The sequence below is a fragment of the Marinimicrobium alkaliphilum genome (genome assembly GCF_003259155.1).
Classification (GTDB): domain Bacteria; phylum Pseudomonadota; class Gammaproteobacteria; order Pseudomonadales; family Cellvibrionaceae; genus Marinimicrobium_A; species Marinimicrobium_A alkaliphilum.
This window is the reverse complement of sequence record NZ_QGMQ01000001.1, coordinates 173,015-288,357: the sequence shown is the minus strand read 5'-3', so window position 1 is coordinate 288,357 and position 115,343 is coordinate 173,015. Positions and strand designations below refer to the sequence as shown.

Annotated in this window: 103 protein-coding genes and 6 tRNA genes (2 of these 109 running past the window's edge); 48 read left to right on the top strand and 61 right to left on the bottom strand. The window is 58.5% G+C overall.

All coding sequences use genetic code 11. From position 1 onward, the window contains the following. The 4 genes in view from DKW72_RS01360 to DKW72_RS01345 are tightly spaced (at most 8 nt apart) and all read left to right on the top strand, a layout consistent with a single transcriptional unit that may run on beyond the window. Positions 1 to 111, top strand: partial view of an RNA polymerase sigma factor gene (locus tag DKW72_RS01360; protein WP_111640513.1) — the 3' portion only. It extends 453 nt beyond the left edge of the window; only the last 111 of its 564 coding nucleotides appear in the window; its start codon lies beyond the left edge, outside the window; the stop codon is at positions 109 to 111. A gap of 5 nt (positions 112 to 116) precedes the next feature. After that, a complete protein-coding gene (locus DKW72_RS01355) occupies positions 117 to 788 on the top strand; it encodes an anti-sigma factor (RefSeq protein ID WP_111640512.1) in 672 nt (223 codons plus the stop codon). 2 nt (positions 789 to 790) lie between these two features. Next, positions 791 to 1,423 (top strand): leucine-rich repeat domain-containing protein, encoded by a 633-nt coding sequence (locus tag DKW72_RS01350; RefSeq protein WP_111640511.1) that lies wholly within the window; start codon positions 791 to 793, stop codon positions 1,421 to 1,423. A gap of 8 nt (positions 1,424 to 1,431) precedes the next feature. Next, complete coding sequence (locus tag DKW72_RS01345) at positions 1,432 to 2,652, top strand: hypothetical protein (RefSeq protein ID WP_111640510.1); 1,221 nt, start codon at positions 1,432 to 1,434, stop codon at positions 2,650 to 2,652. 14 nt (positions 2,653 to 2,666) lie between these two features. On the opposite strand, the gene DKW72_RS01340 is transcribed toward DKW72_RS01345, so the two are convergent. The 3 genes from DKW72_RS01340 to DKW72_RS01330 form a co-directional block, all read right to left on the bottom strand. Beyond that, a complete protein-coding gene (locus tag DKW72_RS01340; RefSeq protein ID WP_157960359.1) occupies positions 2,667 to 3,770 on the bottom strand; it encodes a hypothetical protein in 1,104 nt (367 codons plus the stop codon). Beyond that, positions 3,754 to 4,587 (bottom strand): hypothetical protein, encoded by an 834-nt coding sequence (locus tag DKW72_RS01335; protein WP_111640508.1) that lies wholly within the window; start codon positions 4,585 to 4,587, stop codon positions 3,754 to 3,756. The genes DKW72_RS01340 and DKW72_RS01335 overlap by 17 nt, the downstream gene beginning before the upstream one ends. 106 nt (positions 4,588 to 4,693) lie before the next feature. Beyond that, positions 4,694 to 5,341: an alternative oxidase gene (locus DKW72_RS01330; protein WP_111640507.1), complete on the bottom strand. Its 648-nt coding sequence runs from the start codon at positions 5,339 to 5,341 to the stop codon at positions 4,694 to 4,696. Positions 5,342 to 5,501: 160 nt separating this feature from the next. Here DKW72_RS01330 and DKW72_RS01325 point away from each other — a divergent pair, with 160 nt between their 5' ends. Beyond that, positions 5,502 to 6,281 carry a protein-L-isoaspartate(D-aspartate) O-methyltransferase gene (locus DKW72_RS01325; RefSeq protein WP_232522271.1) on the top strand — a complete coding sequence of 260 codons (780 nt, stop codon included), beginning with the start codon at positions 5,502 to 5,504 and terminating at the stop codon, positions 6,279 to 6,281. On the opposite strand, the gene DKW72_RS01320 is transcribed toward DKW72_RS01325, so the two are convergent. Both DKW72_RS01320 and DKW72_RS01315 read right to left on the bottom strand, forming a co-directional pair. Then, the gene (locus DKW72_RS01320) at positions 6,240 to 8,297 is read right to left on the bottom strand and encodes a hypothetical protein (RefSeq protein WP_111640506.1); all 2,058 of its coding nucleotides are present in this window, start codon (positions 8,295 to 8,297) and stop codon (positions 6,240 to 6,242) included. The two genes, DKW72_RS01325 and DKW72_RS01320, sit on opposite strands and share 42 nt — an antisense overlap. A 16-nt stretch (positions 8,298 to 8,313) precedes the next feature. Beyond that, entirely contained in the window at positions 8,314 to 9,555 is a 1,242-nt protein-coding gene (locus tag DKW72_RS01315; protein ID WP_111640505.1) for an ATP-grasp domain-containing protein, read from the bottom strand. A 167-nt stretch (positions 9,556 to 9,722) separates the two neighbouring features. Between DKW72_RS01315 and DKW72_RS01310 the strand changes: the two genes are divergently transcribed. The 5 genes from DKW72_RS01310 (at position 9,723) to DKW72_RS01290 (ending at position 16,746) form a co-directional block, all read left to right on the top strand. Further along, entirely contained in the window at positions 9,723 to 11,996 is a 2,274-nt protein-coding gene (locus tag DKW72_RS01310) for a heavy metal translocating P-type ATPase (protein WP_111640504.1), read from the top strand. A 13-nt stretch (positions 11,997 to 12,009) separates the two neighbouring features. Further along, entirely contained in the window at positions 12,010 to 12,468 is a 459-nt protein-coding gene (gene cueR / locus DKW72_RS01305; protein ID WP_111640503.1) for a Cu(I)-responsive transcriptional regulator, read from the top strand. Positions 12,469 to 12,571: 103 nt separating this feature from the next. Then, a complete protein-coding gene (locus tag DKW72_RS01300; RefSeq protein WP_111640502.1) occupies positions 12,572 to 13,546 on the top strand; it encodes an ATP-binding cassette domain-containing protein in 975 nt (324 codons plus the stop codon). Further along, positions 13,543 to 14,364 carry an ABC transporter permease gene (locus tag DKW72_RS01295; RefSeq protein ID WP_111640501.1) on the top strand — a complete coding sequence of 274 codons (822 nt, stop codon included), beginning with the start codon at positions 13,543 to 13,545 and terminating at the stop codon, positions 14,362 to 14,364. Before DKW72_RS01300 ends, DKW72_RS01295 begins: the two co-directional genes overlap by 4 nt. 96 nt (positions 14,365 to 14,460) lie before the next feature. Beyond that, positions 14,461 to 16,746, top strand: a complete 2,286-nt coding sequence (locus DKW72_RS01290; RefSeq protein WP_198411178.1) for a heavy metal translocating P-type ATPase — start codon at positions 14,461 to 14,463, stop codon at positions 16,744 to 16,746. Between the two features lie 2 nt (positions 16,747 to 16,748). Here the strand turns inward: DKW72_RS01290 and DKW72_RS01285 are convergent, their stop codons facing one another. The 5 genes from DKW72_RS01285 to DKW72_RS01265 all read right to left on the bottom strand — a co-directional run bounded on the left by DKW72_RS01285 (position 16,749) and on the right by DKW72_RS01265 (position 22,393). Then, positions 16,749 to 17,102 (bottom strand): cytochrome b5 domain-containing protein, encoded by a 354-nt coding sequence (locus DKW72_RS01285; RefSeq protein ID WP_157960358.1) that lies wholly within the window; start codon positions 17,100 to 17,102, stop codon positions 16,749 to 16,751. Positions 17,103 to 17,394: 292 nt separating this feature from the next. Then, positions 17,395 to 18,693: a ferredoxin reductase family protein gene (locus DKW72_RS01280; protein ID WP_111640499.1), complete on the bottom strand. Its 1,299-nt coding sequence runs from the start codon at positions 18,691 to 18,693 to the stop codon at positions 17,395 to 17,397. Positions 18,694 to 18,702: 9 nt separating this feature from the next. Beyond that, complete coding sequence (locus DKW72_RS01275) at positions 18,703 to 20,880, bottom strand: MtrB/PioB family decaheme-associated outer membrane protein (protein WP_111640498.1); 2,178 nt, start codon at positions 20,878 to 20,880, stop codon at positions 18,703 to 18,705. 3 nt (positions 20,881 to 20,883) lie between these two features. Then, positions 20,884 to 21,798: a DmsE family decaheme c-type cytochrome gene (locus DKW72_RS01270; protein ID WP_111640497.1), complete on the bottom strand. Its 915-nt coding sequence runs from the start codon at positions 21,796 to 21,798 to the stop codon at positions 20,884 to 20,886. A gap of 217 nt (positions 21,799 to 22,015) precedes the next feature. Beyond that, positions 22,016 to 22,393: a DUF6164 family protein gene (locus DKW72_RS01265; protein WP_111640496.1), complete on the bottom strand. Its 378-nt coding sequence runs from the start codon at positions 22,391 to 22,393 to the stop codon at positions 22,016 to 22,018. A 369-nt stretch (positions 22,394 to 22,762) separates the two neighbouring features. On the opposite strand from DKW72_RS01265, the gene DKW72_RS01260 reads away from it, so the two are divergent. Further along, the gene (locus DKW72_RS01260) at positions 22,763 to 24,499 is read left to right on the top strand and encodes a glycoside hydrolase family 2 protein (protein ID WP_111640906.1); all 1,737 of its coding nucleotides are present in this window, start codon (positions 22,763 to 22,765) and stop codon (positions 24,497 to 24,499) included. 176 nt (positions 24,500 to 24,675) lie between these two features. Further along, entirely contained in the window at positions 24,676 to 25,278 is a 603-nt protein-coding gene (gene wrbA / locus DKW72_RS01255) for an NAD(P)H:quinone oxidoreductase (protein ID WP_111640495.1), read from the top strand. 120 nt (positions 25,279 to 25,398) lie between these two features. Here the strand turns inward: wrbA and DKW72_RS01250 are convergent, their stop codons facing one another. Together DKW72_RS01250 and DKW72_RS01245 are read right to left on the bottom strand one after the other, a co-directional pair. Next, the gene (locus DKW72_RS01250; RefSeq protein ID WP_111640905.1) at positions 25,399 to 26,109 is read right to left on the bottom strand and encodes a DUF4197 domain-containing protein; all 711 of its coding nucleotides are present in this window, start codon (positions 26,107 to 26,109) and stop codon (positions 25,399 to 25,401) included. A 65-nt stretch (positions 26,110 to 26,174) separates the two neighbouring features. Further along, positions 26,175 to 27,365, bottom strand: coding sequence for an efflux RND transporter periplasmic adaptor subunit (locus DKW72_RS01245; RefSeq protein ID WP_111640904.1), 1,191 nt, complete (start codon positions 27,363 to 27,365; stop codon positions 26,175 to 26,177). A gap of 262 nt (positions 27,366 to 27,627) precedes the next feature. Between DKW72_RS01245 and DKW72_RS01240 the strand changes: the two genes are divergently transcribed. Next, a complete protein-coding gene (locus DKW72_RS01240) occupies positions 27,628 to 29,493 on the top strand; it encodes a hypothetical protein (protein ID WP_157960357.1) in 1,866 nt (621 codons plus the stop codon). A gap of 85 nt (positions 29,494 to 29,578) precedes the next feature. On the opposite strand, the gene DKW72_RS01235 is transcribed toward DKW72_RS01240, so the two are convergent. Together DKW72_RS01235 and DKW72_RS01230 are read right to left on the bottom strand one after the other, a co-directional pair. After that, complete coding sequence (locus tag DKW72_RS01235; RefSeq protein ID WP_111640493.1) at positions 29,579 to 31,939, bottom strand: ABC transporter permease; 2,361 nt, start codon at positions 31,937 to 31,939, stop codon at positions 29,579 to 29,581. A gap of 6 nt (positions 31,940 to 31,945) precedes the next feature. Next, positions 31,946 to 32,656 carry an ABC transporter ATP-binding protein gene (locus tag DKW72_RS01230; RefSeq protein ID WP_232522270.1) on the bottom strand — a complete coding sequence of 237 codons (711 nt, stop codon included), beginning with the start codon at positions 32,654 to 32,656 and terminating at the stop codon, positions 31,946 to 31,948. Positions 32,657 to 32,948: 292 nt separating this feature from the next. Here DKW72_RS01230 and DKW72_RS01220 point away from each other — a divergent pair, with 292 nt between their 5' ends. Then, on the top strand, positions 32,949 to 34,316 hold the full coding sequence (locus DKW72_RS01220) for a hypothetical protein (protein WP_157960356.1): 1,368 nt from the start codon (positions 32,949 to 32,951) through the stop codon (positions 34,314 to 34,316). 88 nt (positions 34,317 to 34,404) lie between these two features. On the opposite strand, the gene DKW72_RS01215 is transcribed toward DKW72_RS01220, so the two are convergent. Further along, positions 34,405 to 34,818 (bottom strand): hypothetical protein, encoded by a 414-nt coding sequence (locus DKW72_RS01215; protein WP_111640491.1) that lies wholly within the window; start codon positions 34,816 to 34,818, stop codon positions 34,405 to 34,407. A 351-nt stretch (positions 34,819 to 35,169) separates the two neighbouring features. On the opposite strand from DKW72_RS01215, the gene DKW72_RS01210 reads away from it, so the two are divergent. Continuing rightward, a complete protein-coding gene (locus DKW72_RS01210) occupies positions 35,170 to 36,789 on the top strand; it encodes a methyl-accepting chemotaxis protein (RefSeq protein WP_111640490.1) in 1,620 nt (539 codons plus the stop codon). Between the two features lie 41 nt (positions 36,790 to 36,830). Here DKW72_RS01210 and DKW72_RS01205 read toward each other — a convergent pair whose 3' ends face one another. The 4 genes from DKW72_RS01205 to DKW72_RS01190 all read right to left on the bottom strand — a co-directional run bounded on the left by DKW72_RS01205 (position 36,831) and on the right by DKW72_RS01190 (position 40,535). Beyond that, the gene (locus tag DKW72_RS01205) at positions 36,831 to 37,877 is read right to left on the bottom strand and encodes a lipid A deacylase LpxR family protein (RefSeq protein ID WP_111640489.1); all 1,047 of its coding nucleotides are present in this window, start codon (positions 37,875 to 37,877) and stop codon (positions 36,831 to 36,833) included. 165 nt (positions 37,878 to 38,042) lie between these two features. Next, positions 38,043 to 38,642: a TetR/AcrR family transcriptional regulator gene (locus tag DKW72_RS01200; RefSeq protein WP_232522269.1), complete on the bottom strand. Its 600-nt coding sequence runs from the start codon at positions 38,640 to 38,642 to the stop codon at positions 38,043 to 38,045. A gap of 80 nt (positions 38,643 to 38,722) precedes the next feature. Further along, the gene (purU, locus tag DKW72_RS01195; RefSeq protein ID WP_111640487.1) at positions 38,723 to 39,583 is read right to left on the bottom strand and encodes a formyltetrahydrofolate deformylase; all 861 of its coding nucleotides are present in this window, start codon (positions 39,581 to 39,583) and stop codon (positions 38,723 to 38,725) included. A gap of 40 nt (positions 39,584 to 39,623) precedes the next feature. Next, complete coding sequence (locus DKW72_RS01190; RefSeq protein ID WP_111640486.1) at positions 39,624 to 40,535, bottom strand: AEC family transporter; 912 nt, start codon at positions 40,533 to 40,535, stop codon at positions 39,624 to 39,626. A gap of 337 nt (positions 40,536 to 40,872) precedes the next feature. On the opposite strand from DKW72_RS01190, the gene DKW72_RS01185 reads away from it, so the two are divergent. The 3 genes from DKW72_RS01185 (at position 40,873) to DKW72_RS01175 (ending at position 48,819) form a co-directional block, all read left to right on the top strand. Further along, positions 40,873 to 43,800, top strand: coding sequence for a ribonucleoside-diphosphate reductase subunit alpha (locus tag DKW72_RS01185; RefSeq protein ID WP_111640485.1), 2,928 nt, complete (start codon positions 40,873 to 40,875; stop codon positions 43,798 to 43,800). Between the two features lie 62 nt (positions 43,801 to 43,862). Further along, complete coding sequence (locus DKW72_RS01180; protein WP_111640484.1) at positions 43,863 to 45,110, top strand: ribonucleotide-diphosphate reductase subunit beta; 1,248 nt, start codon at positions 43,863 to 43,865, stop codon at positions 45,108 to 45,110. Between the two features lie 217 nt (positions 45,111 to 45,327). Then, positions 45,328 to 48,819 carry a P-loop NTPase fold protein gene (locus tag DKW72_RS01175; protein ID WP_157960355.1) on the top strand — a complete coding sequence of 1,164 codons (3,492 nt, stop codon included), beginning with the start codon at positions 45,328 to 45,330 and terminating at the stop codon, positions 48,817 to 48,819. Between the two features lie 119 nt (positions 48,820 to 48,938). Here the strand turns inward: DKW72_RS01175 and DKW72_RS01170 are convergent, their stop codons facing one another. Beyond that, positions 48,939 to 49,451, bottom strand: coding sequence for a HipA domain-containing protein (locus DKW72_RS01170; protein ID WP_111640482.1), 513 nt, complete (start codon positions 49,449 to 49,451; stop codon positions 48,939 to 48,941). Positions 49,452 to 49,510: 59 nt separating this feature from the next. Between DKW72_RS01170 and DKW72_RS01165 the strand changes: the two genes are divergently transcribed. From DKW72_RS01165 to fusA, 3 genes are all read left to right on the top strand, one after another. After that, positions 49,511 to 50,269: a hypothetical protein gene (locus tag DKW72_RS01165; protein WP_111640481.1), complete on the top strand. Its 759-nt coding sequence runs from the start codon at positions 49,511 to 49,513 to the stop codon at positions 50,267 to 50,269. A 50-nt stretch (positions 50,270 to 50,319) separates the two neighbouring features. After that, positions 50,320 to 50,814 (top strand): MOSC domain-containing protein, encoded by a 495-nt coding sequence (locus DKW72_RS01160; RefSeq protein WP_111640480.1) that lies wholly within the window; start codon positions 50,320 to 50,322, stop codon positions 50,812 to 50,814. A 241-nt stretch (positions 50,815 to 51,055) separates the two neighbouring features. After that, positions 51,056 to 53,143, top strand: coding sequence for an elongation factor G (gene fusA, locus DKW72_RS01155; protein ID WP_111640479.1), 2,088 nt, complete (start codon positions 51,056 to 51,058; stop codon positions 53,141 to 53,143). 103 nt (positions 53,144 to 53,246) lie between these two features. Here the strand turns inward: fusA and DKW72_RS01150 are convergent, their stop codons facing one another. From DKW72_RS01150 to DKW72_RS01135, 4 genes are all read right to left on the bottom strand, one after another. Then, positions 53,247 to 54,230, bottom strand: coding sequence for a type II toxin-antitoxin system HipA family toxin (locus DKW72_RS01150; protein ID WP_111640478.1), 984 nt, complete (start codon positions 54,228 to 54,230; stop codon positions 53,247 to 53,249). Beyond that, the gene (locus DKW72_RS01145; RefSeq protein WP_111640477.1) at positions 54,227 to 54,562 is read right to left on the bottom strand and encodes a HipA N-terminal domain-containing protein; all 336 of its coding nucleotides are present in this window, start codon (positions 54,560 to 54,562) and stop codon (positions 54,227 to 54,229) included. Before DKW72_RS01145 ends, DKW72_RS01150 begins: the two co-directional genes overlap by 4 nt. Before the next feature lies 1 nt (position 54,563). After that, positions 54,564 to 54,866, bottom strand: a complete 303-nt coding sequence (locus DKW72_RS01140) for a helix-turn-helix domain-containing protein (protein ID WP_111640476.1) — start codon at positions 54,864 to 54,866, stop codon at positions 54,564 to 54,566. Positions 54,867 to 55,075: 209 nt separating this feature from the next. Continuing rightward, a complete protein-coding gene (locus DKW72_RS01135) occupies positions 55,076 to 55,462 on the bottom strand; it encodes a glutaredoxin family protein (protein ID WP_111640475.1) in 387 nt (128 codons plus the stop codon). Positions 55,463 to 56,093: 631 nt separating this feature from the next. On the opposite strand from DKW72_RS01135, the gene DKW72_RS01125 reads away from it, so the two are divergent. The 3 genes from DKW72_RS01125 to DKW72_RS01115 all read left to right on the top strand — a co-directional run bounded on the left by DKW72_RS01125 (position 56,094) and on the right by DKW72_RS01115 (position 62,445). Then, positions 56,094 to 58,469: a hypothetical protein gene (locus DKW72_RS01125; RefSeq protein ID WP_157960354.1), complete on the top strand. Its 2,376-nt coding sequence runs from the start codon at positions 56,094 to 56,096 to the stop codon at positions 58,467 to 58,469. 297 nt (positions 58,470 to 58,766) lie between these two features. After that, complete coding sequence (locus DKW72_RS01120) at positions 58,767 to 61,235, top strand: ThuA domain-containing protein (protein ID WP_232522268.1); 2,469 nt, start codon at positions 58,767 to 58,769, stop codon at positions 61,233 to 61,235. 160 nt (positions 61,236 to 61,395) lie between these two features. Beyond that, positions 61,396 to 62,445: a sialidase family protein gene (locus DKW72_RS01115; RefSeq protein ID WP_111640472.1), complete on the top strand. Its 1,050-nt coding sequence runs from the start codon at positions 61,396 to 61,398 to the stop codon at positions 62,443 to 62,445. On the opposite strand, the gene DKW72_RS01110 is transcribed toward DKW72_RS01115, so the two are convergent. Next, positions 62,442 to 63,365: an alpha/beta hydrolase gene (locus DKW72_RS01110; protein WP_111640471.1), complete on the bottom strand. Its 924-nt coding sequence runs from the start codon at positions 63,363 to 63,365 to the stop codon at positions 62,442 to 62,444. The genes DKW72_RS01115 and DKW72_RS01110 overlap by 4 nt on opposite strands. 302 nt (positions 63,366 to 63,667) lie before the next feature. Here DKW72_RS01110 and DKW72_RS01105 point away from each other — a divergent pair, with 302 nt between their 5' ends. Beyond that, positions 63,668 to 65,011: a serpin family protein gene (locus DKW72_RS01105; protein ID WP_157960353.1), complete on the top strand. Its 1,344-nt coding sequence runs from the start codon at positions 63,668 to 63,670 to the stop codon at positions 65,009 to 65,011. A gap of 182 nt (positions 65,012 to 65,193) precedes the next feature. Further along, positions 65,194 to 65,406: a class II glutamine amidotransferase gene (locus DKW72_RS01095; RefSeq protein WP_198411201.1), complete on the top strand. Its 213-nt coding sequence runs from the start codon at positions 65,194 to 65,196 to the stop codon at positions 65,404 to 65,406. A 51-nt stretch (positions 65,407 to 65,457) separates the two neighbouring features. Here the strand turns inward: DKW72_RS01095 and DKW72_RS01090 are convergent, their stop codons facing one another. From DKW72_RS01090 to DKW72_RS01070, 7 genes are all read right to left on the bottom strand, one after another. Beyond that, positions 65,458 to 65,745, bottom strand: coding sequence for a hypothetical protein (locus DKW72_RS01090; protein WP_111640469.1), 288 nt, complete (start codon positions 65,743 to 65,745; stop codon positions 65,458 to 65,460). A gap of 38 nt (positions 65,746 to 65,783) precedes the next feature. Continuing rightward, positions 65,784 to 66,068 (bottom strand): RHS repeat-associated core domain-containing protein, encoded by a 285-nt coding sequence (locus tag DKW72_RS16735; RefSeq protein ID WP_111640468.1) that lies wholly within the window; start codon positions 66,066 to 66,068, stop codon positions 65,784 to 65,786. Next, positions 66,038 to 66,361, bottom strand: a complete 324-nt coding sequence (locus tag DKW72_RS01080) for a hypothetical protein (RefSeq protein ID WP_111640467.1) — start codon at positions 66,359 to 66,361, stop codon at positions 66,038 to 66,040. The genes DKW72_RS16735 and DKW72_RS01080 overlap by 31 nt, the downstream gene beginning before the upstream one ends. A 237-nt stretch (positions 66,362 to 66,598) precedes the next feature. Then, complete coding sequence (locus tag DKW72_RS16310) at positions 66,599 to 66,751, bottom strand: hypothetical protein (protein WP_157960352.1); 153 nt, start codon at positions 66,749 to 66,751, stop codon at positions 66,599 to 66,601. A gap of 80 nt (positions 66,752 to 66,831) precedes the next feature. Then, positions 66,832 to 67,161 (bottom strand): DUF6559 family protein, encoded by a 330-nt coding sequence (locus DKW72_RS16730; protein ID WP_408631099.1) that lies wholly within the window; start codon positions 67,159 to 67,161, stop codon positions 66,832 to 66,834. 104 nt (positions 67,162 to 67,265) lie between these two features. Next, entirely contained in the window at positions 67,266 to 67,808 is a 543-nt protein-coding gene (locus DKW72_RS01075) for a tetratricopeptide repeat protein (protein ID WP_198411177.1), read from the bottom strand. 438 nt (positions 67,809 to 68,246) lie between these two features. Continuing rightward, a complete protein-coding gene (locus DKW72_RS01070) occupies positions 68,247 to 68,921 on the bottom strand; it encodes a transglycosylase SLT domain-containing protein (protein ID WP_232522266.1) in 675 nt (224 codons plus the stop codon). A gap of 204 nt (positions 68,922 to 69,125) precedes the next feature. Here DKW72_RS01070 and DKW72_RS01065 point away from each other — a divergent pair, with 204 nt between their 5' ends. From DKW72_RS01065 to DKW72_RS01055, 3 genes are all read left to right on the top strand, one after another. Then, positions 69,126 to 69,491: an MmcQ/YjbR family DNA-binding protein gene (locus DKW72_RS01065; protein ID WP_111640465.1), complete on the top strand. Its 366-nt coding sequence runs from the start codon at positions 69,126 to 69,128 to the stop codon at positions 69,489 to 69,491. After that, the gene (locus DKW72_RS01060) at positions 69,488 to 70,750 is read left to right on the top strand and encodes a retropepsin-like aspartic protease (protein WP_111640464.1); all 1,263 of its coding nucleotides are present in this window, start codon (positions 69,488 to 69,490) and stop codon (positions 70,748 to 70,750) included. The genes DKW72_RS01065 and DKW72_RS01060 overlap by 4 nt, the downstream gene beginning before the upstream one ends. 81 nt (positions 70,751 to 70,831) lie before the next feature. Then, positions 70,832 to 71,386, top strand: coding sequence for a DUF924 family protein (locus DKW72_RS01055; protein ID WP_111640463.1), 555 nt, complete (start codon positions 70,832 to 70,834; stop codon positions 71,384 to 71,386). Between the two features lie 42 nt (positions 71,387 to 71,428). Here the strand turns inward: DKW72_RS01055 and DKW72_RS01050 are convergent, their stop codons facing one another. Continuing rightward, on the bottom strand, positions 71,429 to 74,044 hold the full coding sequence (locus tag DKW72_RS01050) for a DUF2339 domain-containing protein (protein ID WP_111640462.1): 2,616 nt from the start codon (positions 74,042 to 74,044) through the stop codon (positions 71,429 to 71,431). Between the two features lie 91 nt (positions 74,045 to 74,135). Then, positions 74,136 to 75,182 (bottom strand): magnesium transporter, encoded by a 1,047-nt coding sequence (locus DKW72_RS01045; protein WP_198411176.1) that lies wholly within the window; start codon positions 75,180 to 75,182, stop codon positions 74,136 to 74,138. 145 nt (positions 75,183 to 75,327) lie between these two features. On the opposite strand from DKW72_RS01045, the gene DKW72_RS01040 reads away from it, so the two are divergent. The 3 genes from DKW72_RS01040 (at position 75,328) to DKW72_RS01030 (ending at position 77,919) form a co-directional block, all read left to right on the top strand. Further along, the gene (locus DKW72_RS01040) at positions 75,328 to 76,080 is read left to right on the top strand and encodes a substrate-binding periplasmic protein (RefSeq protein WP_157960351.1); all 753 of its coding nucleotides are present in this window, start codon (positions 75,328 to 75,330) and stop codon (positions 76,078 to 76,080) included. Between the two features lie 81 nt (positions 76,081 to 76,161). After that, entirely contained in the window at positions 76,162 to 77,379 is a 1,218-nt protein-coding gene (locus tag DKW72_RS01035; RefSeq protein WP_111640460.1) for a lytic murein transglycosylase, read from the top strand. A gap of 246 nt (positions 77,380 to 77,625) precedes the next feature. Beyond that, complete coding sequence (locus tag DKW72_RS01030) at positions 77,626 to 77,919, top strand: fimbrial protein (protein ID WP_111640459.1); 294 nt, start codon at positions 77,626 to 77,628, stop codon at positions 77,917 to 77,919. A gap of 428 nt (positions 77,920 to 78,347) precedes the next feature. On the opposite strand, the gene DKW72_RS01025 is transcribed toward DKW72_RS01030, so the two are convergent. The 3 genes from DKW72_RS01025 to DKW72_RS01015 are packed head-to-tail and all read right to left on the bottom strand — an operon-like array spanning position 78,348 to position 81,794. Then, the gene (locus DKW72_RS01025; protein ID WP_111640458.1) at positions 78,348 to 79,658 is read right to left on the bottom strand and encodes a sodium ion-translocating decarboxylase subunit beta; all 1,311 of its coding nucleotides are present in this window, start codon (positions 79,656 to 79,658) and stop codon (positions 78,348 to 78,350) included. 39 nt (positions 79,659 to 79,697) lie between these two features. Then, positions 79,698 to 81,482 (bottom strand): sodium-extruding oxaloacetate decarboxylase subunit alpha, encoded by a 1,785-nt coding sequence (gene oadA, locus DKW72_RS01020; protein ID WP_111640457.1) that lies wholly within the window; start codon positions 81,480 to 81,482, stop codon positions 79,698 to 79,700. Between the two features lie 54 nt (positions 81,483 to 81,536). Continuing rightward, the gene (locus tag DKW72_RS01015) at positions 81,537 to 81,794 is read right to left on the bottom strand and encodes an OadG family protein (protein ID WP_111640456.1); all 258 of its coding nucleotides are present in this window, start codon (positions 81,792 to 81,794) and stop codon (positions 81,537 to 81,539) included. Between the two features lie 130 nt (positions 81,795 to 81,924). Between DKW72_RS01015 and DKW72_RS01010 the strand changes: the two genes are divergently transcribed. Further along, a complete protein-coding gene (locus DKW72_RS01010; RefSeq protein ID WP_232522265.1) occupies positions 81,925 to 82,896 on the top strand; it encodes a tRNA dihydrouridine synthase in 972 nt (323 codons plus the stop codon). Positions 82,897 to 83,196: 300 nt separating this feature from the next. On the opposite strand, the gene ggt is transcribed toward DKW72_RS01010, so the two are convergent. Further along, positions 83,197 to 84,894, bottom strand: a complete 1,698-nt coding sequence (gene ggt, locus DKW72_RS01005; protein ID WP_111640900.1) for a gamma-glutamyltransferase — start codon at positions 84,892 to 84,894, stop codon at positions 83,197 to 83,199. A 188-nt stretch (positions 84,895 to 85,082) separates the two neighbouring features. On the opposite strand from ggt, the gene DKW72_RS01000 reads away from it, so the two are divergent. Then, positions 85,083 to 85,508, top strand: coding sequence for an FKBP-type peptidyl-prolyl cis-trans isomerase (locus tag DKW72_RS01000; protein ID WP_111640454.1), 426 nt, complete (start codon positions 85,083 to 85,085; stop codon positions 85,506 to 85,508). On the opposite strand, the gene DKW72_RS00995 is transcribed toward DKW72_RS01000, so the two are convergent. The 5 genes from DKW72_RS00995 to DKW72_RS00975 all read right to left on the bottom strand — a co-directional run bounded on the left by DKW72_RS00995 (position 85,505) and on the right by DKW72_RS00975 (position 89,861). Then, on the bottom strand, positions 85,505 to 86,947 hold the full coding sequence (locus tag DKW72_RS00995) for a glycoside hydrolase family 28 protein (protein WP_111640453.1): 1,443 nt from the start codon (positions 86,945 to 86,947) through the stop codon (positions 85,505 to 85,507). The two genes, DKW72_RS01000 and DKW72_RS00995, sit on opposite strands and share 4 nt — an antisense overlap. Before the next feature lie 117 nt (positions 86,948 to 87,064). Beyond that, a complete protein-coding gene (locus DKW72_RS00990; protein WP_111640899.1) occupies positions 87,065 to 88,111 on the bottom strand; it encodes an AI-2E family transporter in 1,047 nt (348 codons plus the stop codon). Between the two features lie 195 nt (positions 88,112 to 88,306). Next, positions 88,307 to 88,383 (bottom strand) — tRNA-Arg (locus tag DKW72_RS00985). A gap of 524 nt (positions 88,384 to 88,907) precedes the next feature. Then, a tRNA-Ser gene (locus tag DKW72_RS00980) sits at positions 88,908 to 88,995 on the bottom strand. Between the two features lie 305 nt (positions 88,996 to 89,300). Then, entirely contained in the window at positions 89,301 to 89,861 is a 561-nt protein-coding gene (locus tag DKW72_RS00975) for a nitroreductase family protein (RefSeq protein WP_111640452.1), read from the bottom strand. Between the two features lie 180 nt (positions 89,862 to 90,041). On the opposite strand from DKW72_RS00975, the gene DKW72_RS00970 reads away from it, so the two are divergent. Next, a complete protein-coding gene (locus DKW72_RS00970) occupies positions 90,042 to 91,412 on the top strand; it encodes an adenylate/guanylate cyclase domain-containing protein (protein WP_111640451.1) in 1,371 nt (456 codons plus the stop codon). A gap of 3 nt (positions 91,413 to 91,415) precedes the next feature. Here DKW72_RS00970 and queF read toward each other — a convergent pair whose 3' ends face one another. From queF to DKW72_RS00955, 3 genes are read right to left on the bottom strand one after another with little or no spacing between them, the layout of a single operon-like run. After that, positions 91,416 to 92,237, bottom strand: a complete 822-nt coding sequence (queF, locus tag DKW72_RS00965; protein ID WP_111640450.1) for an NADPH-dependent 7-cyano-7-deazaguanine reductase QueF — start codon at positions 92,235 to 92,237, stop codon at positions 91,416 to 91,418. Positions 92,238 to 92,250: 13 nt separating this feature from the next. Beyond that, positions 92,251 to 93,024, bottom strand: coding sequence for an ABC transporter permease (locus DKW72_RS00960; protein ID WP_111640449.1), 774 nt, complete (start codon positions 93,022 to 93,024; stop codon positions 92,251 to 92,253). Further along, positions 93,021 to 93,962 (bottom strand): ABC transporter ATP-binding protein, encoded by a 942-nt coding sequence (locus tag DKW72_RS00955; RefSeq protein ID WP_111640448.1) that lies wholly within the window; start codon positions 93,960 to 93,962, stop codon positions 93,021 to 93,023. The genes DKW72_RS00960 and DKW72_RS00955 overlap by 4 nt, the downstream gene beginning before the upstream one ends. A gap of 53 nt (positions 93,963 to 94,015) precedes the next feature. Here DKW72_RS00955 and DKW72_RS00950 point away from each other — a divergent pair, with 53 nt between their 5' ends. Then, the gene (locus tag DKW72_RS00950; RefSeq protein ID WP_232522264.1) at positions 94,016 to 94,444 is read left to right on the top strand and encodes a PA2817 family protein; all 429 of its coding nucleotides are present in this window, start codon (positions 94,016 to 94,018) and stop codon (positions 94,442 to 94,444) included. 297 nt (positions 94,445 to 94,741) lie between these two features. Here the strand turns inward: DKW72_RS00950 and DKW72_RS00945 are convergent. Together DKW72_RS00945 and DKW72_RS00940 are read right to left on the bottom strand one after the other, a co-directional pair. Further along, positions 94,742 to 94,816: transfer RNA gene (locus DKW72_RS00945), tRNA-Gly, on the bottom strand. Between the two features lie 66 nt (positions 94,817 to 94,882). Next, entirely contained in the window at positions 94,883 to 96,148 is a 1,266-nt protein-coding gene (locus DKW72_RS00940) for a GDSL-type esterase/lipase family protein (RefSeq protein WP_111640447.1), read from the bottom strand. A gap of 135 nt (positions 96,149 to 96,283) precedes the next feature. Between DKW72_RS00940 and DKW72_RS00935 the strand changes: the two genes are divergently transcribed. The 6 genes from DKW72_RS00935 to DKW72_RS00910 all read left to right on the top strand — a co-directional run bounded on the left by DKW72_RS00935 (position 96,284) and on the right by DKW72_RS00910 (position 102,662). Beyond that, positions 96,284 to 97,189, top strand: coding sequence for an EboA domain-containing protein (locus tag DKW72_RS00935; RefSeq protein WP_157960350.1), 906 nt, complete (start codon positions 96,284 to 96,286; stop codon positions 97,187 to 97,189). A gap of 17 nt (positions 97,190 to 97,206) precedes the next feature. After that, positions 97,207 to 98,103 carry a TatD family hydrolase gene (locus tag DKW72_RS00930; RefSeq protein ID WP_111640445.1) on the top strand — a complete coding sequence of 299 codons (897 nt, stop codon included), beginning with the start codon at positions 97,207 to 97,209 and terminating at the stop codon, positions 98,101 to 98,103. 16 nt (positions 98,104 to 98,119) lie between these two features. After that, a complete protein-coding gene (locus tag DKW72_RS00925; RefSeq protein ID WP_111640444.1) occupies positions 98,120 to 99,265 on the top strand; it encodes a 3-dehydroquinate synthase in 1,146 nt (381 codons plus the stop codon). After that, positions 99,253 to 100,380, top strand: a complete 1,128-nt coding sequence (eboE, locus tag DKW72_RS00920) for a metabolite traffic protein EboE (protein ID WP_111640443.1) — start codon at positions 99,253 to 99,255, stop codon at positions 100,378 to 100,380. The genes DKW72_RS00925 and eboE overlap by 13 nt, the downstream gene beginning before the upstream one ends. A gap of 198 nt (positions 100,381 to 100,578) precedes the next feature. After that, entirely contained in the window at positions 100,579 to 101,946 is a 1,368-nt protein-coding gene (locus DKW72_RS00915; protein WP_111640442.1) for an alkaline phosphatase family protein, read from the top strand. A gap of 5 nt (positions 101,947 to 101,951) precedes the next feature. After that, the gene (locus DKW72_RS00910) at positions 101,952 to 102,662 is read left to right on the top strand and encodes a UbiA family prenyltransferase (RefSeq protein ID WP_157960349.1); all 711 of its coding nucleotides are present in this window, start codon (positions 101,952 to 101,954) and stop codon (positions 102,660 to 102,662) included. 57 nt (positions 102,663 to 102,719) lie between these two features. Here DKW72_RS00910 and DKW72_RS00905 read toward each other — a convergent pair. From DKW72_RS00905 to DKW72_RS00895, 3 genes are all read right to left on the bottom strand, one after another. Further along, positions 102,720 to 102,795, bottom strand: a tRNA-Glu gene (locus DKW72_RS00905). A 62-nt stretch (positions 102,796 to 102,857) separates the two neighbouring features. After that, positions 102,858 to 102,932: transfer RNA gene (locus DKW72_RS00900), tRNA-Gly, on the bottom strand. 2 nt (positions 102,933 to 102,934) lie between these two features. Then, positions 102,935 to 103,010 (bottom strand) — tRNA-Glu (locus DKW72_RS00895). A 240-nt stretch (positions 103,011 to 103,250) separates the two neighbouring features. Here DKW72_RS00895 and DKW72_RS00890 point away from each other — a divergent pair. Next, on the top strand, positions 103,251 to 104,045 hold the full coding sequence (locus DKW72_RS00890; RefSeq protein ID WP_111640440.1) for a hypothetical protein: 795 nt from the start codon (positions 103,251 to 103,253) through the stop codon (positions 104,043 to 104,045). Here DKW72_RS00890 and msrB read toward each other — a convergent pair. Continuing rightward, positions 104,042 to 104,446: a peptide-methionine (R)-S-oxide reductase MsrB gene (gene msrB / locus DKW72_RS00885; protein ID WP_111640439.1), complete on the bottom strand. Its 405-nt coding sequence runs from the start codon at positions 104,444 to 104,446 to the stop codon at positions 104,042 to 104,044. The two genes, DKW72_RS00890 and msrB, sit on opposite strands and share 4 nt — an antisense overlap. Positions 104,447 to 104,532: 86 nt before the next feature. On the opposite strand from msrB, the gene DKW72_RS00880 reads away from it, so the two are divergent. Further along, positions 104,533 to 105,747, top strand: coding sequence for a pyridoxal phosphate-dependent aminotransferase (locus DKW72_RS00880; protein WP_111640438.1), 1,215 nt, complete (start codon positions 104,533 to 104,535; stop codon positions 105,745 to 105,747). An 18-nt stretch (positions 105,748 to 105,765) separates the two neighbouring features. On the opposite strand, the gene DKW72_RS00875 is transcribed toward DKW72_RS00880, so the two are convergent. Genes DKW72_RS00875 through DKW72_RS00860 form a run of 4 tightly spaced genes read right to left on the bottom strand, consistent with a single transcriptional unit; the run spans position 105,766 to position 109,492 of the window. After that, positions 105,766 to 106,890 (bottom strand): ATP-NAD kinase family protein, encoded by a 1,125-nt coding sequence (locus tag DKW72_RS00875; protein WP_111640437.1) that lies wholly within the window; start codon positions 106,888 to 106,890, stop codon positions 105,766 to 105,768. Between the two features lie 4 nt (positions 106,891 to 106,894). After that, positions 106,895 to 108,025: a 4-phosphoerythronate dehydrogenase gene (locus DKW72_RS00870; RefSeq protein WP_332835781.1), complete on the bottom strand. Its 1,131-nt coding sequence runs from the start codon at positions 108,023 to 108,025 to the stop codon at positions 106,895 to 106,897. Between the two features lie 22 nt (positions 108,026 to 108,047). Beyond that, the gene (locus tag DKW72_RS00865; RefSeq protein WP_111640436.1) at positions 108,048 to 108,947 is read right to left on the bottom strand and encodes a 5'-3' exonuclease; all 900 of its coding nucleotides are present in this window, start codon (positions 108,945 to 108,947) and stop codon (positions 108,048 to 108,050) included. Further along, positions 108,944 to 109,492, bottom strand: a complete 549-nt coding sequence (locus DKW72_RS00860; protein WP_111640435.1) for an elongation factor P hydroxylase — start codon at positions 109,490 to 109,492, stop codon at positions 108,944 to 108,946. Before DKW72_RS00860 ends, DKW72_RS00865 begins: the two co-directional genes overlap by 4 nt. Positions 109,493 to 109,697: 205 nt before the next feature. Here DKW72_RS00860 and DKW72_RS00855 point away from each other — a divergent pair, with 205 nt between their 5' ends. Further along, positions 109,698 to 110,399: a hypothetical protein gene (locus tag DKW72_RS00855; protein WP_111640434.1), complete on the top strand. Its 702-nt coding sequence runs from the start codon at positions 109,698 to 109,700 to the stop codon at positions 110,397 to 110,399. 41 nt (positions 110,400 to 110,440) lie between these two features. On the opposite strand, the gene tusA is transcribed toward DKW72_RS00855, so the two are convergent. After that, the gene (gene tusA, locus DKW72_RS00850) at positions 110,441 to 110,680 is read right to left on the bottom strand and encodes a sulfurtransferase TusA (RefSeq protein ID WP_111640433.1); all 240 of its coding nucleotides are present in this window, start codon (positions 110,678 to 110,680) and stop codon (positions 110,441 to 110,443) included. 106 nt (positions 110,681 to 110,786) lie between these two features. Between tusA and DKW72_RS00845 the strand changes: the two genes are divergently transcribed. Further along, positions 110,787 to 111,170 carry a hypothetical protein gene (locus tag DKW72_RS00845; protein WP_111640432.1) on the top strand — a complete coding sequence of 128 codons (384 nt, stop codon included), beginning with the start codon at positions 110,787 to 110,789 and terminating at the stop codon, positions 111,168 to 111,170. Between the two features lie 31 nt (positions 111,171 to 111,201). Continuing rightward, positions 111,202 to 111,501 (top strand): antibiotic biosynthesis monooxygenase family protein, encoded by a 300-nt coding sequence (locus DKW72_RS00840; protein WP_111640431.1) that lies wholly within the window; start codon positions 111,202 to 111,204, stop codon positions 111,499 to 111,501. Here the strand turns inward: DKW72_RS00840 and rlmM are convergent. From rlmM to DKW72_RS00825, 3 genes are read right to left on the bottom strand one after another with little or no spacing between them, the layout of a single operon-like run. After that, positions 111,498 to 112,574, bottom strand: a complete 1,077-nt coding sequence (rlmM, locus tag DKW72_RS00835; protein WP_111640430.1) for a 23S rRNA (cytidine(2498)-2'-O)-methyltransferase RlmM — start codon at positions 112,572 to 112,574, stop codon at positions 111,498 to 111,500. The two genes, DKW72_RS00840 and rlmM, sit on opposite strands and share 4 nt — an antisense overlap. Before the next feature lie 16 nt (positions 112,575 to 112,590). Continuing rightward, entirely contained in the window at positions 112,591 to 113,232 is a 642-nt protein-coding gene (locus DKW72_RS00830; RefSeq protein ID WP_111640429.1) for an alpha/beta fold hydrolase, read from the bottom strand. Continuing rightward, positions 113,222 to 113,455: a YheU family protein gene (locus DKW72_RS00825; protein WP_111640428.1), complete on the bottom strand. Its 234-nt coding sequence runs from the start codon at positions 113,453 to 113,455 to the stop codon at positions 113,222 to 113,224. The genes DKW72_RS00830 and DKW72_RS00825 overlap by 11 nt, the downstream gene beginning before the upstream one ends. A gap of 74 nt (positions 113,456 to 113,529) precedes the next feature. Here DKW72_RS00825 and DKW72_RS00820 point away from each other — a divergent pair, with 74 nt between their 5' ends. Beyond that, a complete protein-coding gene (locus DKW72_RS00820; RefSeq protein ID WP_111640427.1) occupies positions 113,530 to 114,066 on the top strand; it encodes a glycine cleavage system protein R in 537 nt (178 codons plus the stop codon). A 42-nt stretch (positions 114,067 to 114,108) separates the two neighbouring features. Here DKW72_RS00820 and DKW72_RS16305 read toward each other — a convergent pair whose 3' ends face one another. Continuing rightward, a protein-coding gene (locus DKW72_RS16305; protein ID WP_157960348.1) for a DUF6701 domain-containing protein crosses the window boundary here: on the bottom strand, positions 114,109 to 115,343 show its 3' end. Its footprint extends 1,555 nt past the window's final position; the window shows 1,235 of its 2,790 coding nt (coding positions 1,556–2,790); its start codon lies beyond the right edge, outside the window — the gene reads right to left on this strand; it ends in the stop codon at positions 114,109 to 114,111.

Genomic DNA, 115,343 nt, shown 5'->3' with positions numbered 1-115,343 from the left:
GAAGAATTGGCCCAGCGCCTGGATACCACCCTCAATACTGTCAAATCCTGGTTGCGCCGGGGCGGTCGCGCTTTGCGGCAATGTCTTGAAGAAAATGTGTTGAGGCGGTGAAGACGATGACTGATAACCGCAGCTTTGAGTATGTCATCGGTACCCTGCCCCCAAAGGAGCGCCAGGCACTGGCCATCGCGCTCACCCATAAGCCGGCCCTGCGGGCACAGGTGACGTTTTGGGAGGATCAATTCATGGGCCTCGAAGACACCGATCTGGAACGCCCGCCACCGGCGCACACCTGGCGAAAAATTCAGGCCCGTCTGGGAACCGCGTCCCCGCGTGCAACGCCCGTCCGTCGAGCCTTCTGGACCTGGTTACCGGCCAGCCTCGCGGCCCTGGCGCTGTTTGCCCTGCTGGTGTTTCTCCCTCAGACCCCTGCCCCCGCCAAGACCGATTACGTTGCGGTGCTGCTCGACAACGCCGGTCAGGCCTATGTCACCGCCCTGGCTTCTGAAGCCGAACGCCGGATGCATCTGCAATGGCAGGTGGATACCCTGCCGGACGCTGCCAGCGTTCAGCTCTGGGCGGTCTCGCGACGCGATGGCCAGGCCCGCTCCCTGCACGTGTTCGAGCAAGCCGAGGCAAGGCTGGCCCTGAGCGACGCCCACTGGCGCCTGGTCCAGGATGCCGATCACTTGCTGCTGACCCTGGAGGAGCCCGGCGGCTCCGCCCTGGACATGCCCAGTGACCAACAACTCGCCCGCGGCGTCTGCGTGCGCCTGGAGGACTCCTGACCATGAAACTCACTCTCGCCTGGCTGTTGACACTGGTTCTGGTATCCGGAGCCCGGGCCGACTTACCCTCTGTCCCCGATACGGCGTTGCAAGCATGCCTGGATGAACTGGCCGCAACGCACGAGTGGCGCACGCCGGATGCGGTAACCGACATCGAGTGTCATAACCGGGGTATCCGTTCCATCGCCGGCCTTGAACAATTTCCGCAGTTACAACGCCTGTCCCTGCACCGCAATGACATTGCTAGCTGGCCCGGCCCGACACTGCCCCGGCTGCAGCATCTCAACCTGGCGCGCAACCGGCTCACCCTGCTGAGCCTGGACTCGCTGCCCGCGCTCGAAGAGCTCTACGCATTTCGCAACCCGATGGACCGGCTGACACTGGGCGAGCTTCCGCAGTTGCGCCTGCTCAACGCCAACGCCTGCCGCCTGACCCAATTGACCTACGCCAGCCTGCCGGCCCTTGAGCGCATGTACATTTTCAACAACCAACTCGAACATATCGACATCCATCAACTCCCTGCACTCCAGTACATGGACGCGCGCCAGAATCCCATGTCCGACGAACTCTATGACGACATGGACGCTATGCCCGGCACGACCATTCTGCACGACGGCAACGAAGACGACTGGTAACTTTTCGTATGAAACATTTTTACCCCCGCTGCGGTATCGGCGGACTGCTCTTGCTCTGCCTCAATTCCATGGTATGGGCTGACGTCAGTCATGATTTTGAGCCCAGCGCCCGCTTTCGGCTGGGCTACGTCGACCCCGAAACAGGCCCGCACGGGCGCGCGGCGTCAGTGCTGCTGCGCGGACATCTGAGTTCCCAATGGCACGCCCAGTGGCATACCGAAGTCGCGCTGGATCACATCGCCCGGGGCTGGTCCGGGTATCACAACGCCGGTACCGATTCGACGGAACGCCCCGTCATTCCAGACCCGCGCGCGACGCCCTTCAGTCGCCTCCTGATTGGCTATCGCCCGGCCGGCGCCAACCACGCTCTGGTGCACCTCGGGCGGCAGACCCTCGACTATGACAACCAGCGCCTGATCGGGAGCGATGATTTTTGGCAGAACGAAAGAACCGTCGACGCCCTCAGCGTTCGTGTCCCCCTGGGCAGCGGCTCACGAATGGATTACGCCTACGTCTTTCGCACGCGAGGAATCGACAACCAACCGGTAGAAAACAGCTACCCGCCGAACAGCTACGCGTCAGACTATCGTCTGGCGCTGAGCAGTCACCGACACGACAGTCATCTCGCACGCCTCGAATGGAATGAATGGGATTACATGCAACTGGTCGGCTATGGTTACCGGCAGGACAACCGGGATTCACCCCAGTTGTCCAACGACACACTGGGCGCGCGCTACCGTTTCACATATCGCGGGCCCCGGCTGCGCTATCGCGCCGAATTGGACAGCGCGCAGCAGACGCTGACCGGTCGACCCGGTCGCCCTCGCCCGTCCTACCGGGCACTGGATTTCACCGCTGGTGTCGGCAGGCTCGATATCGGTGTTCGCCACGAACACCTGGGCAGCGACGAGGGCAATCGCTTTCTTACGCCCCTCGGCTCAAACTACCGGTTCCAGGGACTGACCGGCCAGGCCATGGCGACAGAGGCCGGATTGAGAGACAACTCCCTGGCGCTCAGTTGGCGTCACCACCCCTGGCGCATGGATTTACGCCACCACTGGTTCACCGACACGACTGACGGGCAGCGCCTCGGGCAGGAGGTCAATCTCGACCTTCAGTTCCGCATGACTCGACGACACCAGATCAACATCCGTTACGGCCGCTTTTCAGGCGCCAACGAGAGCGCGGATGAGCAGCGTTTCTATGTCGACTACAGTTTCAATCGGTAGCTCGAAGGCTGCACTCAGTAGTAAAAATGCAGTTGGGCAAACACCTGATGGCCGTTACCGGACACGATGCCGCGGTCATCGACCAGCCGAAAACCGCTCAACACTTGCAGGTGCGCAATCGGCGTATACTCAAACACCAGCGAATGGCGACGGCGCTCGTTGTCCGCGGTGCCGGTATCGGGGTCGAGAAACTCGTTGGTGAATTTCACGTTATAGCCTTGCGCCGGACGCCAGTTGATTTCGAGCAAACCGACATGGGCGACCTCGGGCTCACCTTCCTCGTTGAGCACCGATTGATCCTCCAGGCGCGCCACTTCCAGAAGCAGGCCGTAGTCTCCCCAGCGCAGCCCACCAAACACATTGCCCAGATGCCGTTCACCCGCCGCCGCATCGTTCAACATGTAGCCCGCGCCAACACGCCACCCGTCGTGCACATATTCCGCCCGGGTAACCGCCTGGAAGCGCCCATCGTTATTACTGGCACTGCTGGTACCATTGGTGAGCGCGACATTGATCAGGGAGCGTCCAAAGCCCAACCCCACTTCCACACCCTGTTCACTGTTCTGAAAGTTGACTTGCGAGGCTTCACGAATAAAGGCGGCGTCATCCTGCAGCCGAAGCCCGTAGGGCAAAAACAGATTACCGGCCTTGACGTAGTGGCGTTCGCCAACGCGCGCCAGGATAAAGGCCTCACGCATGCGCGACCCCCCTGGGGTCACCTGCTGGTCCAGGTGCAGCAGCACCGGGCTGTTCTCGGGCGTGACCGTCAGATACACCTGCCCGCTGTGGGTATTGAACCCCCGATCCACGTCGCGCTCATCCCGCTCGGTTTCCGACAGATTGAAACGCAGGTCACCGCCGATGCGCAGCAGAGCATTGAGCTGCCCATCGTCAAAGCTGGCGATATCGCCGGCGTTCACCGGTAAATTCTGTGAGCCAAAAAAGGCACCGTAGCGATTGCGCGCACCGCCGCCAGTCGGGTTGACATGGCAGGCGGCGCACGCATGCCCGGTCTGCACCGCCAGGTAAGGCTCGGCACTGGCGGGCACGGCAATCAGCCAACACAACGCCAGTAACGTCCCCCAGCATCCGCGCCAAGGATCAATGCGGATAGACATAACGGTAGCGTCCGCCGTCCTGACCATCGCCGTCGCCATCAATGACACGGCCACGATGATCCAGCCAGAGACCGCTGGCCGGGTCGTTGAAGAGAACCTCCAGCGTCGCATCCGCCTGGGTTGGCAGATTCAGAATCAGGGCCCGTTCATCGAGCCAGTAGCTATACTCATCCGACGTCAGCGGCCGGGTGGCACCGTCCGTGCGCAGGTAGACCTGCCAGGTGTGGGGGTCCTGCGCGTGCTCCGCCAGAGACCGGGAAAAACGCCAGGTGAGCTCGACGCCACTGGCACTGTCCTCAACCCCCGCCAGTACCACGCCGGTCGCACCGTCACCGGTACCCTCGCGCGCCGCCCCGTTGGCGATCCAGTCCCGTATCAATGCGATCTGGGCACTGCTGAGTGAAGCCCCGCCCTGAGGCATCCGGTCACCGACGATATCCGGGCCGCCTTCAAGCTTGCGTACCAGGTAGCTGTCATCCGGGTTACCCGGATCCACCCGCATCAGCGCCGGTACGCCTTGCGCCGGCTGCTCTACCAGATGGTCATAGCTGGCCTGCTCGCTGTCCAGTCGCAGGCCCTCGGGCGCGCCTGCCCCCGTATGACAGGTCGCGCAGATGGGTGAGAAAATCGTTTGTTGAATAGTGGCCAGCGTCGGCTCCGGGTCGCCGTTGCCATTGCTGTTACCATTGCCGTTACCGTTGCCATTGGTCCCCCCGGGCGGCGTGTCGCTGCCACTGCTACCGCCACAGGCGGTAAGTCCCCCGAACAAGACCACCAGCATGACAGCGCCCAGTGGATACCCCCGTAAATTGGCCATAACCCGCTCCCCCAGCTCGATTGAGTTGAACACCCCTACACGAGGCATCATCTACTGCTAAGGGGAGGTACGGCCAAAGTGCGGCGAAAGGGTGCAGAAAGTTCGTCTAGCGCTTGTCGAAGCTGTCGGCAAAGTGATGATTCACATCCCGGTGTCCCGCCTCATCCTCGCGCACGGCGATAATCACATCCCGCAAGCGCGCTTGCGCTGGCAGTTGCCAGTAATCGATAGCGATCTGAGGCGCCGGGATATTTTCGATGCGCCCGCTATCGACCTCCGCCAGATACTCGGTATAGCTGTATACCGCCTCTTCCTCAAAGTAACCCACCAGACGGTGCGCGGTGCGCCCGGAGATCACATAGAGCAAGAAAAAGCTGACAAAGAAGATACCTTGGGCCAACAGAATAATCATCCGCTCAAACCAACTCGGCTGGGCAATTTCGACGAAGGTCATCAAGTGCATCCGCTCGTTTTCCGCCTCATCCAGAAGCGTATGGATCCATTCCCGGTCGTCCTCAAGCCGGCGCAAGGAGCGCATGTGCCTGATCATGCCGCCGACCATGCCCGGCACACCCGCGACCGTTTCCAGAACCACAGCCCGGTGGCCGTAGCGTTTGGCAAAAAAGGAATCAGCAAAGAAACGCAGAAATTTCGTCAGGCGGAAGGCAATTTTGTCGGAGAAGCCCACCGGCGTATGATGCGGATGCAGCGGGTCATCGGAGGGTGAGGTCGAGCCAGTCGTGCTGTCTTGCATAGTGATATCCTCTTGTGGAAGATAGTGATGTGCGCTTGTGACGCAGACCTGAGTCTATCAAAGAATACGTTCCCCGTGCAGTTCAGGATGCCCCGCGGGCAGCGCGACCTGCGTGCAGGCACAGGGGTGCTATAGTGAATGAAGATACGGAGCAGACCCTATGCGACTCGATCGATGGTTAACAGGTATCCTGACCGCTGTAGGCCTGACCGGGACACTGGCCGGGCACGCCGGCGAGAGCCGCGTGCTCTTGAGCGCTGAGCACAGCACCGAGCACGTGCGTCTACCCGAGTTTACCGAGGAGGCGGGCATGAAAGAACGTCGACTGGAGATGGTACGCAACCAGTTGGTGGCGCGCGGTATTGACGATCAACGGGTGCTGAACGCCATGGAGCGGGTACCGCGCCAACACTTTATCAGTCCCAATCTCGCCTTTGCGGCTTACCGGGACTCGCCCCTCCCGATCGCGGAAGGCCAGACCATCTCCCAGCCTTATATTGTGGCGCTAATGACCGAGCTGCTCGAAGTCGAACCCGAGCACCGGCTGCTGGAAATCGGTACCGGTTCGGGGTATCAGGCCGCCGTATTGGCGGAGTTGGCCCGGGAAGTGGTGTCGATCGAGATCGTCGAGCCGCTGGCCAAGAGCGCCTCGGCAGTACTGGAAGAGCTGGGTTACCGCAATATCACGGTACTGGCGGGCGACGGCTACGCCGGCTGGCCCGAGCGCGCGCCCTACGACGGGATCATGGTGACCGCCGCCGCACCTCATGTGCCGCAACCGCTGGTGGACCAACTAAAGCCCGGCGGGCGCCTGGTCATCCCCGTGGGCGATGCTGAACTGACCCAGGAGTTGCTGCTGATCACCAAGGACAAGGACGGCGAGGTCACCCGGGAGAACTTACTCCCGGTGCGCTTCGTGCCCCTTACCGGGGATCGCTGACGGGCCGGCATGTGCCTGCAGCGGGCTGCTCTCGGGCAAGCGCTCGGCGCCCCAACTCCCCAAGACCAGCGCCATGATCGCGTCGACATCGCTTTGAGCAACCCTGTCAATGTCTCCCACTTCCCGCTCATCGTAGTGAAAGATATACAAGCGGGAAGCGAATTCTTCAAAGGGTAGCGACGCTTCGCCAAAACGCTCACCCTTGCCCGAGGTGCTCACAACCACGTCGTTGCCCCAGTTCTGACCGCTATCGTTATTGGGATTGTAAAAATAGACCCGCATCAACCGATCCGGGTCGAGCGCAACCCGCAAAATGGTAATGGCGTGCCAGCCGATAAAGCGCGCGGCACTGTCGGTGACCGCAATGCCCGCTGGCTGGGGATGGACCAGAGGCTGATTGCCATTGTAAAAAGGGTGGAAGAACGCATAAAAATGGCGATAAAAGCGCTCTGGCTCGTACAGATGCCCGGTAGGCACATCGACATTGATCATAAAACCGCGGCCGACCCACCAGCCGTGAAACTCCGGATTGACCCAGCGATGGGGGTCCCCCTCGCGTCCGGCGCAAAGCTCCACCATTTCCGCATAAATGCGATCCAGGTGCGGGACCACCAACAGCGAAACCGGATCCAGATCGAGGCTGACCGCCTCTGCAACGCCGGCTTGTCTCGCGCTGGAAGAGACCTCGTCGCCTTCAAAATGCATAACGACGTCGTCATCCCGGGCCGCCCAAGCCACGGTCTGCAACAGATAGTCAGGATCATTGTAGGCCCACATGGACAGGGCGCGGGCCGACTGGCAGGTGGGGTTATCGCCCTGGCCGACCCCCAAAGGCAAGCCAAGCAAAAGAATAACCCCGGCCAGCAACCGCTGCTCCGGCGCCACCTCCTCGCCGTAGGCCAGGATCAGGCGTTCGCGTGCCACATCACTCAGTGGCAGCCCCATCTGCCGCCATAGCCCCGGCGCTACCGGAGGCTGGTACAGAATGCCCCGTTCCAGCACCAGTGCCAGACCGTACACCGCCTGCGCCGTCTCCGGGTGAACCGCCACCTCGATCAATTCCTGCACCAGTTCGTGATAACACAGGAAACAATCCTTACCGGTGCTCGACAAGCCCAGTGCATCGACCAGAAGCGTGTTTTTGTGTTCTGCGATAAAGCGGATAAACACCGGATGATAGGGGGAGACGAGTCCGGTATCGTGCATCGATCGGGCAAAACCCACCGCCTCGTTCTGCAACAGAGAATCGTCCATGCCAGCGAGACGCTCATGATAGACACCGAGCCCCGGATCCTCCTGGCAGCCCCGGGTGGGACTGAACAGACTGCTGACCAATCGCTCGGCACCTTGGCCGCTGGGGCCCAGCTGCAGTGACGGATCCTGCCTGCAGACGGCCACTTGTGTGATCATCTGCTTGACACTTTCAGTCTGCAAGGGGCGTTGATCGAGTATTCGCCAGATCTCCTCGATCAACCGGTCAATGATCGCCTCAATGCCCAAACGGGCACTGAAGTGTTGAAACAGGCCGCGAGAAATCAATGCCAGACGCCCCTGGGTCTCGCGCTCGGCCTCGCTAGGTGTGCCGAAGAGCAAATCCAGGTTGAGCGCCATCACCTGATTGAGGTAATGGCGGGCCTGCTCGGCCGACATGTGCGGATGCAGAAATTCGCCGCGGGCAACCGCAAGCAACCGCAACTCATTCAGCGCCTCAAGCACCAGCCAGTGGCTGTCGGCACTTTTTAACGACGCCGTCGCCAGCGCCGGAATCAGAATTTGCGGTGTGGCCCAGTCGGTGCCCTCGAAGACCCCGGCCTCTTCCAACACCAGCGCCCGCGCTTCCACCGCATCGAAGCCCCCCGGTTTCAGCAGGACCCGGCGTGTCAGGTCCAACACCAGGGGTAATTTCTGCGGCTTGGCAAAGGCCTTGGCCTGCGCCAGGGCCGCTACAGCCTGATCCAGTTTCTGCAAAAGACCGTCGAGCTTGGCACCGTCTTGTGTATTGTTGTGCGTAGTCAAAACAACCCTCGGCAGTCTACACGTAGAAATCAAGCTCCTCTTGACGCTTGAGCAGATCCCTCATCACGTAGGGATCCTCACCTACGAAATATAACAAACCCCAGTGCGTACCAAAAGCCGTACGTTTGGTCACCGTCTGTTCAAGAGGCGTCATAAGGTCGTGAGACTCGTAGTAGGGGTGATCCTCGGTCTCCTCGGGAATCTCCAGAGTGCTCACCACCCGGCGGCGCGGATAGACCCCAAAACAGCCCGCGTGGGCCTTGGCATCCACCACTTCACGGGGGAAAAACGCGTCAAGCTCTTCCTCGGTGGTTTTGGGGTCAAAAGTCACCACCATCGCCTGATAGGCATTGAAGTCATAGACCTTTTCAAGCAGCTCAAACACTTTGAAACCCGGCGGCCGGTAAGCGACTTCGCCAAAGTACATTTCACCGTCACTGGTGACAAAATACTCCGGATGAATAAAGCCGAACTCAATATCAAACGCCTTGATGAGTTTTTCGATTTCCTGAGTAATGCGCGGGCGATACTTTTCCAGATCCGGCGTGGCCGGTACAAACACCGAGTAGCCCAGGGTGACATATTCAGAGATATTCAAGAACCGCACCTTGCCATTGTAAACCCAGGCTTCCACGGCAAACTCCCAACCGTCCAGATGCGATTCCATCAACGAGGGAAACTCATCGTCGGGAATACCATCGACATCATCGGGGGTGCGAATCAACCGGTGTCCGAGACAGCCGGCCTTATCAAAGGCCTTGACGTGAATCGGATCGTTGGGGTCACCATCGAGTTTGAGCAGTGTCTGATTAACCCGTTTGAGAAAGCGCACCACGTCCTCGCGATCGTGAGCCTCTTCAAAAATGCCCACACGGATGCCACCGAGCTGCGCTCGTCGCTTCATCAGTGATTTGTCACGCATCAGCATGGCTTGACCGAGCAGACGCGGGTTATCCAAAAGCACTGAGTTAATGGCGCCGGCCCATTCAACAGTTTCCTCAAACAAGGGGATAGCGACATCCACACCTTTGTCTTTGAGGGTCTGCGCAATTTCCACGGAGCGTTCGTTTAAACGCTCAAAATTCCAGGGAATATAGGGAATGTCATGCTCTTTGCAATATTCTTCGGCCCAGTCTGGTGCCACCACCACATAGCGACGGTCAAATTTGTCGATGGCCTCGACAGCATTCAGGCTCCAGCCCAGCAGGGCGATATAGCCTTTATTCGGGTCGCGCGGGTGTTCGTTGGAACTGGCCATGGCAAAACTACTCCTATTGCCGGTGAGTGAAGACTTCCCCGATGAGTATAGTCAAGGGACTCAGGAGTCAAGCCGTGGGCTAGACTAACACAGATGTTGACCTTACCACCGGGTCAAGCTTTAGTCTTATAGCTCCAGAGCACCCTTATCGGCGACAGGCAGATCCTATGAACCACTCCAAACGCGACCCTGCGAGTACCCAGCTCACCATTACCGGCATGCACTGCGGCGGCTGTGTCGGACGCGTGGAACAGGCGCTGGCAAGCGTGCCTGGCGTGAATGAAGCCAGCGTCAACTTTGCGAGTGAGCGCGCCCGGGTGAGCTGGAGCAATACCACCGGGGATGTGGAGGCACTGCAACGGGCAGTGCGGGAAGCCGGCTTTGATGCCACCCCAATTGAATCCCGGGTCCGGGCCGATACCGAACAACGTGAAGCCCGCGACGCCGACTATCAACGCCTACGGCGCGCGTTCTGGTGGGCCCTGGCACTCACGCTGCCCGTGTTTGTGTTGGAAATGGGCAGCCATTTTATCCCACCGCTACACCACGCCATTGAGGGGATCCTCGGCCGACAGAGCAACTGGCTGATCCAGTTTGCCTTGACCACCCTGGTGCTATTTGGCCCCGGTCGACTGTTCTTCCGGTTGGGCATCCCTGCGCTCTGGCACCGACGTCCGGATATGAACTCACTGGTGGCGCTGGGCACCGGTGCCGCCTGGAGTTATTCCGTGATCGCCACCTTCGCCCCCGGCGCCCTGCCCGAAGGCAGCGTCAATGTCTACTTTGAGGCTGCCGCGGTGATCGTCACCCTGATTCTGCTCGGGCGTTTGCTGGAGGCCAATGCCAAGGGCCGAACCAACCAGGCCATCGCGCGTCTTGTCGGACTGCAAGCGAAAAACGCCCGGGTGCTGCGCCACGGCAAAGAAGTCGAGGTCGCACCCGACGATGTCGCGGTGGGTGAACAGGTGCGGGTGCGCCCCGGTGAAAAAATCCCGCTGGATGGCGAAATCATTGAGGGCGAATCCTATGTGGACGAATCCATGCTCACCGGCGAACCCATTCCCGCCGCCAAACACCCTGGCGACACGGTCATCGGCAGTACCCTGAACAAAAACGGCAGCTTTACCTTCACCGTGACAAAAACCGGAAAGGACACCCTGCTTGCCCAGATCATCGAGATGGTGGAAAGCGCCCAGGGCTCGCGCCTGCCCATTCAGGCACTGGTCAACCGCGTCACTCTCTGGTTTGTGCCGGCAGTCATGGGCATCGCCCTGCTCACACTGGTGACCTGGCTGGTGTTCGGCCCGGCACCGGCGCTGTCCCTGGCACTGGTCAACGCCGTGGCGGTACTGATTATCGCCTGCCCCTGTGCCATGGGCCTGGCCACACCTACGTCGATCATGGTGGCCACCGGTCGGGCGGCGGAAATGGGCGTTCTGTTTCGTCACGGTGAAGCACTGCAGGCGCTGCGCAACACAGACGTCATTGCTCTGGATAAAACCGGCACCCTGACCCGGGGCGCACCCGCGCTGACCGACTTTATCACTGCCGAGGGCTTTGACCCGGACGCGCTCCTGGCCATCATTGCGGCGGTGGAATCACGCTCGGAGCACCCCATCGCCCAAGCCATTGTCGCTGCTGCTCGCGCAAAGGACCTTGCGCTGCCACAAGCGCAACAGGTCAATACCGAAAGCGGCGCTGGCATCCACGCACAGGTCAATGGCAAAGCAGTCGCCATCGGCGCCGACCGTTTTGCCCGCGCCCGGGGTATCGTCGATAATCCTTTTACCGAACAGGCCCAGGCCCTGGCTCGCGAAGGCAAAACACCCATCTACGCACTCATCGATGGACAGTTGGCCGCCCTGATTGCCGTGGCCGACACACTCAAAGACACCAGTGCCTATGCCATTGCGGCGCTTCACCGACAAGGCTTTGAGGTGGTGATGATGACCGGCGACAACCGCCAAACCGCCGAGGCGATTGCCAAGCAATTGAAAATTGATCGGGTGATCGCCGAAGTGATGCCCGACGGCAAGATCGATGCCATCAAGGCATTACAAGCCGACGGCAAGCGCGTCACCTTTGTGGGCGATGGCATCAATGATGCCCCGGCCCTCGCCCAGGCCGATGTCGGCATCGCCATGGGCACCGGAACGGATATCGCCATCGACAGCGCCGATGTGGTTTTGGTCAAGGGCGACCTGTCCGCAGCGGTCAAAGCCATTGCCATTTCCCGCGCGACACTGCGCAATATCAAACAGAACCTGTTCTGGGCCTTTGCGTACAACACCGCGCTGATTCCCGTGGCCGCAGGGTTACTCTATCCTCTCTACGGGATTCTGTTATCGCCGATTTTCGCGGCGGGCGCCATGGCCCTGTCGAGTACTTTTGTACTGGGCAATGCCCTGCGCCTGAAGCGTAGTAAACTGACCACCCGCTAACCAGAGGCGCCTGATGAAACGTCGACAACCCGAACCGAAACTGGCAACCGCCGAGGCACGCGAGCAAGGTCTGTACAATATCGGTGAGGCCGCGGACGCCTCCGGGGTGAGCGCCAAGATGATCCGCCACTACGAACAAAGCGGATTGATCGACCCAGCCAAACGCACCCTGTCCAACTACCGGGTGTACAATGACCGGGACATTCACCAGTTGCGTTTTATCAAGCAGGCACGTGACCTGGGTTTTTCGATCAAACAGATCGGTCAACTGCTGGCACTGTGGCAGGATCAGGGACGCCGCAGTGCCGAAGTCAAACAGTTGGCGCAAACCCACATCACCGATATCGAAGCGCGCATTCAACAACTGGAAGCCATGAAAGCCACCTTGAGTGACCTGATACACCGCTGCAAAGGCAATGACCGACCGGACTGCCCGATACTGGCGTCATTGGCCAACACCGGAAATCGGTAACGCCGTCAATTCGGCGCTACAAAAAACTACAATTTTTGCCGGTGGATTGGCAGCATTGGTTCGCCGAAAAGCATATATTGTGGGCCCAAAAGGAGGACAGCAGATGACTCATGCGATTGAGGTCGAAGGGCTGATCAAACATTTCGGCGCCACCCAGGCCGTCAACGGCATCGACCTGCAGGTGCCCGCCGGCACTGTGTACGGCGTACTGGGCCCCAACGGCGCCGGCAAAACCACCACCGTGCGTATGCTGGCCACACTGCTGCCACCCGACGGCGGTCGCGCCCGGGTGCTGGGGCATGACATAGTGACCGAAGCCGACGCGCTGCGCTCGCGTATCAGCCTGACCGGGCAATTTGCGTCCATCGACGAGGATCTGTCCGGCTGGGAGAATCTGCTGCTGTTGTCACGCCTGCTCGGCTTCGGCCGCAAAGGTGCCAAGGCGCGAGCACAAGAATTGTTGCAGGCCTTTGACCTGGAAGAAGCCAGCCACAAGCAGGTGAAATATTATTCCGGCGGAATGCGCCGCCGATTGGATATCGCCGCCTCCCTGGTGGTGACGCCCGATCTGATTTTTCTCGACGAACCCACCACCGGGCTGGACCCGCGCTCGCGCAATCAGGTGTGGGACATTGTGCGGGCACTGGTCAACGACGGCACCAGCGTATTGCTCACCACCCAGTATCTGGAAGAAGCCGATCAACTGGCCGACCGCATTGCGGTGATTGATCACGGCAAGGTCATTGCCGAGGGCACCAGCAAGGAGCTGAAAGCGTCGGTGGGCTCGGGGGTGATGCATATTCACCTCGCCGATCCGGCGCAGCGGGAGGCGGCTCAGCAGCAATTGGCGCAGGCTCTGTCAGTGCCCGTGCATATTGAAGCCGACCCCAGCGCCCTGTCCGTGCAGTTTACCGACACCACTGCCGCCACCTACGCCCTGGCGGAATTGCCCCGAGCCGGTATTGCACTCAGTCACTACTCCATGGGCCAGCCGAGCCTGGACGAAGTGTTTCTGGCGCTGACAGGTCACCCCGCGGAACCGGAAACCACTCAAAATGAACAGGAGGTGCAGGCATGAACCAGGAAGGGACTTCAACCACCTTGCACAGCGCCATTTCCCGCCGGGCACGACCGCCGCGCGCGAGCATGCTGACCTGCGCCACGGCCTTCGGCTGGCGGGCATTGTTAAAAATAAAGTATGTGCCGGAGCAGATGTTCGATGTGCTGGTGACGCCCATCATGTTTACGGTGATGTTCACCTATTTGTTTGGTGGCGCCCTGGCCGGATCCACCAGCGATTACCTGCAGTTTCTGTTACCCGGCATCCTCGCCCAAACCATGATCTTCACCTCGCTCTACACCGGTGTGACGTTAAATACTGATATCGGTAAGGGTGTGTACGACCGTTTTAAATCCATGCCCATCTGGCGCCCCTCCCCTATCGTCGGCGCCATGCTCGGCGATGTCCTGCGCTATACCATCGCCTCCACCATTGTGGTGTTGGTCGGGTTGCTGTTGGGCTATCGCCCCGAGACCGGGATTGTCGGCGTCATCCTCGCGTTTGTGTTGCTCAATATTTTCGGCTTTGGTCTCAGTTGGGTATTTACCACTTTGGGGTTAATTCTGCGCACACCGGGCGCGGTTATGACGGTTAGCTGGATCTTCCTGATGCCGATAACTTTCGCCTCCAATATCTACGTGGACCCGGCCACAATGCCTTCGGTGCTACAGACCATTGTCGCCTTTAACCCGGTCACCCATTTGGTAACGGCGTTGCGTGGCATTATGGATGGCGGATTGACACCGGGACAGCTGGCGTTATGTCTGGTCACGCCGATCACCCTGACCGTCATTTTCGGCCCGCTGACCATGTTGCTCTATCGGCGTAAACGCTGAACCTCTGCTAGGGTTAAGACGATCACTTGATTTGGCACAAAGACCTTCCCGGTTGTGCCAAGTTAAGGTCTTGGTAAACCAACAGGGGAGTTCACCGTGAACGACAATGCCGACAATCAGTCCCAGCGCTTTATTATCACCGTGCCCGGCATGGGCAGCGACCACTGCGCAGGCATTGTGCGCAAGAGCCTGGAACGCTTGGACGGCATTGCCTCAATCAACACCAATGTGAGCAATCACAAGGTGACGGTGGCGGTCGAATCCGGCGGCCCAGAGGCCGAGCGCCTGCGCACCACGGTGGAAAACGCCGGCTACGATGTGGCGAAGGTCACCACCGAAGCCGAAGACAGTCACGACCTGGGCGCCGAGGAAGCCTACCTCACCCAGGCCAAGAAGCGCCTGTGGTTCGCCGCGGTGCCCACTACGCTGATCATGATCATCATGATGCCGCACATGTTCTGGCAACCGATTCCCGGTTACCTGGCCATTATTGCGGTGCTGGCATTTCCCGTGGTCTTTCTCAAAGGTGGCTGGGCCACCCACAAGGCCTCCTGGAAGGCATTGCGCAACCGCAACGCCAATATGGATGTGCTGATTTCCATGGGCAGTCTGCCGCCCTACTTTATCGGGCTGCTGGGTTTCTTCTTTGCCATGACCTCCTTTATGGAAATGGCCGCCACCATCATGACCTTCCATCTGCTCGGTCGCTATCTGGAGACCCGGGCCAAGGGCCAGGCGTCTCAGGCCATTCGCCGGCTGATGACCCTGAGTGCGAAAACCGCCCGGGTCGAGCGCGACGGCAAGGAAGAGGAGATCCCGGTTGAGGATCTGCAGTCCGGCGACATTATGGTGGTTCGCCCCGGCGACAAGATTCCCACCGACGGCGAAGTGGTCGACGGCGAAAGCCATATCGACGAGTCCATTGCCACCGGCGAATCCATTCCGGTGCTGCGTCAGTCGGGCGATACCGTATTGGGCGCCACCATTAACAAAGAGGGGCGACTGCGGATCAAAGCCACCAAAGTGGGCAAAGACACCTTTATTTCCCAGGTCATCAAACTCGTGGAGCAGGCCCAGGGTTCGCGCGTGCCCATTCAGGACTTTGCCGACCGGATGACCGCCCGTTTTGTGCCCATCGTGATCGGCATCGCTGTTCTCAGCTTTATCGCCTGGGCAGTGCTGGGCGACAGCCTGCGTCCCGTCCTCTATTGGGGTGAAGGCTTTCTGCCCTGGGTTGACCCCACGCTGACAACGCCAATCCTGGCCACCCTGGCGGCCATCGCGGTACTGGTCATTGCCTGCCCCTGCGCCCTGGGTCTGGCGACCCCGACCGCCCTGATGGTGGGTTCGAGCCTGGGCGCGCAACGGGGCATACTGATCCGTTCCGGGGAAGCCATTCAGACTTTCAAGGACATCAAAGTCGTGGTGTTGGACAAAACCGGCACCATCACCCGAGGGCAGCCGACGCTGACCGATGTCGTGCCCGCCGAAGGCACGGACGAAAAAGACCTGCTCTATTGGGGCGCCAGCCTGGAGAACGCCTCGGAGCACCCCATCGCCCGCGCCATTGTCGAGGGCGCCCAGGAGCGTGACGTCAAGCCCGCCGATGTGCAGCAATTCAAATCCGAAGCGGCCCGCGGCGTCAGTGGTGACGTCGACGGAAAGCAGGTGCTGATCGGCAACCGCCGACTGCTGGACGAACAGGGGGTGGAAGGACTGCAAGCCTTGCAGGCGTCCCTGGAGAAGCTGGAAAACGAAGGTCGCACCAGTGTCATTGTTGCCGTCGACGGTAAGGCCCGCGGCCTACTGGCAGTCGCCGACAGCATCAAGGAAGACTCCGCCGACGCCATCGCCGCCATGCACAAACTGGGATTGCATGTAGTCATGATTACCGGCGATAACGAACGCGCCGCCAATGCCGTGGCTCGGGAAGTGGGTATCGACGAAGTTCAGGCCGAAGTGCTGCCCGAGGGCAAGGTGGATGCCGTGCGCGCCCTGCAGGAACGCTTTGGCGACCATGTTGCGATGGTGGGCGACGGCATCAACGATGCCCCGGCACTCAAACAGGCCAACGTGGGCATCGCCATCGGTGCGGGCGCCGACGTGGCCATCGAAGCCGCCGATGTCACCCTGGTCAAAGGCGAGTTGACCGGGGTCGTCGAAGCCATGCAATTGTCGCGCGCCACCTTCGACAAAATTGTGCAGAATCTCTGGTGGGCCAGCGGCTACAACGCCGCCGCCATTCCGATTGCCGCCGCCGGGTTATTGCATCCGATGGTGGGTGTGATTGCCATGACCGCCAGCTCGCTGTCGGTCATTGGCAATTCCATGTTGCTTAAAGGCCGCTTTCGTCGGCAGGTCTCATCGGCCCGTGCCGACTAGCGCTACTCCAACTCACCGATCAGGTAATCTTCCATCAGGCCCCAGGCTGCCGGGCTGTGGTCGCGGCCATAGCCTTTGGTGCGCATGCCTTCCGTCGCCTCGCGGCCACACCAACCTTCCATGACCACCGGTGGTGTCGGATGTCTCGGAATGTAGCCGGTGAAGTCGTAGACCTTGCCTTCGATGACCATCCAGCAGCTGCCGAGGGTGTTGTGCTCGGCCACTTGCTCGAGCGTGTAGGTCGACAACTCCCCTTCCGCTTCCGATACGGCGTGGGCGGACAGGCTGCCAACCAGCACCAGGGTGCCGATGGACGACCAGAAGGCGATGAAAGCGGCGAAAACGGTTTTTTTCATAAGTGATCTCCTCGGATTTTGGATTCGGTGCCTTAGTGTCGGATTACGGCTGCGCCTAATCCGACCTACTGGAAACATCGAGCGTTTTTGTCGGATTACGCTACGCTAATCCGACCTACTTGGACAGCAGCACACTGTTCTAATTTGGGTGCCCTATGTGTCGGATTACGCTGCGCTAATCCGACCTACTTGGACAGCAGCACACGGTTTCGTGTAGGTCGGATTAGCCCGAAGGGCGTAATCCGACACTGAGGCACCCAAACGAAAAAACGCCGCTTGCGCTACCCCACCACTAAAGAAGCTCAAACTCCTCCGTCGTAATCCGGCGTGCCGGCACGCCGGCGCCAAGCAACACATTACGGGCACAACTCAACAACGGTGTCGGCCCGCAAATAAACGCTTCGCGCTCGGCAACATCGTCACACACCCGGTTGAGAAAGGCTTCATCCAGCGGCCCCTCCCGGTAAAAATAATGCATCGACAAATGAAAGCCCGGCAGTGCCTGGGCGTAGCCGCTCAACTCCTCCAGGAACAACGCCCGGGACTCGTCCTGCACGCAATACACCAGATGCACATCACCGGAAAATTCACCGCGAGCCAACTCCCGTACCTTTCCCAGAAACGGCGTGATGCCAATGCCACCAGCAACCCACAGGGACGGCCCCAGCTCGGTAGGCGGAAAGAAACCGCCGTACGGCCCCTCCACTTTCACCTGACTGCCCACGGCGATCGTCTGGATCGCGCGACTGGCATCCCCCAAGTCCTTGATCGCAATACGCAGTAGAGGTTCATCCGGCGCGGAGGAAATCGTATAGGGGTGCTCTTCGGCGTAACCATTGGTCAGGGTTTTATCGAACGGCGTCAAATACACAAACTGCCCCGCCTCATGATCCAGACGTGAGCGCTCGGCCTGCAAGCTGATTTCCACCACATTATTGGCCGAGCGTTCCACTTGCATGACCTGATAGGGCTGCCTTCCTTTTACCCGAGAAAACACAAATCGGTAAGCCAGCGCACCCACCGCAGCGGCTACGTACACCACCCACACCAACGTATCCCAGGGCGCTGGCAAGGTGCGCATCAGCAACGCCGTATGAATCAATGCCAGAATAATCGCCGGACCACTGAGCCGATGCACCCATTTCCAACGCTGATAATCCGGGTGGCCAAAAAAGGCGAAACTCGGGGCGAGAAAAACCATCATCAGCACCAGCGCGATCCAGCCCAACCACAGGCTCTGGCTGGTGGGCGTCAACGTTGCGACTGCCGCAGTCAAAGAAACCTCGGCGGCGGCAAAGGCCAACAAGAGGGGGTGTGCCAGCAATAACAGAAAGGCCACGGCGCCGAGCTGGTGGTGGAGTTTCCACATTTTAGTCAGCCCGCCGAAAGGCCGATCAAAGCCGGGCACCCGGCAACACAGAATCGCCGCCATAAGCATGGTCGACAGCCCGACAATGCCGGTCAAGCGTCCCAGATAGTTGAGCACGCCACCCACCGAAGCGGTGTCCGGGGAACGCATAAAAAACAGGGCCACAAGGCCCGGCAGTATCGCAATCAACCACACCAACAGTTTGTACATGCGCGGTGACATAGGTTCTCCCTAAAACTGGTAGCGGTAGCCGAGCACTACCCAGGTGACGTTGTAGCGGGGGCTGCGGTGCCCCAGGGTCAGTACATTGGCGGCAGTATCTGGCGCGATATCATCCAGGGCGTAATCCGCGCTGGTGTAGCGCTCGTGCTCAAGACTCAAACGAACCGCGGACTGGTCGGTGACTTGATAATCCCCGTTTACCCGGTAGTGATTCAAGTGAGTCCGCAGTACCGGCAGCGGCTCATGGTTGAGTGCCGGTCCGGCATAGGTGTTCATCTCACCCCGGGAGCGGGAGTTGACCCACTCCAGTGACAGATTCAACGGCCCGCTGAGCCAATCCCAGTCGAGGCGGTCCTGGACATTGTCCCAGGCCAGGGTCAGGCCGTAGGTATCAAAACGATCGCGGGCGGCCACCTGCCAGTCGCGTTCCGGATCGTCCACATCCGTGGGCACGTTGCCGCGAAAGGAACGGCCAAACTGTTCGCTGGCATAGCGGTCGGTGCTGGCAAAACCGCTGAGCTGCACGCCCTCGGCGGCAGCATAACTCCAGTCCAGCATCCAGGAACGCATGATGGAATCGTCCAGTCCGAAAACCACGTCCTGGTAATCGTCGCGATTGTAGATAAAGTTGAGCCCGGCGCTGAATTCCGCCGTAGGAAACCAGTCGGCGCGCAAACGCAGTTGATCCCGGTCGCGGTCCGCCAGGTAGTATTTGCGCAACAACGGATGGTTTTCAAAATCATCCTCGCCGATGGTGCCGGGCACATGGGTCTGTACATAGGGCAAGGTGTCCAGATACTCGCTGCCGCGCCTTTGACGGTGTTGCAGTTCGGCACTGACGGCGGTAGTGGCGCTGGCAGTGCGACGTGCGCCCAGCTTCAGCGCATGCTCTTCCAGGCGGCGCACTTCCGAGTAGTCGCGCTCGGTGTGCTGGTATTCATAGCCGGCATTGAGGCGCACCCGCCGGGTCAGGCGATAGGCGGCGTCACTGGCAAACTCGGTGGTGGTCAGGCTGTAGGGGCGATTGATCCGTCCCGACTCAAACGCCTGCTGGTTTTCCGCATCGCCGCGCACCCGCTGATACACCGCCTGAGGCGTCCGGTTGTCGCGGTCGCGATAGCGCAGCCGCTGGCTCAGGTGCCATTGCGGTGCTGGCCGGCTGGTAAGGCGCAAGTTGGCGTGAGTGGTATCCACTCGACCATCGAGAGAAGTCTGCGGTAGCGCTTCATTGACAGTCAGCGCCGGGTTGAGAGTGTACGGCAGGTAATCCTGGTCCTGGGTCATGCGTCCGTGGGCCAGGTCCAGCTGCGCCCGGGTGGTCTCGAAAAGCGGCATGCCGGCAAAGAGTCGCAACTGGTGATACTGGTTGTCCGGCTCCAGCGCCAATTGATTGTTGCCGTTCGGATAACCGACGCCATCGGCCCACTGGGGATTTTGGCCAAAGGGTGTGGGCCAGGCCAGTCCCGTATCACCGCTGCGATAAAAGGAGCCGTGATAGGCGAAACCCCAGTGATAACCGTCGCCCTGATAGGTCAGTCCCAGATCGGCGATATGGGTTTCGTAATCCACCGGCGCAGGCAGCAGGGCCGCGCGGTTATTGCCGCCGCTGTAGCCGGTCACGCCACCGAGAATACGGTTGCCGGTTTTGGTCTCGCGTCGCAGCTCGGCGTTTAAGCGCCACTGCTCACCCAGGTCATGGCGGTAGTCCAGGCGCAGGCGTCCGCGCTCCTGCCAGAAATCCACGGGGGCCAGGCTTTCGTCCAGTTGCAGAAGGCCGGCGGTATTGTTGCCCTCCACCTGCCAGTCGTTGGGCAGGGTCAGCGGGTTGCCCGGCCGGAACGGCGACTGGGCGCCCTCGATAGCATTATTGACCAGCGCCTGGTAGTCCACCCGCACCCGGTAGGCGCCGCGCTCGCCCGCTTCAGCGCTGACCCGGTAGTCATCCAGCCCGAGGCGCTCCGCATCCAATAACCAATACCGGCTTTGCCGGTAATCCGCATCAGACTCCAGATTCAGGTCTACGCCCAGGTAGCCTCCCTGTTCCTGCACGCCGGAGTACTGACCAAAGCGCGGCGCATCGTCCGAGAGATAGCCCAGGTTGACCGACACGCCGCCACTCAGGCCCTCCGCCTGGGTCGCGGCGCTGAAACACAAGAGTGATAATCCCAAACCCTGCAATCGTCTCATGGCCTACCGGGTCAAACCCGCCCCCGAAGGATGGTTGGAGCCGTGCACCTGGGTGTGACAGTTCATGCAGTCGCGCCCCACCATATTGCTGGAACCGCCGTGGGGCGGCAGGCCCGCACCGGACTCAAAGCTGCTCGGGTGAAACTGGGCCAGGTGGCACTGCTGACACAGTTGCGGCGTGCGCGCGGTCAACAGATCCCGGTGGTTGGAGCCGTGGGGCCGATGGCATGAGGTGCAATCCTCCGCCACCGGGGCGTGCTCCCACAAAAAGGGGCCGCGCTTCTCCGCGTGGCAGTCATAACAACTCTCATTGACCGACAGCCGGGGCAGCTCCGCCGGACCCGCGCCACCGTGGGGCGTGTGGCAGTCGGTACACACCATCTGGCCGCTGCGCATGGGGTGATTGGAGGGGCGATGCATGTCGCTGCGCTGCTGCTGATGACAATCCAGACACACGCCCATCTGACCCGTGCGGCTCATGACCGGGTCCTGCGCCTTGTGGACCTGATGGCAATCGGCGCAGCGCACCTCGGCAAAGTTGTGCAGGCTGCCGTGCCAATGATGGCCCGCGTCCTGCTCATGACAGGTCAGGCAGATGGCATTCTGCGCCTCGATGGGATGGTCTTTGCCAAAGGGAATACCGGTGAGCGGGCGGCTGCCATCATCCAGACGCCCCAAATGACTGGCACTGGGGCCGTGGCAGCTCTCACAACTGTGTTGCCCTTCGGCAAAAGGTGAATGGGGATGTGCGCCATCGCCGTGGGGCGAGCGCAGGATCGCAGTATAGTCCTGGTGACACATCAGGCAGCCATCCGCACCCCGGCCCAGGTAATCGTCGCCCGCCACTAACGGCGCGGCACTGAACAATCCCCCGACGAGTATGCTGATCCACAGCCAGACGCGTAAGCCCTTGCCCACTGTTCACTCCTTGTCCGCCACCGAGGCGGCGACCATTATTACTTTATAGGTATGACGCGAAGACGCTCAGCCCTGGGGCGAGGCCTATCGCGACCGGTACAGCTTGGAGTAACTATAGCAAAGGTAAACAGAAGGGGATCTGATGAACATCAAGAAAAGGGCTGAAAACTCTACCTCATCAGGGGTAGTTCGCTCACCAAAAGAGGCTATTGACGCCCTATGCCGTCGCTTGTGACATCAGACCATAAAAGGGAATCAGGGTAAGACCGAGGACGAAAAGGATGGCCAGCAACGCCGCCAGAAAGCGAATCGGATGCGCGAGAAACTTCTGCCCAATAGTGGGCGACTCACCCCGTGCCCGCTGTTCCGCGTGCAGGGCTTGTTGCGTGCGAGCCCGCTCCTCCTGATAGGCACGAATGGCGGCCTTGGCCTCGGCTACCCGGGACTTATCCGACAGCCAGATAGCCGACACGCCCAGCCCCCAGAACCCGGCCTGGGTCTCGTAGATGGGGAAGCCCCCCTCCTCCAGCAACTGCCGCACCTCAATCGCTTCATCTTCGGGTACGTTGTTGAGCTTGAACAGCAATGTCGCCATGGTCAGAAATACCCATTATTTAAGGTGTGGAGGAATGGCGCCATGATACCCATGACCGAAGGCTGTGACCAGACAACCAAGACAGCGAACGATACCGGGACTCCCGCCAGAAGCCATCTGGAATTTGAAGAGGCAGTATGCTAACTTTATGCGATATATCATATTTATAGGATTGCTTTATGTAACCTGACGCCAATGCCCTGGCGATACACCAACACACAATAACGAGGTCGTAACAGGATGCCACAGGTGACCAAAGACCGGCAGCCCCCGCTGGCGGCAATAATCTGCATTGCACTGTTGATAGCCATTTGCTTCCCCTCTGCTTCTCTGGCAAAAGCGGCAAATGAAAACCGTGTTGAGCTCAGTATGATCAATCTGCCAGGCCGCACTACCACCAGCCTGAACGGTCTGTGGGAGGTGATCATTGATCCGTTCGATGCCGGTAAGGGCAGTTGGATCGCCTTGTATCAGGACCGGAAGCCCGAAAGTGACAGTGACTTTGTAGAGTATGGCTTTGACGGCGGGCCGAGATTGCATGTACCGGGTGATTTTAATTCTCAAATGCCGGAGCTCGCCTACTACGAGGGAACACTGTGGTACAAGCGCCAGTTTGAGTACACGCCGAGTGATAAAAGACTCTTTGTTCATTTCGGGGCAATCAACTATCGCGCGTCGATCTACCTGAATGGCGAGTTTCTGGGGGAGCACGAAGGCGGGTTTACCCCCTTTCAGATAGAGCTTACCGATCGCGTCATCAAAGGCGAGAACAGCCTGATTGTACGCGCCAATAACGAGCGCATCCGTGACGGTATTCCCGGGCTTGGCTTTGACTGGTTCAACTATGGCGGCATTACTCGTGATGTCGATCTGGTTGAGACGCCCGCAACCTATATCAAGGATTACAAGATTCAGCTGAAGCGCGGCGACCTCGGCACCATTGCGGGTTGGGTGCAGCTGGATGGCGCCAACCTCCGGCAGACAATTCGTTTGTCCATCCCCGAGGCCGGGATCGATAAAACCTTTCGCACCGACAGCAAGGGGCGCGCCGAAATCAACCTCCCGGCGGAACTGGCATTGTGGTCACCGGAAAACCCCAAGCTTTATGACGTTCAGATTGCGAGCGCGACCGACAGCACGCGCGAGAAAATTGGCTTTCGTACCATTGAAGTGGAAGGCAAGGAAATACTGCTCAACGGCCAGCCGATATTCCTGCGTGGGATCAACATCCACGAGGAGATTCCGCAGCGCAAGGGGCGCGCTTTCTCCGAAGCCGATGCCCAGATGCTGTTGGGTTGGGCAAAGGAATTGAACAGCAATTTCGTGCGGCTCTCCCACTATCCCCATAACGAACACATGGTCCGCCTGGCCGATGAACTGGGTTTGCTGGTGTGGAGCGAAGTGCCAGTCTACCAGCATATCGATTTCGCCAGTCCGGTGATCCAGCGCAAGATGGATTTGATGATTCGGGAAATGATCAGCCGGGACAAAAATCGCAGCAGCGTCATTATCTGGAGTGCCGCCAACGAAACCTACCCCTCGCCGGAACGAAATGCCGCCATTGCCCGGCTCTCTCAGTTGGTGAGGTCCCTGGACAGCACCCGCCTGGTGGCCCAGGCATCCAACACCTTTGAGTACCACGATGATCGCACAGAGATTACAGATGCAGCGTTTGAGCACTTCGATCTGGTGGCCATCAATCAGTATTTTGGTTGGTACAGGCCCTGGCCAGAGCAACCGGGGGTGATGAAATGGGTATCAGATTTCGATAAGCCTCTGATTATTTCTGAATTCGGCGGGGAAGCATTGCTGGGAAGTACTGCCGAGCCCAAGCATGCGGCCCACTCCTGGAGCGAGGAATACCATGAAGACATTCATATCCAACAGGTAAAAATGTTTGACAGTATGCCTGAGCTACGCGGTGTTGTGCCCTGGATCCTCGTCGACTTCCGTTCGCCAACCCGCATGCACCCTGTGCACCAGCAAGGCTGGAATCGCAAAGGCCTGTTGTCAGATCGGGGACTGAAGAAAAAGGCCTGGTACATTATGCGCGATTATTATGATCGGGTTCAGAAGGACTGGGAGGCTCGAGAGCACACGCCTTAAATGGACCGGTGTGACAGCGGTCTTACCGCTACGAGTAACTGTCGCGCAAGTTGCCAAATTGCCGGTTCAAACCTGTATATCCAGTAAAGCTTCGTAAGCTCAGACGGTGGTGGGCAGCAATACGTGTAAACCCTGCTAGGTTTACAGGGAGTCAACCCAAACCAGAGGAGTCAATGATGACCAAGGTACTCGTACTCTACTACAGCATGTGGGGCCATATCGAAACCATGGCCAAAGCCGTTGCCGAAGGCGCCAAAAAAGTTGAGGGCGTGGAGGTTACGCTGAAACGGGTGCCGGACACCATGCCCGAAGAGGTGGCCAAAAAAGCGGGCGCCAAACTCGATCAGGATGCGCCGATTGCGAAACCGGAGGAGTTGGCGGATTACGACGCAATTATCTTCGGCACCCCCACCCGCTTTGGGGATATGTGCGGCCAGATGCGCAACTTTCTCGACCAGACCGGCGGTCTTTGGGCCAAAGGAGCACTGGTGGGCAAAGTGGGCAGCGTGTTCACCTCGACCGGTACCCAGCACGGCGGCCAGGAAACCACCATTATGAGCTTCTTCACGACATTGATTCACCAGGGTATGGTGATCGTCGGTGTTCCCTACACCTGCCAAAACCTGACCATCATGAACGAAATCACCGGTGGCAGTCCTTACGGTGCCGCAACCCTGGCGGACGGCGACGGTAGCCGTCAACCCTCGGAGAACGAGCTGACCATCGCCCGCTTCCAAGGGGAGCACGTGGCGAAAATTGCCAAAAAACAGGCGGCGTAGAGGTTATCGGATACGCGACGTCGCGCTGCCCGTAGGTCGGATTAGCCCGCAAGGGCGTAATCCGACAGAAGAAGGCTATGGCGAGTCCGAGTGTCGGATTACGCCTGCGGCTAATCCGACCTACTGACGGAAGACCCGTTCGATAAGGCGCGAGCCCCGGCCGAGCGGGTCTTCCCGAATCAGCCCCTCTTCCACCGCCACCTGGCGAAAGAGTCCATCCAGACTCCGGTTGAGCACGTGCTGCTCCAGGTCGATATCCGGCTTGTTGCTGAGCGGCAGTTGCTGGTAGACAGACAGAAAATCCTGGTAGTAACTGTAAAACCCGATCTGGCGCAGATTACTTTCGATAATGGGCTGATAGCGTTGCTTCAATACCCCTTCGCTGCGATCGCGAAAGTATTCCGTTGCCGCGGTCTCGTGGCCACGAATGATGCCCAGGGCGTCGGTCACGGTCATATCCCGCACCACATCCACAAACACCTCCCGCGCTTCGCCGGCGGCGTGCTCGGCGGCACGGTTCATCAGCCGCTCAACCTCGTCTAACTGATTTCCCATACCGAACTGACGCAGGCGCTGGGCAATGCTCTGCAGCTCCTCCGGTAACTCAATCCGGTAGAGAGAACTCTCTGCGTAACCACCCCGCTGGGACAACTCCCCCGCAGCCCGAGTCGCACCCAGCTCCAGCGCCTCTCTGATCCCCATCACGCGCTCGCGTTGGGTGGGTTCACGCTCAGCCAAAAGATCATCCAGGGTACTGAGGTTGGCAGAGCAGCCCACCAACAGCAATCCCGCCAACAGAGTAGTGATCAGTGACCCGTTCAATCGCAACATCATCATTTGTTCCTTAAATTTACCGGAAATTTTCTGGCGTAACAGAAGTATACCCGAGTTCTCGTTTACCGAACTGTGATCCTCGTCCCTTCGTCAATGTCCTGCCCCGGATGCAGAATCACCACCTCACCCTCCTCCAGGCCCTCGCGGATTTCCGCCATCAGACCGCTGCGTCGGCCGGGCACCACCGTGCGGCGTTCAGCCCGCCCGTTGACCCGAACGAAAGTTGCCCAGCGGTCCCCCTCGCGAAACAATGCACTGGCGGGCACCTGAAGCACATCCTCTCCCTCCCAGAGAATGAAGCGCGCCTCGATACGGTAGCCATCGCCCAGGTGCTGCCAGTGCTCGCGCTCGGTATCAAAGTCGACAATTACCCAGACCCGTTGCTCTTCTACTCCCAGCGCTGAAAAGCGGGTAAAACCGGCGGGCTCCACTCGCCGCACGCGCCCGGGCAGGTTGCCCTCACCGCCCCAGCGTTCAATCTCCACCCGCATGCCGGGACGCAAGCGCACCGCATCGGGCGACAGCACATCCACTTCAATCTCCAGGTTATCGAGGTTGCCCAGAGTCACCACCGGCTCCCCGGCCTGGATCATGCCCTCACTCTGGCGCTCGCGCATAAGTACCACCCCGGCAATGGGCGCATTCACCGCCACCGGCTGATCCAGTGCCTCACCGCCGGCCAGCGCCACATTGGCCCGCGCCGCATCCCGCTCATAGCGGGCCACATCCACGCCAAAGCGCGCCGAGCGCAAGGCCGCATCCGCCTGGCGCGCTTCCGCCCGCGCCCGGTCCAGGGCCTCCTCGGGCAGATGCCCGTTGGCCACCAGACGGCTCACCCGCGCCAATTCCTGCGCCGCCAGGGCCTCACGCGCCTCGGCCGATTCCACCTGTGTGCGCGCCGCTGCCAACGCCGACTCAGAGCGCGCCAGGCCCGCGTCCGCCTGAGACCGGGCGCGAGCATCCAAAGGTACCGTCGGCGCAGGGTTTACCCGAAACAACACCTCGCCCTGCTCGACACCATCTCCCGGCTCCAACAACACCCGACTCAAATACCCCGACACCGGCGCCGATACCTGATACCGATCCGGCAGGCGCGTCCGCCCCTCCTCCTCCACCGACTGGGCAAAATCCCCCCGCCGCACCTCCGCCGAATCCACCAGCACCGCCGGCGCCCGCAACCCCCACACCACTCCCAACACCACCAACACCCCACTGGCGGCATAGACCCATACACGCTTGGCCGGCAATTTCATATCCATCCCCACATAGACTTTCTTACCATTTAAACCTAGCCATCAAGTTACGCTCAACTCACCCCTTAAGGCAAATACGGTCTTTCCTCGGGGGATTATCATTCCATACCCAATATTGATGATGCCGCAAGACATCCCCTACCTTACCATTGCCTTCGCAGGCCGGATTCTCCCGGCCTCAACGTGAATCCATCCACCAGCTCGACGAGCCAAACGCTAGTAATGCCCCGCAGGTTCGGGGCGCGCCTTGAGAGGTTAAAGAATGAAATTTTCAACGGGATTGCAATACAGTGTGCTTATATTGCTTGCACTCGGTTTGTTCGGCTGTGGTGGTTCATCATCGTCACCCCCTCCGTCGACGACTACCCCCCCTCCTGTGACCACGGATCCCCCTCCTGTAACCACCGATCCCCCACCCGTGGTCAGTGAGCCCCCGGCCGTCCCCCAGACAGCCGTTGCGGGAACAGCTGCAGCAGGTGCGCCAATTTCCGGCTTTGTCGCCGCGAAGGACAGCGAAGGCAACGCTGTATCTGGCAATATTGCCGAAAACGGCCGTTACCAGCTCGACCTGTCCACACTGAACCCACCCTACTTACTTTATGTATCGGGAGTCTCGGGCGGCCAGGCGTATCAGCTTTTGTCAGTCGCCTTTGCGGACAATCTCGGCGGTACCGTGAACATTACCCCACTCACCGATCTCGTGGTGGGGAATGTGACGGGCGAGAGCCCGACCACCTTCTTCAATGCGCCCAACTTCAGCCTGCTGACAGAGTCGGCCGTGCTGGAGGAAGCGGGCAGACTGGCGGCCCGCTTGCAGCCTGTTTTTGAAGCATTCGAGCTGAGCGGTGATTTCAACGTGTTAACGTCGCCATTCAGTGCAAACCGTTCCGGTTTCGATGCGGTGCTGGATGTGCTGGACATCAGCATCAACCAGGACACTGGCGTAGCCACCATTCGCAATAAAGTGAGCGGCGATAGCATAACCAATGACTTCGCCAATCCAGAGAGCGGCACCGAACCGCTGGCGGCGGGGAGTTCGCTGGCGAACCATTTTGAGCTGATTCTCGGTGCCGGATCGGTGCTGGAAGGGCTGATAGAGTTGGCGAGCATTCCCGTTGCAGAGCGTGATGGCGGATTTGCGACTGAAGTGGGCGCGCTGCTCGCCGAAGACTTACTGATTAATGGTCTCGACAAGGCGTCAGTGATTGGCATCTGGACTGACGAAGAGGAAGCGCAATACCTGGCGGACGAATTACGCAATGATTTCCTCAATTGGGGAGTTGCCAGTGTTACCCCAGGTTCGCCCAACGAGGTCGAGTTGTGGGTGTCGACGGAAAATAATGGTCCCTTGTTGTTCCGCGATGACGGCAGCAACGCCAATTGGCAAATGGTTGGCGATGGCAACCCCTGGTATGCATCCCTCAATCCAACTTATCAGTTCGCGAATGCGGAACTTTTGAGCGGAACCGTTGCGGCGGGCGCGTTTCTGAGTGCGGGCGTAGAGCCCCGTACCTTTGCCGGCTACGACGCATGCAGCACAGATCAGGTGTTCGTCTTTACCGGCCCCGGTCTGGAAGGCGAGAATAGTTTAGAGCTTTCATCGCCGGGGCGGGCAGTTGGCCAAACCGACAACTGCGACGATGGTTTTGGTATCGGGTTCGTGTTGGAAAACCCATTTACGCTGGTGGCCATGCAAAGAGGCGAAGAGTTTAGAGTGACTCGCTACACAGTGACCAGCGAAAACCCGGAAGTTCGCCAGCCAGAGGAAACGGTGTCGATTTTCGTCAGGCAAGGTGCCCCGATCACTGCAGAGGGTGTCCCGACCATTACCGAGGCAACGCTTGAGGGTGAAGCTTTCGCCCTGAGCTGGACCTTGCCTCAGGGTTACAGTGTCTGGGGCTACGACGTCTGGCGTCACTATGCGGGCGGCGAAGGTACTCAAGGCCTGGATCGTTTCGAGCGCGCACTGGGTGACCCCAGGGTCGCCGCCAATGCGACATCGGCAACCAACACCTTGCCGGCACCTAACCCTGATTTCGTTCTCCAACGTGAAGAAATTGTTCTTTTCGTCAGCGATATAAAAGGCGTCGAAGTACAGATTCTCAAACAATCCGAGTTTGAATACTAGGAGCCTACTAGAAGCTTGATCCGACTACCGCCGCCCGCTTGGGCGGCGGTTTACATTCCGGCCTGAAGCTCGATGCGAATCCCATCTAATCCGCCGCCTTCAGCGCCCGCACCATATCCAACCGCGCCAACGACTTCCCGATTACCACCGCCGACAACAAGGTCGCCACCAACACCACGCCCGCTGCCAACACATAGGTCTGCGGCGTAATCACCAAGGGAACCCGATACAGATCCGTCTGCATCCCCCACGCCAGGAGCGCGCACAAACCATAGCCCAACAGAAAGCCCACCGGTAAGGCCACCAGCGTCAGCAGCAGCAACTCACCCAACAGAATCCAACCGGTCTCCCGCCGGGTAAAACCCAGCACCCGCAAGCTGGCCAATTCCCGGGCGCGCTCGGCAAAGGCGATGCGGGCATTGTTGTAGACCACCGCAAAGGCAATGGCACCGGCCATCACCAAACTGAATAGCGTAAATACCAGAATGGTTTCATCCATGGTCTGGTTAAAAGCCTCGAGCATATTATCCCGCAAATTGACGCCGGCAATACGCGGCACCTGCTCCAGACGGCGGTTGAGTTCAAGCTGATACTCGCTATCCACCGCCAGAAATGCCCCGCTGATGGTGTCGCCCTCGCCCAACAGACGGGTCAGGGTATCCCGGTGCATGTAGGCCCCCACACCGACAAACTCGGTCACCAGCCCCACCACCGGAATCATCAATTCCGGACGCCGGCCTTCCTGAATATTTACCTGCAGCTGATCGCCCGCGCCAATGCCAAGCATGCGCGCCAGATGATCGGTCAGCAAGACCCCTTCTTTGGGTATGGCAATGGGGCGCAGTTGGTCGTCGAGCACGGAAAAGAGTCGGCTGTCGGGATCAAACCCCTGGAGCGCGCCGCGATACTCCCGGTGGCCGTAACGTAAAATCGCCGGCGCCGAGCGAAAACTTTCAGCGTAGGTGACGCCAGGCAATGCGCGCAGTTCGTAAAGCGTGCGACTCGCCGCCGGCTCAATATAATTGACGGTGACATCCTGTTTTTGGGCCAGGCGAAACTGCACGTCCATCATGTAGGCCACCGAGCCGCGGGTAAAACTGGTGAGCATCACCATGGCCACCGCCAGAGCAATCCCGAGCACGGAAAAGCCCGCCTTCCAGGGTTGGCGCTCCAGGTTGCGCAGGATGATACGCGCCGGCTGACTCAACCAGCCGATCCCCAGGCGCTCAATCAGGGTTTTGCGAAAGCGCGCGGGCGGCTCCGGGCGCATGGCCTCCGCCGGCGGCAGGCGCAGGGCCCGCAGCACAGCGTTCAGGGTTCCCAACAGGGTCGCGCCGCCGGCAATGACAATGGCGGTCAGCGCCACGGCAGGACGCAACTGAAACTCCAGCCAGGGGAAGCGGAAAAAGTCCTGATACAAGGTCGCCAGGCCGCTGGCCATCCAGGCCCCCAGCGCCACGCCGATCACTGACCCCACCAGTACAATCGCCAACACCAACAAACAATAGTGAGCCGCCACGGTAAAGCTGGAATACCCAAAGGCCTTGAGCACCGCAATCTGCTCGCGCTGGGTGCGAATCAGGCGCGCGGCCACCACATTGAGCAAAAACGCCGATACCCCGATAAAAATCAACGGCAGAAACAGCGCCATGGTTTCCAGCTGGGTCAGTTCCTCCTCCAGGTAGCGGTGCGACAACTGATCGTCCCGGCTGTAGGCGCCGGTGCCGCCCCAGGGCTCGAGCAACTGATCCAGCGCCGCTATCACCCCCCCGGCGCTGTAACCGGGCGACAGACTCAACACCGCACTGTTGAAGGCGCCGTCCATATTGAAGGCCGCCTCCAGGGCGTTGCGATTGAGCCAGACAATGCCGTAGCGGGCAAAGTCCGGCATGATCTCGCCGGGACGAATCTGGTAGATAAACTCCGGGGACAGCGCAATGCCGCTGATCAATAGCCGCTGATAGCGACCGTTGACCACCACCGCCAGGCGATCACCCGGTTGCAGTTGGTGAGCGTCTGCAAAGGCTTCGCTCACCAGTATCTGCTCATCCCGGCCCGCCTCGGGCAATTGCCCGGCGCGCAGATACAGACGGTTGAGCTGGGGCTGCCGGCCGTCGGGAATCGACAACGCCATACCCGTGATGGGCTCGTCAAAGTCCGGCATCTGGATATTGATGGGCGCCTGCACCCGGGTCTCCAGGGTGGCCACGCCGGGAATGTCCCGCAGCCGCTCGGCCATCGATTCAGGCGCGCGTTTGAGGTGAGCAAACACATGGGCAAAGCGCTGGTTCTGATAGACGCTGTGCTGACTGGCGCGCAGGGACTCCAGAGACGTAAAGGACATCACATACATGGCCACACCGATCGCAATCACCGTGGCAATGGCGGCCCCCTGGCCCTTGAGCTGCCAGAGGTTGCGCAATAACTTGAGGGTGAGCGCCCGCACGCCGGCTTACCAGTGCAGCCGGTCGGGGGCGACCGGGTTGGGGTTGTCGATCACCTCACTCACCCGCCCGTCGCTCAGACGCAGGGTGCGGTCGGCCATCTCGGCGATCACCGCATTGTGGGTAATCACCGCCGTGGTGGTGCCCAAACGTCGATTGATGTCCTGCAAAACCTGCAGCACCTTGATGCCGGTTTTGGAATCCAGGGCGCCGGTGGGCTCGTCACACAAGAGCACATCCGGACGCTTGGCGATGGCCCGGGCAATGGCCACCCGCTGCTGCTCACCGCCAGACAACTGGGCGGGAAAGTGATCCAGGCGCTGCTCCAGCCCCACCAGCGCCAGGGCCTCCTCGGGCGTCATGGGATCGCGGGCAATCTCGGTGACAATGGCGACGTTTTCCCGCGCCGTCAGGCTGGGAATCAGGTTGTAGAACTGGAACACAAAGCCCACGTGATGGCGACGAAACTCGGTCAGGCGGCGCTCATTGGCCCGGCTCAGATCCAGGTCCCGGTAGCGCACCTCGCCGCTGGTGCCGGCATCCAGGCCGCCGAGGATATTCAGCAGCGTGGATTTACCGCTGCCCGAGGCGCCCAGCAACACCACGAATTCGCCGGCATAAAGATCCATATCCACGCCCCGCAAAGCGTGGATTTCTACTTCGCCCATGCGAAACACCCGGGTCAGATTCCGAGTGGAAAAAACGGTTTCTTTGGTCACTGACCGACTCCCTATCCTTGCCCACAAGCCCCCTGAGCCCGCTTGCAACCATAGCGCGCTCTGACTCAACGCGCCATTGCGACAGATCAAACAATACCCCACGGTCCTGCTACAGCCCGCCGAAACCGGGTGTGTCCCACCTTTTTGAGAAAAGTGGTGAGGGGCACTTTAGGGCAGGACCGAAAAGTGGGACGACAGAAATGCCTCCTGCGCCCAAGCTCAAAAAAGCTGCCAGCTTTGGTAGTCCTGATAAAACGTTGAATAAGCTCGCTAAATAACAAAAGAGGCACTTATGACCAAATTCAAACTACTCGTCATGCTGTTGAGCGTGATCTCGCTTTCACTCGCCGGTTGCGGCAGCAGCTCCAGCAGCGACACCCCTCCCCCTGCCGCCAATGGTAATGGTAACGGCGATACCAACGGCAACGGAAATGGAAACGGTGACACCAACGGGAACGGAAACGGCGACACCAATGGCAACGGGAACGGCGACACCAACGGCAATGGCAATGGCGACGCTAACGGCAACGGCAACGGCAACGGCAACGGCAACGGTGATGATGACGATGACGAAGGCCCGACTGAACCGCAATCCTGGTCCTTTTACGCTGACGGTCTGGGTACGCTGACCCTGATGGTAGACGGTGAAGAAGCCTCCGGTGTTTTGACCCCCGGCCTCTTTCCCGACGACGGTAGCGTTGCCTCCAATGCCGAGGGCACAGGCTCCGAAGGCCAAACCGTCTGGGAGGTTCAGTTCAATGGCACCAGCGCCGGTAACGTGTTCCTGGGTGTGGCCGGAACGCCTTTTAACGAAGGCCTGATGATGACCCCCGCCATGCAGACAGAAGGCGAAGTGCAATTCGACATCTACGTCGATGCCATCGACGCCGAAACCAGCCTGATCGTGAAGCTCGACAGCGGCTGGCCCAACGTCAGCGAATACACGCTGGAAACCCCGGAAACCGGTGAATGGGTCTCCGTGAGCCTTCCCGTCGCTGACTTTGTCGACAACACCATCGAAGCGGGCTCGGCCAACCTCGAGCGCATTATCAACGCCTTTGTTCTGGAAGCCGCCGGCGGTACCGCGCTGGTTCACCTGAACAACATCCAGTACGTCTGCGAAGCCGAGGACTGTGCTCTGGAAGCGGTTGAGCCGCCCCCCGCGGTGGACGTGGAAACCCTGGATATCTTTATGGGTGACCTGACCACCAGCTATAACGAGCTGGGTGTCTTCAACGGCAACGTCGAGATCGAAACGCTGTTTGACGGTGAGCTGACAACCAATGTTTTCCAGTTCACCTATGGCGCAGAGGCCACGGTGTCCGGCGCATACATCGTCGGCCCGGCACAGAACCTGAGCAGCTTTGAAGGCGGCGATGTGGTGTTTGAGCTCAAGGTTGTCAATGCCGCTGACCTGAGCACCGGCTTCCGGATCAAAGCCGATCACGACGGCGGTGGCTCCGATGACCTCAGCGTTCCGGTTCCCGAGGGCGACGGCTGGCACACCATCCGTATCCCGCTGTCCGATTACACCGACACCGGCCTGAGCCTGTCCTCAGTCACCGCACCGTTTGTGATCTTCCCGGAGTTCAACGAGCAGGCGGGCGTCGTCTTCCAGGTGGGGAACATCCGCTGGGAAGCGGCCACTGAAGAAGAGTAAACGCGAACTACGGCGTCCTGCTCAAGGACGTCACGACCTGAAAACCGGTGGGGAAACCCGCCGGTTTTTTTGTGCTCAGAGACCGGGACTAAAACAGATAGGCAAAAATCACACCGACCAGTATCAGCACAGCCGCCAACACCCCCAACCCCATAAGCGCCTGATTGCGTCGGCGCACAGCCGGCAGGCGGGCAGTCACCGAAGCAATCGTCGGCTCTTCCACCACAGTATTGGCCGGGTCGGCGCCGGCGTAGTAGGAGCCACCCGGAATGTCTTCATCGACGGGCGACACGATCAGCAAAGCACCAGCGTCGGCAAAGTCTTCACGCCAGCGGGTGGCCTCATCCTCGGACTCCACACGCTTGAACTCCACTGGCGTGTCGGAGAAAAAACGCTGCTGCACCTCATCGGTGCCGATACCCAGCAGCTCGGCAAGGTTCTCGATGGTCTCCTTCCGCTGAAAGCCGGTGACCAGGTCGCCAGTGAACGTCAGCTTGTACATTCGTCCTCCCCTATTTGTATGGATGCTCTCTTCAGTATAGTCAGAGACAGATCCTGGCCAGTCCCTGCTACACACCGATTAGCACCCGGAACTCCCTACCCATTTTGAGATAGAACAAGAAAAACAGAATGCCAAAAATTGATATAAATCAATAATTTCCCACACTCAATAGCGCTCAGCTATCTAATCATTAGCGACAATTGTTATAAAAGCGTCAAGAATAACGAATTAATATGCGCCAGTTTTGGGTACCAGCGTTATCTGCCGGCGCCCCGCGCGCGGCCTCCACTCCAACGCCCCAAAACACCCCGACCTCACCGTCGGGCTTGGCCAGAGCAGCGAGGACATACCATGCGGGTCAATTCACCAGTTACACAGCGGAATGTGCCGGTCTCCCATACCGCCAATATTCTGTCTACCACCGACGCCAAGGGGCAGATTACCTACATCAATGAGGAGTTTGTTCACATCAGCGGCTTCGATGCCGACGAACTGGTCGGTCAACACCACAATATTATCCGTCATCCGGATATGCCCCGAGCAGCCTTTAAAGAGATGTGGCAACGTCTCAAGTCTGGCCGTTCCTGGTTGGGCGCGGTTAAAAACCGCTGTAAAAATGGCGACCATTATTGGGTTCAGGCCTATGCCATTCCGGTCATGGACGAACAGGGCCAGATCAAGGAGTTTCAGTCCGTACGTAGCCAACTGACCCCGGAGGCGCAAGCCCGTGCCGAGGCGCTCTACACAGGGCTACAGAAAAATGAGCCCCGTAACGGCGAGCCTCCAGCGTACAAGCTCGCGCGCAGCCCGTCGCTTAGAGTACAGCTTTGTCTGCTACTCATTGTGGCGCTGGGCGCGCAGGCATTGGCGCTAATCAGCACGCAGTCATTGCTGGCCCAGTTGCTGGCCAGTGCCGCCATCGGCGCGCTCGCCCTGGCCGCGCTTTGCCTGCAGATCAACCCGCTAATGCGGCTGGTCAAACAAGCGCGCTCCGTAGTCAACGACACTCTGGCGGAAAAGATCTTTACAGGCCGAACCGATGATATAGGGAGCCTGGACCTGGCACTTACACAGCAACGGGCCGAGTTGGATGCAGTGGTCAAGCGCATTGACGATATTCTGCACAGTCTCAACCGGGGTGCGGAATTGACCATGGGCCACGGCCAGCAAGCCCACGACGCTGTACACAAACAGTCCGAACAAACCGGCAGTATCGCCACTGCCAGTCAGCAGACGTCGTCCAGTGCCGAAACCGTCTCCGGCAACGCCGAGCAGATGTTACACCGGGTCAAGCACGCCCACGAACAGATCAGCGCAGGTAAGAAATTTACCACTGACACCAACAACAGCATGGACCAGTTGACGGCGGAGCTGGACAGTGCCGCCGATAACGTCAGTCGCCTGGCCGACGCCGGCAAGCAGGTCAATGTCGCCCTACAAGTGATTAGCGACATTACTGATCAGACCAACCTGCTTGCCCTCAATGCGTCGATTGAAGCCGCGCGGGCGGGCGAGGCCGGCAGGGGGTTTGCTGTGGTGGCGGACGAAGTCCGACAGCTGGCGCTGCGCACGGCCGAATCCACCAAAACGATTGAAGCGCTGGTCAGTAACTTTGACAAGTCGATCGTCTCGGCCACGCAGAGCATGGAACGGTGCGGTGAGCACTCCAAGGTCACCCAGGAAAATGCCACCGAGTCGGCCCAGATGCTCGGAGAGATACTCGCGTTTATCGAGGAGATTCGACACCTGTGTGACAACACCGCAGCAGCGGCCAGCCAACAGCGCGACTCATCTTCGGAAATCAACAACAGGATCGCGAGTATTCACGGGCTGGGCGAGAACGCCAAGGCCCGGGTGCAGGAAGCACAGCACGCGCTGTCTGAATTGAGAACTCATATCGGCGGGGTCGGCGGCTTGGTGAAACGCCTACGTGAGCGCAATCAGTCCAGAAGAGGCCAGGCAACTCACTGATGGCATCGCCACCGGCTGTCTCGCCACAGCCGGTGGCGCTTTTAACGAAACGAGCGCGAAAGAATCAGACCGCCCCAGAGCAGGTTTCTGTCGCCCTCCCCTTGTCTGATTTCAGAGCTGTGCCCCCGCAACACGTAACTGACCCGGTAGCCCTGAGAGAAGGCGACTGTGTATCCCAGCCAGGCCTCCACCAGCAGCGTGCGCAGCTCGTCCCGGTCGAGGGTGACGGTGCTGTCCCGGAACTGACCCTGCAAAAACGCATTGTAAGCACGCGCTTTGACGGACACGCCGCCCCAAAAATAGTGCTCGTCTACCGACAGGCTGCTGTTGGTGTAAGACGATTTTTCACCGTAACTGACCAGCTCGGGATTAAATGAAGACCAGGCCGTGTGGTAGCGGCCGCCGCGCACCGACAGGCTCCAACTGGCCTCCGTCAGATAGCCCACCGAGCCCTGAACCGTGCTCTTGACCTCCAGATTGTTCAATACAGTGGCCACGTGCTGTTGCCGGGCCAGGGTATAGCGCGCTGTCGGCTCACCGCCGTTACTCACTTGATGGGACCAACCCCGCACCGGCGTGCTGTCAAAGAGCGCGTGCGACTCGTTTTGCACCTGGCCGACCAGATCCAACCCCAGGACACCCACGGCCAATGTGCTCTTCCAGGCGACGCCTTGACGAGCATCGAGCTGTTCCCGGGCATTGGACCAGTACACGAGACTGGCGTAAGGGCGATCTCCCGGCAGGGGGTCGGCGGCCTCAATATCGTTGGGGGTAAACCCGAACATGCCGACCTCAATGCTGTGCTTACTCACGCCCTGGGAGGACAGACCCTCAACGCCCAGCACCGAGTCAATCCAGCCCAGCGGCGCATCCAGTGAATACCAGCCCCGCTTGGCGGCGAGGCCGGTATAGGTAAAGTTAAAACCGTAGGTATAGTCCTGATCCTTGCCGCCCAGCGCGAGAATGTCATTGTCCATCGCGAGCGCCCAACTGGCGCGCTCCGGCTCGGCGAGAACCCCATGGGCAGACAGCAACAGGATTAAAGCCACCAAATAAGTGACCGGTCGTCTTTTAATAAAATAGTCCATTTCCCCACACTCTTCTGCTGATTAGCCATAAATAGATGACCAGTCGTCTTCAATGTGATCTCAACTCGAGGCAAACCCATGCCTGATCGGCCTTCGGCCAATGGTCAGGGTTCGAGCGTTATTGTGGTTATGGGACGAGAAAGATTGCCAGTGAACCGGGTAGTATCAGTCGTCGCGGGTCTGCCCCACCACGACCGGTAACAGCGAAAGAAACGCATCCAGGGGCTCACGGCACCGCGACGCCTTCATTCGCATGACCGTACCTTCCCAGGCGTTGAACAGAAACTCGGCCAATACCGCGGAAGACATTGGGCTGGAAAGGCTGCCGTCGAGCCGGGCCTCCTCCAGCACATCTTCAATGGCATGGGTATTGTTGCGCAGCAGCTGGCGGACCTTCAGGCGAATCAGCTCGCTGGAATCCGACATTTCCTGACACATATTGCCAATAAAGCAGCCGCCGGTTACACCGCTATCGCAAGAACCTGAATAATCCCGAAAATACCGGACCAGGCGCTCCAATGGCGGAATGTCCCGGTCCTGCAACAGGATACGGCTCTCCTGCTCCCGCGCCTCGGTAGCGCGCTCAAGCGCCGCCAGCGCAAAATCTTCCTTGCTTTTGAAGTAGGTATAGAAAGACCCCTTCGGCACCTCAGCGGCGTCGACAATGTCCTTGATACTGGTACCGTTGTAGCCGTGAACGGCCATTACGGCCAAGCCGGTATCCAGTAGCAGGTCTTTTTTCTGTTCGCGTTTCGTCATTGCCATCTAATATATGACCGGTCGTCTGATAATGCAACGGGAAGGCTATGGTGCTTTTCTATCAACCCGATAGATTTTCCAACGCCTTAGCGCGAAAACACCACCGTCTTATTGCCATTGAGCAGCACCCGGTGCTCGGCGTGCCAGCGCAGGGCCCGATTGAGGACCACCGCTTCGATATCCCGGCCAATCTCGGCCATCTGCTCCGGTGAATTGACGTGGGATACCCGCTCTACGGCCTGTTCGATAATCGGCCCTTCGTCCAGATCTGCAGTGACGTAGTGGGCAGTGGCGCCAATCAACTTCACGCCGCGGTCATAGGCCTGATGATAGGGCTTGGCGCCTTTAAAGCCGGGCAAGAAGGAGTGATGGATATTGATGGCGCGGCCATTGAGCTTCTGGCACAGATCGTCCGACAGGATTTGCATATAACGCGCCAGCACCAGGCAGTCGGCCTTTCTGTCCTCCACCATCTGCCAGATCCGGGCTTCCTGCTCGGGCTTGTTGTCTTTGGTGATCGGCAGGTAGTGAAACGGCAACTCATACCATTCCGTGAGATCGCGCATCACTTCGTGGTTGGACACCACCCCGACAATATCGATGGGCAGGGTGCCGTTTTTCCAGCTGTTGAGCAGACTGTTCAGGCAGTGGCCCCATTGGGATACGGCAATCAGCACCCGCGGCTTGCAGTCGACATCAAAAATGTCCCACTGCATCTGGTACTGTTCGCCCAGCGGCTGAAACAGGGATTGGATTTGCGGCAGGGTGTATCCCGGTGGGCACTCAAACACGGTGCGCATAAAAAAGCGCTTGCGGTCCACGTCCTCAAACTGGGAGGACTCCTTGATATTGAATCCCAGCGTAGCAAAAAGCGTGGCGACGGCGGCCACCAGTCCCTTGGAATCCTGACAACTGAAAGTAAGTACGATTTCTTTGACACCGGCCATCAATGGGGCTTCCCGCGATTAAGACAATAGAGCGCAAAGCCTACTGGAGGCCGGCCCCCCAAGGCAACACCCAATAGAGAATCATCGGCAAAATCACAAACGCCAGCGCCGTGGAGATCACCACCATGGCCGCCACCTCTTCTTTATGGCGATCGTACTGCAAGGCCAACAGGTAGTTGAGAATCGCCACCGGCATGGCCGATTGCAGGATCACCACCCCGAGCGCGACCCCCTCCAGCCCCAGCAGCCAGCCGGAGAACCAACCGACCAGCATGCCACCCAAAACCCGCACCACACTGAAGAGCAGGCTGCGCTGCCAGGCGCCGACCTTCAAGTTGGCCAGGGATACGCCCAGGGTGATCAACATCAAGGGAATGGTGAAGTCACCGAGCAGATCCACCGTATTGCCCAGCCAGCGCGGCATCGAGTGACCGGTGACCAGCAGGTAGATGGCGATCACCATGGCGTACAGCACCGGCTGGCGGCCAAGCTCCTGGACCCGCTGGTACCAGCGCCCGGAGCGGCGCGAGACCAGCAGGATACCGAGGGTAAACGTACACAGCATCATCACCAGAAAGGCCGCCAGACCCAGAGCCAGGCCCGTCTGGCCAAAGGCAAACAGGCACACCGGCAACCCCATATTGCCGTTGTTCGGCAGGATCAGCGAAGGCAGATAGCCCGATTGGGGCAGACCCAGAACCCGGATCAACAGGCCGCCGAGCACCAGCATCAGCACCAGGGCCAGAGCAAAGGCCAGGGCCACGCCGCCCATCACCTCGGGTGCGACATCCACCCGGGACATCACCGAGATGATCAGGCAGGGCGTACCAATGTACATCACCAGGCGCGAAACAAAGTCCGCCGGATACAGCGTACCGGTCTTGGCCCAGCCAAATCCGATGGCGGTACAGAACAGAATCGGCGCTATGACAGCAAAGAGTTCGGCGAACATGGGCAGAGCTTATAATTTGAGTGTGCTGCCATTATAGACCCATTTGTCTGACAAAAAGAAAGGGCTATCTCTAAAGGAATATCCCCCGCGGTCCAATATGCTTAAAAAGTCTAAAATTCAGTTACCCACACCCTATCGGGCGCTAGCCCGCGCCGGGCGCCGCGTGCGCCTGGGACGACCACCCGCCGAGGCCTGAAACACACACTTTATCCACAGCCTGTCCCCAACCTCACCATCTTGATTTTGAAGCAAAACCGCATTATCTTGTAGCACATTCAAAAATTACCCCCATATATAGGGTTTTTGTCACCAGGAAGCGCAAGCCCGGAGAACGCACATGCACACCGAAACCGACACCCAATCCACCCCCGCACAGCAGCCCGCCAGCCCCGCCCCCGGCAACGCCAGTTTGAAGGCTACCGCCCCCGGCCAACTGCGGGTCATCAAACGTAATGGCCAAGTTGTGTCCTACGACGACAGCAAGATCGCTGTCGCAGTGACCAAGGCCTTTCTGGCGGTTGAGGGTGGCACCGCAGCGGCCTCCAGCCGCGTGCATGAGCGGGTCAAGGAACTGACCGCCCAAATCAGCGCCATCTTCAAGCGCCGTATGCCCTCGGGCGGCACGATTCACATCGAAGAAATTCAGGATCAGGTAGAGCTGGCGCTGATGCGCGCGGGCGAGCAGAAGATCGCCCGCGACTACGTCCTCTACCGTGAAGAGCACGCTCGCCTGCGGGCCGAAAAAGCCCCGGTAACCCCGGCCATCGACCCGGACTACCCGAGTATGAGCGTGACCCTGGACGACGGCAGCCGCGCACCGCTGGATATCGCCCGCCTGCGCACCATCGTCAGCGAAGCCTGTGCCGGCCTGGAGGAAGTGAGCGAAAAAGCCATCCTCGACGAAGCCATGCGCAACCTCTACGACGGCGTCAACCTGAGCGACGTCAACACCTCCCTGGTGATGACCGCCCGCACCCTGGTGGAAAAAGAGCCCAACTACTCCTACGTAACCGCCCGCCTGCTGCTGGACAAGCTGCGCGCCGAAGCCCTGACCTTCCTGGGTGTGGCCGAGTCCGCCACCTGGGGTGACATGCACACCTACTATGCCCAGGCCCTGCCGGTCTACGTCCAAAAGGGTGTGGAACTGGAGCTGCTGAACCCGGAGCTGCTCAACTTTGACCTGGAAAAGCTGGGCAAAGCCCTGCTCGCCGAACGCGACCTGCAGTTCACCTACCTGGGCCTGCAGACCCTGTATGACCGCTACTTTATTCACAGCAACGATGTGCGCATCGAGCTACCGCAGATTTTCTACATGCGCGTGGCCATGGGCCTGGCAATTGAAGAAGAGAACCGCGAAGAGCGCGCCATCGAGTTCTATCGCCTGCTGAGCTCGTTCGACTACATGAGCTCCACCCCGACCCTGTTCAACGCCGGCACCCTGCGCCCGCAGCTCTCGTCCTGCTACCTGACCACTGTGCCCGACGATCTGCACGGCATCTACGGTGCCATTCAGGACAACGCCATGCTGAGCAAATTCGCTGGCGGCCTGGGTAACGACTGGACCCCCGTGCGCTCACTCGGCTCCTATATCAAAGGCACCAACGGCCGCTCCCAGGGCGTGGTCCCCTTCCTCAAGGTGGCCAACGATACCGCCGTGGCGGTCAACCAGGGCGGCAAGCGCAAAGGTGCTGTGTGTGCCTACCTGGAAACCTGGCACCTGGACATCGAAGAGTTCCTGGAGCTGCGTAAAAACACCGGTGACGACCGTCGCCGCACCCACGATATGAACACCGCCAACTGGGTGCCCGACCTGTTTATGAAGCGCGTGTTTGAAGACAAGGAATGGACCCTGTTCTCGCCCGCCGACGCCCCGGACCTGCACGACCTGTTCGGCAGCGCCTTCGAAAAGCGTTACGAGGAATACGAGCAACAGATCGCAGACGGCACGCTCAAGCTGTACAAAAAAGTGCGTGCACTGGACCTGTGGCGCAAGATGCTGGGCATGCTGTTTGAAACCGGCCACCCCTGGATCACCTTTAAAGACGCCTGCAACCTGCGCAGCCCGCAGCAGCACGTCGGTGTGGTGCACTCGTCCAACCTGTGCACCGAGATCACCCTGAACACCAAGGCCAATGAAGAAATCGCCGTGTGTAACCTGGGTTCAGTGAACCTGGCCCAACACGTGATCGATGGCAAACTGGATCAGGACAAGCTCGCGCAAACCGTCAAGACCGCGATTCGCATGCTCGATAACGTCATCGACATCAACTACTACTCGGTGGACAGCGCGCGCAACTCCAACTTCCGTCACCGCCCGATCGGCCTGGGCCTGATGGGCTTCCAGGATGCGCTCTATCGCCAGCGCATTGCCTACGGCTCGGACGAAGCGGTGCAGTTTGCGGATACCTCCATGGAGGCGATCAGCTACTACGCGATTCAGGCGTCGAGCGAGCTGGCCAAAGAGCGCGGCTGCTACAAAAGCTTCGACGGCTCATTGTGGAGCCAGGGCATTCTGCCCATCGACTCCATCGACAACCTGACCCGCGAGCGCGGCGACAAGTTTATCGAAGTCGATCGCAGCCGCACCCTGGACTGGGACACCCTGCGGGAAACCGTCAAGACCCAGGGCATGCGCAACTCCAACGTCATGGCCATCGCCCCGACCGCCACCATCGCCAACATCACCGGCGTGAGCCAGTCGATCGAGCCCACGTACCAGAACCTGTACGTGAAATCGAACCTGTCGGGCGAGTTCACCGTGGTCAACCCCTACCTGGTACGCGACCTCAAAGCCCGCGGCCTGTGGGACAACGTCATGGTCAACGACCTGAAATACTACGAAGGTTCGGTCCAGAAAATCGACCGTATCCCGGACGACATCAAGGCCCAGTACGCCACCGCCTTTGAAGTCGAACCCAAGTGGATTGTCGATGCCGCCAGTCGCCGCCAGAAATGGCTCGATCAGGCCCAGAGCCTGAACCTCTATATCGCGGGCGCCAACGGCAAGAAACTGGACATCACTTACCGCATGGCCTGGTACCGCGGCCTGAAGACCACCTATTACCTGCGTGCGCTGGCCGCCACCAGCACCGAGAAGTCCACCATCGACACCGGCTCGCTCAACGCCGTGTCCTCGGGCGCTACGGGCGGCGCAAGCGCTGCGAGTGCCAGCAACGGCGCCAACGGCAGTGCCGCCAGCGCTTCGGCGGCACCGGTACCCAAAGCCTGCTCGCTGGATGATCCGGATTGCGAGGCCTGCCAATAAGGCAGGCATTCGCCCTGATTCGACGACACGCAACACATCAACTGATTGAAAGGATAGGCACTATGTTAAGTTGGGATGAATTCCACCAAGACGAAGCCCCCGCACAAAGCAAACCGGCACCGGCGGCCTATAAAGAGCCCGAGCCGGCCGTGAAAGAGCAAGCGGCGCCGAGCTACAACACCGCTGCCAGCGCCAGCGATTCCGGCCCCGTGAGCGACGCGGTCAAAGCTGCGCGCGAGTCACTGGAACACCTGGACCCGGCACCGGGCCTGGAAGAGCTGGAAATGGGCGCCGCCCGTATCGAAGTCGACGACAAGCGCATGATCAACTGCCGCGCCGACCTCAACCAGCTCGTGCCCTTCAAATACGATTGGGCCTGGCAGAAATACCAGGACGGCTGCGCCAACCACTGGATGCCCCAAGAGGTCAACATGACCGCGGACATCGCCCTGTGGAAAAGCCGCGACGGCCTGACCGACGACGAGCGTCGCATCGTCATGCGCAACCTCGGCTACTTCTCCACCGCCGACTCCCTGGTCGCCAACAACCTGGTGCTGGCCATCTACCGGCTGATCACCAACCCCGAGTGCCGCCAGTACATCCTGCGTCAGGCCTTTGAAGAAGCCATTCACACCCACGCCTACCAGTACTGCATCGAGTCACTGGGCATGGACGAAGCGGAAGTCTTCAACATGTACCGCGAACTGCCCAGCGTCGCCAACAAAGCCGCCTGGAGCCTGAAGCACACCCAGACCCTGGGCGACCCCACCTTCAACACCGGCACCCCGGAAACCGACCAGGAGCTGCTGCGCAACCTGATCGCCTTCTACGCCGTCACCGAAGGCATCTTCTTCTACTGTGGCTTCAGCCAGATCCTGTCCATGGGCCGGCGCAACAAAATGACCGGCGTCGCGGAACAGTTCCAGTACATCCTGCGCGACGAGTCCATGCACCTGAACTTCGGCATCGATGTCATCAACCAGATCAAACTGGAAAACCCGCACCTGTGGACCCCAGAGTTCCAGAAGGAAGCCACCCAGATGATCCTGGAAGGCACCGAACTGGAAATCGCCTACGCCCGCGACACCATGCCCCGCGGCGTACTGGGCATGAACGCCGCCATGATGGAAGAGTACCTGCACTTCATCGCCAACCGCCGCCTCGCGCAGCTCGGCCTGAAAGAGCAGTACCCGGGCGCCAAGAACCCCTTCCCCTGGATGAGCGAAATCATGGACTTGCGCAAAGAGAAAAACTTCTTTGAAACGCGCGTGATTGAGTATCAGACAGGGGGTGCGTTGAACTGGGATTAATTTCCGGCTCCGTTAACCACCAAAAACAATCCCGAAATACTGGCCAAGGACGGCCGTCCCGCACCAAAATGGACCACTTTAGTGGCGCCCTTCCCGAGTGAATTTTGCTCGCTGTTCTCCCTAGCATTGGACGCCCGCCGCCAAACCACACAGAAAGGACGAAGGCCAATGATGATAAACGGAATATCCAAAATATTGGATGCGCAGGTATTTAGCAATGCAGAAAACTGACGATCACACAGAAAATACTACTTTTGAGTTCCTGTCGGATGACGCGTCTCACGAGGATGTGTTTACAGGAAAAGGGCATGAACGCTCAGCTAGATCACTTGCCAATGCTATTTTAAAGTTCTCAAATGACAACCGCTCGATAGGGCTGGAGGGAGCTTGGGGAAGCGGGAAAACTACAGTAGTAGCCATGGCAGAGAAGGAGCTAGAAAAATCATACCCATCAAAATTTAAGTTCTTCACGTTCGATCTATGGACGAACCAAAGCGTAGATTTTAGAAGAGCATTTCTAGAGGAGTTTCTCTGTTGGTCAACCCCCTTTATCCATCACAAAGAAGCAGAGCGACTGAAAAAGAAAATCCAGGGAAAAACAAAAGAAGTCGACACTAAGAGCGAGCGTCAGTTTTCTATTTTTGGCTATATTTTTATGACAGCACTATTCATGCTGCCATTTATTGCTCTTTGGCTCAGCCCTTTCTCAGCAAGTCTACATTTAAACGAGCCAACAGAAAGGGAACAAATCCCTTTTTTGTTTACCATCCTTGTAGATCATGGTCATCTGGCAGCACTAACCATTATATTCGCGGTCATCTTAAGCTTCTTAACTCAAACTATAACCCTGTGGAAAGAAAAAAAATCCCTCCGAAAGGCACTCGACAGTAGTTTTTCATTATTCATCGGAAAATCTGACAAAGACATAGTCACACAAACCATACGAGATGGAGACCCCACCAAGTTTGAGTTCCATGATTTGTTCACAGAGATCCTATCCCTAGCTCAACCGAACGAACAGAGAATCGTATTTATTTTTGACAACATTGATAGACTCCCCTCCAGCCATATTCAGGAAGTGTGGTCGAACGTTAGAGCAGTCTTCTCAAGAGACAACCAAGAAAGAAGGCAACACCAATCTATAGTAACAGCCGTGGTTCCCTACGATCGCCAATACATCATCAACACTTTTGAAGACACGTCAAACAAAGAAAATGAAAATCCGAAAGAAAAACCTATTGACTACGTCTATGAAGACGTTTTCAGAAAAACTTTTAGCGCAATCATATCTGTTGCCCCTCCTGTCACCTCTGATGTAGAAGCTTTTTTCACCGACTGCCTAGATAAAGCCTTGGACAACCAGATATCAGCTGGTGAAAAATATCGCGCCTTTCAATTGTTCGATATATTCCTGAATAAGAACTCATTAAATCCAACCCCGAGACAAATAAAGTCACTGGTAAATGACACCGGGATGCTTTGGCACCAGTGGCAAGGGAGCATTTCTATCGAAGCAATTACAATTTTCCTACTTCATAGATCAAAAATCGAAAGAAATCCAAGATGCTTACAAAATATTGGAACAATTGATTCAAGATATAGACACTTTTCTACGCCTGAGCTTGATCGAGAACTCGCGGCGCTAGCTTACAATGTGGAACCAAGAATTGCTCTGGAGGTACTTTTAGAAAGGGATATCATTTCAGCATTTAAAAGCCCTGATAGCAGCCGAATCATAAACCTGAGCCACGCTCCCGGCTTTAAGCAACAACTTGATCGCATATTAAGTCAACATACCCAGAATTGGGCCAACTCATCGATTGATGATTTTGAAACCGCGTTATCCAACTACGCGGAGTTATCTTTAGAGACACCAATTAAAGAACTTTGCAACAAGCACTTCTCGGATGCAGTTTCTCATCTAACTCAACTAACACCAGACAATTGGGATTCGCACACAAAGTTATTTAAACTTGTAGCTATCACTCAAAGTCCTTTGCTACCGAGTCTAGTCCGGACAGTTTCGGCATGGGCAAACAGCAACCTCCCCCAAGAGAAAACTCTTGAGTCAGGACGCCAATGGATAAGACTTATTGGTGGTTTATTGAAGGAAGTGAGAGACCAACATGGCAACGAGTGCTTCCAATCCTGCACAAAACAACTAAGCATCCCTTACAGCCCTCAGATACTCCTTGGTATGGCCATTGACTGCAACGAGATCGATATTCACTTTCAAGACATCACCAAGATATCGGAAAAAGTTACTTCAGAGCTTACGGAAAGCTTAGCTAACTTAGGTAATGACCACCCAAAACTTTTTTCCTATGCGTGGACCGAGCTTAAATTTGCATTTAAAAAAGCAGAAAAAACAAAGATTTTTGACAAGCTTGTAAATATACTTCAAAGCGGACCATTAAACGGCTCAGAAGATCGCCAAGCCTACCTCAAGGCTTTAGCGCTTGTCGCCTCAGACATTCAAAGAGATGACGAAGTAGTAAAAAAATTAAGACTTTTAATAAATGAGGGAATTTTAGGATGGCATGCATCAGAAGCAGATAGCGAAGGAGACTGGAAAAGCATTGCATATACGATTTGGTTGACAGTGTTCTCCTTCCTATCTGATCCCCCAAGGCCTTCAGCTTCCGCCAACAAACCACCTTTTGGCGACCTTAGACCAAAACAAAAACGGTTCATTGAACGCTACCAGGGAGACTTGTCGACCGAAGTAATTAGCTGTATTTCTGACATTATCATTAACCTTGGAAATATCAACTTATGGATATCGGCATTTTCGGAAAACCCAAAGCATGCAATGTTCAGAGCGGTTCTAGAAAATATTTTCAACAAAGACAACTGCCCAGCCATCAACTTAAAAACCTTAGCGTCCCATTACTCGGTACTGAAGGTCGAGTTTGACCAAGAAACCTTAGACTCCACCCTTATAAAAACTGGGCAATACACACCCAACGAAGCACCGAGCAATCTGAATATCGAATTGATTGATGCCAAGCTGATAGAAGATATTGACAAACTAGGTGATAGAACGTGGACAAATCTTATTAATCATGTAGAAAATCACCTAAAGTCTCTCACAGCTTCAGAGTGGGAAAATGCACTTCGCGAACCGGACCACAATCGCAAGCTATTTCTTTCTCGAGCGAACGAAATCAAAGGTAAAATCTCACCCAATCAACTAAGGGCCCCATTGACAGACTTCGTATGCGAGCTAACTTCGTTAAGGGACGACCCGAAAGAGTACCCTAAAAACCATTCAGCTTTTTGGCTCGCACTTCCCTCCAGCAGCAGAAAGGCAGTTTCCAGGGACGTCTTCGAGAGATTAGATAAACGTCCAGTGGAGCCGAACGGACTCAGCATTGCTATTTCAACATTCCCAGACCTATTTAGGGATATCCCGTTAGTCAAGAATCCAGAAACATCGATATCTAAGATTCTCATACAACTTTTGATGTACGACATTGATTTCGCTTTAGAATACATTAAGCAAAGCCCAGCGGATTGGAGGAGTTGCGTGGAGAAAGCAAGAGCAGATACGATATCTCAATTAACTGACCACCTCTCTGGATTTGGCAGCCAAAGCGATGAGGTCGTGAAAAAAGTTGACGAGCTACGAAAAATTCTAAAGCTTAAAATTACAACGGAAATAAGTGAAACTAAAAAATTAACTGGTGAGCAGGAACTTGAAGATTAGAGCGAGCTATAGTAAAAATCTCGGGTGACGACCGTTTCAGAGTGAACCTGTCGTTGACTGATGGTTGTCCAGCTTGTGATTTCGCTCGAACCCAACCCAGAGTGGGCGCTTCGCGCCCCTCACCCAGGACTCACGACATTAAGCCGCTCCCGCAACACAGTCTCCACCCTCTCACGCATAACCTCCGGTATATAGCTGCTCTGAATCAGGGCGGCCGCCTTATCCTCCAAGGCGACGAGCTTGCTGGCAAAGTTTTTAACCGCTCGCTCTGGAATCTGCAGCCGACGCCCCAACTCAATAAAATCCGCCAGCGTATAAAAACCCAAGCGCTCGTAGCTTTCCGTAAAGTCGTCGTTGGCCAGCAGGTCCAGCCCCAGAAAGCTGTCCTGGCTCGGGCGCTCAAAGCTGTCACAGAAGAGCACGTCGTAGTTCGGGGTCAGTCGGTCGTAATAACTGTAGCGTGCGTCAGCGGTTGCGCGGTGCAGGCTCAGGTTTTTCAGGTGCAGGTCATCGTTGCCCATCTCATAGGCGAGCATCACCCGCTTGATCATGTCCAGAACAGGCGCCGGCTTGCCATTGGTGGCATTTGAGATGATGTGGCCCACCTCTTCGCAGCTGAGAAAGATGGCCATTGGGAACTTTCACAGCGCCTGTCTGTCCGTGAAGACCCGACCATCACTCAGATCATTTTATGGATAAAGATCTACCGGTAAGGGATATTTGCCCTCTGCATCTCGCTTCCCTGGCCCAGACTGGCACTTTGAGCGAGGACAAACCGCCGCCCCAGGGCGCCGGAAGAACCCTGTGGTTAACCTTACTGGCCTCGCTGGTAGGACACGCCATCCTGCTGGCACTATGGGCACCCCGGCCAATAGATGTGAAGGCAGTCGCCCCCAAGCCCAGCCTACGCATCACTTTCGATACCGCCGTGACAGACACCGCAATAGCAGAGACTGTGCTGGAGCAGGATTCCCCGGCGGCGGAAGAACCCGTCGCGGCAGAGCTCCCCCCACCCCCTGAAGAGAACACAGCGGTGGAAGAACCCACCACACCAGAGTCTCCCCCACGACCTGAGAGCACAGCAGCAACCGAAGAGACTACCCCGGATAAACCCGGGATTGATATTCACACTCTGGATACCTCTCCGCACCCGCTGCCCGCCACCAGCGAATCAACTCCCGGCAACGTGTTTCATCCGGGCCTCAGGAACCAGATCAGCGACGCCCGCGCAAGGCGCGAGCGCCTGCGTAACACCGAAAGGCCCGACCTCTCCAGTTGGCAGGATGCCTCCGGCGAAACCTGGATGGACCTGGGCAATGGCAGATGCATGCGTAGCGCAGGCGACACGCACGGAACAACCAGCTGGGAGTTACCAACCCGCTGTAAAGGGCAGTTAACCGAGGGAGAGAGCATGCTACGCTCTATGCAAAGAACACTGGACCGCCGCTAGCCGTAACAGTCGTAAATCTGGATACCTGGACACCCATAGGAAACTACCGCATGAAAGCCCAAGCCCGCCTGCTCGACAAGCTGTGCCAAAGCCTCCCGGAGGGCCGGCTTGAATGGATCGGCTTACGCAGTGAAAGGCGAGGCGCTGTTCAGGTGGTAGGCAGCGCCTGGGCGGTAGAGGACCAGGGGCTGGAGGGGGATCATCGCATGACCAAAACGCCTGGCTCCGCTCGCCAGGTGACACTCATCAGCCGCGAATTTATCGAATCGATCTGTCGTTATACCGGCCATTCCAGTATCGACCCGGCGCTATTGCGGCGCAATCTGGTGATTTCTGGAATGAATATCAACCTCCTGCGCCATCAGCGCTTGCAGGTTGGCGAAGCGGTGCTGGAAACCACCGCCCTCTGTCACCCCTGCTCCCGTATGAACGAAGCGCTGGGTCCCGGTGGCGCAGCGGCGATGTTTGGTTATGGGGGCCTCTGTGCGCGGATCATTCAAAATGGCCGTATGACGGTGGGAGACAAGGTGGTGCGCCTGGCCTAAAACCAGGCTGATTGGCCTGGGCCTGCTGATTCACATGGCGCTGGATGGAATAGACTGTTTCGTCTGAGACGAGGGTGTTTGCCCCCATCCCTGCTCAACTTAACCAGAATTGGCGGTCTGAGGAGGCAAAACTAGGCCGCTGGTCGAAAATTCGTCATTTTTAACGAGCAAAATTCCCCAGTTTCCAGTATATTCGCAGCCTATTTTCACCCCCGTGTTCAACCCAGCTTTAGAGAGCGCTATGACTGATCTATCCCTTTACCGCAACATCGGCATCTTCGCCCACGTAGACGCCGGCAAAACCACTACCACGGAGCGTATCCTTAAGCTGACGGGTAGAATTCACAAGCTCGGCGAAGTGCACGAGGGTGAATCCACCACCGACTTCATGGACCAGGAAGCCGAGCGCGGCATCACCATCCAGTCGGCCGCCGTCAGCTGCTTCTGGAAAGGGCACCGCTTCAACGTCATCGACACCCCCGGGCACGTTGACTTTACCGTGGAGGTTTACCGTTCGTTGAAGGTACTTGACGGCGGTATCGGCGTGTTCTGCGGCTCTGGCGGCGTGGAGCCCCAGTCCGAGACCAACTGGCGTTATGCGAACGACTCCAAGGTGTCGCGACTGATTTTCGTCAACAAGCTGGACCGCATCGGTGCGGACTTCCTGCGCGTCACCGATCAGGTAAAAAAGGTTTTGGGCGCCAAGCCGCTGATCATGACCCTGCCCATCGGCCGCGAAGACACCTTCTCGGGCGTAGTGGACCTGCTGACCCGCAAAGCCTACGTCTGGGATGAGACTGGCCTGCCGGAAAACTACACCGTCACCGATGTACCGGCCGATATGGTTGATGACGTCGAGATGTACCGCGACCAGCTGATTGAAAACGCCGTCGAGATGGACGACGACCTGATGATGGCCTACATGGAAGGCGAGGAAGTCAGCGAAGACGACATTAAGCGCTGCATCCGCAAGGGCACCCTGGAGCTGGCTTTCTTCCCCACCTACTGTGGTTCGGCCTTCAAAAACAAAGGTATGCAGCTGCTGCTGGACGCCGTTGTCGACTACCTGCCCGCGCCGCAGGAAGTGAACCCGCAGCCGCTGACCGACGAAGAAGGTAACCCGACCGGCAAACACGCCATCGTGTCCCCCGACGAGCCCTTCCGCGCCCTGGCGTTCAAGATTATGGACGACCGTTTCGGCGCCCTGACCTTCGTGCGCATCTACTCCGGCAAGCTGAACAAAGGCGACACCATCCTCAACTCCTTCACCGGCAAAACCGAGCGTGTGGGCCGGATGGTTGAGATGCAGGCCAACGAGCGTAATGAGCTGTCTTTCGCCACCGCGGGCGACATTATCGCCATCGTGGGTATGAAAAGCGTGCAGACCGGTCATACCCTTTGTGATCCCAAGCACCCCTGCACCCTGGAAGCCATGGTGTTCCCGGAGCCTGTAATCTCCATCTCGGTGTTCCCGAAAGACAAGAGCGCCACCGAGAAGATGGGTATCGCCATCGGCAAGATGGTCGCCGAAGACCCCACCTTCCGCGTTGAGACCGATATCGACTCGGGTGAGACCATCCTCAAAGGCATGGGCGAGCTGCACCTGGATATTAAAGTGGATATCCTCAAGCGCACCTACGGGGTTGAGCTGACTGTCGGCCAGCCGCAGGTGGCCTACCGCGAAACCATCACCCAAGAGATCCAGGACAGCTACACCCACAAAAAGCAGTCTGGTGGTTCCGGTCAGTACGGTAAGATCGACTACACCATCAAGCCCGGCGAGCCGAACACCGGCTTTACCTTTACCTCCTCGGTTGTGGGCGGCAACGTTCCCAAGGAATTCTTCCCAGCCATCGAGAAAGGCTTCAAGTCCATGATGGGCACTGGCCCTCTGGCCGGCTTCCCGGTGTTGGACGTGGTTGTCGAGCTGACAGACGGTGCTTCCCATGCCGTTGACTCTTCGGCGATCGCATTCGAAATCGCCGCCAAAGGCGCCTTCCGGCAGTCCATGCCCAAGGCCGGCCCGCAGATGCTTGAGCCAATCATGAAGGTGGACGTGTACAGCCCGGAAGATCACGTGGGTGATGTTATTGGTGACCTGAACCGTCGTCGCGGCATGATCTCCGGTCAGGAGCCAGGCGCTACCGGCGTTCGCATTAAAGCCGATGTACCGCTTTCAGAAATGTTCGGTTACATCAGCACCCTGCGCACCATGACCTCTGGCCGCGGTCAGTTCTCCATGGAGTTCTCACACTACGCTGGCTGCCCGGCCAACGTGGCCGAGACCGTGATCGCCAAAGAAAAAGAGAAGATCGCCGCCGAAAAGTAACCCCGGACTGGTGTCACTCGGAGCCCCGCCAGCGAAAGCTGGTGGGGCTTTTTTTTGGGCTCGATGCGATCGGTGGGGTCACGATCGATGGGAGCCTCAAACATTAGCCTGGACTCATGACCTTAAGTCGTTCCCGCAACACCGCCTCCGCCCTTTCACGCATAGGCTCCGGCATATAGCAGCTCTGGATCAAGGCGGCCGCCTTGTCCTCCAGAGAGACCAGTTTGCTGGCAAAGTTTTCAATCGCTCGCTCTGGAATCTTCAGCCGGCGCCCCAGCTCAATGAAATCCTCCAGGGAATAGAAGCCCAGACGCTCGAAGCTCTTCGTAAAGTCATCGTTGGCCAGCAGGTCCAGTGCCAGAAAGCTGTCCCGGGCCATGCCTTCAAAGCCGTCGCAGAACAGAACGTCGTAGTTTGGGGTGAGTCGATCGTAATAGCTGTAGAGTGCGTCAGCTGTGGCGCGACGCAGGCTCAGGTTTTTCAGGTGCAGGTCATCGTTCCCCATCACATAGGCGAGCATCACTCGCTTGATCATGTCCAGGACGGGCGCCGGCTTGCCATGGGTGGCTTTTGAGATGATGTGGCCCGCTTCTTCGTAGCTGAGCCGGTATTTGTCCTCGGGTGGGAGTCCCGCGGCTTGCAGCAGATCCTCCTGGGGCGCCTTATTGCCCTTGGCGTCGCGGTCAAACCGGCGGCACACATAGGCGAGTTCTCCGTCTTTAAAGGGGACCAGGCCGCACAGTGCGGTCTCGATGCCAACCAGGCGGCTCAATTCCATGCCCGCGTGTTCGTTCTCGGCGGCGTGAGGATAGGCTTCGGGGCTTGGCTTGAGAATGTAAAGACCGCCCTCGTCTACCGGTACCAGCTCACCGGCGCGCACCCCCAACGGGAGCTTCTCTTGAACACCGGAGATGGACATCCCTTTGGTGTGCCGGGCGCCGGTCTGGAAGAATTCAGCCCGGGTAAACGGCAACACAGGTTTTACCTTTAAGCTGCCGAACAGGCGCTTATACTCGGTATCCCGGTAGCCTGGGTGCGTCTCTTTACCCGTCAGAGGCTTGAGGCTGATGTGACAATACTCACTCATCGTTCATGACTCGGCATAATGCTGACCGCGCCCACCAGGTCACGGCCATTGGCCAGAAGAAGCCCAAATCGATCCTCTTCGGCAATACGCTGGGTTTGGGATTGGGTTCGTCGTAACCAGCCCTCGGACACCAGGTTGGCGAAGTACCCGGGAAAGTGATCAAATTCATAGACCGTTTGGCTGAGCGGAAACTGGACCCCTATCGGCCGGCCGCCGTTGGCTGGGTAGTCTTGGTCATAGGTGAACCGGTACCCAGCGTCGGTTTCCTCCAGGATGCCGGCGAACACCCCCAAAAAGTACACCTCGGCCTTTCGTTTTTCGGCACTGGCCATACTAGTCTCCGATGTACAGTCTCAGCCCCAGGGCGGCAGCGAGCCGCTTCAGTGTATCGAGCTGCACCGATAGCTGCCCGTTTTCCACATTGACCACAGAGGTAATGCCCACGCCCGCCAACTCCTGAAGGTCGACCTGCTTGAGCCCCTGGCGGAGCCTAGCCTCACGGATTACCTTTCCGGCCTGCTCAATGGGTACCGGTGGCCGTGCCCCCTTGGACCGGTACTGGGCCAAAGCCTCCTCTTGGGCCTTTGCCAATTCGACCAGCTGCTCCAACTGCCGGCTTAAGCGCTTAGCTTCCATCGTTAATCACCAGAAATATGTAAGTATCTATTATATGGAATAATAACCTACAAAGATCCAGCATTTCCACAAGATATAACCGGATATATGAAATTTATATCGTTACTTTACTAAAAAAGCCGGAAATCTATAGCCGCTTATACCCTGGGCTACCTGCCCATCCACTGGCATCACTACTGTGAAAATGACGGCGGGAGGGCTCCGCCGTTTTATCCGAACCGCGCCTGCAACCAGCTATTGATGGCAGTGGATTCATATAGCCATTCCTCCTGACCGTCATCATGCTGAATTAACAGGCAGGGCACTTTGAGCTTGCCGCCGCCAGCCTGGAGGGCGGTGCGGTGGTCGGGGTTGTTACGGGCGTCTCGGGTTTCCACGTTCAGCCCCTGGCGGGCCAGCTCTTTGCGGACTTTGATGCAGAAAGGGCAGGCTTTGAACTGGTAGAGGGCCAGCTTGTCGGCGGCCTGATCCAGGGCGTGCTGCTCTTCTGGGCTGCGCGGCAGGGGGCTGGGCGTGGTGAGCTTTTCGCTCAGGAGCATAATTGGGGTGAGAATGAGGCGGGCGGCGCGGAAGCAGTAGCGGATGATGATTTTCATGGAGTGCCTTGGATTGGAGGATGGACTTCTTAAGGCCCTGTGGGCGGAAATAGGTAGCATCGGCTTCGGCCCGCATGATACTCGGGCGGGGGAGCTGGATCAATGAGAGAGCAACCCATAATAGTCACTCCAACTCTAAGGCTTCCCAAGCCTGGTATATAGTGACAGCCTTCCGATTTCGGTGCTCAGCTTGTACCCCATAAACAGGCGAGTCATAACATCCCATAGGCAATGTGAACTCCCCATGACTGTGAAGACCCCTCGTATTCTCGCTATTCTCGCCCTGATACTCCTGGGCGCCCTTACCGCTGCTTACTCTGACTCCGACCGGGGGCCTCTTCCGCGGATCAGGACGATCGGCTGACCTCTGTGCTGATCTTCTCCAAATCCTCCGGGTGGCAGCACGCATCCGTCCCCGCCGGCGTCGCAGCAGTGACGGATTCGGTGGAAGCGCAAGGCCTGCCCCCGACTATTCTTCGGCTCAGGCCCCATTTGCCCAAGAATTGTCCAATTTCACCCATTTGGGCGATGTGCCATCAAATTCGAAAGGGCTAACCTAGACATATTTGTTCGAATAGGGAGATCTTTGTGAACTGCCCTTGCCACAACAAACCCTGTTAAGGACACTCTTATGACCCATCGAATTCCAGCCTTGCCTTTGATTCTCATACTCGCCGCAAGCGTGCTATTCAGCGCATGCGGCGGTGGCGACAGTGGCGACGACTCGCCGACGCCAGACCAGGATAATGGCCCGGATCCGGGTAATGGGACAGGCGATGAAAGCCCTATTGAGGTCGAGGATGTCGCGCGTCAAATACACAGTCTGGGTGTCAGCGGAGCTCAGGGTTTTGTCATTACAGGCGGAGGTGATCTCAATGCCGAACCCCCAACCCGGCACCTTGAGGGTCATACAGAATCGATGAACACGCTGCCAGAGGTCAATTCGGACCTGACCCCATTGAACGAGCATAACGAGCTGGAGGCTGACACACTCTATAAAGTAACCGAAGACGGTCGTCTGGAGCGCGTGCCTTTCAATACCGAGAGCGGCGAAGAGCTTGAGAGGGGCTCCGTACAGGCGCGGAACATCGTAGAGATAGGCCCTGACTTCGTCTACTTGGCACTCCTTATAAGAGTCGAACGGCTGCATGACGCCAACGACCCAGACAGCGCCCGTTGGTTTGAGGAGGAAGAGGTCGGAGTGCTGGTCAACAAAGACACCGGTCTGGCCTATTTGGCTGAGGAAGCCTTTGGTCCGGCCCATAATATGCCATGGGACGATGAGCAAGCCCGCCACCTCAACAATAGTTTGCGCTTCGATCCACAAGGCAACATCTTCTATGCACCTTCCCCCTGGGCGCAAAACAACCAACCACTCATCATTAACGTCAGCAATCTGGGAAGCGGGGACCTCACCGCCCAAGCCCTGTTCAGCACTCACACCGTCGCCGACTTCGAATTGTCCGGCGACGGATCGCTGATGGTATTCAGCGGCTACAGCAATCAGAATAATAACCAGGTTTACCTGGCATACGACGTCGACAATGACGAGCTGATGACGTTGCAAAGCCTGACTGACGTCGGAGCCGATAACCCTCCCCGCGCCATTCTTCGCGACCTCGACGGTCAGATTTATGTCGTTTACTCAATCTATACACAAGGTGTAGGGCAGAGCTTCCCCTACTTTCGGATCACCCGATCCGAGTCAGGCCAAGTAGAAGCACAAGAGGTGGGGGAACTCACCGCGGTATTTGGCAGTGGTACAGTAAACAATAACAATATTCTCACTTATAGCTATGGATTCAGCGGTCGAGGCTTCGGCATCCATGGAACCAACATTCATAATCCCAATGGCCGACAGGTCATCAGCGGTCGCCTTGTATACACCGACCTCCGTGGCATGGTTTATGACGTGGACTTAGCCAATGGAGTGGTCACCGAGCACGATCAGATCACATCCCTGTTCAGCGACTTCAACGACATGGTACCCACCGAGCGTCACCTCTGGGTAGAGGGCACGTCCAAAGCGGGAGAGCCGCTGGTTGTGCGGTTAAACCCGGCCAGGCCAGACGACTGGGTCGAGCTAACGTTCGATGCCAATTTCGAACTGGCGAATTTCGAACCCACCGGTGACCGGATTCTGTTTGAAGGCGTTCGGCTATCGGATCAGGCAACCGTCATTGGCGAAATGACGGTTGAGGGGGAGCAGCTGAATATCACCGTCTACGAGGCAACCGAAGCACCCATTCTGACCCTACGGGCTATTACTCCGGCGGACTTCGTCAGAGTCGACGGCTATCCCGGCGACTGGCAAACCGACTGGCGAGTACTCAGCAGCGCCGCCGGCACCGGCCCCGAAGGCAGCGATCTAATGCACTACAGCGAACTCAGCGGCCGGGGTGAGTACCTCGGGCTGATCGAGTTTAATGGAGCTATCGACAACGAGCACCTCACACGGGTTCGCTTCGATACTCACGAGATTATCATTTCGCCGAGCGGCATCGGGGTCCGCACCAGCGCCGACAACTTTGGCACCGACCTGACCATCGCCGAAAATGCTCGCTTCGCCCTGGGTCAAGTGCTGGAGTTCGCTCTGGACTCGAGCCTGCTGGGCGAGAGTCAACCAGAACTGCAATATGTCAGTCGCTTCGCGCAAGAACCGTTCGGCGCCGTTGAGCTGATTGAAGAGATAGACGGTAATGATGCGGCCTTGGAGCTAGCGGTGACACTGGGCTCACGCCTTGGAGAAGAGGTTATCAAAATACCTCTGTCGGAAAGTGAGACGCTGGAAATCCGCTGGGACGAGGTAGCTCTCATCAACCAGGACGGCGAAAACGCTCGGCCTGATGATACGGTGAGCTTTCCGGCCGATGATGCCCCCGGCGCGCTGATCGCGATCGAAATCGAGGAAGCCGCTTTTAACGACCCCGAAGCATTGTATGAAAACTTTACCGCCACCGATCCAGAGGGGGTTTTTGTGGAAGAAACTCTAGACACCCTCAACTGACCCGATTCCGCGAAGGCTTCTGCTCTTTAGTTGAATGGCCTGCATGGCGGAAAGCCCCGCTCCGAGGAGCGGGGCATGTACTGCTTTCGGAGTTACAAAAAATCACGGCCTATTGTCGAATAGTGCTCATTGCCTGCTCTCTATAACCATCAAAAATGAGAGAGCAACCTGTAATAGTCATCTGGACTCGCAGACCTCCCAAGTCTGGTATATAGTGACACCCTTCCGATTTCGGTGCTCAGCTTGTACCCCATAAACAGGCGAGTCATAACATCCCATAGGCAATGTGAACTCCCCATGACTGTGAAGACCCCTCGTATTCTCGCTATTCTCGCCCTGATGCTCCTGGGCGCCCTTACCGCTGCTTGCTCTGACTCCGACCGGGGGGCCTCTTCCGCGGATCAGGGCGATCGGCTAACCTCCGTGCTGATCTTCTCCAAATCCCCCGACTGGCAGCACGAGTCGGTCCCGGCGGGTATCCAAGCGGTGACGGACCTGGTGGAGGCGCGCGGCCTGACACCCGTGGCGACGGAAGACGCCAGCGTGTTCACCGACGAGAAGCTCCAGACAATGGCCGCCGTGGTGTTTGTGAACACCTACGGGGAGATCTTTAATAACCAACAGCGGTTGGCATTTGAGCGCTATATCCAGGCGGGTGGCGGCTTTGTGGGTATTCATTCGGCGGCGGATACGGAGAGCGATTGGCACTGGTACCGGCGGCTGCTGGGGGCGGCTTTCAAATCCCACCCCGAGGATCCCTCGGCGGTGCAGGAAGCCAGGGTCAACGTGGTCAATCCGCATCACCCCGCGACCGCAGCGCTGCCCAAGCAGTTTCGTTTTACCGACGAGTGGTATGACTTTACCTCGCTGTCGGACCGGCGCACGGACTTGCTGACCCTTGACGAGCGCAGCTACCAGGGCGGCCAGCACGGCGCCTACCACCCCATCGCCTGGTACCACGAGTTTGACGGCGGCCGGTCGTTCTACACGGGCCTCGGCCACACCATCGAGACCTTTAGCCACCCCCTGTTTTTGACGCACCTGGACGGTGGACTCGAGTATGCCCTGGCAGAGCGTCAACCGCTGGACTACACCCGGGTGAGGCCCGACCCGCGCCGCTTCCAGCGCAACATTCTGGTGGATGACCTGACCGAACCGGTGAGCTTTGACCTGACCGATGACTACAGCGCCGCGATGATTGCCCAGCGCCAGGGCAAACTGCTCTGGCTGGATGTGGCCACGCAGGAGCTGTCCGTGATGGCGGAGTTTGATGTGTTCTCGCCGGCCCAAAATATCGAGTTTGGCCTGATTGCGATCGCCTTCGACCCTGACTTTGCCGACAATCAGCTCATCTACGTCATGTACAACATTCCGGACGAGAGCGGCGAACACGATCTGCTGCAACGGCTGTCGCAGTTCAAGGTCAACGGGACCACCCTGGACATGGACTCTGAGCAGGTTTTTATGGACATTCCCAACGATAACACCTGCTGCCACACCGGTGGCAACCTAGAATTTGACCGCCACGGCAACCTGTTCGTCGCCCTGGGGGACAACGCCAACCCCTTCGAGTCCAACGGCTCAGCGCCGATCAACAATACCGAAGACGGCAAGCATCACGATGCCCTGCGCAGCGCTGCCAACACCCAGGACCTGCGCGGCAAAATCTTGCGCATCCAGCCGGATCAGAACGGCGGCTATAGCATTCCAGAGGGCAACCTGTTCACCGACCCGGAACAGGGCCGCCCCGAAATCTATGTGATGGGCACCCGCAACCCCTACACCATCGCCGTGGACGACAGCACCGACACCCTCTATTTCGGTGATATTGGCCCCGACGCCAAGGAAGACACGGACGCGTTCGGCCCGCGCGGTTACGATGAAATCAATAAAGTGACGGAAGCCGGCAATTTCGGGTGGCCCACCATGGTGGGCAACAACATCCCCTACCGCATGTACGACTATGAGGCGGAAACCACCGGCAAGCTGTTCGACCCCCTGGCGCCGGAGAACTTCTCGCCGCGCAATACCGGCCTAGAGGTGCTGCCACCGGCGCAACCGGCTCTGATCTGGTACCCCTATGAACGCTCCGAGCGCTTCCCCGAACTGGGCCAGGGTGGCCGCAATTCCCTGGTGGCGGGCGTCTACCCGGATTCCGGCGACCTGGCCTACCCCGCCTACTACCAGGGCAAACTGATTATCAGCGACTTTATGCGTAGCTGGATCAAGGCCGTCACTCTCGATGAGTACGACAATGTGGTGAAAATCGAAGATTTCGCCCCCACCGTCGACTTTGCCGGGCCGCTCGACCTGAAAATTACCGCCGATGGCCGCCTGTGGGTGCTGGAATACGGCTCCCAGTGGTGGGCCGGTGGCAAAGACGCCAAGCTGAGTGTGATTGAGTACGATGCGGAGGCTGAGCTGGCAGAGGCGAACGAGGACGAGCCAGCCCCCGCCGTAACCGCCGAAGGCATCGGGCATGAGGCCCAGCTTGAGATCGCCGAAGGTAAAGCGGCCGCCCGAGAAACCAGTTGCGTGGCCTGCCACCAGGAACGCGGTCCCTCTGTGGGCCCAAGTCTTCTGCAAATCAAGGAGAGGTACAACGACCAGGAAGACCCCAAGGGCTTCATTGCCCAGGCCATCGCCGACGGCAGCAGTGGCAAGTGGGGCGAGCACGCCATGCCCGCCCATAACTTCCTGGACCAGGAAACCCGAGAAAAATTGGCGGCCTATATTCTGTCCATCACCCCGGAAGACGACGAATAAAAGTGTGCCACCGGCATTGTGGCCGGTGGCGTCGTCAGTATCATCATGGAGGAAATCGGCACCTTAACCAACGAGATTGCCTAGCGGGCTATTACAATTTCTTACTACTCCCTCTGAACCGGCTGTGTACAATCGGCTAAATAACCAGAGGGTTTACACCATGTATAGATACGCCCTGCTTATCGCTTTCCTGGTCGGCTGTTCCGGCGACCGGTTACCCGTCTACGACTACCAGTATGCAATCGCCTTTGACGGCCTGGGCGGCCATGTCGTCAACCATCTTTATGAACACGAGGGCCGGTTGTTGGCCGCCACCGATAAGGGGCTTTACACCCGGGGACCAGCGGGCCATTGGCAGGCAACGGGCCTCACGGAGGTGGAGCTGCACGACATCGCCATTTTGAGTGCCGATCACTGGATAGCGTCGGTACGCGAAACGGACGCGGAAGGTATATTCAGCGACCGCCTGGTTGAAAGCACCGATGGCGGCGACAGCTGGCACAGTATTGAGCACAACTTTGGCGCCGAAGAGCCCGAAACCCTTTACGGCCTCCACTACGACGACAACAACAATGCGCTTTATGCCACCGGGGTGGAAGCCTTGGCCGTGTCGCTGGATGAGGGCCGTACCTGGGCGCTGCTGGACGGCTTATGGGACGGTTTTGCGCAGCCCAAGCGGGCGATCAATCACAACCCCGCCACCAATGACATCTGGTATGGCGGACAGAATGCGATCGAACAGTTGGTTCTGGAACGCTACTCCCTGGACACGCAGGAAGCGGAGAGCTTCAGAGACCTGATGCCCAACCCCAGTGTTGTCTACGGGATTGTTTTCGATCCGGAAAATGAGGCGGGTGTTTATATCAGCGGCGAAGGCGGCATCGTCAAAACCGAAAACAACGGCGAGGATTGGCGCACGCTGATTGGGGATGTGGATTACCGCTTTTACTTTGGCCTGGCCATCGATCCGAACGATCCGCAAACGCTTTATACCGGTGGCTGGACCAAAAACTGGGACACGCCTCAGCGCCTGATTTTTGAGGTATCCGCCGACGGCGGCGAGACCTGGACCCAACACAAGCACCCAAGCACGACCCTGTATGGCGGAGTCAGAAGTATTCTGGCCACCACCGAGAACGACAAGACGGTGGTCTATCTCGGGCTCTACGGCGGTGGCATCATGCGGGTGGTGGTCACCGGAGAAGGTTAGAGGAAGCCGTTCACATCCAGCCAATGCATAAACGCATCAAACCATTTGTTGCTGGTGCGGTCGGGGTTGCCCAGTCCAAAGCCGTGGCCGCCGTTCTGATAGAGGTGGAACTCTACCGGGATGCCCGCGTTGAACCAGGATTGGATGACGCCAAACTCCCCATGGAACAGAAAGTCGTCCGCCGCAATCACGGAAAACATGGGCGGAGCGTCTTCCGGAACATCGACCGGGCCCATACCGCCGTAGATCGGCGCAATAAATGCCAGGTCTACTTTTTCTGATTCCAGCGTGGTCGCCATGGTCAGGCCGGCGCCAGCGGAGAAGCCCACCATCCCGATTCTGGAGGTGTCCACGCCCCATTCGTCGGCTCGCTTGAGAATCATTGCGTAGGCGGCTTCGACATCGGCAATCTGGTTGGACAGGTCCCAGCGGGGACGTTCGGGAACCTCATCAGCGTCGGGGGATTCACCGGCCTCTTCAAAGCGTCGGTTCATCTGGTTTTCGAAAGCTTCCAGACTCGGCGCGGTCGGCTGCAAGCGGTATTTGAGCACAAAGGCATTGATGCCCTGCTCTGCCAGCGCCTCGGCGACTTGCCAGCCCTCATTGTCCATGGACAGCCACATGAAGCCGCCGCCGGGCGCGACAATCACCGTCGCGCCATTGGCTTTTTCAGGGTCCGCCAGCACTGGGGTCAGCGTGGCGCGGGAAATATTGCGCGCCATGGGATCGCCCCACTGGCGGAACCAGCTCTCCGGCTCGGCCTGCCCTTCAACTCCGCCGGTTTCCAGCGGGATTGCATTGGGCTCCTCCGGAGCGTCCATTGGGTACATTTTTCCATCCTGGGCAAAGGTGGATGCGCTGAAGGTTATCAGTGCCGCTGCAAGGACACCTGAAAGTGTTGGAAACGGTTGCTTTATCATGGCGCGTTAGCTACTCCTGTTTGGGAATCCATAGAACTCGGTTATTGCATTCTAGTCGTTATGACTATTATAGAGGGGATTTCCCACTCTGCCGAGTTTTCACCCCATTGTCTCTGGTAAGCACTATCGTTCGACCAACCACAGGGGCGGATGCATCCGATTCCCAAAACCCATCTCATGAGGGCAAACCGATGGCTGGCACCTTGCTTCTGAATACCCGCAAAGGCACCGAAAGTATTGATCAACACCCCACGGGCGGACGCACCCGACCCCTAGCGCCGGGATGCCGCGCTGCATACGTTATGAAGAAAAATCTTGTCGCCCTGTGCGGCCTTATGTCGATACTGATGCTGTTATTCGGATGCGACACCGACGATAGCGCCGAGCTGACTGAATCCGATAAATCACGGATTGGCACCGTCGAGAGCCAGGTGACCCGCGATACTGCCCCACTGATCGACGACGAGCGCTTCACCCCGCTGATTGCCGATCAGCGCACCTTCACATTCAGTCTGCTACAGCAACTGGGCGAGCATGAGGATGGCAACCTTTTCGTTTCGCCCTATTCAATTTCGGCCGCGCTGGCCATGGTGTATGCGGGCGCCCAGGGAGAGACGCGCCGGCAGATGGCCGGGACGCTGAATTTCCCGCTCGACAATGATGCGCTGCATCCGGGGTTCAACCGTCTCGACCGCGAACTGGGAGAACGGGCCTCAGACGAAGCAGCCAATAATGGCGACCCCTTTCGCCTCGATGTGGTCAACCAAACCTGGGGGCACGAAGCGTTCGAATTTCGACAGGATTACCTAGACCTGCTGGCCAGGCACTATGGTGCCGGCATACGCCGGGTGGATTTCCGTAATGATGCCGAAGCCGTGCGTCTTGAAATCAATGACTGGGTAGAAAGGAAAACCGAAGAGCGTATCGTCGACCTGCTGCCGCCGGAAAGCCTGAATGCTGAGACCCGCTTTGTCTTGGTCAACGCCATTTACTTCCTGGGCAGCTGGAAGCATGCCTTTGAGGAGGAGTCCACCCGCAATCAGCCTTTCATGCGCCCGGACGGCAGCCAAATAGATGTCCCCATGATGCGCCAGACCGCTCACTTCGGCCACTACGCCGGAGAACACACGGTGGCTGTGTCCATGCCCTACATCGGCGACGACATCGAGCTGGTGGCGATGATGCCCGCCGATGCTGACAACTTCAATCGGTGGGCCGCCGAGTTGGATCGTGAGCACTTTGATGGGGTACTCGAAAACATTAACTCGCGCGACGTTGCGCTGCATTTTCCCCGTTTCGAGTCCGGCTCAGACCTGAAACTGTCGGAGCTTCTCGAGTCCATGGGCATGGTGGATGCCTTCGACGAATGTGCGGCCGACTTCAGCGGCATCACGGGGGCCGACCCCTGCATTCCCGACCGCGCCATTTATATTGACGAAATTTTCCATAAGAGTTTCGTCGACATTGACGAGTCCGGTACCGAGGCAGCGGCTGCCACCGCAGTGGCCATGGTACGCGTGACTTCTTTGGGACCCGAACCACCGACAGTACGCTTCGACCGACCGTTCTACTACTTCATCCACGACCGCCCGACAGGCCTCATCCTGTTTGCCGGACGAATGCTTGATCCGCTTCAGGATGATTGAGCAAGGTCTACAGCGAGGGGCTACCTTTCAGCAGCGCAGATTGGCGCTGCTGAAAGGTATTTCCAAGGGAAAAGGGCAGTCCTGAAGGGTAGAACAACTTCTCATCAACAAGCCAAGGAGCGGATGAAGAAGTGATTCAAATAGTCTGGCAGGCAAAGGTGGCCTGACTCTACTTATTACCCCTGTTAAAAACGGGGGATTACCCACCCTTCGGTCCAGCCCGGCTCAAAGACGCTGATGTGGTGGTGGACTTCAAATCCGAAACCACACCCAACGATATTGTCAGCGTGATAGCCACCGAGCCACTCACCAGCGATGAGACCTCGGATATCTATCGTCCTGGCGAGTGGCGCTTGTGGCACAGGGGTGAGACTGTAATGGCCGGTTGCCCGTGACCACTGCGTCCGGTTAAGGCAGGGCATTGAGCTTGGAGAAACAGCCAGAAGTTACTCTTGATTGTCCCTATAATTTTTCACACTGCTGTAAAATTGACCAGCCGTAATGAACGGAAGAATCGCTACTGCAGACAACCCGATCAGATCCAGATAGAAATCCCCAGCCTCCCACATTCTAGCTAAGGCCGCCATGCTCCCAGCCAAACTCCAAAAAGCGCCAACTTTAAAGCCATACTTGGCGGCTTGCCTCACATCAAATCCGTTCCGAATACACCGAGAAATCAATAGGCCGTTAACGAAGAAAAGTACCAGCAGCAAAAAAAACACTAATGCACTCATATACTAAACGGGTCCTCAGTTTGCAGGAATAATAGCGCCTAAACTAATTGATATAGCCTGGCCATTTCTTTTTCCGTTTCACACTCACGCGTCCGGTGAATGCTGCTGAAAATATACCCACTCGGATCCGTCGCATTGAGCGGATTATTCCACACATAACTGTACCGGTTCAGGCTCCGGGTGGTGCGCGGGTCCTGTACGATCGGGTCGGTCTGGACGAAGCGGGCGAGTTTGGGGTCGTATACCCGGCCGCTACTCGCCTCATCCGTGAGGCTCGCACTGCGGGCTTCCGCTACGCGACGTTCAAAATTGTTCCAGACAATTTTGTCATATGAGTCAGGCCTACTTCATCCAAATGCTCATGATCCGTGTAGCCCCGCGTGGTATCCGGCTTGAGCACTACCCGAAAGGGTTGATCCAGTTGTGGCCAGTAAGAGCCGCTGCCAAAGACCGGCTTTCTCGGCTGGCCCCAGGGGTCATAGTAGAACTCCTGGGTCGCCGCACCGGTATGGTCAGTCAATAACGAGGTACTGCCCAAGTGGTCGCGAATGACATAGTGGGTTTCACTGTTGATCAAACCACCGCCAGTGGTGCGCTCTTCCTTGATAATGGCCACGCCGCCGATCTGTCGGCGCCAGTGGACAGTATTGTCCAGGTAGTGGATTTTCTCAACATTGCCGTTGTTGTCGTAGCTGTAGTTGGTGCTACCGGCACGGCAAAGCGCGTGGGGGCCGGCGTTTTGGCTGGCGCTGCACTGGGCGCCGTAACGGTGGGTGACACCGGCCTTGTTGGTGAGGTTATCCCGAGTGTCATAGGCATAACTCTCGTAGGCAGTAAAAGTGCCACTGGCGTACTAGCCAGTCAGGCGGCTCATGGTGTCGTAGCTAAAATTTTCTTCCAGGTCGCGCGAGTTGAAGCCCGAGCCAAAGCCGAGCTCACGGCGCTGGTCCGAGTTACCCGCGTCACCCCAGTCGAGCCGTTGATCTTGGATCAGGCATTTACGCAATTTTACTTACAGGGTCGCAGTCGTTCAAGTTCGCACGACTGCGGGCGGTATCGAAGATCTGGAATATCCGGCTCTATTTATTAATAGCTATCGTGGGAACCGTCATTAATTTCGAAGCCATCACGACTTCCAACAAAGCTTTTCAGGTTTTCACTATCCAAGCTATACTTATCAAACATTTCCTGCCTTGCTCTATCGTAGTCTAATCGAGACTGGTCACTAAAACAGTCGTTATACGACTCTTTGCTTGAAAAAAGTACGCATGCATAAGCAACATATTTAGAGTTAAGTTTATAGCGCCGCACAGTCTTGACAACCTGACTGGAAGAGCGGACACATGAAGGCCCGTAATCTTTAGTCAAAAGCGCTGGCAACTTTGATATATAGGCCTTAATAGCTCGCCTCTTCATCCAGTTACTAATTCCCAAAACAATCATCCTTTATCACAGAGAAAATTTTTAACTAAGTTCCGATGAATAAAAAGAACTGAGAACACCCACAGAAAAATCAACAGTCAGTGCATACCCAACCTGGGATCATAAGGGTTTTTAGACGCAACCCGGGTTATTTTTAGGCACGACTTTAACCAAAGAATTCCACCCTTAATAGGGTTGAATTTCATCGTTAAAAACGCAAAGTTTCTAAACGCCATAAGGTGGCCTAACCCATAAGCCTTTCGGTAGTATTTCATTGCAGTTGAAACATCTTTAGGGACCCAAATACCATGAGCATACATCAAACCTAAACCATAGAAAGCTCCCATTTCCTCGGAGTCTTCAAGTAAAGACAAATGCTCATAAGCCCTACGATAATCATCATCAGTCTTGCCGCGCTGCAAGTAGGCGCGTGCCAAGCAAAGGTGCGCCTTAGGGTCATCTAGCGACTCGATCGAATAATTATACCACTGGATAGCCTTATCGACGTCCTTTTCTATGCCCCCGCCACCTAATTCATAAATGTTTCCTACTTCGACGAGCGCGGTGGAACAGCCCTCCTTGGCTAGCCGCTTGAAAATAAAAAGTGCCCCTGAAAAATCTCCTGAGTTGAACCGATTCACGGCTTGACTCCACCTCGATTCACGGTCGCATGCAAAATTTTTAGCCAATGCCTTCTCCAAACTATGGTCCGCCGAAAGATCGAATACTGCTTTGAGTACTTACTCTCCGCTGCGTGTTTTTTGCTCTATAAATATCTCTTATCAATTGCCGAGCGGGATTTATAACAACACTGCGGGAATTGGTTTGACCCAGCACACATAGCGAAGCTATAACAAGAAGAAAGCAAAAATAATTTTTACTGCGCAATGTATTTTATCTGACATTGATAACGTTCCTCCTTGCCCAATTAAATGCATTAAGTAAGGCAGTTGCGCAGATTTCTGCTAGACGCCGCCCTGGAGCGAAACGCGGGCTCCGCGTGAAACGCTAGTAGTGATACCGAAGTTGAGCAGAAAATGTTGAATCGCCGCCAACGACACCTTCGGTATTACGCCAAATCAGGCGCCGAGATTCACCTTAGCCGCCAGCTCATCGTTGTCGGCAACGCTCAAGGCTTCCTGATAGCGTCGGTGGAGTATTCCGACTCGCTCGATGTAGGTTCGGGTTTCTGCAAAGGGGGGCACGCCACCGTGGCGGCGGACGGCGCCGGGGCCGGCATTGTAGGCGGCTGTAGCCAGGCGAACATCGCCACGGTGTTGTGTCAGCAGGCGGGCGAGGTAGCGTACGCCACCGTCGATGTTCTGCTCGGGTAGAAACGCATCGCCCACGCCCAATTCCTGCGCGGTCGCGGGCATCAACTGCATCAGGCCCTGGGCGCCCTTGGGTGAGAGCGCCGTGGGGCGAAACGCGGACTCCGCGTGAATCACCGCGCGCACCAAGGCGGGGTCTACCCCATGCCGGGACGCGGCCTGGTCGATGATGTCCTGGAATTGACGGGTAAATAGCGGCGTATTGTACCAATCCACCTGGGAATCCAGGTCGCAGGCGAAGCAGTTGTAATGCAGCACTTCATAGCGGCTGCCCCGGGGGGCACGGTCGGAAAACGACATCACGCCGCTGTCATTGCGGTATTTGTAGACTTCGATCGTCGACCGGGTGCCACCGCTGCTGCCGTAAACCTGAACGCTCAGGGGCAGTAACACGCACATCAGTAGGGGCAGGCGTAATTTCACTGGGCGTATCGCTCTGGTGTTATTGGACTAAGGGCCCCGAGGGCAAGGCGCCGTTTCCGGTATTGTAGAACAGTTTTTAATCAAAAGGCAGAGGTGGGCTCGCGGCAAGTTCCTGCCAACGCCGGAAAATCAGGGCTGAGCCATCACCGACACCCTGTCATTTTTCAGGCGTTGAGCGGGGGTTAGGTCTATCCTTAGGGCACTATGACTTACGATGAATACAACGCATTCTGCGGTGCCCTGCCCGCCACCTCCCACGTCGTCCAATGGGGCGGCGCTCACGTGTGGAAGGTGGGCGGTAAAGTCTTCGCCGTCGGCGGCTGGTCCAAGGCCGGCAATCCGGCCTACTCGTTTAAAGTGTCGCCACTGCACTACGAGATTCTGCAGGAAGAGCCGGGGTACCGGCCGGCGCCCTACCTGGCGTCTCGCGGTATGAAGTGGATTCAACAATACGATGCGCCACCCAGCCGGGACGACGAGCTCAAGTATTACCTGCGGGAGTCTCACCGCATTGTGTCCCTGGGGCTCACCAAAAAGAAGCAGAAAGAGCTGGGACTCAATCAAGAATGACACCGCCCCGGCCCCACTCCCCCCTGATCACCTGCCTGCTCCTGGCCATCGGCCTGGGGCTGGGCTGGTGGCTGCGCGGGGTGTGGGCGCCGCCGGAGGTGCCCGCCACTGAGGAGAATACAACCGAAGGTTACTCCGCGATTTTCCAACCACCGGTGGAACGGGTCCCCGCCCCCGCGCGGGAAGCGTTGCAACCATCGACTGACAACGGGACGCCAAGCGTCGCTCCCGTGCAACCCGCGGATACGGCGGTACCGGACCCGGCGACTCAATTACGTGAATACCTGAGCCAGCGCGCATTTGGCGCCGCCGTCGGCCTGTATCAGGCAGTGGACAGGCAGGACCGGGCCACCGCCGGGCAATTGCGGGCGATCATTCTGGACTATCTGGAAAGCTATTTGCGAGAAGGTGACGACGACGCCCTGACGGCGCTGGCGGAAGCCTTCCTATCGGTGCACTACGACGACATCGACGTACTTCTGCTACTCGCCCGCCATCAACAGGCATCCGATTATTGGGCTGAGGCGGCGCGGACCTTCCAGTTGGTCTACGCCTACAGTGCAACCCAGCCTGGCCGACGCGACACCGTCAACCAGGCCTTCGAACAGTTTGTGCGCTCGGTGGACGACGTGCTGGCAGGCGACGGCCGCTGGCAATCCCTGATGCGTTTTTACGAAACACTCAATCAGCTGGGTCTACAGCGGGACCGGGAGAGACTGCGCCTGGCGGAGCTGCACCTGAACTATGGCGATGCGCTCTATGGCCAATCGCTACTGGAAGAGCTCGCCCATCACCCGACACTCGGCGCCCGTGCCACCGCCTTGCTGAACAACACAACGCCACCGCCTGTAACCGAACGCCGATCGGCCCCGGTGGGCAGCGTGCCTTTGGAGGCGCTTGGCAGTCATTACCATCTGCCCTTGACCTTGCAGGGACGACAGGAGGTCCGTCTGGTTGTCGACACCGGCGCCAGCCTGACCACCCTCACCCAGAGCGCCTTCGATCGCCTGAGCGGTGACGTCCGCTTTGTCGAGCTGGGGCCACAGCTGTTCAACACCGCCAGCGGCACCTCCCGGGGGATGGTCTACCAAGTGGACAGCTTACAGATCGGCACTCACCGCCTGACCGACATTCACATCGCCGTTCTCGATTTCGCGACCCCGGACCACATCGACGGGTTGCTGGGCATGAATATCCTGAGCCAATTCCGCTTTGAAGTGGATCAGGATAACGAGGTGCTGCTGTTGCAGCCGCGCTAAGAGCAATCAGTCAGTGGGCTGGCTTGGGCTTTACGCGTAGGCTACCATGGTCGTTTCATTCCGTATCGGGCAAACACGTCTATGAGTACCTATCCCCAGAGCGCCCAGGACGTTTATGAGTTTTGGTTTCGCGAACTGACCAAAGCACAATGGTTCAAAACAGACCCGGCGGTGGATCAAGCCATCGTCGAACGATTCAGTCACCTACACCGGCAAGCTGCTCAGTGTGAGCTGTTTCACTGGCGGACAACCCCGAAGGGCCGTCTGGCCGAAATTATCGTTTTGGATCAATTCTCCCGCAATATCCATCGCGAATCCGCCCTGGCGTTTAGCTGCGACGCGCTGGCATTGGCACTGGCCCAGGAAGCGGTTGCCCAAGGCGCCGACCAGGCCCTTGATCCGGCTGAACGAAGCTTTCTGTATATGCCGTATATGCACAGTGAATCCCCGGCCATACACACGCTGGCCATGACCCTGTTCAACCAGCCCGGGTTGGAGGACAACCTGCAGTTTGAAATCCGCCACAAGGAAATCATAGACCGGTTCGGGCGCTACCCCCATCGCAATCAATGGTTGAACCGGGAATCGACCCCGGAAGAACTCGAGTTTCTCAAGCAACCGGGCTCTTCCTTCTAGAGCCGCTCGCTGTGTCCATTGCCGGGCAAATGCCACTAAACTTCAGGGTGAAGAAGGCATCGTCCGTTCCTGCTTTGGCGGCACCGGGGCTAAAAAGCCCACCACCAGCAACAACAGCCCAACGCCGATAAACGACACGATCCGCTCCAAGGTTTCGCTTTGAGCAAGATCCACCAGAAACAGTTTGCTCACCACCAGCGCCATCAGTCCAGCACCGCACAAATAGGGAATGCGTTGGGCGCGACGGTGCCCAAAGACCATCACCGCCAGCGCAGACAGCGCCCATACCACCGACAGGCTGGCCTGCACCCGTACCGACTCAAACAACGCATCAACCCGAAACGGCACTCCACTCCAGTGGTGGACGGTACGGGTGACTTCGCTGGTGATCAACACAAAGGCGAACGCGGATAGACCGATCAAGACCCATTCCCCGCCGGGGAGCCGGTTGACACGCGCCCAGTGAACCGTCGCCACCGCGACGGCGATAGTAGCCAACGCCAAGGGGTTGAGCAAAGGCAGATAAAAGAGCGGAGCCGGGTCACCGGACGAGTTCAATAACCACACCAAGGATGCCGCCATTCCCAGGGCGAGCACGGGTCCAACGCCGCGCAGCGACCAATCCCGGCTGTGACGGTCAACTGCAAACTGTTTGGTGCGCCATAATTGCCAGATGACTGCGTGTAGAGCAGCCGCCATAACGAGCATAAACCCGTAACGCCAAACGCCCTCCGGCAACAGCACGCCGGCAATCCAATACGTCTCGCGCAGTAGCAAAAGTGCAAGAAGCCAAACCGTCATGGCTCGCTGCCAGGGGCGCGTGATCTCCAACAGTCCCAGCTCTCCCCGGAACAGAAATGCCAACGTCAACACCACCAGAGGCCAGGCAAACCAGCCGCCAAACGCCAAAAAGTGGGTCGGGTACCTAAAGTCGAGCCAGACGACGGCGGTAAGCAGCACCAACGGCAAGTACCCACTCAACAGGCCCTGGACCTTGCGCCAATGCAAGCGTATTTGTAGCAGGCGCAGAGCGGCAGCAGTGCCCGCCAACAACACCAGCCAACTGGCAGGCAGCCAGGCCGGGCTAAGCACCCGCACCAGGTCGAACATCAAGGTAGAGAACCACCAAAGCAGCCCCCACCCAAACAACAGCCAGGACACGACGGGCGCCGCTTTGCGGAACCACTCGCTGCGCGCCTCCAACCAGCGGGCAGAAGCCAGCCCCGACAGGGCCAGAACAACGCCGCCGAGCACCTGGTCATTGAGAAACAGGCCATCGCCCGTGCGCCCGAACACAATCAGTGAATACACAAAAGCCAACCCCGCCAATCCCTGGAGCGCCGCGCCGGCGGCCGCAGGCAGTTGACGGTTCTGCCGGGTGCCGACCCAAACCATCACAGTGCCTTCCAATGCCCAGGTCAATGCGGTCCAATGCGCACTCAAGACCAGGGGCACGGCGAGGGTGGCAAAGCCAATGCCCAACGCTAAAAACGACTCGCCCAGTAAACCCACCCGGTCGCGCAAGCGCGAACGAAGCAGCACTGTCGCGGCAACCAGGTAAATCGCCGCCAGGGCCAACGCACTCGACGCGAGGCCATGCTCAAAACCCGCCACCAGTTGACTCTGCAGAGGAAACACCACGAACGGTAGCCCGAATACCAGTGCGGAGTCGACGTAGGAGCGCAGACGAATGGAACGACCCAAGGCGTACGCCATACTGATGCCCAGATACATAAAGAAAAACAGCACCAGGAACGGCTGTACCGACGCGAAGTGTTCAGGCTGGTAGAACTGATAGCCCCAGGCCGCACCGATCACAAAGGTAAACACAAAACCGATCAGGTTCAGCATTCGCCAGGGCCGCAACCAGGCCAACCCGAAAACGGCGCCGTTAAGCACGGCGTAGTAGCTGAACAGCGTGACGTGACTGCCGGCCCCCGTCGAGATCAATACCGGCGCCAGGAAACCGCCGACCACGCCAAGCACGGCCAGCGCTAAAGCGTTTTGCAAAACCGCCAGGACTCCAGCGACAACCGTGAATAACACCAACAACGCAAACGCGACTATCGCGGGCAGCAGCTGGAAAATCTGAAAAGCTGCGAACACCGTGAGGAACAGGACTCCAATCGCCCCACCCTGAAGGCTCAAGGCAAAGGCAGGCCGACGATCCCGCTGGTGCCAACCAAAGGCCAGGGCACCCGCTGCCACGGCACCCACAGCAAAAAGGCGCAGCTCAATTGGCAGCATCAGGTAGTTTTGCTCGGCCGCGTACTTGAGCAGAAACGACACACCAAAAAACGAGACCAGCACGCCGACCTTGACCGGCACATTGCCTGTCGTCAGCCAACGGCGCATCCAGCGCAACGCCAGATCGAAATAGGAGGGGGTTTGGTTGACCGGTACTGGCGCGGACCAGGCATCAGGCCCAGGCGCCGGGCTAGCGGGTCGAGGTGCAGGGGGCGGCGCCACCGAAGAGGAACGAACGGGTTCACGCGCTACAGGTTGCAACGCCTGTGGTACGTCCTGCACCGCCTTGGACTCCATTGCTTTAAGCCGGGCCTCAAGGGATTGCACCCGCTTAAGCTGTTGCTGCAACTGCAAGCGCAGCCTGTACACCACCACGGCCAGAATGACCAGAATGGCAAAAACGATCCACATTGTCGGTTCTCCCTACTTTCGAAACCCCGGGGAAACTGCCCCAGCCCCCTACAACAAGTTGCCAAAAAAAGTGTGATTCAACGCGTGCGACTCAAAGCACCAACCACGTAGCCAGGAACAACATCAAACCCATACCGAGGATGTCGGTGAAAGTGGTCAAAAAGATGCTGCTGGCCGTGGCCGGGTCGGCGCCGAAGCGTTTGAGCAATAACGGCACCGAAACACCGAATATGCCGCTGCCGACACAGGCGCCGATCATGGCAATAAAGATGACGAAGCCGAGCATGGCCGGGTTGGTGGAATCAGTGGCCATGGCATAGGCAAACATGGCAATGCCCGCGAGTGCACCCACGGCAGCGCCATTCAACGCACCCAGCAGAATTTCTTTGCGCAATAGCCGGTAGACCGGATAGTCACGGGTTTGCCCCAGGGTCATGCCACGCAGGGTAATCGCCAACGCCTGGCAGCCGGTGTTGCCGCTTTGGCCCGCGAGCACGGGCAGGAACACAGCCAGGGCAACGATCTGGGCGATGGTACCTTCAAAAATACCCACCACAAAGGCGGCGGCGAAGGCGGTGACCAGGTTCACCAACAGCCAGGGGTGGCGCATGCGAAAGGCCGCGAGCACCGGTGTGCTAATTTGCTCTTCCTTTGCCACACCGTACTGGGAGCCGGCTTGAGCGCTAAGTTCAGTCGCGATGCGCTCATACAGTTTCCAGCCCGGCACTTCGCCCACTACGCGCTGCTCATCATCCACGACCGGGTACATGCGGTAATGGCGATAGAGCACTTCGCCCACTGCATCTTCTATCGGTGTGCTCTGCTCAAAGGCAAAGGGCTCGCGCACCATGATGTCCGCCAGTGTCTCGGAGGGCTTGGCCAAAATCAGATCGCGCATGCCTACAACCCCCGCCAAGCGCTCTCCTTCTGTCACAAAAATGTAACTGATCTCGGACACATCAGAGCTTTTGACCATAAATGTCAACGTCTCCGCCACGGTACACGTTGCCGGCAGCGTGGCTGTCGCAGGTGTCATCAGCTCGCCGATGGTTTCTTCCGTTCCGGAGAGCACTGTGCGGGCCGCATCCTGGGTAATCAGTTCTCGGCTCCGCTCGGTCGCCCCCATACGCTGTGACATGTCTCGCTCCATTATCAAGTTCAATGGCCAGACTATAGCAAGTCTTCGGGTAGAGGTTGCACTAAAAACCCGGCAAACCTTGACCGGCTGGTCTAATCTCTTAACAATAACTGCACATAAATCCACGTTGCAGGGAGGCGGGATCTTGACCAAGCAACTGTTATTCATGGGGCTGCTGTTGTGGTGTGCCGGGAGTTTTGCGTACAGCGACACAGTTACCATTGCCACCGGGGAGTTTCCGCCCTGGACGGGTGCCGATTTACCCAACGGTGGCTACGTAAACCATCTGGTGGAAGCAGCCTTTAATGCCGTGGATATTGAGGTGGAGTTTGTCTATATGCCCTGGGCCCGCGCCTTTCGGGAAACCGTTCAGGGTAACTTTCACGCCACTACCTACTGGTACGACAGCCCCGAGCGGCGTGAGCTGATGCACTACAGCGAGCCGCTGGTGATCAACCGCACGGTCTTCTTCCAGCGTCAGAGCGCTGAGCCCATCGAATGGGAGCATATGGACGATCTCGCGGGCCTGCGGGTTGCGGCCACCATCGGGTACACCTACACCCCGGATTTTCACTATGCCATCAACAGCCGGAATATGGCAGGCACCTTGGTCTCCAGCGAGCTGCAGGGAATGAGTATGCTCGCCAGTGGTCGGGTCGACCTTTTTGCCTCGGATCAACTGACCGGACTGCATTTGGCTGACAATCTCGACATTGATCGCAACGAACTGCGTATTGTCGAGCCGCCATTGATAGAGGTGGAGGGCTATATGCTGGCACCTAGAACACGCGAAGACTCTGCCTCATTGATGGTGGCTTTTCACCAGGGCCTCAAGCGACTACGTCACAGCGGCGCTCTCGACGTTATCCTCGGCGACATGTATGACGTCTACGACTGACAGAATCATCGACAGCTGCTGGCAAGGCTGGCATTATGGGATTTGACCTCGACTGAATTATCAACCATCCGCGGAGTGACTATGACGCCTGGGAAGACCCTCCTGACCAGCCTTGTTCTCGTACTTAGCGGCGCCGCGGCCAACGCCCAGGCGCTGACCAATGAAGAGTTCAGCACGTGTATCGCACAGTTGAGCACTCGGGCGAACGACGAAGGTATCTCCCGTACCGTCATCGATAACAGCCTCGCCCAAGCGCGCCTCAATCCTCGAGTGATCGAACTCGACCGGCGCCAACCGGAATTCACCACCACCTTTGCCGACTACCTCAACCGCCGGGTGGATACCCAGCGTATTGAACGCGGGCGCATGCTCCTGGAGCGCCACCGCCCGCTGCTTGAACGGGTGGCCGGCGAATACGGTATCCCGGCCCAGTACCTGGTGTCTTTCTGGGGTCTGGAAACCAACTACGGCAGCTACTTTGGGCGTATGCCGGTACTCGACTCTCTGGCAACACTGGCCTGTGACACCCGCCGCACCGATTATTTCACCGGGGAACTGCTGGATGCCCTGCGCATTCTTGATGAAGGCGCCATCTCCCCCGAGCGGATGGAAGGTTCCTGGGCGGGGGCCATGGGCCACGTGCAGTTTATGCCTTCGGTCTTTCTCCAGTACGCGGTGGACTATGACGGTACCGGACGGCGCGATCTCTGGGGCAGCCTACCAGACGCCATGGCGTCGGCGGCCAACTTCTTGCGTGCGCTGGGCTGGCAACCGGGGGTTCGTTGGGGGCGCGAGGTCATGCTACCCGAGGGCTTCCCTTACCTGGAAGCCGGCTTGACCAACCGCCGCCCCCTCACAGAGTGGCGCGAGCTGGGTATCAGCAATGCTGACGGCACCCCCCTGCCCCAGGCCGATCTTCCGGCAGCGCTCTTGGTCCCCGCCGGGCATCAGGGCCCAGCCTTTTTGGTGTACCAGAACTTTGATGTGATCATGGGCTGGAACCGCTCCGAGTTTTACGCCCTCGCGGTAGGCCACCTGGCCGACCGCATCGCCGGCGCCGCCGCCCTGCAGCAGTCGCCCCCGGAAGACGCCCCCCGTCTGCATCGGGATCAAGTGATCGAGCTGCAAACCACGCTTAACGAAAAAGGCCACGATGCCGGAGAGGCCGATGGCATTCTCGGTCCTGCAACACGTGCGGCCATCAGCCGCTTCCAGGATCAACAGGATATGATTGCCGATGGCTTCCCCAGCCTGGAGGTTTTGCAAAAACTGGGCGTCAACCTGGAAGAAAGCGAGTAATATCAAGGGGCTTGCGGTGAGCGAGCCCTAACTTTCTCTATAACTAAAGCGCATAACCATAACCGTTTTTTATGTTTTTATAGAAATCCATAACAAAACGATTAGTCCGATTTATTCCCCACCCTGTTGAAAAGTGCGACAATGCGTCCAAGCAATTGGGGCATTGGCGATAGAGTTGTACGCTCCCCAAAAACAATATTCAACTCGAACAACACTCCAACTTGTAGGGTAAACACGAGAGCTCTTATGAAAAAATCGCTGATCTCCGCCGCCGTTCTGTCTGGTGCACTACTGTCCAGTGCCGTTTTCGCCTGTGAAGCACCGGAAACCCGTCCTGAAATCCCGGACCCCACCTCTGCCGTGACGGCACAGATGGTCGCCGCCAACAACCAGGTGCGCGAGTACGTTTCTGCGATGGAAACCTATTTGTCCTGCGCCCGCTTGTCGGCAGCTCAATTGCGTCGGGAAGAAAGCGCACTGCGCGAGTTCGCCGAATCCTTTAACGAAGCGATTCGCACTTTCCGCTTGGCCAGCAACTGATTTTCTCCGCCCGGGCAGTGGCTCGGGTTTGCTTGTTGCACTTTACTCGCCCCTCTTTGAGGGGCTTTTTTTTGTCTGCTGCAAAGATGGGCGTGTTTTCTGTCGGATTACGGCTGCGCCTAATCCGACCTACTGGAAAGGGCGTGGCATTGATTTGGGATCGGGGGTGTTTTTGTCGGATTACGGCTGCGCCTAATCCGACCTACTGGAGAGGGCGTGGCATTGTTTGGGGGATCGGGGGTGTTTTGTCGGATTACGGCTGCGCCTAATCCGACCTACTGGAGAGAGCGTGGCATTGTTTGGGGGATCGGGGGTGTTTTGTCGGATTACGGATGCGCCTAATCCGACCTACTGCCTACTGGAGAGGGCGTGCCATTGTTTGAGTAGGTCGGATTAGCCCGCAGGGCGTAATCCGACACTGAGGCACCTCAGGTCATCGAGGAGACGATGGAAATCATCACACCCGCGGCTACCGCCGAACCAATCACACCCGCCACATTCGGGCCCATGGCATGCATCAACAGATGGTTCTGCGGGTTGGCCTCGAGGCCCACCTTGTTGGATACCCGCGCCGCCATCGGCACCGCTGATACCCCGGCCGAACCGATCAACGGGTTCACTTTATGCCGCGAGACCAGGTTCATAAACTTGGCCACCAGAATACCGCCCGCGGTGCCAATACCAAAAGCAAAGACCCCCAGAATCAGGATGCCCAGCGTGCGCGGGTCGAGGAAAGTCTCCGCCGCCAACTGAGAGCCCACCGCCAGACCGAGAAAGATGGTCACGATATTGATCAGGGCATTCTGGGCGGTATCGCTCAGGCGATTCACCACACCGCATTCACGCATCAGGTTACCAAAGCAGAACATGCCCAACAGCGGCGCCGCGGTCGGAAGGAACAACGCCACCAGCGTCAACAACACCAGCGGGAAGACAATTTTCTCCCGGCGCGAAACCACTCGCAGCTGTTCCATCTTGATCTGGCGCTCGGCCTTGGTGGTCAGTGCGCGCATGATGGGCGGCTGAATGATCGGCACCAGCGCCATATAGGCGTAAGCGGCCACCGCAATCGGTCCGAGCAATTCGGGGGCGAGGATGCTGGAGACGTAAATGGCTGTGGGGCCGTCGGCGCCACCGATAATACCGATCGCCGCGGCGTCGCCGAGGGAGAAGTCAAAAATTCCGGCGGCGGACAGGCCGACTGCGCCCAGGACAGTCGCGAAGATACCAAACTGCGCCGCCGCCCCAAGAAACAGGGTCTTGGGATTCGCGAGCATGGGACCGAAATCGGTCATGGCGCCGACGCCCATAAAGATGACCAGCGGCGCGATACCGGTTGCCACCGTTACCGAGTAAAAGCTGTACAGAAAGCCATCGCTGTAACCCGCATCGGAGGCCAGGTTGGCCACCGCCGCGCGCTGCATGGCAGCCGCTTCGCGGTAAGCGGACGCGAGCTGATCACCGGTCGCGGAGACACTTTCTCCCAGCAACTGTGCCATCGCCCGCAAGACTTCCGGATCGGCGGCCATAAAAGCGCTCTGCACCGCCGATTGGGAAATCCCCGCACCGGGAACATTGGAGAGGATACAACCGAAGCCGATGGGGACCAGCAGCAGCGGCTCAAAGTTTTTACGAATGGCAAGAAACAGCAAACCAAAACCCACCAGGATCATGGTCAACTGTCCACCGCTCATATAATACAGGCCAGAGTCTTGCCAAAGCCGAATCAGATTATCCATAGCGTGTCTCTACAATCTCGCTGAGTGTTCAAAGTGGACTTAGGCAATGGTAAGCAGGCAATCGCCCACAGCCACGGCATCCCCGGTTTGAACATTGACCGCCGCCACTGTGCCGGCCTTGGGCGCGCTTACGCCCGACTCCATTTTCATGGCTTCGAGTACCAGCAGGGTTTCGCCCTCTTCGACTTTTTGCCCCGGCTTGACGTTGACACTGCAGATGGTACCGGCCAGCGGCGCATTCACCGGCTCACCGTCACCGGCAGGCACATCACCGCCCGCGTCAGCACCGCCGCCACTACCGATGGGCGCAACACCACTGATATCGCCGCCGTTGGTCACGGTTACCGTGTATTGCTTGCCTTCAACCTCAACGGTGTAGACTTCTTCACCGCCATCGGTGGTGACCAGCGCACCCTCTTTGCCGGTGGGTACTGGCTCGAAGGCGTCCGGGTTGTTCCGGTTTTCCAGAAACTTGAGGCCCACCTGGGGAAAGAGCGCGTAGGTAAGGACGTCGTCGATGCGGTTGTCACCCTCGGCCAAAGCGATGTCTTTTTCTTTTGCGGCGGCGTTCAACGTTTCGGTCAGTTTTTCCAGCTCGGGCTCAAGCAGATCCGCCGGACGACAGGTGATCGGCTCTTTGCCGTCGAGTACCCGCGCCTGCAACTCTTTGTTGACCTCAGCCGGGGTCGCGCCGTATTCGCCTTTCAACACACCTTCAGTTTCTTTGGTGATGGTTTTGTAGCGCTCGCCCGTGAGCACATTCATCACCGCCTGACTGCCGACGATTTGTGAGGTCGGCGTCACCAGGGGGATAAAGCCCAGGTCTTCGCGCACTTTCGGAATCTCGGTGAGGACGTCATCGAGCTTGTCCTCGGCGCCCTGTTCCCGGAGCTGGTTTTCCATATTGGTGAGCATGCCGCCGGGCACCTGAGCAATCAGGATGCGCGAATCCACGCCTTTGAGGGCACCTTCGAATTTGGCGTACTTTTTCCGCACTTCGCGGAAATACGCGGCAATCTCTTCCAGCGGTTCCAGCTTCAGGCCGGTGTCACGCTCGGTACCTTCCAGCGTCGCCACCAGGGTCTCGGTGGGGCTGTGGCCGTACGTCATGGACATGGAAGAAATGGCGGTATCGACGTTGTCGATGCCCGCTTCCACGCACTTGAGATTGGTGGCGTGGGCCAGGCCGGTGGTGGCGTGGCTTTGCATATGAATGGGGATAGCGCAGCTTTCTTTCAGGCGCGTGACCAGTTCGTAGCCCACGTAGGGCTTGAGCAGACCGGCCATGTCCTTGATACAGATGGAGTCGGCGCCCATGTCTTCAATGCGCTTGGCCAGATCCACCCACAGCTCGATATCGTGCACCGGACTGATGGTATAGGACATGGTGCCCTGGGCGTGTTTGCCCTGCTTTTTCACTGCCTTGAGGGCGGTTTCGATGTTGCGCATGTCGTTCATGGCGTCGAACACGCGGAACACGTCCACACCGTTGTGGGCGGCGCGCTCGACAAATTTTTCCACCACGTCATCGGCGTAGTGGCGATAGCCCAGGATGTTCTGACCGCGCAGCAGCATCTGCATGGGAGTCTTGGGCATGGCTTTTTTCAGTTCGCGGATACGCTCCCAGGGATCTTCACCCAGATAGCGAATGCAAGAGTCAAAGGTTGCTCCGCCCCAGGTCTCCAGGGACCAGAAGCCGATGTCGTCCAGCTTGGCTGCAATGGGCAGCATATCGTCAAGGCGCATCCGGGTCGCAAACAGCGACTGATGGGCGTCGCGCAATACCAGTTCCGTGATGCCCAGGGGCTTTTTCACCTCAGTCATGACCTTCCTACCTTTGTTACTGATTCTGTCGTTAGCTTTACCACCGGCACGCAGTTACTTCTGCTTGTCCCGATGTTGGGCAATCGCCGCTTTGATAATGGCCAGGGTCTTGTCATCCACCGCAGCAGCGGGCGCGGATTGTGATTGACCCGCACGCTCTTTGGGCATGGCCGGCTCGGGCTCGGCGAAGAACCGCCGAACAATGAACGACATCACCAGCGTTGCAACCACCAGTAAAGTCAGAAATGTCAGAACCGTACCCATGCCATACAGCATGAGATCCAGCCCTTGTTCCATAACGTCTTCCTGCATGAGGTACCCTCTACCCACAGAAAATGGCCAAGCATTTTCTTATATCTTTCAGAAACTTACAAGGAGAAAGCGCCATTATGCCGACAAATGGCGTGCCAATGGGGCCACCCCTGGCGTAGAATGCGCGCCCATGAGAGCCCCTGATTCCTCGCCTAAAATCTACCTCGCCCCCATGGAGGGGGTGGTGGACTTCCAGGTCCGCGAGCTGCTGTCCGCGCTCGGCGGCATCGATGGCTGCGTCACGGAATTTGTCCGCGTCACCGATCAGCTCCTGCCTCGCAAGGTTTTCCGGCGCTTTGGGCCGGAACTGGCTCACGGCAGTGTGACCTCAAGCGGCTGTCCCGTCAAACTGCAATTGCTGGGCAGCAACCCGGAGTTTGTGGCGTTGAATGCCACACGCGCGGTGGACGCGGGGGCAACCGCCATCGACCTCAACTTCGGCTGCCCCGCCAAAACGGTCAATCGCAGCCAGGGCGGTGCCTGCCTGCTGCGTGAACCGGACAAGGTTGGCGCCATTGTCGCCGCCGTGCGCCAGGCGCTGCCGGCCGCTATCCCCGTCTCCGCCAAGATTCGCCTGGGCTTTGAAGACCGCAGCCGCTACCTAGACAACGCCCTGGCGGTGGCCGAGGCCGGCGCCGACGAGCTCACCGTGCATGCACGCTCCAAGGTGGACGGCTACAAGCCGCCCGCCTACTGGGAGTATATCGCCGAGATCAATGCGGCGCTCAGTATTCCGGTGATTGCCAACGGTGAGGTCTGGACGCTGGCGGACTACCACCGCTGCCGTGCGGTCTCGGGCAGCACCCAGGTGATGATTGGCCGGGGATTGTTGGCCCGGCCGGATCTGGCGCGCCAGATCAAGGCCGACCTGGCGGGGGAAGACTATATCCCCATGCCCTGGTCTGAAGTCTGCCAGCTGCTGCACGGCTACTACCGGCAGAGCCAACCGCTCTACCCCACCAAGTTTGGGGGCAACCGGATCAAACAGTGGTTGATGTATTTACAGCGCAGTTACCCGGAAGCGGCGCATTTTTTTGAAAGCATCAAGCGCGAGCGGGAGCCCGCGGCATTTGAGGCGGCGTTTTTGGCGGCAGCGGGCTGATTTCGTGCCGTTTTTGAGGGTTGGGTGGTGGGTTTGTTCGATTGAGGGATATTTTTGTCGGATTACGGCTGCGCCTAATCCGACCTACGGGAAAGATTGTGCCGTTTTTGTCGGATTACGCCCTGCGGGCTAATCCGACCTACTGGGAGCAGCGTGCCATTGTTCGAGTAGGTCGGATTAGGCACAGCCGTAATCCGACAATGAGGCACCCAACCCCCAAACCAAACCGCCATCGTCCGCGTAGGTCGGATTAGCCCAAAGGGCGTAATCCGACACCTGAGGCACCTAACCCGAACAACCTCACCGAAGGTTATTGCGCCGCTCCAAACGCGGCTCTGTCACCGGCATAAAACGCCCCTCGCGATCACGACCAATGGCCTGGGTCGAACCAAAATCCCCCAACTCGCGAAGGGTATGCCCCTTGGCCTCCAACGCCTCGCGCACAGCGTCCGGCTGGATCGGCTCCAGAAACACCGCATCCGGGCGCCACTGGTGGTGCAGACGCGGCGCTGATACCGCCTCGAGCAACGGCATGCCCAATTCAAGATGGTTTATTAGCGTCTGGGCCACTTGGGTAATAATGGTCGGCCCACCGGCAGCGCCCAGGGTCAGCACCACGTCACCGTCAAAATCCAGCACCAGGGTCGGGCTCATACTCGACAGGGGCCGCTTGCCCGGCTCGATCCGGTTGGCCTCAGCGCCAATCAGACCGTAGATATTGGGCTCCCCCGGCTGGGCCGAGAAATCGTCCATCTGGTTGTTCAACACAATCCCGGTCCCGGGCACGATCACCTTGGCACCAAAGTTGGTATTGACCGTGGAGGTGATCGCCACCCAGTTGCCCTCGTCATCCGCCGCGGCAATATGGGTGGTGTGCTTGCCAAAGAGCGCATCCTCATAGTCTGGCGGCAAGCTGTGCCCGCCCACATCCAAGGCCCGATCGAGGCTGATTCGCCCCGCCAACTGGCGCGCGTAGTCACCGCTCACCAAGCCCAGGGGCACATCGGCAAAGGCCGGGTCACCCAACCAGTAGGCCCGATCGGCGAAGGCGAGCTTCATGGCCTCGGCGATCAGATGCTGGCGCTCGGTCTCGGACCTTTCAGAAAGATCAAAATGCTCAAGAATATTGAGTATCTGGGCCACATGCACACCGCCCGAACTGGGCGGCGGAAAGCCCACCACCTGATGACCGGCGTACTCACTGATCACCGGCGTCGGGTGTTCGAGAGAATAATCGGCAAAGTCCTGCACGGTGACAATCCCGCCGTTGGCCTTCATCCAGGCATCGACCTCGCGGGCAAAGGCGCCCTTGTAGAACCAGTCAATGCCCTGCTCGGCAATCTGGCGGTAGCTGCGTGCCAGGTCCCGCTGAATCAGGCGGTGGCCCTCGAGCCAGGGCTGCCCTTCGTCATCCAGTAACACCTCGGCACTGCCCGGAAAGCGCGCCAGCGTATCGGCGTGGCGGGACAAGCGCTGGGCGAAAACGCCATCGATCGCAAAGCCCTGTTCAGCCAGATCGGCGGCCGGACGTAACAGTTGCGCGAGCGTGCGCTTGCCGCCCTGAGCGAGCATATAGTCGAACGCCTTGAGCGAACCGGGCACGGCCACCGCCAGCGCGCCGGTGCGGGCGAGATCACTGTCCACCTCGCCCTCACGCACATACATATTGCGGTGCGCCGCGGCTGGCGCCACATCACGGCCGTCGATGGCTTCTACCCGGCCATCGGCCCAGCGCACCAGGACAAAAGCGCCTCCGCCGATGCCGGAGTTGTGACTGTCCACGACGCCCAGGGTCAGGGCTGCGGCCACCGCTGCATCGACGGCATTACCGCCGTCGGCGAGGGCTCTCAGCCCGGCCTCGGTGGCGCGCGGGTGAACAGTGGCCACCGCCGCCTTGCCATCGTCGGTGACGCGCGCGTAGTCGCTCAGCGCCGCCTGCGCGGGCAACGCCAGTATCAATATAAGGGCCGCTACACAGCCTCGTATCATGGCTCGCATGCCGGTTTTACCTCGAAGTACGATAAAGCCCACAGCCCACGAAGGGTGCAGACTCATATTATGGTGGGTATTTTCGATTATGGGCAGCACCTTACCATTGCGGTGCAATTGTCGCCATTCGGGGCATTGCAATCCTGCCGCTTTTGCGGAAAGCTTGCACCCCTGCACAAGCAACCCCAGTGAGACCCATGGCAAAAGCAAAACTCAACAAAGGCTCGTCGGGCCAGAACCGCAAGGCCAGCGAACAACTGATCGACAAGTACCGGCAAAAGCCGGATATCATTGAAACCGACAGTGGCCTGCTCTACCGGGTGATCGAGCCGGGTAGCGGCTTGAGCCCCACGATGGCCGACAGCGTCACCGTTCACCAACGCATCCACACCGTGAACGGCAAGGTGGTGGGCGACACCTATCAGGAAGGTCGACCGGACAGTTTTGCGTTGAAGGAAGCCATTCCCGGCATTCAGGAGGCGCTGCAACTGTTTCAGGAAGGTGGGCGCTATGAAGTGGTGGTGCCGGCAGAACTGGCCTGGGGAAAAAAGGGCGTGGGCAACAAAATCGGGCCCAACGCCCTTTTGGTCTTTGACTTACGCTTGGTGAGTGTCGAGTTTTAGAGCGTCAGCGGTTCGCCATTGAGCGATACCGACACCAGATCCATCTCGCCCACATTTTCCAGGACACCTAGGCTTTCGGCCCGCTTGATGGTGACATCGTGCAGGCTCACCCCGGTGATCGGTGCCCGTTCAAAGCCGCGCAACTCGAATACCCGACGGGCGTTCTCCACCACCATATTGCTGACGTGCAGGTTGCGCACCTCGGGCAGGAAATCTCCCTTGTCACCCTCTTCGTAATAGAAGTTGATCACAAACACATCGCGCACTTCACCGATCACCATATCGCGAATGGCGACATTCTCGATCAGGCCGCCCCGGACCGAGTTGGTTTTCATGCGAATGGCGCGATCCAGAGACGGGCTGCTCATGTAACAACGGCGGGCAAAAATATTGCGCGCACCGCCAGAAATTTCGCTTCCGATCACGACACCGCCGTGGCCGGCTCTCATCTGACAATCCTGAATCACGATATTCTGGATCGGCGTCGCCAGGCGCCGGCCATCGGCGTTGCGGCCGGATTTCAGGGCGATACAGTCATCCCCGGTATCAAACAGGCAGTTCTCGATCAGCACCCGGTTGCAGGACTCGGGGTCGCAACCGTCGGAGTTGGGGCCGTGGCTGATGCACTGGACACCGCGCACAATCACATCCTCGGACAGCACCGGGTTGAGCAGCCAGTGGGGGGAATTGCGAATGGTCACGCCTTCGATCAGCACGCGCTTGCAATTGTACGGCTGAATAAATGGCGGACGCAGGTAGTTGGTCTCAAACACGCGTTCCTCAACCGGTACGCCCGCTTCGGCCATGTCAAACAGGGGCGTGCGGGTGTTGACCTGGTTGACCACCGGGTCTACCGGCCACTGGGCGCGACTCCAGCGACCCTTCCAGGGCCACCAGACGGTGTTGGTGCCATTGCCTTCGAGCACGCCGGTACCGGTGATAGCGATGTTTTCCTGCCCGTAAGCGTAAATCAACGGGGAGAAACCCATCAGCTCCACCCCTTCCCAACGCGTCAGCACATACGGGCGGTAGCGGTCCGGATCGGTGTAGAAAGACAGGATGGCGTCTTCGGACACGTGCAGGTTGACGTTGGATTTAAGGTGAATCGGGCCGGTATTGAAGGTCCCGGCAGGAATGACTACCCGGCCGCCGCCCGCTGCGGCGCAGGCGGCAATGGCATCGGCAATGGGTTGGGTATTGTCGGTGTCACCGTCGCCGCGGCCGCCAAAATCGGTGACCGGGAAGTCCCGCTCGGGAAAGTCGGTCAGCGCGATATGGGCAATGATGTCATCGGCTTGCTGCCACAAGGCTTCATCCTCCGCGACATAGTCCGGCGTGCGTGCCGGTGATTGGGTACAGCCAGCAACGGGCAATAAGCCCACAGCACAGGAAGACAGGCCCATCAGCTTGAGGCTGTCGCGCTTGGTGATATCGATCATGGTCGGGTCTCGTTGGTTGATAAAGTCAGGTCATTGGTTGGCGTTGACGCCTTATTGCCCCGTGTGCGCGGGGTTTGCGGCGCCTATAATCCCCCAAAGCCCGACCGGGCTCAAGTATTATCGGACCGCAACGTCCGCCCGCGCCTTGGCTTTATCGCTCAACAGAATGCCCAACCAGCGGGTGTGCGGACTGGATTCCAGTGCGAGCTTCACGATCATGGTCAACAGAATCGACAACAACATCCCCACCGGGCCGAACACCCAGCCCCACACCAACAAGGACACCAGTACCACCACCGGTGACAAGCCCAGAGTCTGCCCCATCAGGCGCGGCTCAAGGACACTGCCGATCAGAACATTGGGCACCGCGTAGATCACAACCACCACCAACGCCTCCACCGTACCGAGCCCCAACAAAGCGATCAGCACCGCCGGAATAGCCGCAATAATCGAACCGATGGTGGGAATAAAGTTGAGCAACCCGGCGAGGATGCCCCAGAGAATGGCGAAGTCCACACCCAGCCACAACAGCCCGATCCCGACAATAAGTCCGGTGGCGACACTGGCGGTGGTTTTGATCACCAGGTAGCGGTTGACCGAGCGCAGAAAACGGCGCGCCCGCACCCGAGCCCGACGGTTGCTTGGAAAAGCCGCATTCAACTTGCCCGGCAAAGTGCGCTCTTCCAATAGAATAAACATGAACGCCAGCAGGACAAAAAACAGCGACGCCGTAAACTGACCGATACCCCCGGCCAGGCGCCGAGCGATATCCGTGATGGTGCCCATATCCGGCACCGGAAAATCCTGGGGCACCATGTCCTCAGGTAAGCCTGAAGAGCGCAACACCCCCTGCACCGACGCGAACAGTTCAGCCAGGCGCTGCTGATAAAAAGGCGCCTGGCTGGCCAGATCCTCAGCCGCACTCTTGAGCGCCAGAAATACCAGAAACAATGACAGCCCCACACCGACAAACAACAACACCATGGCAAGCGGCCCCGGCACGCCCTTGCGCTGCATCCAGGCCAGCGGCGGGGCCGAGATGATCGCCAGAAACGCTGCCAGTAAAAACGGGGTAATGATGTGGCTGATGGCTTTGAAGCCCGCCAGGATGATTACCAGAGCGGCGAGGCCGAAGAGCCAGAGGAAGGCGCGATCGAAGGTCATTTTGGGAAGGTCCTTGTTGTGTTTTTCCACCGAGTGCGGAGAGGATAGCTTAGCGCACATCCTGTGCGCCACCCTGCGGGCGCCTTCGGCGGGCCAAATCGCTCCCGGCGATTTGTCGAACCTGCGGAGGTTCTCACCTGCCCGCCGAGCGCACATAAAAAAACCCCGCCTCTTGCGAGGCAGGGTTTTTGTATGTGGCGCACTCGGGAGGATTCGAACCTCCGACCGCTCGGTTCGTAGCCGAGTACTCTATCCAGCTGAGCTACGAGTGCGTTGTCAACGGGGGCGAATATTATTGATAAGTGCCGGATACGTCAAGCATTTTTTCGGATTTTTTTGATGTCAGGTGCCTCAGGTGTCGGATTACGGCTGCGCCTAATCCGACCTACTCGAACAATGGCACGGCGTTTCCAGTAGGTCGGATTAGCCCGCAGGGCGTAATCCGACAGTTCGCGCTGTTCTTGCTCTTGGGCGGCATTTCGGCCGTGCAAAACGGCTGTCCCGGCGGCACGAGGGGGGGATATACCAGAGCACATCCGTGTGCTCTGCCCTTCGGTGCGAGGGATTCACTCGGGCCATCCATGGCCCTCGCCCTTCGGGCGGCCTTCGGCCGTGCAAAACGGCTGTCCCGGCGGCACGAGGGGGGATATACCAGAGCACATCCGTGTGCTCTGCCCTTCGGGCGCCTGCGGCGGTACCGATCGCTCCTGGCGATCGGTCGAACAAGGGTTTGAACCACATCATCCCTCACCGCCATATACGAAAAAACCCGGCAGTTGCCGGGTTTTTTTGTATATGGCGGTGAGGGAGGGATTCGAACCCTCGATACCTTTCGGTATACACACTTTCCAGGCGTGCGCCTTCAGCCACTCGGCCACCTCACCAATAAAATCGTCTTTCCTGTGCTCTTACTTTATCGTACTTGGATGGAGGCACCCGCCAGCGTGCGCGTTACCGCCCCTTCGGGCGTTGCCTTCGGCTCAGCCACTCGGCCACCTCACCAATAAAATCGTCTTTCCTGTGCTCTTACTCTATCGTACTTGGATGGAGGCACCCGCCAGCGTGCGCGTTACCGCCCCTTCGGGCGTTGCCTTCGGCTCAGCCACTCGGCCACCTCACCAAATTTCACGCAATCACGGGTTGCGCGAGGGGGCGTAATGTACACAAACATGGACTCGAACGCAACGCTCTAGCGGGGCCAGGGTTTAAAAAAGTCGTCTGTCGCCAGTAGCTTGGAGTCGGCGGGAGTGCCTGCGGGGGTGCCCAGGTAGAGGAAGCCGACGATCCGCTCATGCTCACCCAGACCCAGGCGGCGCATGACGCCGGGGTGGTAGGCGAGCGGGCCGGTGCGCCAGAAGGCCCCGACATCGAGCGCGTAGGCGGCATTGAGCATATTCTGGACGGCGGCGCCGGCGGAAATCAGTTGCTCGGATTCAGGGACTTTGGGGTGTTCTTGGCAACTCGCAATGGCAACCACCACCAGCGGAGCACGCGTGGGCATCCGGCGATAGGAGTCTTGTACCTCCTCCGGCAGGTCGGGGTCAGCTTCGAGCGCCGCATCCGCATAAGCCTGTCCAAGCGCCGCGAGGCCGTCACCTTCAACCACGAGAAAGCGCCAGGGCTTGAGATTGCCATGGTCGGCGGCGCGCAAAGCAGCGGTAAAGATGGCGTCACGCTGGCGGGCGTCGGGCGCGGGTGCGCTCAACTTGCCGATCGAACGGCGGTTGTGCAGCATCTCAATCGCGTTCATAAATCCCCCAAAGTAAAAATGAGCAGAAAATCATAGCATAGCCAAGCATAGACTTTTGCGGCAAAAGAACGTCTAATGTTCGCTATAACAATCACGACGTCCATCAGGGCGCAGACACGGGCAGCCTCGGAGTAGGGCCCCGACCGAGCATACAAAGGCAGATGATAAAGGTGTAAACCAATGACCGCGTCAATTCCCAGTGCGGAGTTAAGTACCGGCACACCCCTACAGCAATTCTATTTTCGTGCGCTTATCAGTTTTGCCGCCGCGGGTACCCTGGCGGCTCATATGGGTCTGCAAACGGTTGACCCACTGTATATCGGGGTTATCTTAACCCTGCTCACCTATACCGCCATCTCCTACCGGTTCGCCAATCGTCGCCAGGACGCGCGCATCAATCGCTGGCTCGCCTATATCGACGCGGGCCTGATTGGCGTCGTCATCAGCCTGACACACTTCAGTCTCTTGCCCACTATTCTGTTCCTGGTGATGGTGCAGTTCAATGCGCTGCTCAGTGGCGGCATGCGCCGATGGATACAGGACAACATTGCCTGCGCTGCCGGCATTATGCTGAGCATGCTGTTCCACACGCCGGAATGGGTCTTCAGCAGCAGCGTCCAGATCAGCGCCGCCAGCCTGGTAGGCATCAGTGCCTACTTTCTGATTTACGCCGTGTATATGCACCAGCGCATTCACCAACTCAACGGTGCCAAGGAGGCGCTCGAAGAGCAGGAGAAGTGGCACAAGATCCGTGCTTACAAACTGTCGCGCTATCTACCGCCACCGGTCTGGAAGGCGGTCACTAAAGGCGACGAAAGTACGCTCCAAACCGAGCGCAAAAAAATTACAGTGTTCTTTTCCGACATCAAGGATTTTAGCGAGCTGTCGGAAGAGATGGAGGCCGAAGCCCTGACCGAGCTGCTCAACCACTACTTGACCGAGATGTCCAAAATCGTGACTCAATTTGGAGGCACGATCGACAAGTTTATGGGCGATGGCATGATGGTGCTGTTTGGCGACGGCCCCAGTCAGGGCGTCAAATCAGATTGCGTGCGCTGTCTTTCCATGGCCATCACCATGCGCAAACGGATGCGCTCGCTACAGCAGGAATGGCACAATCAGGGCATCAAACGGCCGCTTCAGGTGCGCATGGGTATCAATACCGGCTATTGCACCATCGGCACTTTCGGTACCACCAGCCATTTGAACTACACCGCCCTGGGCACCCATGTGAATCTGGGCAGTCGACTTGAATCCGCCGCTGAGCCCAACGAAATTCTGATCTCCCACGAGACCTGGTCACTGGTGAAAGACGTGGTGATGTGTCGGGATAAGGGCGAGATTCGGGTGAAGGGCTTCAGCCACCCGATCAAAGTCTATCAGGTGGCGGATTTCCGCCGGGACCTGGGCAGCAGCAAAAGTTACATGGAGGAGCACACCGAAGGCTTTTCCATGTACCTCGACCTGGAGAAAATCCGCAACTACGACAAAACCAAGGTCATGCAGGCGTTACGTCAGGCCGCAGAGCAGATCAAGGACAAGGTGCACTGAGCCCTATTGGCGCACCAGACGCACGGCACTGGGCAAACCCTTCCCGGTACTGCGCCAGGGGTTGATATCCAAACCGCCCCGGCGGGTGTAGCGCGCGTAGACGCTCAGCGCCTCCGGCTCGCACCGGGCCATGATGTCGGTAAACATTCGTTCGACACAGTGCTCGTGAAAGTCCTGATGCTCCCGAAAAGACACGATATATTTGAGCAACCCTTCGTGGTCGATGGGCTGGCCTCGGTAGTCGATGCGCACCGTCGCCCAATCCGGCTGACCGGTCACCGGACAGTTGGATTTGAGCAGGTGACTGTAGAGGGTTTCATTCACGTCTTCTTCGTCCTTGACGCGCAGAAATGACGGCTGCGGCGTATAGGCCTCGACGCTGATCGGCAGCTCATCCAGGCACTCGCCCTGCCACACCCCCTGAATACCTGGCCCGGTCTGCTCCAGGCTGAACAGCTGCACCGCCACCGGCGCACCCGCCGCCGCGCTCAAATCACGCACCAACCGGTTCGCCAGCTCGTCGCGCCCGGCCAGCGGCGTCTGATTAAAGGAGTTCAGGTAGAGCTTGAAAGACTTGGACTCAATGATATTCGGGCTGTCGATGGGGATGTGGAACTCACCCCAAGCGACCCAGGGCTTGCCCCGATGATCCAGCCAGGACAGCTCATAGGCGGTCCAGATATCGACGCCCTTGAACGGCAGTTTGTCGCCGATGCCCAAGTGCGCGCGCGACTCCGCGCGCGGTACCGGATACAACAACTCCGGCGCGTAGTGCGTGACGTAGGCGGTGCTTTGGCCGAGCAGGCTTTTGTCGATATGGCTCATTCAAGTGTTCCTCTTAGCTGCGCAGACGCTTGCCGCTATTGAGCAGGTGCAGCGCCACCGCAAAGAGCGCAATCACACAGACTACCAGACCAACAAGCGCTCCGACGATGTTCACATCAGACACCCCAAGCATCCCGTAGCGGAAGGTGTTGACCATGTAGAGCACCGGATTGAACAGGGACACCCCCTGCCAGAAGTCCGACAACAGCTCGATGGAGTAAAACACACCTCCCAGATAGGTCAGCGGCGTCAGCACAAAGGTAGGCACGATGGAAATATCGTCAAAGGTGTTGGCAAAGACCGCATTGATAAAGCCCGCCAGAGTAAACAGCATCGAGGTCAGAAAGACGATGGCTACCGTGATGGTCCAACTGTGCATGGGGAAATCGGTAAACGCCAGGGCCAGGCAGGTCACCACAATACCCACCAGCAACCCGCGACACATGCTGCCGATGCAGTAGCCCAGCAGGATGACGTAGCCCGGCGTCGGCGACACCAACAGCTCTTCAATACTGCGCTGAAACTTGGCACTGAAGAAGGAGGACACCACGTTCGAGTAGGAGTTGGTGATAATGGCCATCATGATCAGACCCGGCACCACGAACTGGATGTAATCAAAGCCGCCCATCTCGCCAATCCGGCTGCCGATCAGCTTCCCAAAAATCACAAAATAGAGCGCCATGGTGATTGCCGGGGGCAGCAGGGTTTGCACCCAGATGCGGGTAAAGCGGCGAATCTCCTTGCGCACGATGGTGCTGAATGCGACCCACTGTTCACTCGGACTCACTGTGCAGCCTCCTTGTTTTCCGGCTTATTGGCATTGACCATGGCGACAAACAACTCCTCGAGTCGGTTGGCTTTGTTGCGCATGCTCACCACTCTGATATCTTGCGCCGACAACTGGTCAAACACCCCGTTAAGGGATTGGCCTTTTTCAATTTCCACCTCGAAACAGCGCTCGTCCACCTGTTTAACCGGCAGCCCTTCCAGCGCGGGTGGCTGGGCCAGCGGTTCGGCGGCATCAAATACAAACACTTCTTTATTCAGCTCCTGCAGCAAGCTGCGCACGCCGGTGTTTTTGATAATGCGCCCTTCGTCAATGATGGCCACGTTCCGGCACAGGCTCTCGGCCTCTTCCAGGTAATGAGTGGTGAGAATGATGGTGGTACCCGCCGCGTTGATTTCACGCAGAAAGTCCCACATGGAGCGGCGCAGCTCGATATCCACACCCGCCGTGGGTTCGTCCAGGATCAGCAGTTTGGGCTCGTGCACCAGGGCGCGGGCAATCATCAGGCGGCGCTTCATGCCGCCAGAGAGCATGCGCGCGGGCTGGCTGCGCTTGTCCCACAAGCTCAGGCGCTTGAGGTATTTGTCCACCTGGATACGGGCCTTTGCCGGCGGCAGCCCGTAGAAGCCCGCCTGCTGCATCAGAATATCTTCAACTTTCTCGAACTGGCTGAAGTTGAATTCCTGCGGGACCACACCGAGAAATTTCTTGGCGCCGGAAAAATCCTGATCAATATCCTTGCCGAAAATGGACACTTCGCCCGAGGTTTTGCGCACCAGGGAACAGATCACACCAATCGTGGTGGACTTGCCCGCACCGTTGGGGCCAAGCAGCGCAAAGAAGTCGCCGGGCTGCACTTCGAGGGAAATACCCTGGAGCGCCACAAAATCGTTGCCGTACACCTTGTGCAGGTTTTTTATTGCCAGCGCAGCTGTCATAATACCTCTCACGTGAATTTTCGATGAATAATAAGGCCAGCGGGGCCGCCCCTATGTCAACTGAATCCCTATACGACCCCAGCACCGAACAGGACGCCCTCTATCAGCAATATCATTTGCGTCTGACCGGCGATCTGATTCTTCAAATCCAGCAACAACCGCCCTTTATTCTGGATACCTGCGAGGAAACCGACCTCACTTTTCTGGCTCGGCTGGAAGCGCTGCCCGGTAAAGCCTCTGACGGCGACTTTCAGTTTGAGGGTCAGCAGTTGCTGTGCCGGATCATCACGGCTTATCCGCACCTGACGCCCCTGATCCACCGGGATTTACTGTGGTTTTTTGGCGGGGACTGCCTGCATTATATGCCAGATGAGGAAATCGCCCGTTATCAGTTGTTGGATGAGCGCCGGGCCGAGGCCCAGGCGGCCGGTAGAGCCTTTTCCTACAGCGATGAGCGCGCCAAGATTTTGGGATTCCATTGATACCCCAGGGTCGCATTCTTTGGGGGCAGGTGCCTCAGTGTCGGATTACGCCCTACGGGCTAATCCGACCTACGCGAACAATGCCACCCAGTTTCAAGTAGGTCGGATTAGCCCAAAGGGCGTAATCCGACAAAAAAAACCACCCAATTCCCCGTAGGGCGTAATCCGACAAAAAAACCACCCAATTTCAAGTAGGTCGGATTAGGCGCAGCCGTAATCCGACAAAAACGCGCCAACGTCTCTATCCCTACCATCCAGACATAAAAAAACCGGCCTTGGGCCGGTTTTTTTGGAATTTGGAGCGGGAAACGAGGCTCGAACTCGCGACCCCAACCTTGGCAAGGTTGTGCTCTACCACTGAGCTATTCCCGCTTTTTGCAGAGGTGCTACCTCTCACAGGCCCGCTATTCTACTGATAAACGCGCCGAGGTCAAGCACCTATTCTTCCCCCAGCAGCGCTTCGATCTCCGGCACCAGAGCCTCGGCCAACAGGTTGTAGCCATAAGCTTCAGGATGCAGCAGGTCAGGCATCACACTCGGACTCAAAATCCCCTGCCGATCCAGAAAGATGGCATTCAAATCCCGGTAAAAAACCCGCTGTTCATCACCGAACTGGCGAATCCGGGCATTGATCAGGTCATTGTTGCGCCGCTCTGCATCGTCCGGCCCCTCGCCGCGCGGGAATATCGCCAGCAGCAATACTTTGGTCTCCGGCAGGCGCTGGTGCAGCTCAGTCAAAATTGCCTCTATGCCCTCAGCCACGCGGGCCGGGTGATCCCGGCGATGCCCGGTGTTATTGGTGCCGATCATCAACACCACCAGGGCCGGATCAATGGTGTCCACCTGCCCTTCGCGCAGGCGCCACAGGACGTTTTCCGTGCGGTCTCCGCTGAATCCCAGATTGAGGGTTTGCCACTGGCCAAAATGTGCCTCGAAAACCTCGCGCCCGGCCTCGTCCCAGCCTTGAGTGATGGAGTCGCCCAGGAACACGATCTCCGGGTCGTTATCGGCGGCCTCCGCCAATTTGGCCCGATGGCGCGGCAGCCACCAGCTTTCAGCCCAAAAGGTCTGCAAGGGCTCGGGCGTTACGGCCGCGGTATTGGGGTTCGGACAAGGCAGTTCAAGGGCGTCATCGGGTGGGTCTGTGTGCATGGTGATAGATCCAACAGTGAGGTTACCGGAGCCTCCCAGGCCAATGCGCAGAGGTGTGGTCGATGCAAGAAAGTGATCCGTTGGGTGAATCACGCAATGCATGGGCAGAAACACCGCCTGCTCCCCTTGGCCAGCCAGGCTCGCCAGCGCCGACTCGATAGACACCCGGCGTTCGACGCCCCCTGGGGCCAGTAATGCGAGGTCAACGCCGCCAAAGGTAAATGGCTCCAGCTCAACGGTAAACCCGAAGCCTCCCCGGCGGTAGGGCTCCAGCAGCACCGGCGCGTGCAGATCGAACTGAACCCCCGCTCCCCACGCCTGATGCCAGCGCAGCGCCAGGCGCTCGCCGTCGCGCTCCCAGCGCAGGTAGCGCTCATCGTCCCCCAGCTGACCCTGCTCCGCCGCATCAGCCTGGTCACCCAGAAAATGCAGCCGCTCAAGGCTGCCATCACCGGGCAGCAGTTGCCGCTTTGGGTCAGAGGCGGTAATGTGTTCGTTACAACCACCTATAAATAGGCCGGACACCAGTGCAAACAGAGTCAATGGGCGCACGAGATATTCCTTATACATTATAGATTCGGGTCGAGGTTATCCGACGGGCAACAAATCTTGACGTTTGCCCGGTCGAAAGTCGGATAAATCTTATTTACAATCCGCGAATAAGCAGTTTAACGGATAATGATTGATATGGCACCGACTACCGCCTTCCTGGTGCAGTTGCTCAAAGACCGCGCCGACGAGAAACTTCTGTCATTTTGGCAGAACGCCCATGAAGAGTTGGCGAAAGGCGTTGACCGCTCTCGCTTTTCCGCCCTGATTTCCCTGGCCAGCCGCTATGCGAAACGCCACCCTCTGACGCTCGATCCGGCGCAATCCGCCCGCGCCCAAACCATGCTCCCCGGCTGGACGCCCGCGGCCTGGAACGAACTCGAGTTGCTGCGCGTCATTCTGGTACTGGCTCGCCCGGACCTGTCTTCAGACACCTTTGCCGAGGATTTTGAGACCCTGTTCCGCTTTGCCGACGAAGGCGAAACCTGCGCCCTGTACCGCAGCCTGCCCTTATTACCCGAAGGCGAACGCTTTGTCTGGCGCGCCGGTGAGGCCTGCCGCACCAACATGCTCAGCGTGTTTGAAGCCGTGGCCCTGGATTCGCCCTACCCGGTTACGCATTTTGACGATACCGCCTGGCGCCAGCTGGTTATCAAAGCCCTATTCCTGGATTGCAATCTCGCCCGAATCGCCGGGCTTGAACAGCGCCTGGACCCGGAGCTGACCCGCATGGCCCTGGATTGGGCCCAGGAGCGCAAAAGCGCCGGGCGCAACTACCACCTGGGCCTATGGCTCTGCCTCGGGCCCCACCACGGTGAACGGGTTCAGGCTCTGCTGAACGAGCACTGGCCCGATGCCACCCCTCTGGAGCGCCGCGCCATGGCGCTGGGCGCCGGGCGTGCTGGCCAGACCGAGTGGCTTACGGCTACCCTTGCCAACAGCGCTGACAAGACCGAACAGAGCCACTTGCGCCAAGGCGCCGAAGGCGGGTATGGTCAAAACGATTTTATGCCCGTGTTTGAGGCCGCCGCCCAATCCGACTGACTACAAGAGAGCGCACCATGCAGTACTTTGATCCGCATATCCACATGAGCAGCCGCACCACCGACGACTACCAGGCCATGGCCGACGCCGGCATCCGCGCGGTCATCGAGCCCGCGTTCTGGATGGGGCAGCCCCGTACCAATGTCGGCAGCTTTATCGACTATTTTGCCAGCCTGGTGGGCTGGGAGCGCTTTCGCGCAGCGCAGTTTGGTATCAGTCACTACTGCACCATCGGCGTCAATTCAAAAGAAGCCAACAATCTGCCACTGGCAAAGGAAGCATTGGAATTGCTACCTCAGTTCGCGCTGAAGGAAGGCGTAGTGGCTATCGGCGAAATCGGCTACGACGAGATGACCGACGCCGAAGAGTACGTCTATCAACGTCAACTGGAATTCGCCGTCGAACACGACATGGTGGTGATGGTACACACCCCGCACCGGGACAAGAAAAATGGCGTGTTGCGCTCGATCGCCGTGGCCCGTGAGATCGGCGTACCCATGGAAAAACTGGTGATCGATCACAACAACGAAGAGACTGTTAAAGACGTGCTCGACGCCGGTGCCTGGGCCGCGTTTACCATCTACCCGAACACCAAGATGGGCTCCGAACGCATGGCCGACGTGGTTCAACAATACGGACCCGAGCGCATCATCGTCGACAGCTCCGCCGACTGGGGCGTAAGCGACCCTCTCTCGGTGCCCAAGACCGCCAACCTGATGCGTAAGCGCGGCATCGATGAACGTGCTATTGAGCTCAGCTGCTGGCAAAATGCCCTGGATGCGTATGCGCAATCCGGACAGATTGACGTCGACGCCCTGCAACGGCCACTGGTGATCGATCAGCGCCAGACCTTCAACGACAACACGGTTCTGCGTGGGCAGAAGCCCCGCATTGACGACCCCGTCCCCAACTGAGAGCGATCGAACCAAGATGTGGCAGATTGATCAGGCGTTTACCATGCCGTACGCCTTCCCGGTGTGTTTTGACCGGGACACCTTCAACCCCGACAACACGACCCTCATCGACCAACTCACCCGCGCTGGCCACAAACGCCACCGGGTGTTGCCGGTGATCGACGATCAAGTACTTGCCGGCCATCCGCAGCTACTTGAGCGGCTGAGCGCCTATGCCGCCGCCCACGCCGAACACCTGGAGCTGATTGAACCGGCACTGATTGTGCGCGGCGGTGAAGTGTGCAAAAGCGACCCTAAAGAAGTGGACGAGTTTTACCAGCGCACCCAAACCGACCGAATCGATCGCCACAGCTTTGCTTTGGTAATCGGCGGCGGCGCGGTGATCGATGCCATGGGTTACGCGGCTGCCACCGCCCACCGGGGGATTCGCCTGATACGCATGCCCACCACGGTGCTCGCCCAGAATGATGCCGGCATCGGGGTCAAGAACGCGATCAACTTTCAGGGCCGCAAAAACTACCTGGGTACCTTCGCGCCCCCTTACGCTGTCATCAATGACTACGACCTGCTCAACAGCTTACCTGCCCGCGACCGTATCTGCGGCATCGCCGAGGCGATCAAGGTGGCACTGATTCGCGACGGCGCGTTTTTTCATTGGCTGCATGACGCCCGCGAGCGCCTGGCGCGTTTCGAGCCCGAGGCCATGGAGTACATGATTGCCCGCTGCGCGGAGCTGCACCTGGAACACATCCGTACCAGTGGCGACCCTTTTGAACAGGGCAGCGCCCGACCCCTGGATTTTGGTCACTGGGGCGCCCACCGGCTTGAAGAACTTTCGGATTCCGACTTGCGTCACGGCGAAGCGGTCGCCATCGGCATCGCCCTGGATACCCTATACTCCCACAGCCAGAGCATGATCGACGCGGGCCTGGTCCAACAGGTGCGCGAAACGCTCGAAGGCGTGGGCTTCAGCTTGCGCCACCCGGCTCTGGAAGCGCTCGATATCGACGCCGCTCTGCAGGGTTTCCGCGAGCACCTGGGGGGCGAGTTATGTATCACTTTGCTGCTTGAAGCCGGACGCGCGAAAGAGGTGGCGGAAATCGATCTGGAAGCCATGCACCGCTGCCGCCAGCAGTTGCTGGAGTCCCAATGGCCTCAGTGACGACACCCCTAACTTACTGCAGCAACATTCACCCGGGGGAATCCTGGGCCGATGTGATGCACAACCTCAACAGCCATGCGCTCGATGTTAAAAAGCGCCGGGGCGACGAGCGACCGCTGGCCTTGGGCCTGCGCATCGCCGGACAGGCAGCGGGCGAGATCGACGCAACCGCCATCGCCGACTTTCGCGCCTGGTGCAAAAAACACAACGCCTACCTGCTGACCATCAACGGCTTTCCGTTCGGCGCCTTTCACGATCAGCGGGTCAAAGAAAACGTCTATCTACCGGATTGGCGTGAACAACAGCGGGTGGATTACACCCAGGTGCTGGCCGACATCGCCACCCACCTGCAACCGGACGCCGATGCGATTTCCATCTCCACGGTACCGATCGCCTTCAAGCAAGGTTTCAACGACGAAGATTGGCCCCGGGTGTTCGACAACCTGCGTCAGGTACTCACGCACCTGGTCAACCTCTACGACAGCACCGGCATCAAGATTACCCTGGCCATAGAACCGGAACCCGGCTGCGTGCTGGAAACCACCGACGAAGTCATCGACTTTTTTACCCGCCTGCGCGCGCAACTGACCGACGACCAGAATGCCCATGTGGGTTTGTGCTTCGACTGCTGCCACCAGGCGGTAGAATTTGAACAACCGGCCGAATGCCTCGCACGCCTCGCCGAAGCGAACATTCCCATCGCCAAGGTGCAAGTCTCCAGTGCCCTACGCGCCACCACGCCGGAAGAAATCGAACACCTGCTGGACTTCGACGAACCGGTGTATCTGCACCAGGCCGTCGCGCGCACCGACACCAGCACACCGCTCGCACGCTTCGACGACCTGCCAGACTTCGCCGAATACCTCCGGACGGGCCACGCAGTCAGCGAGTGCCGCGTGCATTTTCACGTACCCATTTTTATCGAACACCTGGGCCCCTGCGGCACCACTCAGGATTTTCTGCGCGACTTTTTACCGCGCCTCGACCCCGACATTCCGCTGGAAGTAGAAACCTACAGTTTCGGCGTACTGCCCGCGGAACTGCGCACCGACTCGGTCGGCGCAAGCATCGCCCGAGAACTCGAATGGGTCGAAAACCTACTAGAGAGCCGCTGATTGAATCCACCCAAGCTCGACGGCCTCGGTTGCCGGTAACCCGTTCTGGACTGTCGCCGCCCCGGACGGGCGGCGTCAAGCCCCCATGGATGGGTTCACGGCGTGTCCAGAACGGGTTACCGGCAACCGAGGCACCACCGAACTCGATTCAAGCAGCGGCTCCCAAACCCGAAGTCAAAACTCAAGAAGAGCTTTTCTATGCATAGAACTGCCGTTATCAACGTTGTTGGCCTGACCCAGTCCCTACTGGGCGACCATACGCCAAACCTGAACCGCCTCAAAACCGGCTGCACCGACATCAAACCGGTCACCCCGGCCGTCACCTGCGCCGCCCAGGCCACCTACCTCACCGGGCGCCTGCCCCGGGAACACGGCATCGTCGCCAACGGTTGGTACTTCCGGGATTTGAACGAAGTCTGGCTCTGGCGCCAGAGCAACCAACTGATACAGGCGCCCAAAATCTGGCATCTGGCCAAGGCCCGCGACCCCGAGTTTACCTGCAGCAACACCTTCTGGTGGTACGCCATGGCCACCGACGCGGACTTCACCCTGACCCCGCGCCCGCTTTATCTGGCCGACGGTAAAAAACTGCCCGACTGCTACACCAGCCCGCTGTCACTGCGCGACACCCTTACAGAAAAGCTGGGCACCTTTCCGCTGTTCAACTTCTGGGGGCCGGCCACCAGCATCAAATCCAGTCGCTGGATTGCCGACGCCGCCAAACATGTGGAAGAGGAACACCAACCCAGCCTGCAACTCATTTATCTGCCGCATCTGGACTATGTGCTTCAACGCGAAGGGCCCGACGGTGATATCGGCAAGGACCTAGAAGAAATCGATGCGCTGGTGGGCGAGTTGCTGGACTTCTTTGAGGCCCGGGACTGCCGGGTCATGCTGCTGTCCGAATACGGTATCCAGGCCGTCGATCACGCCATTCACCCGAATCGGATTCTGCGCGATGCCGGTATGCTGTCACTCAAGGTGGACCTCGGGCGCGAGTACCTGGACTTCCACACCTGCCGCGCGTTTGCGGTAGCCGACCATCAGATCGCTCATCTGTATATTCACAATCCGGCGGACATTCCCGAGGTGCGGGCTCTGTTCGAGAACCAGCCGGGCATCGACCGGGTGCTGGATAAAACCCAGCAGGCGGAATTTGGGCTGGATCACGAACGCAGCGGCGAGCTGGTGTTACTGGCCAAGGCGCGCAACTGGTTTACCTACTACTACTGGAACGACACCGCGCGCCAGCCCGAGTTTGCCCACATGGTGGAGATCCACCGCAAGCCCGGCTACGATCCCTGCGAGCTGTTTGTGGACCCGACCCTGCGCTTCCCGAAACTCAAGGTCATCAAAATCCTGGCCCGGAAAAAACTCGGCTTCCGCTACACCATGGACATGATCGCCGTGCAGCCCGACCTGGTCAAAGGCTCCCACGGTGTCAGCGATGGCTCGCCGGAAACCCTACCGGTATTGATGAGCACCGACCCGCATCTGCTGCCGCAGGGACCCGTGGCGGCGACAGACATTTGCGGCCTGATGCTCAAGCATCTGTTTGACGAGTGATGCCCATGCCCCGACTGAAAACTCTGCTGACCCTGTGCCGGGTCAGCAACCTGCCCACGGTCTGGATGAACATCCTCTGCGCCGCCGCGCTTGCGGGCGCACTCATTGATCACCCGGGTGGCCTGGCACTGGTGCTGATTGCGGTCTCGGCCTTCTACGCCGCCGGTATGAGCTTCAACGACTATTGCGATCGCCACTGGGATGCCGAGCGCCAACCCTTCCGTCCGATCCCCTCCGGGCGGATTGGGGCGCGCACGGCACTGCGGATTACACTGGGATTGTTTGCCTTGGGGTTTGTCTGTCTGTACCTGGCACCGCACCCGCGTGCGCCCCTGGCGGGCGCCGCACTGGTCGGCGTGATTCTGCTCTACGACTGGCTCCACAAGCGCCACTGGGCCACTGTCGGCCTGATGGCCCTGACCCGGCTGGGGGTCTATCTGGTCGCCGCCGTAGCCCTGACCGGGGAGATACCCGCGCTGGTCTGGCTGGTAGGTGCCCTGCAAGGGCTCTATACCCTCGCAGTCACCGCTGTAGCGCGCTGGGAGAACCATCGCATCCGACCCTACCCCTTTCCTGTCATCCCCTGGATGATCGCCGCCATGGGCCTCCTGGACGGCCTGGTGCTCGCCATCGCCCTCCATCCCGCCTGGCTGCTTGCGGGCGTGGCCGTCACCTTACTCACCCGCCTGAGCCAACGCTACGTCCGCGGCGATTAGAACCAACGACTCCAAAAAAAAACCGCTGCGGGCGAAGCCTGCAGCGGTTTTGAAAAGTGGCGTCCCCTAGGGGAGTCGAACCCCTGTTACCGCCGTGAAAGGGCGGTGTCCTAGGCCACTAGACGAAGGGGACTAAAACTGTCATCGACCACCGATCTCGCACCAACTCATACGAGATCCGAAGCCAAAAAAATATGGAGCGGGAAACGAGGCTCGAACTCGCGACCCCAACCTTGGCAAGGTTGTGCTCTACCACTGAGCTATTCCCGCAATGGCGTCCCCTAGGGGAGTCGAACCCCTGTTACCGCCGTGAAAGGGCGGTGTCCTAGGCCACTAGACGAAGGGGACCCTGGACCTCCTGGACGACATCGCCGTCAGAAGTGGGGCGCATTTTAGGTAGGGGCGGGTCAGCTGTCAACACTTTTATTGGATTTTTATGTCTGAAACAACAACCACTTAGCAACACTGCCCCAGGGCAGGTATCATGACTGGGTCAGCGGAAGTCGAGAGTGATATACTCAGGATTGGGTTAACTAGGGCAGCGGCCACGCTACTGCCAACGCCAACCATAAAAACACCGTGTGGACTATGCCGACTATTCTAATTGTCAGTGCCATCGTACTTCTGGTGATCGCACTGGTCAGTTACGCGATTATCAATGAAGCGCTGGAAAAGCGCCGCAAACAGCGTAAACGCCTGCTGACCGCACTCAGCCAGCGCCAGCGTATGTTCCACGATATGCTGACCACCTTCCCCAGCGGCTTCCTGCCCAAAGAACTGCACAATCTGGTTTGCCGGGTACTGCTCGACACCGCCGAACACCTGAGCCGGCTGGAACCCAAGAATGCCACTCATCTGGAAGCCTACCGCAATTACAGCGAGCAGCTGGAAGCCAGTCACAATCGCCCTGCGACGGCGGTCGGTCGCCTGGAAAGCGCTAACCAGGCCAATGGCGTGCGCAAGCAGCTCCAGGAGCTGTACCGTTATGTGATTCAGCAGTCCGAGCTGGGGCATTTCAACAAGGTGCAAACCCAGGCTTACCGGGAGCAGATCAAGCGCCTGGCGCTACAGATGTCGGTCGAAACCTACGCACTCCAGGCTCGCCAGGCGCAGCAGTTGGGCAAGTTTCGCCTGGCCATCCACTACTACACCCTGGCGCGCAAACTGCTGTTCCGCGAAGATGTGAACCACGATTTCCAGAAGCAGATCGCCGACTACGACACGCGCATCAAAACCCTGGAGAAACAGGCCAGAGAGCTGGCCGATCACGGCGGCGAACCCAAGGACAGCAAAGTCGCCGCCATGGACAGCGAGGCCCAGAAAGAATGGGAGCGACTCGGCGAAGAGGAGGCCAAGTGGAAAAAGAAAAACCTCTACGACTAGGTCTTGGTGTTTTCATCCAGATCAATTGACGCCGAGTTGATGCAGTAACGCAACCCGGTGGGCGCCGGACCGTCCGGAAACACATGACCCAGGTGCGCACCGCAATGCTGGCACATGACCTCGGTGCGGCGCATGCCGTAGCTGCCATCAAAGGCCTCTTCAACAGCGTCCTGCGCCAGCGGCTGATAGAAACTCGGCCAACCACACCCCGCATCAAATTTGGTCTCGCTGTCGAACAGCGCTTCGCCGCAGCAGTGGCAGCGATAGGTCCCCGAGCGAAACACATCCCAATATTTGCCCGTAAACGCAGGCTCAGTGCCCTTTTGTCGGCAAATACGGTAGGCCTCGGGGTCCAGGCGCTCGCGCCACTCGTCGTCGGTCAACTTTTTTTCTTCGCTCATAAGAATTCCTTGACAGTGTTGCCTGCCAACCATGATGATTTGGTGTTCAACTGTTTTTTCTGTCGCATAAGGGCATTCTACGGCAAATGAAGACCATTCAAAAATCGGACAAGTTACACGGGGTCTGTTACGACATTCGCGGCCCGGTACTGGAGCACGCCTACCGCCTGGAGGAAGAGGGTCACCGGATTCTGAAACTGAATATCGGCAATCCCGCCCCCTTCGGCTTCGACGCGCCCGATGAAATCATCCAGGACGTGATCTACAACCTGCCCAATGCCCAGGGCTACACCGCGTCCCACGGTCTTTTCGCCGCCCGCAAAGCCATTATGCAGGAGTCCCAGCGACTGAAGGTCCCCAACGTCGAGATTGAGGATATTTTTCTCGGTAACGGCGTCAGCGAGCTGATCCAGATGGCCATGCAGGGGCTGCTCAATCCGGGCGACGAAGTACTGATTCCCGCCCCCGATTACCCCCTTTGGACCGCGTCGGTCAATCTGGCCGGCGGCAAGGCCGTGCACTACCGGTGTGATGAGCAGTCCGACTGGTACCCCGACCTGGACGATATCAAAAGCAAAATCACCGACAAAACCCGCGGCATCGTGGTGATCAACCCGAACAACCCCACGGGTGCCGTGTACAGCCAGGATTTGCTGGAGCAGATCGTCGCCCTCGCCCGGGAGAAGGACCTGATTCTGTTCGCCGACGAGATTTACAGTAAAATTCTTTATGACGACGCCGAGTTTGTGCCGCTGGCCCGCTTGGCGGATGATATTTTGTGTGTGAGTTTTAACGGTCTGTCCAAGTCCTATCGCCTGGCGGGCTTTCGCTCGGGCTGGATGATCATCAGCGGTGCCAAGCACAAGGCCAAAAGCTATATCGAAGGGCTTGAAATGCTCGCAAGCATGCGTTTGTGCGCCAACGTGCCGGCCATGTACGCGGTGCAGACCGCACTTGGGGGCTACCAGAGTATCAATGAGTTGATTGTCCCCGGTGGCCGATTGCGCGATCAGCGCGATGCCGCCATGCGCATCATCGATACCATTCCCGGATTGAGCTGCGTCAAACCCAAAGGGGCGATTTACCTGTTTCCGAAACTGGATACCAAGCGCTTCAACATCAAAGACGACCAGAAACTGGTGCTGGACTTTCTGATTCAGGAGAAGGTACTGCTGGTGCAGGGTACTGCATTCAACTGGCCCGAACCGGACCACTTGCGCATCGTGTTCCTGCCCCGGGAAGACGATATGAACAAGGCGATTACCCGCTTGGGCAACTTTCTGGAGCGCTACAAGCAGTAGGTCGCGCGCTCGACCCGGTCAGTAACCCACCGGATAGAGCACGCGCTCGTGATAGCCGGTAATCACCGGCAAAAATCCTCGCCAGGCCTTATCCAACTGTGGGTCGTTGCTGTCGATCAGTAGTGGCCGTCCGTCGAGCGCCAGTATTTTCTCCCGGGTGGCGAGAACCATCAGGTTCTCGCGCCCGACCCGCACCAGAATATCCGGCGCCAGCTGCTGATTGCCCCGCCCGATAATGTGGCCCTGCCCTCCAATGGCAGTGACAATGATCTTTACCGGCCCCACGTGCTCATCCATCGCATCGCGAATGGCCTGGGCGGTCACATCGCGGGCGATCAACGCCTGTTGATGGAGCAGATCGACTCCCAGAAGCGATCCTTCCTGACCCAGTTCACGCATAAAAACCTGGGTGGTCGACCCGGGGCCGACGATATAGAGCGTCTCGTCATCCAACTGCTCAATCAGCTCGGCGGCAGCGTCCAGTTGGGTGAGTTCATCCACCTCGGCACCGGCGTTTTTGGTGTGCTGGACAAACTGGGGCTCCTCTGGCGCCATCAACGAGGCGTAATGGCGGGCGCGCACCTGGCCTTCGCGAAAAGCCTCTTCGTCGATATCGCGCACATCCCGCTCCGCAATAGGCACCAGCTGTCCTGCCAACAGCAGCTTGATGACCTCCCCCGCCGCCTCGGGGGTATGGGTGTAAACCCCGGAATGCATTTTGACCCCACTGGGCACACCCAGCACCGGCTGGCGGGTGCCCACAGCATCGGCGATATCCCGGGCGGTGCCATCACCGCCTGCAAACAACAACAGATCCACACCCTGGTCGCACAGGGCCGCTGCTGCCGTGCGCGTGTCCTCTGGCTGGGTCTCGCGCAGGTCGCCGGGCGCACCGATCACCTCTGGCTCAAAACCCGCCGCCCGGGCCGAGTCCTCGCCCATGGCGCCGGCGTAAGTCAACACCCGAATGGCCCGACGCTGCTCAGTCAGAACCGCGAGTGCTCGGCGCATCCGCTCCGGCGCCCGCGCTTCAGCGCCACGGGCCAGGGCTTCGGCGCGGGTCTCTGGGCCGTCGCTGCCCTTGAGCCCGACGCTACCCCCCAACCCCGCACAGGGATTGACCAGTACCCCCAGAATAAACACCGCGTCAGTCCTCCGTTCCGGCTATACCGGTATCAAAACCCAGCGCCGCCAGGCGCTCGGCCAGCGCCTCGGGCAAGGCGCCACTTTCCGCCGTTACCCGGTAGTTAAAAAATTCCCGGCGTACCGGGTAGTGCTTGCGCTGCTGATCGAAGGTTTCGGGACTGGCCCGCAGGCGTTGATCGTCCTCATGAATGGCGTAGGCAGCGGCGATTGCCTGCTTTAACGCCTGCCACTGATCTGCACCGGCTACGCGAATCTCCGCCGCTTCCGGCGGCGGCACCAGTGTGCGCGCCGTCATTTGAGGTGCCCGCCCCAAGTGCTCGCACAGCGCCTCGTAGATCATCTCGGTACCGCGCACCTTGCCGTCGTAGCTGTAGCCGGCAATGTGGGGACTACCCAGGGCCGCCTCATCGAGTAGCTCGACCGACAGGTCCGGTTCCGGCTCCCAGACATCAAGCACCAGGTGCAGGTCCGGACGCCGGCGTTTGAGCGCCAGAAGCGCGGCATTGTCGATCACCGGGCCCCGCCCGGCGTTGAGCAGTACGGCGCCAAGCTTGAGCGCGGGGAGGTTATCGGCATTGAGCAGGTGGTGACTCGGGTGTGGTCCGTCGGTAGTCAGGGGCGTGTGGGCACAGATAATATCCGCCCCCAGCACCTGCTCCAGATCGGTCAGATCAGGCACCTGATCCCGGGTCAAAAAAGGATCGTAGACCCGACAGTCCACGCCCTGGGCGCGCATGCGCTGATACAGACGGCCACCCACATTGCCGCAGCCAATAATGCCCAAAGTGGCACCCTGCCAGTCCCGATCCAGGGCCGCCAACGCGGCATAGACATACTCCACCACCGAGTTGGCATTGCAGCCGGGGGCGTTGGTCCAGGTGATTCCCTCGCGCTCCAGATAACCGGTGTCCAGGTGATCGGTACCGATGGTGCAGGTACCCACAAAACGCACCGCTGAGCCTGCCAACAGTGCCTCGTTCACCCGAGTCACTGAGCGCACCAACAGCACGTCGGCGTCGCGCACATGTTCGGGACGCAGATCTCGCCCGGCCACTCGGCGCAACTCGCCCAGATGACCGAAGAAGGCCTCCGCCAAAGGGATATTTTCATCAACTACCAAGGTCAGGCTCATAAGTCTCTCTTCGGGTCAGTTATCAGGGTGCATCCGCCAAAGCGCGGCGAGCACGGGTCACAAAGCCTCGGCCCAGGCCGGTACGTGCCACCAGTGCATCCAGCGCCGGCCAATCCGGCGCCTGCCGGAGAAGGTCGGCCGTGCGTACCGACAACGGCATGCGCTCGTCAATTTGAGCCAACTGCCGGGCAATGGCGATTTGTGAGCGGTGAGCATCAAGTTTGGCGGGCAGTGTACGTGCCCCGCGCACACTCAGGGTCGGCACCTGCTCCAGATTTGCCAGCAACGCTTCGACCGTGCCAAAGTGCTGAAGCAGTGCGGTCGCGGTCTTCGCGCCCACCCCCGGCACGCCGGGAATATCATCTATCGTGTCCCCCACCAGCGCCAGGTAATCGGGCAGTTGGGCCGGGCGGATGCCCAGCTTGGCCTCAAGATCCGTCGCGTGGGTCCGGGTATCGCCAGTCGGGTCCCACAAGTAGTCCTCGGGGCGCTGAAGCAACTGCCCCAGGTCTTTATCGCGAGTGATAATGGCGATGGGGCGGCGGCTGCGTCTGAGACTGCGCGCCAGGGTGCCGATCAGGTCATCTGCCTCGTGTGTTTCGCTAGCGAAACTGGCAATGCCGAGGCACTCCCCCAGCGCGCGACAGGCATTGAGTTGATACGCCAACGCCTCGTCCGGCAGAGCCCGGCTGGCTTTGTAATCGGGGTAGATCGTATTGCGAAAGCAGTGGCCCAGGCTCTCATCGTAACAGGCGGCGATGTGGCTGGGCCGCTCAGTTTCGAGCAGGCGTAGCAAAAAGGTACCGTAACCGTAAACTGCGCCAGTGCCATAACCCTCGTCCCGGCTGAACCAGTTGTCCGGCAGGGCAAAGTAGTAGCGGAAAATATAAATCGAGGCATCGATCAACAGGGCCGGGGTCACAGGTGCTCCCTGGGGAAACGCTCGGGCTGCAACAACTCAGCGAGTGAATCAGCGGTGTGATACGTGGCGATCAACGCCTTGAGAAAGGCCCCGGTACGGGGGTTGACCCCGTGGGCACAGTGCCACAGCGCCCGCGCGTGAATGGCATCCTTGAATGATTCGCTCGCTCCCAGCCCTTGGCTCAGGTTGTCCGCGCTGACCCGGAACTTACTGCCGGCCGCGCAGGAAAACAGCCACTCCAGCGCCTGCGGCGCCACCTCCACCCGCTCGAACTCCGCCTGCTGCCCGGCGCTGCGACCGTCCGGGGCGTACCAGTAGCCGTAGTCCGGAAGCGTCCGGCGTTCGGCCCCGGCCACACACCAATGGGCAATTTCATGCAGCGCACTGGCAAAGTAATCCCGGGTAAAAATGATACGGTGCTGTGGGTGCTCGGCATCGGCCGGCAGGTACTCGGGCTCGGCGCCCCCGGCCAGGAGCCGGGTATTTTCGGACCCCGAAAAACAGGCGTCGAAAACCGTCACCAAATGGTGGCAATTGTGCATCATTGTGTGGGCTACAGCTGTCAACGTCTTATAACCTGCTTTGTCCGGGAAGCCCATTGGCCCTCGGGGCAAAAAAATTTCGTGGATTTGGCACACCAGGAGTTGTGCTTTAAGCGCTTAACCTATACTTTATAGAGTAATGGTGATTACGCCATTGTCTCCGCGGGCCGCTCCACTTGGGCCCAGCCTCAGCCGGGAGGTGTGTATTATGAAGACCTCAACTCCTCGCCACAATATGGACAATGTGGTCGATCTCTTCTCACGCAAATCCTTTACTGAACTGGACGACGAGCGTTTTGTGCGCCTGGCTCCCGAGCTGGATGGACTGGAGATGCTCTACTCCAACGATACCAACCCCGACAACCTGTACAGCCTGAAAGTCCTTTGCTGGGGTCTGCGTGCCAATGGCGAAGTGGTCGGCCTGGTGCCCTGGCTCAACGATATCATCGCCTGCCCGGATATTCTCGATCCGCTCAACGGGCATTGGGAAGGCTATTACGACCCGGGTATCGACGAAATCTTTTTCGACGCGCCCATGCACAAAGTGGTCGAGCTGGAAACCGCCGCCGATTACTACGAGCTGATCTGCGAGAATGACGACGATATCATTCAGGAACTGCCCGATACCATCGGCACCCACGCGGTACTCGCCAGTCCGGGCAACAGCAATCGCCTGGCGTTGGTCGAGGTGGTCAGCTGGCGCCTGCACGCCGATGGCAACCTCTTCGGCATGCTTACGGATGGCGAAAAAGTGGTCAGCACCCCTGTTCTTCCGGGCGACGAATGTCTCTACCCGGCGCAATTGAGCGAAAACTTCCGCTACTTCTTCCAGCATCAGATCGCCAATAAGATCAAAGCGGAAGATCCGGAGGCCCTGGCCGCCATCTCGCTACTGGTCGACGGCAACTGACCCGCTGCCCGGCTCGCCGGGCGGCACCCCTTCCTGCCGGCCTAACCCGCCTTGCGGATCCGGTACCGGTAGCTTTTCCCCTCAGATTCGCTCTGTTCGAGCAGCTCGTGTCCCAAGAACTGGCAAAATTTCGGGATATCCCTTTGCGTCGACGGGTCCGTCGCCAGTACTTCAATAATGTCTCCCACCTCGGCTTCGCGCACCGCTTTGTGCAACAGCATCACCGGCTCCGGACACAGAAGCCCACTGGTATCGAGTAGTCGTGCATTGGAATCGGACATAAGCTTAGATCTCTACCTTCTATCAGTGCCACTGGCCACTTGGCCAACACTTGCTACACTTGGTGTAATTACAATTTCCAGGCGAATGCCGAGGGGCCGAAGCTTGATGTCTCGGAACGACCACTGGCTCACACCAGACCCACAACAACCCGAACACCACCTGTTCAGCCACCAATCACTGGAGCTGACGCTGGTACTCCTGCGCTATAATAACCCGTCTTTGGCGACCGCCGTACAGCAGACCCTCTGGGAAATGGATGACAGCGCCGAACAGGCGCAACACTTTTATGCTGAACTCGTCAGCGTTATGGAGGCCGATACCATCGGCAATATCCTGTGTACATTGAGCCGAGTAGCCCAACGTATGCTCCTCAACAGGCAACTAAAACCCGAGCAGCGCCGCCTACTGCAACATTTGTTGACCGAGTGGGCAGATTTAGTCGAGTGGGTTCTGTTAAACTGCAACGTCGAAAGTCGCCGCTACCACTGATTCAGCTGCATTGAGTGATTTAGGAACCCCGATGATTTACGTTTTAGTTGAGCGCCATATTGCCGACGGCATGGAAAGCACCTACCAACTTGTTGCCCGCCAGGCCCTCGAAGCCGCTTACCGCGCGCCGGGATTTATCAATGGTGAGACCCTGCGGGATATGCAGCGTCCCAACCATCACTACCTGCTGTCCAAGTGGCGCTCACTGCACGACTGGAAGCGTTGGTACTACAGCAGCGAACGCCTCGAGGTGATGAATCAGCTCAATCCCACCCTGGCGGACTTTGAGACCATCACTCTGCTTGAGCACTGGATGGCCGGTGGCGGCTAGCGTATCACGCCCGCCGGTGTCAGCACCCGCAAATGGCCGGTAACCTCTTCCCGGTCGTGATACAGCTGCTTGAATCGCAACTCTATACGCAGGTCCCGCTCCGCCATTTTTTCCTGTAATCGCTGCTCGAGTTTTTTCACTTCCGCATAGCGCTGCTTCATCGGCAGCTTGAGATTGAAGATGGCCTCCCGGCAATAGCCTTCCGCCACCCACTTGCCAATGAGGCTGGTCACCCGTGCAGGCTTGTCGGCAATATCGCACACCAGCCAGTACACCGCTTTGCGCGGTTCGTAGACGAACCCATCGGACTTGAGATGGCGCACCTGCCCGGACTCCATCAACACCGGGTCCATGGGGCCGTTGTCAACGGCATCCACAAACATCCCGCGTTGCACCAACTGCCAGGTCCACCCCCCCGGAGCCGCCCCCAGATCGACCGCCTTCAGACCACCACACAGACGCTCGTCCCACTCGTTTGCGGGGATAAAGTGGTGCCAGGCCTCCTCCAGCTTGAGGGTCGCTCGGCTGGGCGCCGCTCGGGGCAAACGCAGACGGGCGATACCCATGGGCCAGACCGCACTGTTGGGAATACGGGCGGCGCCCAGCCAAGCCTGGGTGCCGGACATAAAGACCAGGTGCAGGCGCCAGGAGCTGCGCTCCGACAGACGTCCGGCTTTTTTCAAAGCCTGACGGAAAGGATGGATAAACTTTTTGCTGAGCCCGGACATTTCCTTGCCCAGATTGGTATCCACGGTTTCAATCCAGAGATCGCCACAGACCGGCAGACTTTCGATAGCCGCCGTCAACAAGGGGCCGATACGATCGCTCACCGGCAGCTCATCAAACAGCGGCACGGCGCCAAACCACTGGCGGGTAAACACCAGACTGTGAAAATCCACCTTGCTCATCAGGCGCACCGCGCCGTCCGGCTCGTGGGTCACATAGAGCACATAGCCGTCGCCCTCACGCGCTTTGGGGAAGCCGTAAACGCCGGCATCGGCGGCGATCTCAGCGATCTCTGACGCGCACTCTTTCTCAAATCCCGGGCGACAATGCAAAAATAAATGATTCACTCAAAAACCTGTGTGGTTAAGTCTGGGCCCTGCGGCGGGCAAAATCGGCTACCACGTCTGCAGCAGCCTCGAAATGTTGTATCTGGGTGTAACCGGATTTGACCCTTGGCTTCAGGTCATGGTCGCCATCTTCCAGCCAATGCAGGAAGAGCGTGGGCGAGAGTGTGTAACCGCTCACCCGCTCGCGATTGCCCAAGGCATCGCGGGTGCCCTGAACGATCACCCCCGGCGTGCGCAGGTCAACCAGATGCTCGGTGCGCGGACGCTCGGGCTTACCGGGTGCGTAAAAGGGATAGCCCAGGCAAGCCAGACCGTCAACCTCGGCCTCGTCGGCCACCAGGCTGGCCATACGGCCGCCCATGGACTTGCCGCCAATCAACAGTGGCTGCGCCCCCAACCGGGCGCGGGCAGCGGCAATCTGTTCGTGCCAGTAGTCCAGGAGTTGCGGCGCCCGACTGGGCGGTCGACGCTTGCCGTCAACACGACGCTGGGCCATATAGGGAAACTCAAAGCGGATCACCTGTACCCCGCGGGCCGCCAGACGCTCCGCTAGCGCCTGCATAAAGTCGCTGTCCATGGGCGCTCCGGCGCCGTGGGCCAGGAGCAAGGTCGCGACAGGCGTGCCTTCAGGGCGATTCCACAGCCAGTCAGTCGTCATCGCCCGGCTCTACCCAATCGCGCTTGTGCACCAGGTTGGCGGTACTGGTGACCGGATCGAACACCAGCAACACCTCATCCCGCTCCAGCTGGCGGCGCACTTGCGCCACTTTGGTATCCAGCGCCACCTCGGTTTCACCGTATTCGGTGCCCTCGCGGGTCACATACTCTTCGATCAGCCCACTCAGGGCATCGGCCGACAGTTGTTGCCAGGGAATAATCATGGGACTTACGCTTGTACCGGTGTGTGGGGCGCACTATCCTAACACCAACAACCAACAGCGATAAGGGCGAATGTGTGAACAGCTATCTGGTATTGACGATCATCAGCGATGACAAGCCGGGCATTGTGGAAAAACTGGCCCACACCATCAGTCAGCACGGCGGCAACTGGCTGGAAAGCCGCATGGGCCATTTGGCCGGCAAGTTTGCCGGGATTGTCCAGGTGGCCGTAGACACCGAACAGCGCCAGGCGCTGAGTGACGCCTTGGGCCAGCTCCAGACCCAGGGCCTCAAGATTCAGGTTGAAACGGCCGAAGCGGCTGAGCGCCCGCCGATGCAAGTCTTCCGTTTCAGTGTCATCGGCAACGATCGCCCCGGGATTGTATACGAAGTCGCCCAGGCCTTCGCCAGCCGCAATATCAACCTGGAGGAGTTCGAGACCGACACCTCCAGCATGCCCTGGTCGGGGGAGCCACTGTTTGAAGCCACCGGGATTATCGAGGTGCCGGAAAATACCGATATGGACGACCTGCACGACCAGCTCGACACCATTGCCGATGAGTTGGCGGTGGATGTAAAAATTGAGCCGCAGGAGGACTCGTCAGCGGCCTGACACTGGGTGCGTGATTGTCGGATTACGCTGCGCTAATCCGACCTACTCCAACACCTCACGCCAATAAATCACCCGGTCATGGCCGCGATAATATCCGAACGATACGGTTGCTCCCGGAACATTCATATCCCAATCACCATCCCCGCTCCAATCAAACCGCAACCAGGGCTGCCCAGACAAATTCACACCAACCGGGAAACTCCCGGCACCGCCCTCCCCTGGGGCACTGAACTGTAAACCGGCGCTGCCGCCCGTGAAACAAATCGCGCTACTGCTCGCTAAATCGGTAAACCGGAAGCTCCCTTGGGTCACACTGGAGCCGACCGCCACCGTAAGGTTAGCGGCCGTATCGATAGACTCTCCCGCAAACGTGACTTGCGCGCGCGGCACGGCAGTACAATCATCGTTCCGATGGCGAACAAAACCCGTTCCGTCCCAATACTCGGTCACAAGGGGCACAGGCAAATCCAACTGTTCCGGCCCGTAAGCGCTGACCACACGTAAACGGCCATGACGCATATCTAACACCTCCCCAACCGCTACAGCTGTACAGGATTCCGTAGCCACACAATCCCCGCCCTCCTCACTGTTCATTGTGCGATTACGTAATGTCCCTTCCGCATTGGTGTGGGCAAGCCCGATACCCAACTGCAATGCCGAGTAGGGACCGTCAGGCTGAGTCGAAGACGGCAGACGCTCGAACAACCAACGGTTCGCCTCGTAACGCCGCTCGCCATCAACCCACTCCACACCGTCCAGCGCACTGATCCGATCACCGAGAGGCAGGCCCTCACCGGCATTCTCCGCTTCAAAACGTACGCTCGCCAGACCGCCAAAAGCTCGACTTTGATCATAGTTTCTAACAGGAACGTCCAACGCCGAGCGGGCTTCAACGATGACCTCGATAGGCAACCCCTGGTCCATATACTGCTGATCGTCTTCAGCACACGCACAGTCTGTGACCAAAGGATCTACCGTCGATATAACCTCGAAGTAAGCCGGAAAGAAGCGGCCCAAACGGGTTACCGTTTCAACAGGGGGGGGCGCTTCACCCAGATAATTATTGAGCCGGGGCACAACGTCCAAATCGCCCACTTCACTCCAAAAGACCTCGTCATTAACAGCTCGACCCGGTGCTGATGCCGATGTAAACGAGCCCGCATCCGCATCACCGAGAAAACCCATTTGCGGGTCGCTGGGCGGATAGGCTACCGAGTCGATGTCCAGCCCAAGCGCCACCGCCGCAGACGGCTGCTCGCGGCCAAAACTTGGGGTAA

Bases quoted from the DNA above. Each gene is read 5' to 3' on its own strand.
- DKW72_RS01355 (WP_111640512.1), top strand. From the start codon at position 117: ATGACTGATAACCGCAGCTTTGAGTATGTCATCGGTACCCTGCCCCCA.
- DKW72_RS00955 (WP_111640448.1), bottom strand. From the start codon at position 93,962: ATGACAGCTGCGCTGGCAATAAAAAACCTGCACAAGGTGTACGGCAAC.
- DKW72_RS01260 (WP_111640906.1), top strand. From the start codon at position 22,763: ATGATCAATCTGCCAGGCCGCACTACCACCAGCCTGAACGGTCTGTGG.
- cueR (WP_111640503.1), top strand. From the start codon at position 12,010: ATGAAACGTCGACAACCCGAACCGAAACTGGCAACCGCCGAGGCACGC.
- DKW72_RS00975 (WP_111640452.1), bottom strand. From the start codon at position 89,861: ATGAACGCGATTGAGATGCTGCACAACCGCCGTTCGATCGGCAAGTTG.
- DKW72_RS01210 (WP_111640490.1), top strand. From the start codon at position 35,170: ATGCGGGTCAATTCACCAGTTACACAGCGGAATGTGCCGGTCTCCCAT.
- DKW72_RS01125 (WP_157960354.1), top strand. From the start codon at position 56,094: ATGACCCATCGAATTCCAGCCTTGCCTTTGATTCTCATACTCGCCGCA.
- DKW72_RS00860 (WP_111640435.1), bottom strand. From the start codon at position 109,492: ATGATGCACAATTGCCACCATTTGGTGACGGTTTTCGACGCCTGTTTT.
- DKW72_RS01030 (WP_111640459.1), top strand. From the start codon at position 77,626: ATGAAAAAATCGCTGATCTCCGCCGCCGTTCTGTCTGGTGCACTACTG.
- DKW72_RS01025 (WP_111640458.1), bottom strand. From the start codon at position 79,658: ATGGATAATCTGATTCGGCTTTGGCAAGACTCTGGCCTGTATTATATG.
- DKW72_RS01175 (WP_157960355.1), top strand. From the start codon at position 45,328: ATGCAGAAAACTGACGATCACACAGAAAATACTACTTTTGAGTTCCTG.
- DKW72_RS01275 (WP_111640498.1), bottom strand. From the start codon at position 20,880: ATGAGACGATTGCAGGGTTTGGGATTATCACTCTTGTGTTTCAGCGCC.
- DKW72_RS01015 (WP_111640456.1), bottom strand. From the start codon at position 81,794: ATGCAGGAAGACGTTATGGAACAAGGGCTGGATCTCATGCTGTATGGC.
- DKW72_RS01110 (WP_111640471.1), bottom strand. From the start codon at position 63,365: ATGATAAAGCAACCGTTTCCAACACTTTCAGGTGTCCTTGCAGCGGCA.
- DKW72_RS01315 (WP_111640505.1), bottom strand. From the start codon at position 9,555: ATGGCCAGTTCCAACGAACACCCGCGCGACCCGAATAAAGGCTATATC.
- DKW72_RS01265 (WP_111640496.1), bottom strand. From the start codon at position 22,393: ATGGCGACATTGCTGTTCAAGCTCAACAACGTACCCGAAGATGAAGCG.
- DKW72_RS01285 (WP_157960358.1), bottom strand. From the start codon at position 17,102: ATGAAAAAAACCGTTTTCGCCGCTTTCATCGCCTTCTGGTCGTCCATC.
- DKW72_RS01145 (WP_111640477.1), bottom strand. From the start codon at position 54,562: ATGGCCAGTGCCGAAAAACGAAAGGCCGAGGTGTACTTTTTGGGGGTG.
- DKW72_RS01185 (WP_111640485.1), top strand. From the start codon at position 40,873: ATGCACACCGAAACCGACACCCAATCCACCCCCGCACAGCAGCCCGCC.
- DKW72_RS01045 (WP_198411176.1), bottom strand. From the start codon at position 75,182: ATGTCACAGCGTATGGGGGCGACCGAGCGGAGCCGAGAACTGATTACC.
- DKW72_RS01140 (WP_111640476.1), bottom strand. From the start codon at position 54,866: ATGGAAGCTAAGCGCTTAAGCCGGCAGTTGGAGCAGCTGGTCGAATTG.
- DKW72_RS01150 (WP_111640478.1), bottom strand. From the start codon at position 54,230: ATGAGTGAGTATTGTCACATCAGCCTCAAGCCTCTGACGGGTAAAGAG.
- oadA (WP_111640457.1), bottom strand. From the start codon at position 81,482: ATGACTGAGGTGAAAAAGCCCCTGGGCATCACGGAACTGGTATTGCGC.
- queF (WP_111640450.1), bottom strand. From the start codon at position 92,237: ATGAGCCATATCGACAAAAGCCTGCTCGGCCAAAGCACCGCCTACGTC.
- DKW72_RS01200 (WP_232522269.1), bottom strand. From the start codon at position 38,642: ATGGCAATGACGAAACGCGAACAGAAAAAAGACCTGCTACTGGATACC.
- DKW72_RS00970 (WP_111640451.1), top strand. From the start codon at position 90,042: ATGACCGCGTCAATTCCCAGTGCGGAGTTAAGTACCGGCACACCCCTA.
- DKW72_RS00825 (WP_111640428.1), bottom strand. From the start codon at position 113,455: ATGATTATTCCCTGGCAACAACTGTCGGCCGATGCCCTGAGTGGGCTG.
- DKW72_RS01220 (WP_157960356.1), top strand. From the start codon at position 32,949: ATGACCAAATTCAAACTACTCGTCATGCTGTTGAGCGTGATCTCGCTT.
- DKW72_RS01335 (WP_111640508.1), bottom strand. From the start codon at position 4,587: ATGGCCAATTTACGGGGGTATCCACTGGGCGCTGTCATGCTGGTGGTC.
- DKW72_RS01245 (WP_111640904.1), bottom strand. From the start codon at position 27,365: ATGAAATTGCCGGCCAAGCGTGTATGGGTCTATGCCGCCAGTGGGGTG.
- DKW72_RS01300 (WP_111640502.1), top strand. From the start codon at position 12,572: ATGACTCATGCGATTGAGGTCGAAGGGCTGATCAAACATTTCGGCGCC.
- DKW72_RS01115 (WP_111640472.1), top strand. From the start codon at position 61,396: ATGTATAGATACGCCCTGCTTATCGCTTTCCTGGTCGGCTGTTCCGGC.
- DKW72_RS01310 (WP_111640504.1), top strand. From the start codon at position 9,723: ATGAACCACTCCAAACGCGACCCTGCGAGTACCCAGCTCACCATTACC.
- DKW72_RS00950 (WP_232522264.1), top strand. From the start codon at position 94,016: ATGTCAACTGAATCCCTATACGACCCCAGCACCGAACAGGACGCCCTC.
- DKW72_RS00890 (WP_111640440.1), top strand. From the start codon at position 103,251: ATGCCGACTATTCTAATTGTCAGTGCCATCGTACTTCTGGTGATCGCA.
- DKW72_RS01240 (WP_157960357.1), top strand. From the start codon at position 27,628: ATGAAATTTTCAACGGGATTGCAATACAGTGTGCTTATATTGCTTGCA.
- wrbA (WP_111640495.1), top strand. From the start codon at position 24,676: ATGACCAAGGTACTCGTACTCTACTACAGCATGTGGGGCCATATCGAA.
- DKW72_RS01325 (WP_232522271.1), top strand. From the start codon at position 5,502: ATGCGACTCGATCGATGGTTAACAGGTATCCTGACCGCTGTAGGCCTG.
- DKW72_RS01250 (WP_111640905.1), bottom strand. From the start codon at position 26,109: ATGTTGCGATTGAACGGGTCACTGATCACTACTCTGTTGGCGGGATTG.
- DKW72_RS01120 (WP_232522268.1), top strand. From the start codon at position 58,767: ATGACTGTGAAGACCCCTCGTATTCTCGCTATTCTCGCCCTGATGCTC.
- fusA (WP_111640479.1), top strand. From the start codon at position 51,056: ATGACTGATCTATCCCTTTACCGCAACATCGGCATCTTCGCCCACGTA.
- DKW72_RS01350 (WP_111640511.1), top strand. From the start codon at position 791: ATGAAACTCACTCTCGCCTGGCTGTTGACACTGGTTCTGGTATCCGGA.
- eboE (WP_111640443.1), top strand. From the start codon at position 99,253: ATGGCCTCAGTGACGACACCCCTAACTTACTGCAGCAACATTCACCCG.
- DKW72_RS01180 (WP_111640484.1), top strand. From the start codon at position 43,863: ATGTTAAGTTGGGATGAATTCCACCAAGACGAAGCCCCCGCACAAAGC.
- DKW72_RS00935 (WP_157960350.1), top strand. From the start codon at position 96,284: ATGGCACCGACTACCGCCTTCCTGGTGCAGTTGCTCAAAGACCGCGCC.
- DKW72_RS01190 (WP_111640486.1), bottom strand. From the start codon at position 40,535: ATGTTCGCCGAACTCTTTGCTGTCATAGCGCCGATTCTGTTCTGTACC.
- DKW72_RS01090 (WP_111640469.1), bottom strand. From the start codon at position 65,745: ATGAGTGCATTAGTGTTTTTTTTGCTGCTGGTACTTTTCTTCGTTAAC.
- DKW72_RS00930 (WP_111640445.1), top strand. From the start codon at position 97,207: ATGCAGTACTTTGATCCGCATATCCACATGAGCAGCCGCACCACCGAC.
- DKW72_RS01050 (WP_111640462.1), bottom strand. From the start codon at position 74,044: ATGTGGATCGTTTTTGCCATTCTGGTCATTCTGGCCGTGGTGGTGTAC.
- DKW72_RS00910 (WP_157960349.1), top strand. From the start codon at position 101,952: ATGCCCCGACTGAAAACTCTGCTGACCCTGTGCCGGGTCAGCAACCTG.
- DKW72_RS00870 (WP_332835781.1), bottom strand. From the start codon at position 108,025: ATGAGCCTGACCTTGGTAGTTGATGAAAATATCCCTTTGGCGGAGGCC.
- ggt (WP_111640900.1), bottom strand. From the start codon at position 84,894: ATGCGAGCCATGATACGAGGCTGTGTAGCGGCCCTTATATTGATACTG.
- DKW72_RS01035 (WP_111640460.1), top strand. From the start codon at position 76,162: ATGACGCCTGGGAAGACCCTCCTGACCAGCCTTGTTCTCGTACTTAGC.
- DKW72_RS00855 (WP_111640434.1), top strand. From the start codon at position 109,698: ATGAAGACCTCAACTCCTCGCCACAATATGGACAATGTGGTCGATCTC.
- DKW72_RS00840 (WP_111640431.1), top strand. From the start codon at position 111,202: ATGATTTACGTTTTAGTTGAGCGCCATATTGCCGACGGCATGGAAAGC.
- DKW72_RS01295 (WP_111640501.1), top strand. From the start codon at position 13,543: ATGAACCAGGAAGGGACTTCAACCACCTTGCACAGCGCCATTTCCCGC.
- DKW72_RS00880 (WP_111640438.1), top strand. From the start codon at position 104,533: ATGAAGACCATTCAAAAATCGGACAAGTTACACGGGGTCTGTTACGAC.
- DKW72_RS00830 (WP_111640429.1), bottom strand. From the start codon at position 113,232: ATGACGACTGACTGGCTGTGGAATCGCCCTGAAGGCACGCCTGTCGCG.
- DKW72_RS01010 (WP_232522265.1), top strand. From the start codon at position 81,925: ATGAGAGCCCCTGATTCCTCGCCTAAAATCTACCTCGCCCCCATGGAG.
- DKW72_RS01170 (WP_111640482.1), bottom strand. From the start codon at position 49,451: ATGGCCATCTTTCTCAGCTGCGAAGAGGTGGGCCACATCATCTCAAAT.
- tusA (WP_111640433.1), bottom strand. From the start codon at position 110,680: ATGTCCGATTCCAATGCACGACTACTCGATACCAGTGGGCTTCTGTGT.
- DKW72_RS01060 (WP_111640464.1), top strand. From the start codon at position 69,488: ATGACACCGCCCCGGCCCCACTCCCCCCTGATCACCTGCCTGCTCCTG.
- DKW72_RS00990 (WP_111640899.1), bottom strand. From the start codon at position 88,111: ATGACCTTCGATCGCGCCTTCCTCTGGCTCTTCGGCCTCGCCGCTCTG.
- DKW72_RS01215 (WP_111640491.1), bottom strand. From the start codon at position 34,818: ATGTACAAGCTGACGTTCACTGGCGACCTGGTCACCGGCTTTCAGCGG.
- DKW72_RS01105 (WP_157960353.1), top strand. From the start codon at position 63,668: ATGAAGAAAAATCTTGTCGCCCTGTGCGGCCTTATGTCGATACTGATG.
- DKW72_RS00925 (WP_111640444.1), top strand. From the start codon at position 98,120: ATGTGGCAGATTGATCAGGCGTTTACCATGCCGTACGCCTTCCCGGTG.
- DKW72_RS01165 (WP_111640481.1), top strand. From the start codon at position 49,511: ATGGATAAAGATCTACCGGTAAGGGATATTTGCCCTCTGCATCTCGCT.
- DKW72_RS01065 (WP_111640465.1), top strand. From the start codon at position 69,126: ATGACTTACGATGAATACAACGCATTCTGCGGTGCCCTGCCCGCCACC.
- DKW72_RS01135 (WP_111640475.1), bottom strand. From the start codon at position 55,462: ATGAAAATCATCATCCGCTACTGCTTCCGCGCCGCCCGCCTCATTCTC.
- DKW72_RS01055 (WP_111640463.1), top strand. From the start codon at position 70,832: ATGAGTACCTATCCCCAGAGCGCCCAGGACGTTTATGAGTTTTGGTTT.
- DKW72_RS00995 (WP_111640453.1), bottom strand. From the start codon at position 86,947: ATGATCGATATCACCAAGCGCGACAGCCTCAAGCTGATGGGCCTGTCT.
- DKW72_RS01000 (WP_111640454.1), top strand. From the start codon at position 85,083: ATGGCAAAAGCAAAACTCAACAAAGGCTCGTCGGGCCAGAACCGCAAG.
- DKW72_RS01340 (WP_157960359.1), bottom strand. From the start codon at position 3,770: ATGTCTATCCGCATTGATCCTTGGCGCGGATGCTGGGGGACGTTACTG.
- DKW72_RS01280 (WP_111640499.1), bottom strand. From the start codon at position 18,693: ATGTCACCGCGCATGTACAAACTGTTGGTGTGGTTGATTGCGATACTG.
- DKW72_RS01330 (WP_111640507.1), bottom strand. From the start codon at position 5,341: ATGCAAGACAGCACGACTGGCTCGACCTCACCCTCCGATGACCCGCTG.
- msrB (WP_111640439.1), bottom strand. From the start codon at position 104,446: ATGAGCGAAGAAAAAAAGTTGACCGACGACGAGTGGCGCGAGCGCCTG.
- purU (WP_111640487.1), bottom strand. From the start codon at position 39,583: ATGGCCGGTGTCAAAGAAATCGTACTTACTTTCAGTTGTCAGGATTCC.
- DKW72_RS00915 (WP_111640442.1), top strand. From the start codon at position 100,579: ATGCATAGAACTGCCGTTATCAACGTTGTTGGCCTGACCCAGTCCCTA.
- DKW72_RS16730 (WP_408631099.1), bottom strand. From the start codon at position 67,161: ATGAAGAGGCGAGCTATTAAGGCCTATATATCAAAGTTGCCAGCGCTT.
- DKW72_RS01345 (WP_111640510.1), top strand. From the start codon at position 1,432: ATGAAACATTTTTACCCCCGCTGCGGTATCGGCGGACTGCTCTTGCTC.
- DKW72_RS01160 (WP_111640480.1), top strand. From the start codon at position 50,320: ATGAAAGCCCAAGCCCGCCTGCTCGACAAGCTGTGCCAAAGCCTCCCG.
- DKW72_RS00845 (WP_111640432.1), top strand. From the start codon at position 110,787: ATGTCTCGGAACGACCACTGGCTCACACCAGACCCACAACAACCCGAA.
- DKW72_RS01205 (WP_111640489.1), bottom strand. From the start codon at position 37,877: ATGGACTATTTTATTAAAAGACGACCGGTCACTTATTTGGTGGCTTTA.